The organism is Parabacteroides sp. AF17-3 (assembly GCF_003635445.1).
GTDB classification, from domain to species: domain Bacteria; phylum Bacteroidota; class Bacteroidia; order Bacteroidales; family Tannerellaceae; genus Parabacteroides; species Parabacteroides goldsteinii.
This window is the reverse complement of record NZ_QTMM01000003.1, coordinates 115,344-230,686: the sequence shown is the minus strand read 5'-3', so window position 1 is coordinate 230,686 and position 115,343 is coordinate 115,344. Positions and strand designations below refer to the sequence as shown.

Annotated in this window: 79 protein-coding genes, 1 tRNA gene and 1 pseudogene (2 of these 81 cut by a window edge); 36 read left to right on the top strand and 45 right to left on the bottom strand. The window is 43.1% G+C overall.

Annotation, left to right across the window (positions count from 1 at the left end):
- From DWW91_RS05375 to DWW91_RS05360, 4 genes are all read right to left on the bottom strand, one after another.
- Positions 1-931, bottom strand: the 5' portion of a protein-coding gene (locus DWW91_RS05375; protein ID WP_233584415.1) for a tail fiber domain-containing protein. Its footprint begins 233 nt before the window's first position; the window shows 931 of its 1,164 coding nt (coding positions 1-931); it begins with the start codon at positions 929-931; the stop codon falls past the left edge of the window.
- Positions 932-989: 58 nt separating this feature from the next.
- The gene (locus tag DWW91_RS05370) at positions 990-1,403 is read right to left on the bottom strand and encodes a DUF3244 domain-containing protein (protein ID WP_122327174.1); all 414 of its coding nucleotides are present in this window, start codon (positions 1,401-1,403) and stop codon (positions 990-992) included.
- 182 nt (positions 1,404-1,585) lie between these two features.
- Positions 1,586-3,190: a tetratricopeptide repeat protein gene (locus DWW91_RS05365; protein WP_122327173.1), complete on the bottom strand. Its 1,605-nt coding sequence runs from the start codon at positions 3,188-3,190 to the stop codon at positions 1,586-1,588.
- A gap of 126 nt (positions 3,191-3,316) precedes the next feature.
- Positions 3,317-3,904 (bottom strand): HU family DNA-binding protein, encoded by a 588-nt coding sequence (locus tag DWW91_RS05360; RefSeq protein ID WP_122327172.1) that lies wholly within the window; start codon positions 3,902-3,904, stop codon positions 3,317-3,319.
- A gap of 378 nt (positions 3,905-4,282) precedes the next feature.
- Between DWW91_RS05360 and DWW91_RS05355 the strand changes: the two genes are divergently transcribed.
- The 4 genes from DWW91_RS05355 (at position 4,283) to DWW91_RS05335 (ending at position 8,740) form a co-directional block, all read left to right on the top strand.
- A complete protein-coding gene (locus DWW91_RS05355) occupies positions 4,283-4,828 on the top strand; it encodes a DUF5063 domain-containing protein (protein WP_046145183.1) in 546 nt (181 codons plus the stop codon).
- Positions 4,825-5,409, top strand: coding sequence for a 3'-5' exonuclease (locus tag DWW91_RS05350; protein ID WP_007657374.1), 585 nt, complete (start codon positions 4,825-4,827; stop codon positions 5,407-5,409). The genes DWW91_RS05355 and DWW91_RS05350 overlap by 4 nt, the downstream gene beginning before the upstream one ends.
- Before the next feature lie 2 nt (positions 5,410-5,411).
- Entirely contained in the window at positions 5,412-6,596 is a 1,185-nt protein-coding gene (locus DWW91_RS05345) for a class I SAM-dependent rRNA methyltransferase (protein ID WP_007657372.1), read from the top strand.
- 287 nt (positions 6,597-6,883) lie between these two features.
- The gene (locus DWW91_RS05335; RefSeq protein WP_007657370.1) at positions 6,884-8,740 is read left to right on the top strand and encodes a glycoside hydrolase family 127 protein; all 1,857 of its coding nucleotides are present in this window, start codon (positions 6,884-6,886) and stop codon (positions 8,738-8,740) included.
- Between the two features lie 99 nt (positions 8,741-8,839).
- Here DWW91_RS05335 and DWW91_RS05330 read toward each other — a convergent pair whose 3' ends face one another.
- From DWW91_RS05330 to DWW91_RS05290, 9 genes are all read right to left on the bottom strand, one after another.
- Positions 8,840-10,174, bottom strand: coding sequence for an NADP-specific glutamate dehydrogenase (locus tag DWW91_RS05330; protein ID WP_046145185.1), 1,335 nt, complete (start codon positions 10,172-10,174; stop codon positions 8,840-8,842).
- A 162-nt stretch (positions 10,175-10,336) separates the two neighbouring features.
- Positions 10,337-10,519, bottom strand: coding sequence for a hypothetical protein (locus tag DWW91_RS05325; RefSeq protein WP_007657367.1), 183 nt, complete (start codon positions 10,517-10,519; stop codon positions 10,337-10,339).
- Positions 10,520-10,532: 13 nt separating this feature from the next.
- On the bottom strand, positions 10,533-10,931 hold the full coding sequence (locus DWW91_RS05320; RefSeq protein WP_007657365.1) for a DUF2007 domain-containing protein: 399 nt from the start codon (positions 10,929-10,931) through the stop codon (positions 10,533-10,535).
- Positions 10,932-10,965: 34 nt separating this feature from the next.
- Complete coding sequence (gene hemG / locus DWW91_RS05315) at positions 10,966-12,339, bottom strand: protoporphyrinogen oxidase (protein ID WP_122327171.1); 1,374 nt, start codon at positions 12,337-12,339, stop codon at positions 10,966-10,968.
- A gap of 1 nt (position 12,340) precedes the next feature.
- Positions 12,341-13,708 (bottom strand): oxygen-independent coproporphyrinogen III oxidase, encoded by a 1,368-nt coding sequence (gene hemN / locus DWW91_RS05310; RefSeq protein ID WP_010802295.1) that lies wholly within the window; start codon positions 13,706-13,708, stop codon positions 12,341-12,343.
- Between the two features lie 2 nt (positions 13,709-13,710).
- Positions 13,711-14,916 carry an MFS transporter gene (locus DWW91_RS05305; protein ID WP_122327170.1) on the bottom strand — a complete coding sequence of 402 codons (1,206 nt, stop codon included), beginning with the start codon at positions 14,914-14,916 and terminating at the stop codon, positions 13,711-13,713.
- A gap of 298 nt (positions 14,917-15,214) precedes the next feature.
- Positions 15,215-17,287: a TonB-dependent receptor gene (locus tag DWW91_RS05300; protein WP_122327169.1), complete on the bottom strand. Its 2,073-nt coding sequence runs from the start codon at positions 17,285-17,287 to the stop codon at positions 15,215-15,217.
- A 188-nt stretch (positions 17,288-17,475) separates the two neighbouring features.
- Positions 17,476-19,797, bottom strand: a complete 2,322-nt coding sequence (locus DWW91_RS05295) for a TonB-dependent receptor (protein WP_122327168.1) — start codon at positions 19,795-19,797, stop codon at positions 17,476-17,478.
- A gap of 218 nt (positions 19,798-20,015) precedes the next feature.
- The gene (locus tag DWW91_RS05290) at positions 20,016-21,887 is read right to left on the bottom strand and encodes an OTU domain-containing protein (protein WP_122327234.1); all 1,872 of its coding nucleotides are present in this window, start codon (positions 21,885-21,887) and stop codon (positions 20,016-20,018) included.
- Positions 21,888-22,191: 304 nt separating this feature from the next.
- On the opposite strand from DWW91_RS05290, the gene DWW91_RS05285 reads away from it, so the two are divergent.
- Positions 22,192-22,353, top strand: coding sequence for an AAA family ATPase (locus DWW91_RS05285; protein WP_222622090.1), 162 nt, complete (start codon positions 22,192-22,194; stop codon positions 22,351-22,353).
- A pseudogene (locus DWW91_RS05280) lies at positions 22,305-22,803 on the top strand (hypothetical protein); the annotation flags it as partial. The gene DWW91_RS05285 and the pseudogene DWW91_RS05280, both read left to right, overlap by 49 nt.
- On the opposite strand, the gene DWW91_RS05275 reads toward DWW91_RS05280, so the two are convergent.
- The 9 genes from DWW91_RS05275 to DWW91_RS05235 all read right to left on the bottom strand — a co-directional run bounded on the left by DWW91_RS05275 (position 22,798) and on the right by DWW91_RS05235 (position 37,724).
- A complete protein-coding gene (locus DWW91_RS05275; RefSeq protein ID WP_046145191.1) occupies positions 22,798-23,382 on the bottom strand; it encodes a response regulator transcription factor in 585 nt (194 codons plus the stop codon). The pseudogene DWW91_RS05280 and the gene DWW91_RS05275 overlap by 6 nt on opposite strands.
- 9 nt (positions 23,383-23,391) lie before the next feature.
- Positions 23,392-24,081, bottom strand: a complete 690-nt coding sequence (locus DWW91_RS05270; RefSeq protein WP_173011878.1) for a helix-turn-helix transcriptional regulator — start codon at positions 24,079-24,081, stop codon at positions 23,392-23,394.
- A 24-nt stretch (positions 24,082-24,105) separates the two neighbouring features.
- Positions 24,106-25,047, bottom strand: a complete 942-nt coding sequence (locus tag DWW91_RS05265; protein WP_122327167.1) for a sugar phosphate isomerase/epimerase — start codon at positions 25,045-25,047, stop codon at positions 24,106-24,108.
- A 4-nt stretch (positions 25,048-25,051) separates the two neighbouring features.
- Positions 25,052-26,440 carry a Gfo/Idh/MocA family oxidoreductase gene (locus DWW91_RS05260; RefSeq protein ID WP_007657350.1) on the bottom strand — a complete coding sequence of 463 codons (1,389 nt, stop codon included), beginning with the start codon at positions 26,438-26,440 and terminating at the stop codon, positions 25,052-25,054.
- Between the two features lie 47 nt (positions 26,441-26,487).
- A complete protein-coding gene (locus tag DWW91_RS05255) occupies positions 26,488-28,071 on the bottom strand; it encodes an SUMF1/EgtB/PvdO family nonheme iron enzyme (protein ID WP_007657344.1) in 1,584 nt (527 codons plus the stop codon).
- Between the two features lie 158 nt (positions 28,072-28,229).
- Positions 28,230-31,328, bottom strand: coding sequence for a glycoside hydrolase family 2 TIM barrel-domain containing protein (locus DWW91_RS05250; RefSeq protein WP_046145193.1), 3,099 nt, complete (start codon positions 31,326-31,328; stop codon positions 28,230-28,232).
- 29 nt (positions 31,329-31,357) lie between these two features.
- Positions 31,358-32,524 (bottom strand): Gfo/Idh/MocA family protein, encoded by a 1,167-nt coding sequence (locus tag DWW91_RS05245; protein ID WP_007657342.1) that lies wholly within the window; start codon positions 32,522-32,524, stop codon positions 31,358-31,360.
- Positions 32,525-32,698: 174 nt separating this feature from the next.
- Entirely contained in the window at positions 32,699-34,567 is a 1,869-nt protein-coding gene (locus DWW91_RS05240) for a RagB/SusD family nutrient uptake outer membrane protein (protein WP_010802286.1), read from the bottom strand.
- A 13-nt stretch (positions 34,568-34,580) separates the two neighbouring features.
- Complete coding sequence (locus tag DWW91_RS05235) at positions 34,581-37,724, bottom strand: TonB-dependent receptor (protein WP_229061287.1); 3,144 nt, start codon at positions 37,722-37,724, stop codon at positions 34,581-34,583.
- Positions 37,725-38,282: 558 nt separating this feature from the next.
- Between DWW91_RS05235 and DWW91_RS05230 the strand changes: the two genes are divergently transcribed.
- On the top strand, positions 38,283-38,618 hold the full coding sequence (locus tag DWW91_RS05230; protein WP_122327166.1) for a helix-turn-helix domain-containing protein: 336 nt from the start codon (positions 38,283-38,285) through the stop codon (positions 38,616-38,618).
- 98 nt (positions 38,619-38,716) lie between these two features.
- Here the strand turns inward: DWW91_RS05230 and DWW91_RS05225 are convergent, their stop codons facing one another.
- Positions 38,717-40,150 (bottom strand): CCA tRNA nucleotidyltransferase, encoded by a 1,434-nt coding sequence (locus DWW91_RS05225; RefSeq protein WP_122327165.1) that lies wholly within the window; start codon positions 40,148-40,150, stop codon positions 38,717-38,719.
- A 79-nt stretch (positions 40,151-40,229) separates the two neighbouring features.
- Between DWW91_RS05225 and DWW91_RS05220 the strand changes: the two genes are divergently transcribed.
- On the top strand, positions 40,230-41,066 hold the full coding sequence (locus DWW91_RS05220; protein ID WP_048317699.1) for a hypothetical protein: 837 nt from the start codon (positions 40,230-40,232) through the stop codon (positions 41,064-41,066).
- Positions 41,067-41,144: 78 nt separating this feature from the next.
- Here DWW91_RS05220 and DWW91_RS05215 read toward each other — a convergent pair whose 3' ends face one another.
- Positions 41,145-43,646 (bottom strand): DUF6383 domain-containing protein, encoded by a 2,502-nt coding sequence (locus tag DWW91_RS05215; RefSeq protein ID WP_122327164.1) that lies wholly within the window; start codon positions 43,644-43,646, stop codon positions 41,145-41,147.
- Between the two features lie 457 nt (positions 43,647-44,103).
- Here DWW91_RS05215 and DWW91_RS05210 point away from each other — a divergent pair, with 457 nt between their 5' ends.
- Both DWW91_RS05210 and DWW91_RS05205 read left to right on the top strand, forming a co-directional pair.
- On the top strand, positions 44,104-45,534 hold the full coding sequence (locus DWW91_RS05210) for an RNase adapter RapZ (RefSeq protein WP_122327163.1): 1,431 nt from the start codon (positions 44,104-44,106) through the stop codon (positions 45,532-45,534).
- Positions 45,531-46,265, top strand: a complete 735-nt coding sequence (locus DWW91_RS05205) for a nucleotidyltransferase family protein (RefSeq protein WP_007657333.1) — start codon at positions 45,531-45,533, stop codon at positions 46,263-46,265. Before DWW91_RS05210 ends, DWW91_RS05205 begins: the two co-directional genes overlap by 4 nt.
- Positions 46,266-46,317: 52 nt before the next feature.
- On the opposite strand, the gene DWW91_RS05200 is transcribed toward DWW91_RS05205, so the two are convergent.
- On the bottom strand, positions 46,318-46,902 hold the full coding sequence (locus tag DWW91_RS05200) for an RNA polymerase sigma-70 factor (protein ID WP_122327162.1): 585 nt from the start codon (positions 46,900-46,902) through the stop codon (positions 46,318-46,320).
- A gap of 253 nt (positions 46,903-47,155) precedes the next feature.
- Here DWW91_RS05200 and DWW91_RS05195 point away from each other — a divergent pair, with 253 nt between their 5' ends.
- The 8 genes from DWW91_RS05195 (at position 47,156) to DWW91_RS05160 (ending at position 59,582) form a co-directional block, all read left to right on the top strand.
- The gene (locus DWW91_RS05195) at positions 47,156-48,178 is read left to right on the top strand and encodes a FecR family protein (protein ID WP_122327161.1); all 1,023 of its coding nucleotides are present in this window, start codon (positions 47,156-47,158) and stop codon (positions 48,176-48,178) included.
- Positions 48,179-48,438: 260 nt separating this feature from the next.
- Complete coding sequence (locus DWW91_RS05190; RefSeq protein WP_122327160.1) at positions 48,439-51,738, top strand: SusC/RagA family TonB-linked outer membrane protein; 3,300 nt, start codon at positions 48,439-48,441, stop codon at positions 51,736-51,738.
- Positions 51,739-51,749: 11 nt separating this feature from the next.
- A complete protein-coding gene (locus DWW91_RS05185; protein ID WP_007657324.1) occupies positions 51,750-53,270 on the top strand; it encodes a SusD/RagB family nutrient-binding outer membrane lipoprotein in 1,521 nt (506 codons plus the stop codon).
- 133 nt (positions 53,271-53,403) lie between these two features.
- Positions 53,404-54,435, top strand: coding sequence for an endonuclease/exonuclease/phosphatase family protein (locus DWW91_RS05180; RefSeq protein ID WP_122327159.1), 1,032 nt, complete (start codon positions 53,404-53,406; stop codon positions 54,433-54,435).
- 11 nt (positions 54,436-54,446) lie between these two features.
- Positions 54,447-56,492: a BNR-repeat neuraminidase N-terminal domain-containing protein gene (locus DWW91_RS05175; protein WP_122327158.1), complete on the top strand. Its 2,046-nt coding sequence runs from the start codon at positions 54,447-54,449 to the stop codon at positions 56,490-56,492.
- A gap of 24 nt (positions 56,493-56,516) precedes the next feature.
- Positions 56,517-57,587 (top strand): metallophosphoesterase, encoded by a 1,071-nt coding sequence (locus DWW91_RS05170; RefSeq protein WP_122327157.1) that lies wholly within the window; start codon positions 56,517-56,519, stop codon positions 57,585-57,587.
- Between the two features lie 83 nt (positions 57,588-57,670).
- Positions 57,671-58,573: an alkaline phosphatase gene (locus DWW91_RS05165; RefSeq protein ID WP_007657316.1), complete on the top strand. Its 903-nt coding sequence runs from the start codon at positions 57,671-57,673 to the stop codon at positions 58,571-58,573.
- A gap of 13 nt (positions 58,574-58,586) precedes the next feature.
- Entirely contained in the window at positions 58,587-59,582 is a 996-nt protein-coding gene (locus tag DWW91_RS05160) for a metallophosphoesterase family protein (protein WP_010802273.1), read from the top strand.
- Between the two features lie 635 nt (positions 59,583-60,217).
- On the opposite strand, the gene DWW91_RS05150 is transcribed toward DWW91_RS05160, so the two are convergent.
- Positions 60,218-63,175 carry a PEP/pyruvate-binding domain-containing protein gene (locus DWW91_RS05150; protein ID WP_010802272.1) on the bottom strand — a complete coding sequence of 986 codons (2,958 nt, stop codon included), beginning with the start codon at positions 63,173-63,175 and terminating at the stop codon, positions 60,218-60,220.
- A gap of 260 nt (positions 63,176-63,435) precedes the next feature.
- On the opposite strand from DWW91_RS05150, the gene gdhA reads away from it, so the two are divergent.
- A complete protein-coding gene (gdhA, locus tag DWW91_RS05145; protein WP_007657303.1) occupies positions 63,436-64,770 on the top strand; it encodes an NADP-specific glutamate dehydrogenase in 1,335 nt (444 codons plus the stop codon).
- Positions 64,771-64,834: 64 nt separating this feature from the next.
- Positions 64,835-65,317 (top strand): ferritin, encoded by a 483-nt coding sequence (locus tag DWW91_RS05140; RefSeq protein ID WP_007657301.1) that lies wholly within the window; start codon positions 64,835-64,837, stop codon positions 65,315-65,317.
- Between the two features lie 73 nt (positions 65,318-65,390).
- On the opposite strand, the gene ruvC is transcribed toward DWW91_RS05140, so the two are convergent.
- Positions 65,391-65,951: a crossover junction endodeoxyribonuclease RuvC gene (ruvC, locus tag DWW91_RS05135; protein ID WP_007657299.1), complete on the bottom strand. Its 561-nt coding sequence runs from the start codon at positions 65,949-65,951 to the stop codon at positions 65,391-65,393.
- Complete coding sequence (locus DWW91_RS05130; protein ID WP_122327155.1) at positions 65,948-66,262, bottom strand: DUF4286 family protein; 315 nt, start codon at positions 66,260-66,262, stop codon at positions 65,948-65,950. Before DWW91_RS05130 ends, ruvC begins: the two co-directional genes overlap by 4 nt.
- Before the next feature lie 82 nt (positions 66,263-66,344).
- On the opposite strand from DWW91_RS05130, the gene DWW91_RS05125 reads away from it, so the two are divergent.
- The 9 genes from DWW91_RS05125 to DWW91_RS05085 all read left to right on the top strand — a co-directional run bounded on the left by DWW91_RS05125 (position 66,345) and on the right by DWW91_RS05085 (position 79,061).
- Positions 66,345-66,418: transfer RNA gene (locus DWW91_RS05125), tRNA-Ala, on the top strand.
- 105 nt (positions 66,419-66,523) lie between these two features.
- Positions 66,524-67,090, top strand: a complete 567-nt coding sequence (locus DWW91_RS05120; protein ID WP_122327154.1) for an RNA polymerase sigma factor — start codon at positions 66,524-66,526, stop codon at positions 67,088-67,090.
- Positions 67,087-67,554 (top strand): hypothetical protein, encoded by a 468-nt coding sequence (locus DWW91_RS05115; RefSeq protein ID WP_007654432.1) that lies wholly within the window; start codon positions 67,087-67,089, stop codon positions 67,552-67,554. Before DWW91_RS05120 ends, DWW91_RS05115 begins: the two co-directional genes overlap by 4 nt.
- Positions 67,555-67,566: 12 nt before the next feature.
- Positions 67,567-68,667: a hypothetical protein gene (locus DWW91_RS05110; RefSeq protein ID WP_122327153.1), complete on the top strand. Its 1,101-nt coding sequence runs from the start codon at positions 67,567-67,569 to the stop codon at positions 68,665-68,667.
- Between the two features lie 95 nt (positions 68,668-68,762).
- Positions 68,763-69,344, top strand: a complete 582-nt coding sequence (locus tag DWW91_RS05105) for an RNA polymerase sigma factor (RefSeq protein ID WP_122327152.1) — start codon at positions 68,763-68,765, stop codon at positions 69,342-69,344.
- 53 nt (positions 69,345-69,397) lie between these two features.
- Positions 69,398-70,366 carry a FecR family protein gene (locus DWW91_RS05100; protein WP_122327151.1) on the top strand — a complete coding sequence of 323 codons (969 nt, stop codon included), beginning with the start codon at positions 69,398-69,400 and terminating at the stop codon, positions 70,364-70,366.
- Positions 70,367-70,551: 185 nt separating this feature from the next.
- Complete coding sequence (locus tag DWW91_RS05095) at positions 70,552-73,956, top strand: SusC/RagA family TonB-linked outer membrane protein (RefSeq protein WP_122327150.1); 3,405 nt, start codon at positions 70,552-70,554, stop codon at positions 73,954-73,956.
- 11 nt (positions 73,957-73,967) lie between these two features.
- Positions 73,968-75,905 (top strand): RagB/SusD family nutrient uptake outer membrane protein, encoded by a 1,938-nt coding sequence (locus tag DWW91_RS05090; protein ID WP_122327149.1) that lies wholly within the window; start codon positions 73,968-73,970, stop codon positions 75,903-75,905.
- Between the two features lie 93 nt (positions 75,906-75,998).
- Complete coding sequence (locus tag DWW91_RS05085) at positions 75,999-79,061, top strand: glycosyl hydrolase (protein ID WP_122327148.1); 3,063 nt, start codon at positions 75,999-76,001, stop codon at positions 79,059-79,061.
- Positions 79,062-79,139: 78 nt separating this feature from the next.
- On the opposite strand, the gene DWW91_RS05080 is transcribed toward DWW91_RS05085, so the two are convergent.
- Complete coding sequence (locus DWW91_RS05080; RefSeq protein WP_122327147.1) at positions 79,140-81,599, bottom strand: alpha-L-rhamnosidase C-terminal domain-containing protein; 2,460 nt, start codon at positions 81,597-81,599, stop codon at positions 79,140-79,142.
- A gap of 128 nt (positions 81,600-81,727) precedes the next feature.
- On the opposite strand from DWW91_RS05080, the gene DWW91_RS05075 reads away from it, so the two are divergent.
- Positions 81,728-82,669, top strand: coding sequence for an AraC family transcriptional regulator (locus tag DWW91_RS05075; RefSeq protein ID WP_122327146.1), 942 nt, complete (start codon positions 81,728-81,730; stop codon positions 82,667-82,669).
- A 33-nt stretch (positions 82,670-82,702) separates the two neighbouring features.
- Here the strand turns inward: DWW91_RS05075 and DWW91_RS05070 are convergent, their stop codons facing one another.
- The 8 genes from DWW91_RS05070 to DWW91_RS05035 all read right to left on the bottom strand — a co-directional run bounded on the left by DWW91_RS05070 (position 82,703) and on the right by DWW91_RS05035 (position 96,206).
- Positions 82,703-83,767 carry a uroporphyrinogen decarboxylase family protein gene (locus tag DWW91_RS05070; protein ID WP_122327145.1) on the bottom strand — a complete coding sequence of 355 codons (1,065 nt, stop codon included), beginning with the start codon at positions 83,765-83,767 and terminating at the stop codon, positions 82,703-82,705.
- Positions 83,768-83,795: 28 nt separating this feature from the next.
- Positions 83,796-84,506, bottom strand: coding sequence for a vitamin B12 dependent-methionine synthase activation domain-containing protein (locus DWW91_RS05065; RefSeq protein ID WP_122327144.1), 711 nt, complete (start codon positions 84,504-84,506; stop codon positions 83,796-83,798).
- Between the two features lie 11 nt (positions 84,507-84,517).
- A complete protein-coding gene (locus DWW91_RS05060) occupies positions 84,518-85,519 on the bottom strand; it encodes a uroporphyrinogen decarboxylase family protein (RefSeq protein ID WP_122327143.1) in 1,002 nt (333 codons plus the stop codon).
- A gap of 11 nt (positions 85,520-85,530) precedes the next feature.
- A complete protein-coding gene (locus tag DWW91_RS05055; protein WP_122327142.1) occupies positions 85,531-86,199 on the bottom strand; it encodes a B12-binding domain-containing protein in 669 nt (222 codons plus the stop codon).
- 32 nt (positions 86,200-86,231) lie between these two features.
- On the bottom strand, positions 86,232-88,724 hold the full coding sequence (locus DWW91_RS05050) for a hypothetical protein (RefSeq protein ID WP_147426530.1): 2,493 nt from the start codon (positions 88,722-88,724) through the stop codon (positions 86,232-86,234).
- A 794-nt stretch (positions 88,725-89,518) separates the two neighbouring features.
- Positions 89,519-91,105, bottom strand: a complete 1,587-nt coding sequence (locus DWW91_RS05045; protein ID WP_122327140.1) for a sulfatase — start codon at positions 91,103-91,105, stop codon at positions 89,519-89,521.
- A gap of 25 nt (positions 91,106-91,130) precedes the next feature.
- Positions 91,131-92,996 (bottom strand): RagB/SusD family nutrient uptake outer membrane protein, encoded by a 1,866-nt coding sequence (locus DWW91_RS05040; RefSeq protein WP_122327139.1) that lies wholly within the window; start codon positions 92,994-92,996, stop codon positions 91,131-91,133.
- Positions 92,997-93,008: 12 nt separating this feature from the next.
- Positions 93,009-96,206: a TonB-dependent receptor gene (locus DWW91_RS05035; protein WP_122327138.1), complete on the bottom strand. Its 3,198-nt coding sequence runs from the start codon at positions 96,204-96,206 to the stop codon at positions 93,009-93,011.
- A 274-nt stretch (positions 96,207-96,480) separates the two neighbouring features.
- Between DWW91_RS05035 and DWW91_RS05030 the strand changes: the two genes are divergently transcribed.
- A complete protein-coding gene (locus DWW91_RS05030; RefSeq protein WP_122327137.1) occupies positions 96,481-100,449 on the top strand; it encodes a two-component regulator propeller domain-containing protein in 3,969 nt (1,322 codons plus the stop codon).
- Positions 100,450-100,616: 167 nt separating this feature from the next.
- On the opposite strand, the gene DWW91_RS05025 is transcribed toward DWW91_RS05030, so the two are convergent.
- The 3 genes from DWW91_RS05025 to DWW91_RS05015 all read right to left on the bottom strand — a co-directional run bounded on the left by DWW91_RS05025 (position 100,617) and on the right by DWW91_RS05015 (position 103,977).
- Positions 100,617-101,966 (bottom strand): Gfo/Idh/MocA family protein, encoded by a 1,350-nt coding sequence (locus DWW91_RS05025; RefSeq protein ID WP_007654439.1) that lies wholly within the window; start codon positions 101,964-101,966, stop codon positions 100,617-100,619.
- A gap of 123 nt (positions 101,967-102,089) precedes the next feature.
- Complete coding sequence (locus DWW91_RS05020) at positions 102,090-102,875, bottom strand: porin family protein (protein WP_122327136.1); 786 nt, start codon at positions 102,873-102,875, stop codon at positions 102,090-102,092.
- A gap of 13 nt (positions 102,876-102,888) precedes the next feature.
- A complete protein-coding gene (locus tag DWW91_RS05015) occupies positions 102,889-103,977 on the bottom strand; it encodes a PCMD domain-containing protein (RefSeq protein WP_122327135.1) in 1,089 nt (362 codons plus the stop codon).
- Between the two features lie 192 nt (positions 103,978-104,169).
- Between DWW91_RS05015 and DWW91_RS05010 the strand changes: the two genes are divergently transcribed.
- Positions 104,170-105,483, top strand: coding sequence for a Gfo/Idh/MocA family protein (locus DWW91_RS05010; RefSeq protein ID WP_122327134.1), 1,314 nt, complete (start codon positions 104,170-104,172; stop codon positions 105,481-105,483).
- A gap of 79 nt (positions 105,484-105,562) precedes the next feature.
- Here DWW91_RS05010 and DWW91_RS05005 read toward each other — a convergent pair whose 3' ends face one another.
- Complete coding sequence (locus DWW91_RS05005) at positions 105,563-107,083, bottom strand: DUF4301 family protein (protein ID WP_122327133.1); 1,521 nt, start codon at positions 107,081-107,083, stop codon at positions 105,563-105,565.
- A gap of 176 nt (positions 107,084-107,259) precedes the next feature.
- Between DWW91_RS05005 and DWW91_RS05000 the strand changes: the two genes are divergently transcribed.
- Positions 107,260-109,473, top strand: coding sequence for a bifunctional (p)ppGpp synthetase/guanosine-3',5'-bis(diphosphate) 3'-pyrophosphohydrolase (locus DWW91_RS05000; protein WP_007654446.1), 2,214 nt, complete (start codon positions 107,260-107,262; stop codon positions 109,471-109,473).
- A gap of 231 nt (positions 109,474-109,704) precedes the next feature.
- Here DWW91_RS05000 and DWW91_RS04995 read toward each other — a convergent pair whose 3' ends face one another.
- On the bottom strand, positions 109,705-110,547 hold the full coding sequence (locus tag DWW91_RS04995; protein WP_007654449.1) for a mechanosensitive ion channel family protein: 843 nt from the start codon (positions 110,545-110,547) through the stop codon (positions 109,705-109,707).
- Between the two features lie 159 nt (positions 110,548-110,706).
- On the opposite strand from DWW91_RS04995, the gene DWW91_RS04990 reads away from it, so the two are divergent.
- The 3 genes from DWW91_RS04990 (at position 110,707) to DWW91_RS04980 (ending at position 112,257) form a co-directional block, all read left to right on the top strand.
- A complete protein-coding gene (locus DWW91_RS04990; protein ID WP_122327132.1) occupies positions 110,707-111,528 on the top strand; it encodes a tetratricopeptide repeat protein in 822 nt (273 codons plus the stop codon).
- Positions 111,529-111,679: 151 nt separating this feature from the next.
- Complete coding sequence (locus DWW91_RS04985; RefSeq protein ID WP_007654451.1) at positions 111,680-111,982, top strand: hypothetical protein; 303 nt, start codon at positions 111,680-111,682, stop codon at positions 111,980-111,982.
- Positions 111,979-112,257, top strand: coding sequence for a Txe/YoeB family addiction module toxin (locus DWW91_RS04980; RefSeq protein WP_007654453.1), 279 nt, complete (start codon positions 111,979-111,981; stop codon positions 112,255-112,257). The genes DWW91_RS04985 and DWW91_RS04980 overlap by 4 nt, the downstream gene beginning before the upstream one ends.
- Positions 112,258-112,302: 45 nt before the next feature.
- Here the strand turns inward: DWW91_RS04980 and leuB are convergent, their stop codons facing one another.
- The 3 genes in view from leuB to DWW91_RS04965 are tightly spaced (at most 18 nt apart) and all read right to left on the bottom strand, a layout consistent with a single transcriptional unit that may run on beyond the window.
- Positions 112,303-113,373: a 3-isopropylmalate dehydrogenase gene (leuB, locus tag DWW91_RS04975; RefSeq protein ID WP_122327131.1), complete on the bottom strand. Its 1,071-nt coding sequence runs from the start codon at positions 113,371-113,373 to the stop codon at positions 112,303-112,305.
- Positions 113,374-113,387: 14 nt separating this feature from the next.
- The gene (locus DWW91_RS04970) at positions 113,388-113,834 is read right to left on the bottom strand and encodes a methylglyoxal synthase (RefSeq protein ID WP_007654467.1); all 447 of its coding nucleotides are present in this window, start codon (positions 113,832-113,834) and stop codon (positions 113,388-113,390) included.
- An 18-nt stretch (positions 113,835-113,852) separates the two neighbouring features.
- Positions 113,853-115,343: the 3' portion of an alpha-isopropylmalate synthase regulatory domain-containing protein gene (locus tag DWW91_RS04965; protein ID WP_122327130.1), read on the bottom strand. The gene runs 21 nt beyond the window's last position; only the last 1,491 of its 1,512 coding nucleotides appear in the window; its start codon lies beyond the right edge, outside the window — the gene reads right to left on this strand; the stop codon is at positions 113,853-113,855.

The window sequence follows — 115,343 nt, the reverse complement described above, 5'->3', positions numbered from 1 at the left end:
CACCTTCTACCATATCTGGATTGACGGTAGATGTTGAACGCAATGTAGATTTCGTTTCTACAGACAGTAAACTTTGTAACATCTCTATCTCATTTTGTTGTTCCTGGATAGTAAGCCGCATTTCGTTGATACTTTCAACCAATAAAGGAATAAAGCCGATATAATCAATAGATTTTACACCATCTTCATCCGTTTTAACCAATTCTGGCAAAACTTTCTCTACATCCTGAGCCAAAAAACCAATTCTTTTACGAGATGCCTCTTCTGCTTCCTTGCGGTCAATCACATTTTGAAGCTGTTTGTCTCTGTTTGCTTTCTCAATGGAGGCTGCATCCATGGATGTTTGCATATCTGATGTATTTTCTTGTATACTTTGTTCCTCAGTAAACTTCGATTTATCAGGCTCACGATATTTGTTTATTTCGGAAAGCTTATAATTATAAGTCACTCCACTCACATGGGACAGAAGATCCAACGGATTTTGAAGCGACTGAACATTTTCTTTCAACCGGGCATCAGAAGTTATATCGACTCCGTTCACACGTAGATTCGTATTAAATACAAAATTACTGTTGGAAGCCGGATTATAATAAGCAATAATATTACTGGCCTGTCCGCCTCTGGTTAAATAGATACCGTTTTTACCATGCAACCACAGTTGATCAGAATCAGTAGTGCCATATTCTCCTATAAAAACATTCCAACCATTATACGGAAATTGTCCAAAATCACCAAATGTCAATTTCGATCCTGAACGCATATCGCCATGAGGTCCAAAAACCTGCATTGTTGTTACATTTAGTGGGTCCTCACCATCTAATCGTAAAGTTCCCACTTGTACACGACCATTCTGCAAAACCCGCAACTGTGCTTTAGAAGTAATTGACAAACAAGATATTAAGATAATTAATAAATATAACTTTGTTTTCATAATGCTCTTACTTATTTTAAGTTTGTATTTGTATAAATTTAATGTTTACATGATTTCTTCAATAAATACTAAATGTCCCATATAACTCTTTGCCCTGATCATTCTTAAAAGTAAGCGTATAGTTACCTTTTTCGAATTGATCCAGATTTATCGAAGTGTTACCCCTCTCCGAAACTGTTTCCATTTCATTATAAATGACTGAGCCTTGAGCATTGCTGATCGTAACCTGCACCTCCCCTAGACCACATAAATAACTGATATTCAAAGTACACTCTTCCTGAAAAACGGAGATCGGTTGTGAAAGGCTACGCTTTTGCGGAGTTGACAAACTCCCTTTTAACCATACACGCGACGATGCTGTAACTGAGCAGAGTTCATAACTATTCACATCAAATGTTCCAACCATACTGTGAGAACTCAAAATACTTCCCATAAGCAGGATAATGCTACATACTGTTTTTACTGCCTTCATAGACTCTGGTATTATATTAAACAATCTTGGTTATTTATCTCAGAGGTAAAAGTATATACACGGATAACCATAGGCAAGGCCATATAACTTTTCCAGGCAAACAATCAAACGAATAAGCTACATTTCAACACTTTACAGCAATAGCCATATAACTTTATTTTCCAAAAGAAATCTGGTTTATCCTACCTTTTAAGCTTCTGGTCTAAAAAATCATTCAAATTGGCATAAGCCTCGATGCCCAATTTTTTCCGTATGGCAGAACGCTTCGTATTAATCGTGTTGATGCTGAGAGCTAGGATGAAAGATGTTTCTTCCGTAGAAAAACCAGAATATGTTAAACAGATAATACGGAATTCTATTTCTTTTAATTGAGGAAACTGCTCTTTCAGCTTAATAAAAAATCCATCGTGCAACTGGTTTATGACATCATACAGAACATTCCAATCCAAAACATCCTGACCATAAACTATATCATTAAACTTTTTAATCCAGAACTCATTCTTATGAGTTTTTTCATTCTTCAGGTAAAGTTCAAGACTAGAGGCTTTCTTCATAACATTAAAATGATGAAGCAAATATGTACGGAACGATTTTTCTTTCTCATTAAATGACTTTTCTTTTTCATTCATTGTTGCAGATAAATTTGTTAGTTGACGCATTTTATCTTCCAATTCAGATATCTTTATCAAACGCGAACAATATAATCCATAAGAAATTTTTCCGATACAAATAATAATTACAATACAGAATACTAAAGCAATGAGTATATAAGTCCTATCCAATTTTAACTGAACATTGTGCATTCGGACTTTTTCATAGTCGTATTTCTTTTGAAGATTCAATAACTTATTATCCAGATTGGCATCCATTTGCTGTAAAAGATTATCTGAATAGATTTTATGATATTCCAGTGCTTTCAAATAATTTCCTTGATACTCTTCATTCTCTGACAGAGTTTGGTACAAATTGGTTTTAGTATACAAATCTTTTATACTATCCTTCCGTTGCATCAAATAATTCATATAGACTTTAGCAGAGTCCGGTTGATGATTTTCAGTATACAGATCCGACAAAAGAGTATATATTTTAATTAGCCCATCAGAATCAGGCTCATGCAACAAAGCTTCCTTCAAATAATACTCAGCTTTCGACAAATCTCCTTCTCTACCATATAATACCCCAATATTTTGCAAGACACAAGCTTTCTGTTCCTTCAATTTTTCCCTTTCGACCAGAAGTAAACATAAGTTATAATAATACATAGCGCTGTCTAGTTTCTCCAAATACTGGAAACAATCACCGATTTGTATATAAGAAATGGCCTCATTCTTCACATTTCCTGCCTGTATATCAAAAGCTGCCGATTCATGGAAGTAACGCACCGCAGTCTCCGGATCGGACTGATCCAGTAAAACAAAACCAATAGCATTATTTATCAATGATTTAAGATTCAGATCATCTATCTTTTCGGCAAATTTCAATGCCAACTGATAATTCTCCATCGCCTCCTTCAATCTGCCAAATTCCTTAAAATAGCATCCGCAATAATATGAGGCCAAAGCGATGTTATAAGCATTACCATCTTTCATATATGATTCTTTCACCGAAAGAATGGTAGAATCAGTGGTAATATCCTGCCCGGATTTATATTCTGCCTGTATTTTTAATAAGATATAACGGTTAAATATATCCGGACTCAAATTCTCCGGATATATAATTGTTTGTAACACGGACAAAGCACTATCAGGATCAGCATCAAGCAAAGATTCTGATTCGGATAATATCATATCATTTTTTTCCGGTCTACAGGAAATGCATAATAAGATATGAATAAATGAAAGTAGTAGTATATATTTTTTCATGCTATTTCCCATTTTATGCAGGCAGTGTGTTAATGATCACATTTTCTGCACCTAATCTTTTGCCAGCAAATACATCACCTTATTCCGATAGCCCACCTTGACGAGTACACCTTCCTCCACGAACTTCTTCAGATCTATTTCCGCCCGGTAACGGCTACAACCAAATTCTTTAGCATAAGCACGCGGAGTTACACTTTCCCAATCTTTCATGTATTTCAACAATTTATCTTTTCGTGTCTCCCAGTTATCAAGTTTCTTTTTATCTTTTTCAAACTCCAGATCGATTTTCCTTAACTTTTTTCGTAGAGAAGTGGAACAACGGTAATTAATTCCATCTACGTAAACCGTTCCCTTGTTTCCGTTTTCTTTATTCGGAGTAGTTTTCAATGATGGCGAGAAATACCCCAGATCATCCAACTCGATATGGCAGCCGTCCTCCAGGGCCGGTTCGACCACCCAGGCAAATGAATCCAATACACTTTTGACTTCCGCCGACGACACAGCAGAACGTTCGCTTATCAACCTGCAAACTTTTTCCAGATTATAAGTTCCCCTGCTGATCGCACGGGCATGTGTCAACCGCATGCCTTTACGTCCATTGGGCTTCGGCGTGTAGTAAGCTTTAAATTTTATTGACATGGTATTATTTATTTGGTTACATACTCTTTTCATCTATATGCCTTACTAATTTGAATTAGTACGGCAGGTAATCAATGGTTGATAATCCTCGGCCGTTTGGCTCACAATTATCGACCGATTGGCACATAATTATCAACCAAACGGCCGACAATTATCAGCCGCTAAATCCATTAGCATCAAAGATACAACAGAAAGGGAGAAATTATTCTCCTGAACGCTTATATTTTATTGTTTCCCACGTATTCTCTTTAACACACACGAAAATTTTCTCATCGACATCCTCTTATTAGACCTTAATAAGAATTAATAATTCTGATTATCGCAATATATTTCTTACTTTTGCAAGTTAGAAATCATAGGTATACTATAAGAAGTAGCATGGAAAAGGAGAATAATCCCATATATGAACGCAATACGCTGGAGTTTGTAACTGTAGCGCTGGAATTTTGTACATTTGTTGAAACAGCCGGACAAAACGGCCTTTTTGATTTTATAGATAAAGGAATCAAGCTGTTACCTCTGCTCTATCTGAAGGCGACACTATTACCGGAAGCGGAAGTGGACGACGAAGATGACGAACCGGAACTGACTGTTACGGAAGATATGTACGAAGCCGTGCGGACCCGTATTGCCGCCCTGCTGGGAGAAAAAGACTCTTACCTGGAGACATTTCATCCGGATATGCAATACAGTGACACGCCAATCGCTGCATTTGTTTCGGAAAACCTAGCGGATGTTTACCAAGACACAGGAAATTTTGTTTCACTTTTTCGACAGGGAAATGAGGAAGTCATGCTTCAGGCTATTGCTTTATGCCGCGCCAATTTCCAGGAGTTCTGGGGACAGCAACTCTTAAATGCACTGAAAGCGCTTCACGCTATCCGTTACAGCGATGAAGAAATTATTGAAACGAACGAGGAATGATGACACAATACACACACACAATAACAAAAGAAGAGATATCACTTCTTGAAATAGAAGAATTTCCGGGACGGATCCTTGTTATCGACACCGAAAAGGATGCCGATAAAGCCGTCAGCTATTTAACCCAGTTCGAAGCGGTTGGCTTCGATACGGAAACACGTCCCAGTTTTAAAAAGGGGACACGCTATAAGATTTCGTTGATGCAGATTTCGACAGACGAGGCTTGCTTCCTGTTCCGGTTGAACAGAATCGGTATTCCGCAATCGCTTGAAGATTTTCTGGTTAACGATAAAATATTAAAAATCGGGTTATCCCTGCGTGACGATTTCGGTGCCATGCGGAAGCGGACGGATATCAAACCGGCGAACTTTCTGGATTTGCAGAATTATGTGGGACAATTCGGTATCGAGGATGCCAGCTTGCAAAAGATTTATGCAATCCTTTTCGATAAGAAAATATCGAAAGGCCAGCGCCTGAGCAACTGGGAAGCCGATGTGCTGACCGAACAACAAAAGAAATATGCAGCCCTGGACGCCTGGGCTTGTCTGAAAATTTACAACCAATTGAATCAAGATAAATAAGAATGAACTATTGTAAAATCTTTCTCAAACCGAAAAAGGAAGAATCGTTGTTGCGCTTCCATCCGTGGGTGTTCTCCGGAGCTATCCAAAGCATTGAAGGGAATCCTGAAGAGGGCGACCTGGTAGAGGTGTACGGAACGAACCAGCGTTTTCTGGCTATCGGCCATTATCAGATAGGCAGCATTGCCGTACGTATCTTATCGTTCAAACCGATTACGATCGATGCGGATTTCTGGGTAGAACGTATCCGCGTGGCTTATGCTATTCGCCGCGAACTGGGACTGGCAGGTGTGGAAAACAATAATACTTTTCGCCTGATTCATGGGGAAGGAGATAATCTTCCGGGACTCGTTATCGACATGTATGCCCATACGGCTGTTATGCAGGCGCATTCGGTCGGTATGCATTATGCCCGCCACGAAATTGCCGAAGCGTTAAAAACGGTACTGGGAGATACTTTACAGAACATTTATTATAAATCGGAAGCGACTCTTCCTTACAAGGCCAATCTCGGCAGTGAGGACGGTTACCTATATGGCGGAGAAGTAGAGGATATTGCAACAGAAAACGGACTGAAGTTCTGTGTGGACTGGCAGAAAGGCCAAAAGACCGGTTTCTTTGTGGACCAGCGCGAAAACCGTTCTTTGCTGGAACGGTATGCCAAAGGTCATTCGGTGCTGAACATGTTTTGCTACACCGGAGGATTTTCGTTCTATGCGATGCGTGGCGGTGCCGAAGTGGTTCATTCGGTAGACAGTTCGGCCAAAGCGATTTCACTGACAAATAAAAATGTAGAATTGAACTTCCCTGGCGACCTGCGACATAAGGCTTTTGCGGAAGATGCCTTCAAATATCTGGAAAAGATGGGTAGCAATTACGACCTGATCATTCTGGACCCGCCAGCCTTTGCCAAGCATAAGAACGTGCTCCGCAATGCTTTGCAAGGATACCGTAAACTAAACGCGATCGCTTTTGAAAAGATTAAACCGGGAGGTATTTTATTTACTTTCTCCTGTTCGCAGGTTGTCAGTAAAGAGAATTTCCGCCTGGCCGTATTCAGTGCCGCTGCACAATCCGGACGTAGCGTCCGTATCCTGCATCAGCTGACGCAACCGGCCGATCATCCGGTAAACATCTATCATCCGGAAGGGGAATATCTGAAAGGATTAGTTTTATACGTTGAATAAAAATATAAAACTCTAACTAAAACGGGAGTATCTAAAAAGTCACTCATTCGTCCTTAAGAATTGAATATTTGAACTCAATCTCAGATAGGTATCCGAATAAACCAGAGTCAAAAATACTTTTTAGACAGTCCCGTTTTTATACTTGCAACCAACGCCCCATAACTATTCAAAAATTGATTTCTTCTCCCACCTTTTTCATAAAACACCACCTTATAATTACTTGAAACAAAGAATATTTTTTTTAACTTTATCCCCTGTAAACAATTAATTTCAATCTCTAAAGCTATATGAAGCATTATCTAATACTCATTACATCAACCTTATTTTTGCTAGGTTGTCAAAGCTCTAAAGAGGATATAAAAGAGCAATCTTTAAAAACTATTCATCATATTGATTTCTCCCAGGTGAAAATCAATGATAATTTTTGGTCTCCCAGACTCAGCAAACATATTTCTACCACTCTACTTGTTTGCATAGATCAAATAGAGAATCAAACCGGACGCATCCGCAATTTCGAAAATGCAGCTAAAGGAGAAGGAGAACACTCCGGCATCTTCTTTGACGACTCCGACGTTTACAAGGCGTTAGAAGGCATTGCTTACAGTCTGATCAACAATCCTAACCCAGAACTGGAAAAAAAGGCCGATGAATGGATCGACAAAATCGAAGCCGCACAACAATCCGATGGATATATCAACACCTTTTACACGCTTACCAACCTCGAAAAACGGTGGACAAACATGGATAAGCATGAAATGTATTGTGCCGGACACCTGATTGAAGCTGGAGTAGCTTATTTCCAAGCTACCGGCAAACGCAAGCTACTTGACGTATGTATCCGGATGGCAGACCATATGATGAGACAATTCGGACCGGAAAAGGCACACTGGGTGCCGGGACACGAGGAAATCGAGTTGGCTCTTGTCAAACTTTACCAAATTACCTTGGAGGATAAATATCTGGATTTTGCTTATTGGTTGCTGGAAGAGCGTGGGCATGGCTACGGAAGTATGGGTAACGAAGGAATATGGAATCCTGCTTATTATCAAGATAGTGAACCTGTTCGAAAACTGACAGACATCTCAGGACATGCCGTACGATGCATGTATCTATACTGCGGCATGACTGACGTGGCTGCATTGAGAAATAACACAGAGTACATTGACGCATTAAACCGTTTATGGAATGATGTCACATTACGAAACATGTACATCACCGGAGGTATCGGTTCATCCAAGCATAACGAAGGGGTCACGAAAGATTATGATTTACCGAACTTGGAGGCATATTGTGAAACCTGTGCTTCGGTAGGCATGGTATTTTGGAACCATCGTATGAATCAGATTACAGGCGATGCGAAATACATCGATATACTGGAACGCTCCATGTACAACGGTGTGCTTGCCGGTATCTCCCTAAGCGGCGACCGATTCTTCTATGTGAATCCTTTGGAGTCAAAAGGAGACCATCATCGGCAAGAGTGGTATGGCTGCGCCTGTTGTCCCAGTCAACTCTCCCGATTCCTGCCGACCATCGGTAATTATATCTATGCTATTTCCGACGATGCACTCTGGGTCAACCTTTACATCGGCAATACGACCCGATTTACCCTTAACGACGACAACGTCATCCTACGGCAAGAAACGAATTATCCTTGGGACGGCTCCGTCAAACTCACCGTATCTTCAACCAAAGACCTGGACAAGGAAATCCGACTCCGTATACCCGGTTGGTGCAAAAATTATACCATAACAATAAACGGAAAGGAAGTGGGTCTGTCTCAAGAAAAAGGATACGCTATCGTCTACGACTGGAAACCGGGCGACATGATCTCATTAGATATGGATATGCCTGTCGAAGTTGAATCTGCCGATCCCCTGGTAACGGAAAACATCGGTAAACGAGCCATTCAACGTGGTCCCCTTGTTTACTGTGCGGAAGAGACAGACAACTCTGCCTATTTCGACCGGTTGACACTTACCTCCGACACTGAATACCACACCTCCTTCGAAGCCGGTCTTCTGAACGGTGTGAAAACTATCAATGCTAAAAACGAGCAACAATCAATCACCTTCATACCCTATTATGCCTGGGACAACCGGGAAGCAGGAAAAATGAAAGTATGGATAGATTATAAAGAATAACAAGCCATAAAAGAAAAAGCCGCATCGTACATTGGTACGATGCGGCTTTTTCTTTTATGGTCTGTATCAGTTTCAATTACTAAATACCGACTTTTATGATTACAGGATACCCTGAGCCATCATAGCTTTTGCAACCTTCATGAAGCCGGCCACATTTGCACCCTTCACATAATTTACAGTTCCGTCAGCCTGTGTACCGTATTTTACACACTGTTCGTGGATAGACTTCATGATGCCTTTCAGCTTTTCGTCTACTTCTTCTCTTGTCCAGCTCAGCTTCATTGCATTCTGAGTCATTTCCAGACCTGATACGGAAACACCACCGGCGTTAGCAGCCTTACCCGGAGCATACAGGATCTTAGCTTCCAGGAATGCATCGATAGCTTCCGGAGTAGAAGGCATGTTTGCACCTTCCGATACAGCGAAACAACCGTTAGCCAACAATGTCTTGGCATCGTCACCGTTCAATTCGTTCTGAGTTGCACTCGGCATGGCGATGTCACATTTTTCGCCCCAGGGACGGCCACCCTGAACATATTTGCAGCCATATTTTTCTGCATATTCGCGGATACGTCCACGATAGAGGTTCTTCAATTCCATGATATAATCCAGTTTCTCACGGTCGATACCGTCCGGATCATAGATATAACCGTCAGAGTCAGACATAGTAACCGGCTTAGCACCCAGTTCGATCAGTTTTTCAACCGTATACTGAGCAACGTTACCCGAACCTGAAACAGCAACCACTTTACCTTTAATGTCGATGTTACGAGTCTTCAGCATTTCCAGCAGGAAGTAAACGTTACCGTAACCTGTTGCTTCCGGACGAATCAGTGAACCACCGAATTCGATACCTTTACCAGTGAATGTACCTGTGTTTTCGCGGGCCAGCTTTTTGTACATACCATACATATAAGCAACTTCACGTCCGCCAACACCTATATCACCGGCAGGAACGTCTGTATCCGGACCGATATGACGCCACAATTCCATAACGAAAGCCTGGCAGAAACGCATGATTTCAGCATTTGATTTGCCACGCGGGCTGAAGTCGGCACCACCTTTACCACCACCCATCGGCAGGGTTGTCAATGAGTTCTTGAAAGTCTGTTCGAAAGCCAGGAACTTAAGGATCGATTGATTTACAGAAGCATGGAAACGGATACCGCCTTTGTACGGGCCGATCACGTTGTTATGCTGGATACGGTAACCCATGTTTGTCTGTACCTGTCCTTTATCGTCTACCCATGTTACGCGGAATGAGAAAATACGATCAGGAATACAAAGACGTTCGATCAGGTTGCTCTTTTCAAATTCAGGATGTTCGTTATAGGCTTCTTCAATTGTGCCTAAAACTTCAGCAACTGCCTGATGATACTCGGGTTCGTTAGGAAATCTTCTCTTTAAGTTGTCTAAAACTTCATTTGCCTTCATAAGAACTGTTTATTTAGAATGTTATACCAATTTGCTAGTTAGCGTTCTTCTTTTAAGAACGTCGCAAAGGTAAGCTATTTTTTCAAACCAGCAAATATTTGAAAGAAAAAATGATAAAAAAATATCGAAATGATATTTTAAAGAGGCAAACGTGACTAAATGTCATTCATTTCTACGTTTTATGTTTTTATAGACAGGAACGAACACAATGATAGCGGACGCCACCAGGGCAAAAACCACATCAAAGGTTATCTTTTCACTGTAAACAAGCAGCATGTAGGCCAAAACACCCCATAAAAGAGTGAGACACACCGCCTGACTATTTGTTATCTTTCTACGGGCCATCGGTTACATTTTTTTAGTTAGACGAGATTTGTGATCCAAAAAAGATCAATAATACCAAAAACACAGCAATAATCACAAATAAGATGACAATTTGCTTCTCTAACGTGTAATTACGAAGAAAAGGGATATGACGGGCCCATCCGGCTACGACCTGTATCTGCTCTGGTTCTTCATCCTCTGAGGGGATTTCATATCCGTTGGCTTCCATAATCTGCATGGCCTGTTCCACATCGCTTTCCAAAAGTTCCACACGGATACCTCCCACATCCGTAAGTCCCATAACCTGAGTTGTATATTCATTTCTTACATAACATACAACTCCGTTGGCTTGCAATAAAGAGGCCAGTCCCTGAGCTTGTTCCACATATTGAAACCGGGCTATTTCAACCATTTTATCCTCGACCTTATCCATAATTTGACTTTTTTACAAAGAAAAGGATTTTGACTTACATGAGCAAGTTTTCAGCAATACCAGTTGCCTGCCGGATACGGTCAGCCATGCCGATACCGCCTTTCATATTACCGGCCAGTATCAGTCCGGGATAACGTGCCTCCAACTGATCGATCGTAGCAAAACGTTCGCCGCTGCTCAGACCATACTGCGGTATTGCATGCGGGTGGCGGAAAATACGGATCATATCCGGTTGCACCTGAATAGGAAATTTCAGCATTGCATGAAATTCATGTGTGATCAGTCCCTTTAGTTCATCATCGGTTAAACGGGTCAGTTCCGCCCGCTTGACGCCACCGATAAAGAAAGAAAAGAGCGCTCCTTCTTTCGGTGCGCGATTATCGAAACAGGCAGCCGGGAAAAGAATCCCCAGCACATCTTTCTTTTCGCAGGAAGGGACCAATCCGCCAAAAGCGTTAAAACGCAAACTCCCGGTATTACGAATGCCGACACTCGCCTGTATTACCGGAGCATATTGCAGATTACTGATCTTATCCATATCTTCCCGGGGAATGAACGGCAGCAGGTCAGGCAAGGTATAGGCACCGCTCGTCGTTACGACCTTATTGGCATGCATAAGTTGTTCGCCTTCGGGAGTCGTATAAGTAGCCAGCCAGCCTTTTTCGGACGGACGGACCGTCACGCCGGAAGCCGACAAGGTGATATTCCGGGAACCGATAGCCTCTGCCATCGCTTTCGCCAGATTCTCCAAACCACCGGCAGCGGAGAAAACCTTTTTGGTTGCCAACCGGTCACGCTCTGTTTTAGGCAGCCGGGCTTTGGCAATCGTGCCTTTGATAAATCCTCCGTATTGCTGTTCCAGGTTATACAATTTAGGTAAAGCATAACGGGTAATAAGTTTCAGCGGATCGCCGGCATAAACACCGGAGAGGAACGGGTCTACGGCATAATTCAGGAATGACTTTCCCAAACGGCGGGCAGCCAGTTCACCGACCGATTCATCGGGATTCGTACCTTTTGCCCGGAAAGGTTCGCCCAGGATACGGAATTTATCGCCGAGAGTAAACAACGGGGTTGTTATTGCACTCAACAAGCCGGAAGGTAATGCACGGAAAGAGTTTCCTTTCCAGATCAGGCGGCGTTTGGCCTCTTCATGGGCCGTTTCCAATTGGCAGGCAGGCGACAAGGCTTCAAACAGTTCGGCGACCTCGGGATAGGATATCACTCCGGTATTCGGTCCGCTTTCAAAAACGAACCCGTCTTCACGGAATGTATGTATTTGCCCGCCTACCCGGTTACTACATTCCAGGATATGTACCTGTTTTCCTCCGCGGGTCAGCCGGAAGGCGGTAGTCAGACCGGTCAGTCCGGCTCCGATGACCAGAATATCCGTATTATGTTGTTCCATATCAGACTGGTTTTGAAAATGATTTATTGGAATGAAGCATCAGTTTATCCAGCGAAGCGGCAACGTTACGGACAAAGAGAGCTCCGCCGGAAGTCATACGGATATGATTGTCGTCATACTCGATCAGGCCGTCGGCGGCAAATTCATTCAGACGATTGTCATTATAGGCAGTTGCCGATTTTACCTCTTCCGCAGACAGGGAGAAACGAGCGGCCATCTCCTGCCAGTCCAAAGAATAGTTACACATCAGCGTTTCGATCACCTCACGGGTAATCTGTTCGTCCCGGCTCAACTCATATCCTTTCGATACGGCAAACGTATCGTTTTCGATCCGTTCCATATATTGATTAATGTCCTTGCTGTTCTGGGTATAGGCGGTATTCAGCTGGCTGATTCCGGTCACACCGAAAGCATACACCTGTCCGGTTGTACGGCGGGTACAATAGCCCTGGAAGTTACGATGCAAACGGCCGTTCTTCAACGCCGTATACAATTCATCATCCTGCCGGACAAAATGGTCCAGGCCGATCGTCTTGTAACCGGCTGTTGACAAAAGTTTCTTTGCCGATTCATACATGCGGCTTTTCTCCTCACTGGGCGGCAAACCGGCTTTTTCCAGGATAAGTTGCTGTTTGTTCACCCAAGGGACATGGGCATACGAAAAAGTAACCAGGCGGTCAGGACACAGAACTGCCGCCCGCGTAATGGTTTCCGCAAAACTTTCGGCCGTCTGGAACGGCAAGCCGTAAATAAAGTCCATATTGATGCGCGCCCCTTTGCTACGGAGAATCTGAAAGATCATCTCCGCCGGCAACAACGACGGGCGGCGGTTGACTGTCTTCAACACCTTTTCATTGAAATCCTGCACGCCGAGGCTGAAGCGATTGAAACCCGCCTCCGTCAACGACTGCCAAGACTCTTCATCCAGATACCCGGGATGGCACTCAACGGCTATTTCGGGCTGGTCGATCGTTTCGAAGCCTGCCAACAAATGCTCGTTCAGTTCTCTCAGATAATACACAGGCATGGATGTCGGACTTCCTCCGCCATAATGTATCTGGGAAATCTTCCGTCCGGGAGCCAGCCGCGTCTTTACCAGTTCTATTTCCCTGTGCAACGCTGAGAAATAACGTTCTATCACGCCCCGCTTCATCATCGGGAATGAATTACACCCGCAATAATGGCAAAGATGGCGGCAGAACGGGATATGCACATAAAAAGAGATGTGTTCGGGCCGTGCCGTATTGGATGCCTCTATAGCCGATTCGTATTCCTTATTGGCAAACGCTTCCGTAAAATAGTTGGCCGGCGGATAACTGGTGTATCTCGGCACCGGCACATTATATTTCTGTAATAAATCCTGTATCATAATTATACTGTTTCTTTCTCTTTCCTGAATACGATCAATATATAAACCAACGACAAGGCCGCCAGGCTGACTTCAAAGAAAAACAAGCCGTGGTAGCCGGTATGATCGGCAATCTTTCCGCTCAATATCGCCATCACCATCCCGCTCAGATGGGTTATAACCGTCTGTATCGTAAAGTCCGTGCCTTCCCGTCCGGGACGAACACAATCCATCGCCGTTGTATAGACCACGATCGTCGCCATCCCGTAGCTGCCCCAAAGCAGGGCGATGCCGGCATGCAACAGTCCGAGTGTCGGAGTGACATAAGACAGTCCGAGGAAATAAAGCGTGGCAAGCAGCACAAACACGGCAAACAGGATGCGTGCCCAATGCCGTCCGATGCGGCGCACGATAAAGCCCCCGACAAAAGAAAAGATGAACCCGAAAGAGGTCCCTATCACACCGCTCATCACCCCGATCTCTTTCATCGAGTATCCCAGGTCGACCAGGTAAGGCTTCAACATCGCCAGCGTACCGATCAGGCCGGAATAGTAAAGGAAAAGGAAACCGATCTGTTTCCATATATTCTTTTGGGTAAAGAAGTAAAAGACATCTGCTTTCTTCGCCCGTTCATGCGTATCTTTCGGTGCAATCTCCAATCCGCGGTTGAACAGTAACGGCAATAAAGCAACGATCACGAACAAGGCAACGCAAGGCAACAGGCTGTTCCATCCCAGCTGTTTGAACAACAGCAGCAACACGCCTCCCCCGATCATCGAGCCGCCGAAACTCCCCATCGACTGCATACTGTTCACCAGGCTCTTGTCTTTCCGGCTAAAGGAAAGGACGGCCAGCGCATCGGTCGCAATATCCTGGGTGGCAGAGGCTACGAACGATACAATGATCAGGGCGATAATGGTATAGAAATCCGTTTTAAAATCAAGGAAAGCGACGGCAAAGATCAGGACGGCATAGATCAGTTCGGACGAGAAGATCCACCGTTTATAATCGCCCGTTGTCCGGGCATGGCGATCCACCATCGGCGACCAGAGGAATTTCAGTATCCAGGGCAGCTTGATCAGTTGCAGCAAACCGATGGCTGATAAAGAAAAATTCTCCTGCCGCATCATTACCGGGATGACGGTAGAGAAAAAACTCATCGGGATAGTCTGCGCAATGTAGAGGCAGAAAAAGGTCCCGAGATTGAATATTTTATTTTTTTGTTCCATTCGTTTTCTTTGTAATATGGTTTCCCATGTTGGGAAAGCACTTTTCATCCTTGTAAAGTCGTTTCCCATGTTGGGAAAGCATTTTACACCCTTGTAAAGTCGTTTCCCAAATCGGGAAAGCATTTTACACCCTTGTAAAGTCGTTTCCCAAACCGGGAAAGCATTTTGCACCCTTGTAAAGTCGTTTCCCAGATTGGGAAAGCATTTTACACCCCTGTAAAGCTCCGGCGCACGATGCGAAAGCATTTTACACTCCTGCAAAGCCCCGGCGCATGCTGCGAAAGCATTTTACACCCGATTAAAATGCCACCGCTACACTTCCTCCGATCGTGAAAGGGCGGCCCGCTTGTGCCAGACCTTTTCCCATCTCAAAATAAAAAGCGGTATATTGTGTGTTGGTGATATTCTTAGCCCAGATTGCAAAGGTAGCAAATCCTTTCGTTGCAGAAACCTTTCCGTTCAATTGTCCGTAAAAAGGTTGGGAAACAACGTTATCTTCTTTCCAATATATCCGGCCCGCACCGGTAAAGTTCGCACTGATCAGGATGCGGTCGATATGGGAACAAGGATTCGAAATGGTATAATCGGCCCCGGCAGAGAAAGTATGCGAGGGGACCAGCGGCAGATAATTGCCCGAATAGTCATACACTTTGTCTTTCTTCTTGTCTGTATAATCCTTGAATGTGGCATGGGTAAACCCGTAATTCAACTGTACCATCAATCCGTTTACCGGATTTCCCTGCAAGCTGACTTCCACCCCTTTGCTTTCGCTCCGCCCCGCATTGTTGAGCATGGAACCTACCGTAAGCGACTGGCTGATCTGCTGGTTTTTCCAGTCGATCCAGAAAAGAGCGATCTCGGCGCGCAGGCGGTTATCGAGGAAAGGATGCTTGCCTCCCACTTCATAATTCCAACTGCTCTCCGGCCGGAAAGAGCGGTCCTCTTCCCGTTCGAAGGAGGTGTTGAAGCCACCGGTCTTATATCCTTTCGTTACAGTGGCGTAGATAATCCCGGAAGAGGGAAACATATATTGCAAGGCAAATTTAGGTGTAACCTGGCTGAATTTAAGTTTGCTGTAAAAGGCATCCAACTCCTTACTCTCCTCCTCCGTATCTTTGAAGCTAAGATAATCGGTTGAAGCGCGTTCGTAATCATAGCGTATGCCGATCGTTGCGGAAAGGCCGTCGACCAGCAGGTCATCGAAGGTAGACTGATGATAAAAGGCTATTCCATAGGTGGGCGTGTCGTACAACTTACGCGAACTGTAGGCAGCCGACAGATAATCCATTATCACCGTATTATCTATTTCCTGCCAGAAACCGAAGGCGCCGAACAGCCATTTATACCGCCCGTCTGTCGTCGATTTTACATTAAACTCTTCCGAAAACATCTTCTGTTTCTGATCCTGCCGGGCAAAATAAATACTTGCCGGAGAAAAGTCCTGGTCGATCCCCTGATGATCCGACAGGTACTGGAAAGCCGTTTTGCTGCTGAGACTGTATCCTGTACCTTTATATTCCACCGTCAGGCCGGTGGTAGACATGGCCCGTTTATAAAAACTGTAATCGTTGTAGTTGACATCGCCCGGCCGGTGTGTCACCGAATCGCAGACGGCATACGGATAACCTCCCTGTCTGGAATTGTCATACGAACTCATCAGGCCGAGCGACAACCGCTGCGTCGGCTGCCATTCCAACCGGATACGGCCGGAGCCGCTTTTCAGGTCATCCGCTTTCTTGTTGGTAAACAGATTGGTAAAATATCCGTCATTCCTGTTATAATTGGCGGAAAGGGAGTAGCCGAACTTCTCCCCTATTTTCGCATAGCGGGAAAGGGCATACTCGCGGGCACCGTAGGTACCGTTAGAGATCGAAGCATTCGTTCCCTGAAATTTCAAGGGGGATTTGGTATAGACATTGATGATTCCCCCCATCGTATTGCGTCCGTATAGAGTTCCCTGCGGACCGCGCAACACTTCGACACGGTCGATCTCTGCAAAATCGAAATCGAACGCCGACTTTTCAAAATAAGGGATACCGTCCACATAAAGTCCGACGGAAGGCGCATTGATCTTCGAACCGATCCCACGGATATACACAGGCGAAGTCAGCTTCGATCCATAATCTGGCATAAACAGGTTCGGGATAAAGGAACTGAATTCCTTAATTCCTGTAATATTCTTGTTTTGTATGGCTGTGCCGGTAACGGAGGAAGCCGACAGCGGTTCCAGGCGCAAATCCCTGTTTTGCTTAAACGACCGGACCACCACCTCGTTCAACTCAACCTGACGAACTTTCGTTGTATCGGGATCGTCCGCTTTAACCGCTGATGCGGACAAGCACAAACAAACAAATAAGAATAATACTTTCATATAAGTTATTTTAGAAAAATATGAACTATCTGCTTATAGTGACGGGAGTAACCAATTCCCCTCTTGAGAGGGGATAAGGGGTGTGTTAAAGCTAGTTATAGGGCGAAACTATCACACCCCCCCTCTCAAGAGGGGAGCCAGGTACAACCGGTCAATAATCGGATAGTTCATATTTGATAAATACTGAATTAAAACGTCACAGCCACTTCCGCCCCGATCTGGAAGGGTTTGCCTTTTTGTATAAATGAATTATCGAATGATTCAAAATAAAATGCCTGGTAGTCAGTGTCAGTCATATTGCGGCTCCATACATTCAGATTGACAATGCCCTTACGTACTCCCACTTTGCCATTCAACACACCGTAAAAGTCCTGACTGATATCGTTCTTTTCGGTCCAGAAGATCTTCCCGGCTCCGGCATACTGAACGGAAACGGTAAACTGGTCGAACCAACTGTTCCGCAACAGTTTGGTATAGTTCAATCCCAGACTGACGGTGTGGCGCGGAGTGTACGGGATGAAGTTATCCTTATAATTTATCTCCGTTTCGTTTTTATCCAACGTCTTATAATCGCGGAAGGTAGCACGGGTGAAACCATAATTCAAATCAGCCGTCAGGCCCTCGGCAATACGGCTGCGAAGGCTTACCTCCACCCCATAACTGTCGGCCTTGCCTCCATTGGTGATCATACGCCCGCTTCCCCCTTTGGCAAATGTCGTCAACTGGATATCCTGAATATCCATATAAAAAAGCGTCAGTTCGGCATGCAGGCGGTCCTCGATCAATTCGCTGCGGATACCCATTTCATAATTCCAACTGTGCTCCGGTTTATAGGCAGCCACTTCTTCCACCTCTGCCGGCTTCTTTGCTTCGCTTGGCATAAACTTCGACATCAGGTCATACCGGGCATACTCCTGCACCAGGTCTCCAAACATCTGCACATTGTAGCCTCCCGTCTTATATCCTTTGGCAACCGACACATACGTAAACGTACCCGGCGAACATTGATACCTCACTGATACCTTAGGCAGCACCTGCAAAAAGTCCTGCGATGTTTTACCTTCCAATCTTGTCTCGACAGGCAGAACACCCATTGGACGTCCTCCCATAGATACACCTATCTTCATACTATCTACCGAAGAGTCGTAATTCAGCTTTGCCTTTTCATAATCCAGCCGGATACCTGCCGTTACAGACAGCCCGTCCGTAAATAAGTTGTTATAAGTGGACTGGTGGAAGACAGCAAAACCGAATGTCGGCGTTTCAAAATATCCGGGGAAATAAATCTGATTCTTATCATCACCATATACGGTCAATTGTGGAGCCTTGGGGCTACCGGCCACGATCTCATCAAAGGCTTTCTGCAGGACATCTTTCAGACCATCCTCCTTAAACATCACCGGACCATCCGTTTTCAGACTATTATAAAAGCCGTATGCACCGAAGCTCCATTGATAATTCTTCTGGTGATTCGACCGGATCGCCACCTCTTCACTCCAGGCATATTGCTTTTGCTTCTGGTTCAGTGTGAAAATAGACTTCTCCGTATAATCCTGGTCCATCTTCATATCGTCTTTCAGATACTGGTAGGCGGTGGTGGAGGACAGCAGGAATTTATCCGTTTTCCACTCATAATAAATGCTGTTATTCAGCATCCGCCGCCAATAGGTGCTGGGATCATTTATACGTACAGGCTCCACCTTTCCTGTCTCCGTGTTATATTGTCCGTAAGGAAAGGCACCCTGGTCGACATAATCATAATTGAATGCATATTGCAGTTTCATTGCCGGATTGATCAGCCAATCCAGTTTAAAACGTCCGCCGGCAGACTTCTCCTTATCTGCTTTCGTATCGGAATATTCGTTCATGAAAAAACCGTCATTCCTGTCGTAGTAACCGCTAAGGGAAATACCGACATGCTCGCTCAGTTTTCGATAATGGGACGCTTTGATCTTGGAAGCACCATAGTTACCTGTCGACATCGAAAACTTCGTTCCCTGATAATTGAAGGGTGACAATGTATAAATATTCACAATTCCTCCCATCGCATTACGGCCATACAAAGTACCCTGCGGACCACGCAACACCTCCATGCGCTGTATATCGTTCAATTCAAAATCAAAGGTACTCTTATCCAGATACGGCACATTATCGACATAAAGTCCGATCGACTGTCCGCTGCTTCGTGCACCGATACCGCGGATATAGATAGCCGAAGTCATCTTGGAGCCGTAATCCGGCATATACAGGTTAGGAACAAACGAACTGATATCTTTCAACGCATCGATCTGGCGTCCTGATATCGCTTGGGGGGAAAGGATGGAAACAGAACCGGGCAATAACCGTAAGTCATTCGTTTCCTTTGTAGAAGATGTTATAATGACCTCATCGATATTATACGTCTTGATGGTGTCATTTTCATTTACATTCACATTTACTTCATCAGCCATCAACGGTTGTAATCCAGAGACAGCCCCTGCAATCAGAACAAACAAGTAGCGTTGTTTCATCGTATTTTCACTATTAGTATATTACGATTGCAAAGGAACAGGAAAGAAACAAGGCGATCAATCACTAGATGTAGTGATTTTAACAAAGAGCCTTTGCGATCTTTTCGCGAATTCCTTTATCCTGGATAAAAGAGATGTATCACAAACTTTGTCTATTATTAAGTTTATCTAAACCATTTTGAAATCCGCCTTCTTCAGTATATAATTGAATAGGTCTGCTATTGTGTATGGTATCGACCGGTAACTCTACGCCAATGATCACGAGTTTTGTAAAGAACAATAGATTCATTCTCCCATACCTCATCCGGTATTTCATCAATTCTCTGGCTCTCACCTTCCTCATAACAAAACATAGTCCCATTTTCGTCTATCACATACACGATTTGATGACCCAATCGAGTAAATGCCAAAATTTCCATATCCCCACCCCATGTACCTTGGAGTGCCATAAGTTTATGATAGGCTTCAATGGGAATATTCTGTTTATGAATTGCTTCAACCGACAGATCTCTAAGTTCGGGATAGAGGCTGTTTTCTAACATACCCATAAGGTTGGCATCTACAAATCCTTTCTGTACCAAACCCGCCTCCTGTTCTTCTATTACTATCTTCTGACGCAATTTTAAGAATACCTCAGGATCTGAAGAAGCCGAAAGGGCACGGAACAAACAATCACCACCTCCTCCGTAATCTTCTATAATCCAATTCTTTTCTGCTACATATTGGGCTTCGGGTATCATTTTTCTTTCGGGATCTGACGCTGCCGGCATATCGAGCCTCCGGAGTTCTTCAGGAGTAAGGTCCGGCACATCCGGATATACTTGTTCGTCTTCATCAGCGGATTGAAGCATTGATCGTATCTCAGAGGCAATGACTGAGACAACGGAAATTTCATCTTCGGATTGGGGCATTTCTGGCGGAACCTGCGTTACAGGTTGGGATTCTTTTGACGGAGTGGCATCAGGTGTTTGTTTCTCTGGTTGCGGAATGTCAGATTCGGCAGATATCGTTTTGTCGGTAGCTTTTTCCGAGTCATTCACATCAGCCTTCACAAAATCTATTTTTTTCTCTTCCAGAAATGTTATCTTTCCATTGATATTATAAGCTAAAACACCTATTTGCGGTATATCAATCAGACTCATTAAATTTTCAACGCATTTTTTGTTTTTCGTCGGATTGTTGCTGGAAGGCAATGAAAAACTGAATTTTGCATCGCCATGGTCTTCCGATTTTATTCCAACCTTTTCTCCCGTCTTGTCCTTTGCTTCGTTTTCTGAAAAATTACTTGAATGCTCTACATCCAAAAGAACTTTAGACATTGATTTTATATTATAAGCGATCTTAGAAGGGAAGCCTATGAGATTCGGGGAGAACAAATTTGCTTCCCGACCTCTCTTTATAGGGAATTCAACCAACACTTTGATCGGAACATCAGAACTTTTTAAATATAAATATTCTACTGCCTCTTTAAAATCGCCCAAATGATTTTTCAACGATGATGGCTTCCCTTTCAACCCTTCCCATTCAGCCAAAGACATCGTTCTGTAAATGCATAGCTGATCTTCTGCCAGTTCTTCTTTCGTTGCCTGTCTTCTTGGTACAACTGATTTTCCTTCTTTCTCTAACAATTTCCTATCCCATCCGCTTTTAGTTAGATATTGTTGATGCAAGGTCTGGGGTTCAGGAGCAAATCTAATATGCCGTATATCAAAAGCTAACGTTTGTTCAAACCGGGTCCTATCATATTCTCCCGGCTTAAGATCCTGAAGACTCTGGCTAATATAACCAATACAATCGTCTTCAGAACATTCATACTTTTTCATGATTTGTGCAATAAAAGCCATTCTCTCTTTGGCTGGTAGATCCTTCACTTTCTTTAGGTTTTCCTGTGCTCTTTTTTTCTTCTCCCCTTTTTCTATCTTCTCTTTCAGTATTCGGTCATGCTCAGATTTAGGACTATTATCCACATGAGTTGGTTCTTCCTTTTGTGTTTGACCTTTGGCCTTATCTTTGGGTTTCCCTTTTTGGGACGAGACACTGCTAACTTGTGTTCCACCCGGCTTTCTTTCTTTCGCTTTTTTTTTGCCCATAGCAGTAAATACTATTTTACAATTACCCAAAGCTAAAGATTGTAGAATGATTATGCAATTTATTTCCACAAACGACAGGCATTGTTTGCAAACGACATTACTTTGCCAATAACCGGCATAATCTTATACCGCAGAGGAAGTAGGTATTGGTAGAAAAAATATGGCTGGCGACTTGGCACGGAGAACTTGCTACATATATAATGCATAAGGATGACAGTGCTTGTATCCCGGATTCGGTGAAAAGGCATATTATTAGGAATAATTCTCAACCTTTGTGAAAGTATCATTTTCAATCAGGTTAATTATGACACAGCTTTATCCCATCGGCATACAGAACTTCGAGAAAATCAGAAAGGATGGTTTTCTTTATATTGATAAAACGGAATTGATCTACCAATTGGTCAAGACAGGCAGTTATATTTCGTGCCCGACAGTCCAGGAATATATAATCCGTTCAGTCTGTTAAATACATTCAAGTACATGCAATTCGGAAGTTACTGATTTGAAACAGGTACGCCAACTTATTTGGTTATGTTGCTTAAACGTTCCAACTACAATCTCTATAACATGGCTCATACGGAAACCGACGCAGACGTGTTAAACAGTATTGACTCGACTTCTACGAACCCAATACCAGTTATCTATCAGAGCGGATACCAGACTATCAAAGATTATGATCGTCTCTTTGGTATTTTTACCGGCTGGGATTTCCCAACCGCGAAGAGGAAGATGGATTTATGAAATTCCTGTTACCTTTTTATGCCAATACGGACAAGGTGGATTCACCTTTCCAGAAGAGAAAGGTTATGCACACCCCTTCGCCAGCGATACCCGCAAACTATTCAAAATAGGCGTAAACTTCAGTAACAAAACACGGAATATAGAGACGTGGAAGGTGGTGGAAAGAAACTTATAACTCAATATCATCCCCCGAAATAATCCCGTTCATGATGGCATAGAATGTTAAACCGGAGACGGTCTTGATGCCTAGCTTGGCTGTGATATTCTTGCGGTGGGTCAGGACGGTGTTCAGGCTGATATTCAGTTTGTCGGCAATCTCCTTATTCGTGATGCCTTTGACGATCAGTTGGAGGACGTCAGTCTCGCGGGAAGAAAGGTCTTTGCTGTTTTCACCGACTGTGTAAGCGGAACTGTCGCTAGTAAACAATTGCTGCAATTGCTCGATGATAATCTCCTGCGATGCCTTGATGGTTATATGGTTGGTGGTAGAAATACCGCCAGTACCCTCTCCCCCATCGATCAGTACCGTGGTTTTGCTACGGCGGGGAAGGAAAAAGTCGGCGTTCAGCACCATGATGTCCGGAGAGGTAAAATAATAATCGAACGCATCGTTGCCACCTGCCGCATTAAAAATCTCGAACGCAGGGAAATAGCAGACCTCGACCGGAGGAAAGTAGTCGGTCAGCAGACTCTGAAGACCTATACTTTGTAGAGTGTCGGGTAAGATAATCGCTATTTGTTTGTTCCGGTGCATCGACAGGGGTTATTTACATAATTTCTCCATGGCAGAGACCATCGGAGTCAGGATACGGTAACGGATACGGTTATGCTGCTTGATGTCTTTTTCAAGGCTGCTGATCCCAAAGATCACGGCATAACACAGATTCTCGTTGTAATCGCCGGAAAGATGCTTGATCATGATGCCTTTCAGGTCGGATAACAACGCTTCTATAGCATCTTCCGAACGCTGCTCGTCACCCAGATGGAGTGCCTCCTTTTCATCGGAATTACAACACCCTTTTATTTTTTCACTCAACGCCAGGCAGTAAGGGAACCATTCCTTATCATCATGTTCGATACGTGCCGTAAGCTCTTCCTTGAAAGAGGAGAAGAATTTGCCGATCAGGTTCAACGTATTGTTTCCCGGCGTGCTCATAGAGATGAAAGAAGTTAGGTGCCGCTCTATGTTCGGCAACTGATAACGCAGATAGTAAAGATTGGTCTTGGTCAGGTAATCGATAATCTGTGTCGTATGGAATGTCTGTAACTTCCTTTCCGGGAAGTATTCCTCGTTCAGGAACGTGTTGATTACAGTCAGCAGGAAATCAGTATCCAGCTGATATTCGTCACAGATCGTCTTCACCGATTTATCGCCCAACCCGAGGCGGATACCGAACCGGTTGATTACAGGAATGAGTGAGGGATGTTCTTCCACCACCTCACTCATTTGCATATTTGGATATACTAAAGGCATAATTTATGCTTCTTCCCATTGTTTGCGCAAGAGTTCTACCGCGGCAGGGACAACGATGTTACGATCGCCCTGGCATCCGCACTCGAAACTTACGTATTTGTCATAACCCAGCATCTTCAGGCCTTTAAAGCCGTCTACGTAGTTATCTGCTTCCCCGTCTTCACCCGGCATGCTGCGACGTTTGCGGCTTGCCACGTGTACGTGTTGCAAATAGTCTCCACCCGAGATAAAGGCTCCCATATCGGACGTTTCTTCCCAGGTCATATGCCAAAAGTCACCCATACAACGTACTCCCGGATTGTTGATATCCCGGCATACGGAAGCGGCGTCGGCCACCTGACGCATATAGAAACATTCTTTACGATTCAAAGGTTCAAAGATCACGGTCGTTCCGTTCTGAGCGGCATGGTTTCCCATTTCGGTGAATTGCTCGCACAGGAAGTCGCGGGTTTCCTGATTATGAGGAAGCGCCGGTACCTGCCCGTTGAAAGCCGGAACGATGATAACCCCTGTCGATCCCAATTCGCCGGCTGCGGTAATAATCTCTTTCATCGTATCCATACATTTCTGACGGATAGCCGGATCAGTAGAGAGGATAAAACCTTCAAACCCTGCACAAATGGCACTGACTTTGATATCACGACCGGTCAGGGCTTCTTTGATTTCCTTTACACGGTCTTTCAGTCCGCGGCCCCCCGGTTCAAAACCGACAACTCCCAGCTTTTCCATATAGTCCAGCTTCTGGTTCAGGTTTTCACCCGGAGCGATGCCTTCCTGGAAAGAGAGGTTCAGTTTCGCCTTGGTGTTGCAGCAAGACTTCGTTTCCGGACATTTCTCATCCGAAGAAGCCTTCGATGCACAGGATACCAACGTGCCGGTACTAACGGCTGCTACCGCAGCACCGGACAAAGTTGTTCTTAAAAAGTTTCTTCTGTTTAATGTCATATCTTTATTTATTTTGATCACGAGGTTTTCCCGGAACCGGTACAGTAAATGTACTCATATCCATCTTACCCAGATTCAGGTCTTTCGGAGTATAATCCAGCGGAGAAGCGGTCATAGCATCCCAGGTTGTCTCAGCACCGGAATAAGCCGATTCACGTCCCATAATAGCTGCCATATTCGAAATAGCTGTTTCGGAAGCCTGCTGAAGCGGTTTGTTACCACGGATACTGTTGATCCAGTTAACATGTTCCAATGTATACGGGTCGGTCTGTTTGAAGTTTGCTTTTTCTGCTTCATAATCGTATTTCCATACCACATTACCGGCAAGGTCTTTGATCTCCATCGTAGAGCTGTCCCATGAGCCTTTCGTACCCTGGACAAATTCGCTTACATTGCTCACGCAACCGTCAATCTGACGACACATACTATGCATATGGATACCGTTCTCCATAGTGAAGTCGATACTGAAATTATCATACTGGTCACCGGTAATACGGCGCTGGCGAGAACCGAAACCGACAGCCTTAACAGGTTTCAGCCCGCTGAACCAAGTAAATACGTCGATATTATGTACATGCTGCTCAACAATATGGTCGCCGGATAACCATTTCCAGTTCACCCAGTCTTTGATCATATATTCGCAATCGTTCCATTCTTTCTGACGTTCGCGGAACCATAACATACTCTGGTTCCAGTAAACCGTACCGCCAGTGATCTCACCGATCATACCTTCCATGATCTTTTTGTAAGATTCTACATAAGAACGCTGATGATGACGTTGTGTACCTGTGATTACGCGAAGATTCTTCGCTTCCGCCTGTTTGGCTGTAGCCATGATCGTACGATAACCTACCGGATCCACGCAGATCGGTTTTTCAAGGAATGAATGTTTCCCTTTTTCTGTCGCATACTGGAAATGTACCGGACGGAACACGGGAGGTGTTGCAATGATCACAACATCCACGCCACTGTCTATTACTTGTTTATATGCATCCAGACCTACAAAACGTTTGTCGGCAGGAATATCTATATTCTTATCTTTTTTCAGCTTACCGGCCAGTTCGTCAACTCTTTCCTGGAAAGTATCACCCAACGCAACAATAGTCACGCCATTTGCTGCATTCAGAAAGTTGAAAGCGGCACCGGAACCACGTCCGCCACAACCGATAACACCGGCTTTCAGTTCCTGGCCGTCGGTTGCCAGATCCGGCAATTCCGGAATATAATAAGTACCCGGTTCTTTCAGCGGTTTCAAAGCTGCGGCTTTTTCTCCCCCGCCGCATGAAGTCAGAACCACACTTGCTGCACTACCTGTACCGATTGCACCCAGTGCACCGGCCATCGCTGAACTTTTTAAAAATGATCTTCTACTGATACTGTTTTCCTTTTTCATGATATAGCAAATTTAAAGAATTGATATAATTTTTACACTAGTCTACTTTATTGAATGGATGAATCCGGCTCGCATACCACACGGAAGCCAATGCCACGTATGTCAGAATACCACCAGATACTTTTAGGTTGCTGCGGGTCGGTCTTTAACCACGCTTCATGTTTGGTATAGTCGCGGGCTGCCGAACGAAGGTCTGCCGCGTCAGAAGTATAATTACCTCCGCGCACTACCCATTCCGTTCCTTCGGTTACCAACGGATTCGTAACAGACTCGCCACCCTTGCTATAGGCTTCGGGATCATACTTGTCTGCACAATATTCCATGACATTACCCAACATATTCTTTAATCCGAACGGATTGGCTTTCACCAGTTCCGGTTCTTGTGTCTTATTCTTACTGTTCTTGCTGTAAATGACGAACGAACTGATACTGTCGGTTTTTGCATCGAAGAACTTACGCCAGAATCCCTGGTCGGAGAAGTCTTTCGGGCTGCCGCTGAAGAAGTAAGGAGTTTCCGTACCTCCGCGGGCTGCATATTCCCATTCGGCTTCGGTCGGCAGACGGTATTTCTTGCCGGTCTTCTTCGATAACCACTGGCAGAATGTTTCAGCTGCATAATGTGTCATTGTGATAGCCGGACGATCGCCGCCACCCCATCCCTGGTCGGGGAATCCGAATGGAGGTGTCGGACCGGAAATAGCATCCACATCCGGATTGCTGTTATTCGCATAAACTGTTTCAGGAGGAGTACGTCCCTCGCTCATCGTATTTCCATAGAACGACCAGTACTGGTCCCAGGTAACTTCCACCTCAGCCATAAAGAACGGGCTGACCGTTACGTTGCGTACAGGTGCTTCATCCGGTTTATGGAACGGTTCCTTGCTGGTGCTACCCATTTTGAACGTACCGCCCGGCACGGCAACCATTTTGAAAGACACCGGTGTTCCGGGTATCTGTTCTACATAATCGGCAAAACTTGTTACCTGTGCAGGTTCCTTGAAATAAAGGCTTGTATCGACCGCCGAAGATCCGGAAGCCATGCCAGGAATACCAGTCAACTTGGAATGGTTGTAGTTGGGATTATAATGCCCGGCATCCAGGTGACAACTGATACACTGCAAGTCCAGTTTCTTTTCATTTTCATCATAATAAAGGTGTGCTGTAATACCGTCGTTCGTAATTCCTTCCGGAAACAAATTCTGGTGGCATTCTTTACATGATTCGTTCGGGATATATTTAACGGCATGATCCAGTTCTGACTTTACATCCCAGTCAAAGTCGGCACTGTCTTTGGTCATAAAAGACCAGACATCTTTTAAGCCCAGTTTTGCTTTTGCCGTATAATGGTTCCAGGTATCGTTTTTAGGCGGAAGGTGGCAGTCCACGCAATGCACTTTCACCCCGCTCCCGTTATTTACGTGCTTGGATAGTTTCCAGCTGCCTTCCACATGCGGATGCACATGACACATCATACAGGATTCGTCACTGGAAAAATAAACGGAAGTATTATAAGCCAGAATCATTACCCCGGCACCAAAAATTACGCCCAAAAGAAGCATAAAGGTCTTTCCTTTAAAAAAATTCTTCTTCAGGCCTGATGAGTATCGATTAGAATTCTTGTTAGTAGCCATCTGTTTTTATGGTATTCAATATTTACACTTAGTCTGAGAATTAGATTTAAAAATCGGCAATAAAAGTAACATTTTCCTTAATATAAAGAAAGCATAACCCACCTATTTAACGTAATAAGTAAGCAGATTATGCTTTTTTTAATTATTTTCAGTATCCCTTAAAGATTTGACTGTATCGGTGTCATAATGAAAGTAAATTCATAATCACCGTAAGGCAAACGATATTGCTCCAAAGGCAATGCGCCCCAGCTGTTCACACAGCCCAGTCCCATCTGTACCTTGTCGATACAAAGGTTGGCATAGTCCACTTTCGGGACTAATTCTGAATGTCTCTGGTCTTTCTGCACACCGTCGTCCAGTGATTCGATCGAGTAGTTCAATGCAGAAGCAGAGAAAGGAGCCTCGGCAACAAACATCAGACCGTTGCCACCTTTGTTTGTCTGTTTCCACCAGCGGATATCCGTTTTTGTACCGGTTTCCTGCGGACGGATATAAGAGTAGAATTGTTCATCCACTGTCTGGCAGAATTTACCCAGATCGGTCACATTGTTACGGTCTGAATAGTTTTCCCACGGACCACGACCATAATATTTGATCAATGCCATTTCTTTCGGCATCTGCATCTGCATACCGAAACGGAACATATCCGATACTTTAGCCGACTTATCGGCAATCATCTTCTGTGTTACTTTTACGGCACCTTCATTATTAATGGTATAAGAAACGGACAACTTAGCCGATACGGCTTCCATTGTATATTCTGCATTTACTACCGCCTGACCGTTTTCCATCTTATTTCTCAAAGAGGTCAGTTTCAGTCCCGGCTTTTTCCATGCTGCATATCTGTTCTGCAAACCGGCTCCCATATCGTTATCGGTCGGAGCACGCCAGAAGTTTGGAGTCAGCTTGCCGCCTTCATCGATCAAAGCCTGGCCCTTTACATCATATTTGCAAAGGAAACCGTCATGTTTATTGAACTCGATACGGAAGTTTTCACCTGTAACGATCAGATAGTTGTAATCATTTTCTGTAATTACCGGGGTTACCGTGGCAACATTTACCTTTTCAACATTTGCCAGTTTCAATTCCGGAGCCTTATACGGGCGGACAACCAACTGGTTTTTAGCAACCGTATATCCCGCCGGAAGCATTGTTTCCGCTTTTTTCAGTTTGAAAGCGACATTCAACAGCAATTCCTTGCATTTGCAGATTCCGTCCGTAGTATAGTTCAACTTTACAGATTTGGTCTGTTGCGGAGCCACTTCCAGATCTTTGACCATGCCTGTCTGAACTACTTCGCCATCAGCCAGCAATTCCCATTCTGCATAATAACCGCTCAAATCACGGAAGAAGTTTTCGTTATAAACATTCACGACACCGCTTGCCAGGTCCGAAGGAGTTACCCAGATCGACTGGTAAATATGTCCGACCTCATGCATATGAGGATTAGGCTTACGGTCCGGACTGATCAAACCATTGTCCAGGAAGTTATTATCAGATGCATCGTAGCGATTAAAATCGCCACCGTATCCATAATATTCCACACCTTCCTTATTTTTCATACGCAATGACTGATCCACAAAGTCCCAGATGAAACCACCCTGATATTTCGGATATTTACGGACAAGATCCCAGTATTCTTTGAATCCACCCTGTGAATTACCCATTGCATGCGCATACTCGCACTGGATAAGCGGTTTGTCGACATTACTATTGCAATAGTCTTCGCATCCTTTATACCCCAGATACATCGGGCAATAGATATCGGTAAATTCATTCTTTCCTGCCTGCTCATACTGAACGGCACGGCTCTTATCTTCATTCTTGATCCAGGTGTAACATGCTTCAAAGTTCGGTCCGAAACCGGCTTCATTACCCAATGACCAGAAAATAATAGACGGATGGTTGAAACCACGTTGTACATTACGCTGGTTACGTTCCATATGTGCTTTTGCATACGCCGGATTCTTAGCCAAGGTTTGTTCGCCATACCCCATACCGTGGGATTCCACATTTGCCTCGGCTACGACATAAATACCGTATTCGTCACACAAATCATACCACAGGTTTGCATCCGGATAGTGACAGGTACGAACCGCATTAAGGTTGTATTCCTTCATCACCTTGATGTCCTGCAACATACGTTCGCGGGAAACCACATATCCGCCGTCCGGATCCATTTCATGACGGTCTGCTCCCTTAAACAGTACCGGCTGCCCGTTTACCAGGATCTGGCTGTTTTTCAGTTCTATCTTACGGAAACCGACTTTCACCGGGATAACTTCCAGTTCTTTATTGCCTTCTTTCAGCGTAGCGACCAGGGTATACAGGTTAGGCGTTTCAGCCGTCCACTTCAACGGATTGGAAACAGCGATATCCGCAGACACTTTGCCTGAGCCTTTCAGCGTAGTTGTTGCAACGGAATTGCCTTGTTTATCCAACAATTTTACATCCACAACGCCACTACCTTTCAGGTTAACGCTTACATTTAATGTGGCATCCTTATACTGTGCATCCAGATCTGGAGTTACGCGGATATCCTGGATATATTTAGGGTTACGGGTGTACAGATAACAATCACGTCCGACACCGCACAGACGCAGAAAATCCTGGTCTTCCAGATACGTACCGTCGCACCAGCGGAATGTCTGGAATGCGATCAGGTTCTTGCCTGGTTTCAGGTATTTGGTCAGATTGAATTCCGCTTCGAGTTTGCTGTCTTCGCTATACCCTACATACTGTCCGTTTACCCAAAGATACATATTGGATGTTACCGAACCGAAATGAGCAAATATTTCTTTTCCTTTCCAGTCTGCCGGAATAACGATTTCTCTACGGTATGAACCGACATGGTTATTTTCGACCGGCACTTCCGGCGGATTATTCTTGAACTGGTTTCTCCAGGCATATCCCACATTCACATAAATAGGATCACCGAAACCATTCAATTCCCAGATGCCGGGAACGGGCATATTCGCCCAACCTTTATCATTAAATCCTACCTGATAAAAATCTGTCGGACGGGCATCGGCATCCTTCACCCAGTTAAATTTCCAGGTTCCGTTCAAAGTCATAAAATTGACTGACGATTCTTTGCATCCCTTCAACGCCGCATCCTCTGTTTCAAACGCAAAATAGTTGGTATGCATCGGGGCACGGTTAACTTCATTTACGTTCGGATCTTTCCACTCATTTTTTTGAGCAAATGCTGTCACTCCCAGCAAGGAACAACAGCAAGCTAACATTTTTAATTTCATTCCTATATTGATTTACTAATGTGCGATCATCAATCTACCCACTTCTGCCACTTTACATTTTCATTGTATCCGGCTTCCACCATCGTTTCAATGAACTGCATGCCTCTTACGCCGTCATAAACAGTCGGGAAGTCCAGACATTCCTCACATGGCTTTTCTCCTTTCTTGATACTCATAACAGTATGGGCAAAGTTTCTGTAAATATTGGCAAAAGCTTCGATGAAACCTTCCGGATGACCACCCGGAGTGCGGGTATTCATTTTGGCCATATCACCGATAAAACCGTTATTTCCCATACGGATCACTTCTGTCGGTTTATTCGACCATTTAGCATATAAAGTATTCGGTTCCTGCTGCTGCCATTCCAGACCGCCCTTATCTCCGTAAATACGGATCCGGATATTGTTTTCTTCTCCGACAGCGACCTGCGATGCGGTTAAAGTTCCGACCACACCGTTCTCATAACGAAGGAATGCTGCGCCATCATCATCGATCGGACGTCCGGGCACAAAAGCATTCAGGTCGGCACAAACTTCCAGCACCTTCAAACCGGTTATATATTCACTCAGATGCCAGGCATGCGTACCGATATCTCCGATACAACCGGCTTTTCCGGAGCGTTTCGGGTCTGTACGCCATCCGGCGTTATTTCCACCCTGTAGTTCGATCCGATCGGAAAGCCATCCCTGGAGATATTCCACATAAACACGGCGGAGCGTTCCCAGTTCACCTCTGGCGATACGTTCTTTGGCTTCTTTTACTGCCGGATAGGCAGAATATACATGGGTCAGAGCCAGGATCAGTCCTGTTTCTTCCACTTTCTTCTGAAGTTGTTTAGCTTCTTCCAGCGAGAAGGTCATCGGTTTATCCACTACAACATGGAATCCTCTTTCCAAAGCCATCATAGCCGGTTCAAAATGCCAGCGGTTAGGTGTCACGATAGTCACAAAATCCATCCGTTCACCTTCCGGCAACGTCATTTCATGCTCGAACATTTCCTGATAAGTACTGTAAATGCGATCTTCCGGCAAGTAATAAGACAGACCGGAACTCTTAGAAATTTCAGGGTCTACGCTGAAACATCCGCATACCAGTTCGATCTGATTGTCCATAAAAGCCGCACGACGATGGATTGCACCGATAAAGGCGTCACTTCCACCGCCTACCATGCCCATTCTTAATTTTCTGTTTTTCATGATAATACTATTTTTACAATTACGAATTGAGACCCTAAAGATAGGATTTATTTCGTTATATAGACAAATGATAAATCCGATTTAATGCAAATCGCTCAACAAAAGGCTGAATAAAGTACCGTCTATACTCTAATACAAAGACGGTACTTTATAAAAAAAGAACTAGTAACTTATTTAATTTTCATAACCTGGATTTTGAATTAAATTTGGATTACTGTTTTTCTCATCACGCATTATAGGTAAAAAATAGCATTTGTCAACAAACTGACGCCCTTCATTATTCAGGTCTATAACTTTATAATGCATATTCCAGATATCCGGATCCGCAGTATACTTGTATTGAACACCAGCTCCTGACTTCAATGTAGCAGTAACACGAATACCTTTCAAACTATTTAAACCCGGAAGATCAGGGGCAGTCATCCAACGGCGGACATCCCAATAGCGAATTTCTTCAAAAGAAAATTCCAGACGACGCTCATTCTGATAAATTTTCCGCAATTCATCTTTATTATTGGTTGTAACAGCCGGTAAATTCACATGTTCACGATATTCATTCAGATACTTTTTCGCCTCGTCCAATTCACCCAACTCAATGCAAGCTTCAATATAGCAGAAATAAACCTCTGACAAACGAATGAACGGAAAAACCGCATTGATCTTGTTACGGTGATCCCCATCGGCAGGATTGATATATTTCTTTAAATAATAACCAGTGTATGTAGCATTCCAATTTTCCCCACCGCCACTACGGCTATCCATTCCTGCATAAAACTTTGAGTCATCAGTTACAGACGGATCCAACTGATAATAACCTGTCTGTATTTTTCCGGTCGGTTCAATAGAAGCATAATCATCGGGTCTCTGTATCCATTGCATGCCATCATACATGATGGTTGCATAAAAGCGGGGTTCGCGATTACCATATGGATTGTTTGCATGTTGAGAATTATTCCAATCAAATTTGCTCCCGTCCTCCATTGCAAATGCATCTACCAAATCTTGAACAGGAGTATTTCCTCCCCATCCATGATAACCGGAAGGGCCATTAAATATCGGCATCTTAGTACCACTTTCGTCTTTTGTATCGATAAAATAGCGAGAAAAAATATGATCTGCACTTTCTGCCAGAAAGAAACGCCAGATAGCCTGGGCTTTTTCTTCTGTAGAAAGTCCTGTACCTCCATAGGTCGGAATAGCATGTCCCATCGGATTATCCAACAAATCTTTTGCTGCGACTTTAACGGCTTGCCAACGCTCCGTTCGTGACCCTTGCGTGTAAAACAACAATTCCGGATTTTTATAAGAAGCAAGCAGAGACGATTTTGCCGAAGCTGTAGCCTGGTCATGCAAATCACTGGCAGCATCCGTCAACACACGAACTTTCAAAGCCTTAACAGCAGCCAATGTAGCCCTGCCCTTCTGCGTATTATCAAACGTATGATCCTTTAAACACTCCGCAGCTTTGTCAATATCATCCAGAACCTGCCCGATACAATCCGTATAAGAAGAACGGGATAATAAAAACGACTCCGGATCGTCAGTCAGCTGGGTTACCTTTAACTGAATAGGAACACCGCCAAATCCACGTGTTAAACGATGCAGGAAATAGGCTCTCAAAAAATAAGCCTCCCCCTTCAACTGCTTTTTTGCATCGTCAGCAAATGTTGCGTCATCCACATGTTCGATAAAATCATTGCAGGAACGGATATTCAGGTATAAACGTTGCCATTGATGCCCACTCTGAGTCTTTGAAAACCAGCCTAAATTCACATCAGTCACAGCACCTGCGTTTGTCTCAACAAATTCTCTCCCATGTGTAAACATCGCCTCGTCGCAAGCCGAAGCCTGTAGTTCTTCCGTAAAACCGGCATCCTGAAATGCAAAATAAATATCATACATATAAGCTTCTGCCAGACTCTTTTCTTTCCATATATCATCTGCCATGATTTCTGTCTGTGATTTTGTATCCAGAAAATCCGTACTGCAAGACACAGTAAGCAAAGCTACAGATAAAAGACATAATATATTCGCTTTTTTCATGTTCATATCAAGTTTAGAATGTTACAGTAAAACCTACATTAATAATTTTTGACTGAGGATAGTTTGTCGCATTGGAACTTGTACTTTCCGGGTCAATATCTTTACTTGGCGAGAAAGTCAGCAAGTTTACCCCACTCACATACAAACGGGCATACGAGATAAACTTTGTTTGCAGCAACCATGCTTTGGGGATACTCCATCCTACTTCAAGATTTTTCAAACGGATATAATTCGTATTGACCATCCAGTAAGTGTTGTTACCGGCCGCCGTTCCATCCCAATAATACTGACTGCGTTCGTTTACACGCGGATATTTGTCAGATGGATTATCAATAGACCAATGCTTGTCATAAACTGTTTTCGGATAATTACCAATATCACCGGCTTCCCAGTAAACTTTAGTCCATGAATCAGCCGCACCTTGAAATAAGATATTCATGTCAAAGTTTTTCCATTGCAAATATCCTGTAATGCCATATGTCCATTTCGGTTCATTGGTACGGTCCGAACGATAACGGTCATCCGGGGTTATTTTACCATCCCCATCGAGATCCTTAAATTTCATATCACCCGGTTTTAAGTCCGCATCCTTTGTTATACCGTCATAATTTGGACGATTAGCTATATCGTTGATTTCATCCCAATCCTTAAATACACCGTCATACTCGTAATACAAAGAAGTATTCATCGGATGACCTGTCGACTTTTGCCACTCAGGAGCACCCGGAGCTTCATCCCAGAACTTAATGGTATTTTTTGCATAGCCTCCGGTTGCAGATATACTATAGCGCCAATCTTTACCGATATTGTCATTCCATTCAATCTTAAAATCAAAACCGGTATTATTAACCTTACCTATATTTTCAGCAGGCAATGTTAAGCCGGAAGTTGTAGGAATAGATGCATTTCTACGCCATAAAATATTTGAACGTTTATTATAAAAATAATCTGCCTCTAAATATAAGCGATTATCGAATGTCCGGGCTTCAATACCAACATTGAAGTTATTAGCACGTTCCCACGAAATAGCAGGATTCGGAAAACGACTGATGCGCAATCCCTTTTCATCCGCATTATCAATAATATATCCCCATTCATAATAATAGGTAGGTGCAAATTGGTATTCCCTTAATTTATCATCATAATAAACCTGGTCGTTCCCCATCTGCCCCCAGGATGCACGTAACTTAAAGTAATTAATAAAAGAGAGATTTTCTTTCCAAAAGTCCTCTTCCGAAATACGGTATCCAAGCAAAACACCGGGGAAAAAGCCAAAACGCTCGCCTGCTGCGAACATATAAGAACCATCATAACGCCATACAAATTCAGCCAGATATTTCTCTTTATAGTTATAAGCAAAACGTCCGAAATAATTCATACGGGCACGTTCCCAGTTATCTCCGTCACTCTTGGCATTTTTCTCTTTATCACCACCTGCATTAAAATGATGAAGAGCCGTAGAAAGGAAATACCTCCGGTATCCGTTAAACGATTCAGCATCGGACCAGTCGCGTTCCATACCTATCAAAAAATCGACTCCATGATCTCCGAAAACCCGATTATATGTCATAATACCGCTTAAGACTGTATTTGTCTGGTCTGTAGACTCCATAGACAAGTCCGGATCCTCATGGTTCGGGTAACTCAACATCGGCGTTAATTTAGGTGTTGTGCCATCTGATTCATAACTCACTTTATCCCAATCATATAAAGTCCATGGCTGAAACCATGTTTTACTTTGCTTTAAGTATTTATCATAAGAGACGGAAGCTACAAGTTTCAAACCTTCAATCCAGGGCTGAGTAATTTCTACATTAGCATTAGTTTGTATATAGTAACGCTTATCATGCGTATAACCGGTTTCATCTGTACAGGCAACAACCGGATTACGCCCATATTCCTGTGCCGGTCCGGGTAGTCCGTTAGGCCAGTAAGCCTGGTCAGTTGGACGGCCTCTGGATGTGAACCATAACAAATCACCTGCTCCCTGACTTGGGAAATTACGGTTTTCCTGACGTCCCATTAATTGAGTTCCCACCTTAATAAAATCATTGAGTTGTGCATCAACATTCATACGCAGGTTGAACTGTTTGTAGTTGTTCGCAGATTTATGATAAAGCCCGTCTGTATATTTATGTCCGAAGTTTACAAAGTATTGATATTTATCAGAACCACCTTCCAGCGATGCATTGTGAATTCGCTGTGGAGACCAATCTTTAAAGGTTGCCGCATACCAATCCGTATTCGGATATCTCCAAGGATCAGAACCATCACGATATTTCTGAATTTCTTCCTGAGTTGCAAACAAAGTATAATCTCCCATACCGACACCATTATTCTTAGCCGGATTTTTCATGGCTTTATTCATATACAATTCATTCATCAACTCTGCATATTGAGGAGCATCACACATTTCCGGTAGATTGGTAGGCTTAGACCATCCTTGGTTAAAAGAATAAGAAAACACCGGTTTCTTGCCCGCACGTCCTTTTTTAGTAGTTATCAAGATTACACCATTGGCTGCACGTGCCCCATAGATAGCCGCAGACGCATCTTTCAGTACAGACATCGTTTCAATCTCGTTTGGGTCAAGACGCTCCAAACCACCAGTTCTCGCCGCTACTCCGTCAATGACAACCAACGGATCATTATTTCCTAATGTATTTGAACCGCGAATACGAATTGTTGCTCCATCGTAACCCGGTTCACCAGAACGCTGAAATGTTACCACTCCCGACATTTTACCAGCTATGGCATTTGATAGATTCGCTACTGGTGTTTTTATTAAATCATCCCCCTTCAATGTGGAGACAGCACCTGTAACAGTTTCTTTTTTCTGAACTCCATATCCGACAACCACAACCTCATCTATATTTTGAGTATCTTCCTGCATCGTAATATTGATCGATAACTGATTACCTACCGCAATCTCCTGCGAACGATATCCGATATAAGAAAAGAGAAGCGTAGCATTGGCCGGTACTTCCAGTTGATATCTACCCTCCATATCGGTAATTATACCGATTGTCATTCCTTTTACTGAAACATTTACACCAATAAGAGGATCCCCCGAAGCATCAACAACCGTTCCCCTGACATTTTTCTGCTGTGCAAATACATTTGTCGTACAAAAAATTAAAAGCAATAAGGTTAACATTCTGAATAAATTGCTTTTAACACGACATCCTTTTAAATGTATGTCTAAAAAAGATTCTTTCATTTCCTTCTGTTATTAAATGAATATAAGGTTAAAAAACACAATGGATATGACTACATATCCGAATAGAAAACATTGGAATTAAAAATTCATAATCATAGGCAAGCAATATTAAAATGAATACTAGTGAATTATATAAACTTAAATTTTATCTTCTCCATTACTTAACAAAGTGCAATCTTTATTACAGAGAAACAACTGGCATATATCTTGAAAACCGTATTACTAAGGAAAACAGTCCCCTTCATACACATACCGGACACCTCATTTACCAAACAAACATAACCTTCTATAGATCAACATAATCTTCAGACAAATTAGGTTAACAATTAGACTTAATAGCAAAATGTTTCAAAATGGGAACACAAGATCTATTAAGAGAATTAAGAAAATCACAGCAGCAAAGATATTACATTTTGTTATATTAGCAAACATAAGTGCAATTTTTTATTACAAATATCATTTATTTATTCAAACCACAAACACTAAATTGCTTACATGAACGATATACTAAGGAATATAGATGCAATTCGCAGAAACAAAGGATATTCGCAAGAATATTTAGCTAGTCAGATCGGCTTAAAACAAGCTGGGTTAAGTCTTATTATGTCAGGAGAGCGGGAACTTAAATACAACACATTATTACAAATTGCAAACGCTCTGCAAGAATCAGTAATAAACATTATTGCATATCCGGATAAATATGTTCTGAGCAAGGAAAGTAATATATCAACAGAAACAGTATTACAAATCAAGCTGGACAACGATAAAAAAGAGCAGGTACTAAAAATCGTTTTCGGAGAAGAAGCAGCAGAATTGCTAAAAGGAAAGTGATATTTTTATCTATTGAAAAGATCAGATCCGGTTTATTGAATATAAAAACCGGATCTAATTAATTATATTTACTCTGTAACTATTTATACTTAAAGGAATTATCCCCTAACTGGCTTCAACCCCATCTTTGCAGCCCGTTCCAGCATAAACTGTTTAGCTGCCTCATATTCATTAGGAATTATGCCGTCCAGAATAGCATTCTTGATGGCTTCTTTTATGACGCCTACCGGCTGTGAAGGAGGCAGGGAGAATGTTTCCATAATTTCCTCACCCGAGACAGGCGGCTGGAAATTCCGTACCCGGTCTTTCTCTTCTATTTCTGCCAACTTCTCACGAACCAACCGGAAGTTATTCAGAAAACGGCGGACTTTTTCCGGATTCTTACTGGTGATATCCGCCTCACAAAGCTTCATCAAGTCATCGATATCGTCACCGGCATCGAACAACAAACGACGGATGGCAGAATCTGTCACTTCATCGTCTGCCAAAGCTATGGGACGCATATGAAGGGTTACCATTTTCTGTACATACTTCATTTTCTCATTCATCGGCAACTTCATCCGACGGAAAATACCCGGCAGCATACGCTCGCCGATAAAATTATGATTGTGGAACGTCCATCCCAGACGAGGATCAAAACGTTTAGTTGCCGGTTTTCCTATATCATGGAAAATCGCACTCCACCGAAGCCACAGATTATCCGTTGTTTTACTCAAACGGTCCAACACCATTAAGGTATGGGCAAAATTATCCTTATGACCGATGCCTTCTTTTGTTTCCACTCCTTTCAGAGCACACAGTTCCGGAAAAATCAGCTGCAACAATCCGCTCTTATCAAGCAATTCAAAGCCGATGGAGGGTTTTGGCGAAAGTACGATCTTGTTCAATTCATCCACAATCCGTTCTTTGGATATAATGGAGATGCGTTCCTTATTGCGCTCAATCGCATCAAATGTATCGGGATGAATAAAAAATCCCAGCTGTGAAGCGAAGCGGACTGCACGCATCATACGCAACGGGTCATCACTGAACGTTATATCAGGATCGAGTGGCGTACGGATAATCAGATTGTCCATATCATCCAATCCTCCAAAAGGATCGACCAACTCCCCATAACGTTCTTTATTCAGACATAAAGCCAGTGCATTGATCGTAAAATCGCGCCTGTTCTGATCATCTTCCAAAGTCCCGTCTTCCACAATCGGCTTCCGGCTATCGCGATTATACGACTCTTTCCGTGCTCCGACAAACTCGATCTCAAGGTCGCCTGATTTCACCTGCGCCGTTCCGAAATTCTTAAATACGGACAAATGTGTCTTTTTCCCCAACTTGCCGGCAACAGTTTTTGCCAACTCTATCCCGCTACCTACTGCAACAACATCAATATCTTTTGATGGACGGTATAAAAAAATATCTCTGACGTAACCGCCAATCACATAAGCCTCAACACCTAATTCGTCTGCGGCCTCTGAAATTATGTGGAACGGTTTTGCCGATATATGATTTAAAATATCTTCCTGTTCTATATACATTCGCTTTATTTATCTCACTCATTGAGACTGCAAAGATAAAAAATATATCTTTGCAGACAGAACGAATAAGATAAACAACATGAAGAAGTCTGTAATATGTATCGCATTGGCAGCCGTAACCCTGGCTGCATGCAATAATACGGAGAAAGAAGCCCGGGCCCGGTTGAACAATGCAAAAAGTATGTATGAACGAAACGAGCTCTTCGCCGCAAAAAGCGAAATAGACTCTATCCGCGCACTCTATCCGAAAGAATTCAAAGTATTGAAAGATGGACTTTCCCTGATGCGTATGGTCGAGATGAAAGAGGCGGAACGGAATATCGCTTTTTGCGACAGCCTTATTCCCATCAAGACAGAAGAAGCGGAAGGACTGAAAAAAGGATTCGTTTTTGAAAAAGACAGCGTCTACGAAGAGATCGGTAATTATATATGGAAACAGCAGACAGTGGAGCGAAATGTGCAACGCTGTTATATCCGCAGCGGGGTCAACGAAAAGGGCGAGATTTATCTTGCCAGTGTTTTCTACGGCGGCGCACCGATCAACCATACAGGCATCAAGGTCAGTACGAAAGACGGCCAGTTTGCCGAAACAGCCACAATCCCGTACGACGGCGGAGTAAACTACCGTTTTAAAGATCTGGGAAAAACAACTGAAGTCGTCACCTACAAAGGCGAAAAAGGACTCGATGCTGCCAAGTTCATTTCTACAAACGTAAAAGAACGTGTCAAAGCCGAGTACACAGGTGGCAAACCCTATACATTATATATAGCTGACGGGGATAAAAAAGCGATTGCCGCGACTTTTGAACTGGCTACTGTATTAAGCGATCTGGAAAATCTTCAGAAAGAGAAAGAAAAAGCAACCAAGCGAATTGCTTATTTGAAAAGCAAATTGGAAAGTAATACAGAAGAATAAACGGTCTGATTTTCTCCATAAAAAATCCGGTTCCCAATTGAATATGAGAACCGGATTTTTATTTGAGAGTATCTTTTTTTACTTCACGATCACCTTATAAGCCTTGTCACCTTCAACGGACACAATCACAACACCTCTTGCTGTCTGAATTGATTCATTATCAGAAGATACAAAGCGGGAACCGATTGTCTGCCCCAGAATATTCGATAAAGTAATTTTCTTACCTCCTGCATTACGGATTTGGAATTCACCTGTACTTCCGATTACCTGAATAGTCGTAGGCGCTTCGATTTCTTCGTTGGCAACAGGAGCCGGAGCATTCTCAATAGTAAACTCTGCCATCGGAACAGGCTGCATTACAGCAAATCCATTCACCATACCGACATAAGGTTTAGCATCATCCTTTTTGAACTCACTCTGGTTTTCCAGATAATAAGTACCACCCTCTACCATCTTGAATGCAAAGAGAGCCGGACTGTTTTCCATCGTTTTAACAGATTCATCGGAAATGAATACGGCACGTCCGCCTAAAGTATCACTAGCTGCCAAATAATAACGAGTTTCGTCACCCTCTTTCGCGCCTATGGCCTTGCAAGAGATATAATACAACTGTTTACCCAACGGACTCTTTTCAGCTTTCTCAACCCAAAGACTAAAATTATCTTCCGTATAGCCAGACTTCGTAATCTCATTGCCTTCGATCTTCAGTTCAGCCAGAAATGTATTCGGGTTCATCACCAACGAATTATTAGCAGTAGAAAAACGCTTATGACCAACTTCCTGAGGAGCATATTCAGGAGCATCAGCAGACAGGATCATAACATTAGCCGGATTTTTTGTCAACTGAAGACAACCAGTCTGTATATCCATTCCAACGTAACGGCCTTCAGCATCACCCACAACTTTCATTGTAGACCATTGTCTTGTCTCATTGAAAACAAAGTGGAATGAAAGAGGCTCACTTGTCTCGGACAATTTCAAACTATCACTTTGGGCTGCGATTCTATCAGTTCCGAACAACGTACGTAGCTGATAAGAGATAATAGAGATTTCATCGCCTAACTGTTTAGCACCAGCTACTACTTGCGTATCCTTCGGTACCAGTTTAAACATAATCTGGTTAGAAATATCACCTGTTCCTTTCAAGATAGAATCGTTCGTAAATGTAGACAGATAAGCAGGACCTATCGGAATTCCGGGTATCAGATGAAGCGTAAATCCTTTCTCGGCCAATTCTTTCTCTGTATAAGCCCGCGAACCTAAATATTTATCTTTCAAATCAACAGACACCGGAGTAACTTTTACAGAGTCTCCATCGAGTAAATAGGTATCCTCCATTTCTGCCACTTCAAATATTTCCTGATTCAAGATAAAAGCATCATCAGATTCACGGTCGACAACGGAATATTTGCCATTTTCAGTTTTAATATACCATTGCCCTCTCGGCAAGTTCACAGAAGGAACACTGTCTCCCCCCATAAAGGAGTTTTTCTTAACATAATATTTACCTTTGGTACCTTTGCTTGCACTTTGGAGAAAATAAACGCCTGAACCTGTCGGTATATTTGCATGAGTTCCGGCAGACAAATTGATCAAAGGTGCTTTTCCTTGTTTCACAGCACCATTATCATCCACCTTTGAAACAGTCAACACTTTTTTCGGTCCAACACTGGCAAATACAACTTGCACAGTATCTTCTCCACTCTCAGGAGCTCTTTTTAAAAATACAGATACTGAATCATTCTTTAAGTCGACTGTAAATTTAAACTTTTGCCAATCAGCATTCGGATCTTGCGTCTGACGGGTAGAATCCAAAGAAAAATTATATCCAAATACATCCTTTGCACCAGAAATATCTGTTTTAAGCATGTCGACACCAAAATATTTAGCCTTATTATCCGGAAATGCCTCGTTTCCTTTTTCCTGTAAAGTAACATATCCGTCTTCATCATCGACATCTTTTGCTATCAGGTCTTTCCCTGAGAAAATATCCCCTTCATATGTATCACCAAACTTTAACTGGAAAGTCTTAAAACCAGCCCCGAGCTCGTCTGCCTTCAAAAGAAATTTGGAAGAAGGCTCTACTACCGTAAATTTAGCATTGGAATCAGCCGCAGGAGTATCAACCAAAGATAAATCTTTATCATTCGTAATCACAAAAGACAAATATTTATCTCCGCTATAAAAACTTTTTAATTCTTGCGGATTATCTGTTCCATCCAAAATCCATTTATAAGCAACTCCATCTTTCACTGCAACCAGATTAGGTACCGTTTTTTTAGCCGGAGCAAAAGCCAAATAACTCAAAGTTGCTTTGTTTATGATCGAATAAGTTGTAACTCCTACGACCGCTTTTTTTTCCACTATCTGCCACAAAGCAGAATCAACTGCAGCCTTCGTCATATTTTCTTTAAAAGATTTTACTATAACAGAATCCGATTTATTACCATCCAGTGATAAGTAGAGATCTCCTGATTTCAAATAAAAGAAATCATTCGTAGATCCAAATTCTGTCGCATTCATCGTGAAAGAACTTACCGCCATTAAAACCACAGCCAATAAAGTAGATTTTCTATTCATATATTATTTCACTTTTGATTTACATATTAACCCATACTAAGTACAAAGATAGAATATTTTAAATCCGAAATTACTATAACAAACGCTAATAATCAAGTATATTGTACAAAAGAGACGACTTTTCATGCAAAATCATACTGGAACAATGCATCTTATCACCTTTACTCTTTTCACATTCCCAATACCTCTTTAAGAGAATCTGTTTCATAGTAATGGAACAGTTGTTTCATTATGTAGAAACACTTGTTTCTTTAGGATGAAACAATATCGATGATACTGCTTTCGTTAAACATTTATAGATTGTTTATATGCACTACACCGAAAGCTTACTATATAATTTAGTACGTATAGTAATTCCACTGACATCAGTACAAAAAGCAAATACAATTGCGAATGTTTTTGAGAAGTTTCCTTCCCTAACAAAAAAGGCTTACCTTAGTGCCGTAATTCAAAAAATATGGTAACAGAAGAATTAAAAAGACTCTACTACGAATATACCGGTTCACAGGCCGAAGATATAACAGAACTACCTTCATCCGGTTCTAACCGCCGGTATTTCAGAATATCCGGCCCGAAAACATTGATAGGGGTCAGCGGCTCTTCCCAGGAGGAGAACAAAGCGTTTATTTATATGTCCGGATTTTTCAGGGGAAAAGGTATTTCCGTCCCGGAAGTGCATTTCTATTCGGACGATTATTCTTTTTATTTGCAGGAAGACCTGGGCGACACCATGCTTTTCAATGCCATAGAAAAAGGACGCAAAAGCTGTGTATTCGATGAAGAGGAACGCCGGTTGTTACACAAAACAATCACGCAACTTCCTTCTATCCAGTATGCCGGTGCCGAAGGATTCGAGTATGAGAACTGTTATCCTCAACCGGAATTCAACCAACGTTCTATTCTTTGGGACCTGAATTACTTCAAATATTGCTTTCTGAAAGCGACGGGGATGGAGTTTCAGGAAGACCGCCTGGAAGATGATTTCCAGAAAATGAGCGATGTATTGCTTCAGGACACCTCTCCCACTTTCCTTTATCGGGATTTCCAGTCACGCAACGTCATGATCAAAGATGGCGAACCCTGGTTTATTGATTTCCAGGGAGGACGAAAAGGTCCGGTCTATTATGACGTAGCCTCTTTCCTTTGGCAGGCTAAAGCCAATTACCCGGAAGATTTGAGAAACGAATTGCTTGCCGATTATTTGCAAGCATTACGAAAATATACTGATGTAGACGAAGAACATTTCTTCTGCCAGCTACGCCATTTCGTGTTGTTCCGCACACTACAGGTGCTGGGAGCCTACGGTTTCAGGGGATACTTTGAAAAGAAACCGCATTTTATCCAAAGCGTACCTTTCGCCATCAACAATCTGCGGCAGTTATTAAAGAATGATTATCCGGAATATCCGTACTTGTGCGCCGTTCTGAGAGAACTGACCGGCCTGACGCAGTTCAGGGACGACATACAAAAACGGATGCTGGAAGTTAAGATCGTCAGCTTTGCCTACAAAAAAGGAATACCGAACGATCCGAGCGGAAACGGCGGTGGTTTCGTATTCGATTGCCGGGCCATCAACAACCCGGGAAAATATGAACGATACAACCATTTTACAGGACTGGACGAGCCAGTGATCCACTTCCTGGAAGAAGACGGGGAAATCACGCAATTCCTGGAACATGTATATACGATCGTGGATGCTTCGGTGAAACGTTATCTGGACCGTGGTTTCACGAATCTGATGATCTCTTTCGGTTGTACCGGCGGACAACATCGTTCCGTCTATTCGGCACAACATCTGGCAGAGCATCTGCATGCCAAATTCGGAGTAAAAGTAGACCTTACCCACAGGGAACAAAATATAGAACAAATCTTTGACGCAATATTATGAAAGCTATGATTTTTGCAGCCGGTATGGGGACCCGCCTCAAACCGATGACTGACAATACACCAAAAGCATTGATACCAATAAATGGAAGACCAATGTTGGAACATGTAATTCTGAAGCTGAAGGATGCAGGGTTTCATCAGATCGTTATCAACGTTCACCACCTGGGAGACCAGATCATCGATTTCCTGGCAGCCAACAACAACTTCGGAGTTCAGATCCATATCTCCGACGAACGGGATTACCTGCTCGACACGGGAGGCGGCATCAAAAAAGCGGCCAAATTCCTTCAGGGAAACGAACCGTTTCTGGTACACAATGTCGACATCATGTCGAATGTGGATCTGAAAAAGTTATACGATTGCCATCTGGAAACCAATCCGGTCGCTACCTTGCTGGTCAGTAAACGTAACACATCGCGTTATCTCCTGTTCAACAAAGAGAGCCGGTTGTGCGGATGGAGAAATCATGAAACCGGAGAAGTAAAATCTTATTATCCGGATTTCGACCCCAAACAATATAATGAATACGCTTTTAGCGGTATCCATGTAATATCACCGAAAATATTCGACTGGATGGAAGAATGGACGGGTAAATTCTCGATCATCAATTTCTATCTGGCTATCTGTGCTAAAACAAATATCCATGCCTATGCAGCCGAAAACTTACAGTTGCTGGATATAGGCAAGCCGGAGGCTTTAGCCAAAGCGGAAAAATGGATGAAAGGTTTATAATACGAAGATAAAGACAATAATACATCAGGATGGCTTTAGCCGGAAATGTCTTTCAGACAATTCTGACTAAGGCCATTAATAATGGCAGATAGTCTTTCAACTCGACACGCAAAAGTTTCAATGCCTGTTGAATACGATAATCGACCGTTTTAGATGAAACATTCAGCTTCTGTGCTATCTCATTGTAAGTCATATTCTGGAAGCGATTCATTTCAAAAGCCTCCCGGTAACTTTCCGGTAAACGTGACAAAGCAGCTTCAATATTCCTCGTCAACTCTTCAACCACATAAAAGTCCGGATCTTCATACTGTGACTGCCAATCTGCATACAGCGTATTTACAATCTGTTGTTTCAGTTCATTCCGATTGATCAGGGTCAGGCATCTGTTCTTTACGGCTTTAAATAGATAATTCTTCGGAGAGGATTCGATAACCTGCATGCTACTGTTTTCCCAAAACCAAACCATCACATCTTGTACGATCTCCTGACCGTCATAAAAATCCACATATTGCTTTGCATAAGCACATAAAAGGGGATAATAGCGCATAAACAGAGTGTCAAATGCTTTCACATCACCAGCCTGGATCTTTTGGAAAAGAACCTCATCATTTATGTTATCTGTAGTAAAAGAAAGCATATAAAAGTATTTAGTTCTAATAAGACTAACGTATCTATCCGTGCAAAAATAACATTTTTCAACATATAGACCTATTACAAAGTGATTAAGTTATTATAATATTAAATAAAAGAGAGTTCTTTAATCTCACAATCTGTAAATAATCAACAATTTCTTACTAGAACTCTTTCAAAAAAGAAAAATCACAAAAAAATCACATTTTCGTTTAGGAGGTTTTTCTGCCCATTAGTCTTTATAATATAAAAGGGACAAAATGGACACACAAAATCATATAGACGAGCAATTACTACTGGATTATTTTTCCGGAACACTATCTTCTACCCAACAGCAGGAGATAGAAACCTGGCTACAAGCTTCTGAGGAAAACAGAAAAACAGCACGGGATATCCGGTATATTTTCCTGGCGACAGACACAATCAATACGATCGAATCTGTAGATTCAACCAGAGCATTAAATGATGTCAGGAAAAGAATAAACAGAAAAACTGACAACAAACATTCGTTTATGTTTTGGTTCCAACGGATTGCAGCCATCCTTATCCTGCCATTGATAGCCAGTTCCATTTATTTTGCCACACAGAAAATGCCGGTCGAATATATCGAAGTTCGGACAAACCCTGGAATGGTAGCCACCGTTACTCTTCCTGATAAAAGCAAAGTTTGGTTGAACTCCAAAACATACTTGAAATACCCACAAAAATTCACAGGTGAGACTCGTGATGTGGTGTTGGATGGAGAAGCTTATTTCTCAGTTCAAAAAGACAGATCGAAAAAATTTATAGTCAGCACACCTTTCAACCTGAAAGCTGAAGTTCTGGGAACAGAATTCAATATAGAAGCCTATAAAGAAAGTAATAAGGTTACAACAGCCTTGGTTTCCGGTTCTGTCAGGCTCACCTATCAAAGCAAAGACAATAAGGAAGAAGCATTATTGATGAAACCTAACGAAGAATTTGAATATAACGCAAAAATCGGAAAACTTAAACAGAATGACACTTATATGGCAACTCTGACTGCCTGGAAGGACGGACTTGTTATATTCAGAAACACTTCATTTGAAGAAGCCCTGAAAATTCTAGGTAAAAGATTTGATTCAGAGTTCATTGTAAAGAATGACCTGCTGTATAATTATTCTTTCACCGGAACATTTCAAAGTCAGCATCTGTCTCTGATTCTGGAACATTTCCGGCTATCATCAAATATCCAGTATAAATATATTTATCAGGAAACGGATAATAACAAGATTCCCGAAAAAACAATTGTTGAACTATATTAAATACTCAAATTTATGAACAACTTACAATTTAGTACTGAAATGAAAATATTTGAACCGCCCTAGAACAAAAACATACGGGAAAATATTGGCGTATTTCCCCGTATGAAAAAAACAACTGCAAGCTTGTTTGCGACAAGCTGTCAGTAAATGAATTTTTTAACTCTAAAATCACTTACAAATCTATGACAAATTATTTTAGCATCCAACTTTTCAGGATGGTGAAATCTTTATTCACATTCCTGAATAAAATACCATTATGTATGAGAATCACCGTTATAATGTTATTTGTTTGCTTCGGATTGGCATACGCCACTGAAAGTTACAGTCAATCAGCCACTTTATCCCTGAACGTCAATAACAAAACCGTACAGGAAGTATTAGATGAGATAGAAAAACAGTCAGAATTTCACTTTTTCTATAATAACAAACAGGTAAATACGAATCGGCTTGTTTCAATAAAGAGCAACAAAAAGAATGTGTTCAATGTATTGGAACAATTATTCAGCGGAACAGACATTAGCTATAAAGTTCTGGATAAAAGTATAATTCTTTCTCCAAAAACAGTATTGAGCAATGCCATAGTACAACAAAAAATCAAAGATATAACTGGTATTGTCACCGATGCCAAAGGAGAACCGATCATTGGAGCCAATGTTCTCGAAAAAGGTTCAACAAATGGGACGATAACAGATCTTGACGGTAAATTTTCTCTTTCAGTCCCCAACAAGTCAACCTTGGTTATATCCTATATTGGATATACAACCAAATCTATTGTCGTCGGGAACCAGAATATAATCAATATTCAGCTGGAAGAAGATACTCATAACCTGAATGAAGTAGTCGTAACCGCATTGGGTATCAAGCGGGAAGAGAAAGCATTGGGCTATGCCGTACAGAAAGTGGGAGGAGATAACTTCTCTACAATAAAACCGGTAGATGTTGCAACATCGTTAACAGGAAAAGTGGCTGGTCTGAACATACAAAACAGTCCGGAATTCAATTCAGCCCCTTCGATCTCTTTACGTGGCTCCGAACCGTTATTAGTAATTGATGGAGTTCCTTATGGAAATGTATCATTAAAAGATATTGCAGCAGATGATATTGAATCCGTTGATGTATTAAAAGGAGCAACAGCATCGGCCCTTTACGGAGCACGTGGTGGTGCTGGGGCAATCATGGTAACGACTAAAAAAGGAACAAAAGAAGGATTGAATGTAACTGTCAACAGCAGCACTATGTTCAATGCAGGTTACCTGAAAAAACCGGAAGTTCAAACGTCATACAGTTCTGGTTCAGGTGGTAAATACTATACAGGCGACTATGTATGGGGAGATAAACTAGACATAGGAAGAACTGCCGTTCAGTATGATCCATATACACACGAATGGAAAGAGATGCCATTGGAATCAAAGGGTAAGAATAACCTGAAAAATTTCCAGAATTTAAGTCTTGTCACTAATAACAACGTCAGTGTTTCTCAAAAAGGGAAATACGGCAGTGTCAGGACTTCCCTTACCCACATGTTTAACAAAGGACAATATCCGAATGAACGTCTGAATAAAATCACTTATTCTGTTTCCGGAGATATGAAATGGAAAGATTTCTCATTCGATGGAGGACTGACATACAACAAACGCTTTTATCCCAACGACATGGGAGCCGGATATGGCGGAAGCGGATTCTTATATAACTTGTTGGTATGGTCAGGTAGCGAATATGATATTCGAGATTATAAAAACTATTGGGTTAAGCCAAATGAACAACAAAACTGGATGGATGATACATGGTATGATAACCCCTACTTCATTGCACATGAAATTACCCGTTCCAGCGACTATGATATTGTAAACGGATATCTTTCTGCTGCCTACGACTTTACTCCTTGGTTAAAACTCTCTCTACGTTCTGGTTTGGACTCTTATTCGGAAAAGAAAGAATGGAAAAACCCAATTAGTGCATCCGGCGGATGGGATAGAAAGGGGTATTATTGCTTGCAACGTCTAGGAGGGTATAGCTTAAACAACGACTTCATGTTGTCCGCCGACCATCAATTGGGCGATTTCAACATTGACGGATTTATCGGAGGAACAGTTTACTACTGGAAGAGTGACAATATCATGGGAGAAACACAAAACGGACTGACTATTCCCGGATATTATTCGCTGAAAGGATCTATCGACAATGTAAAAACAACAAGCGGCGTTACAAAAAAATTAGTAAACAGTTTGTATGGTAAAGTTTCTGCTTCTTGGAAGAGCACTGTATTTGTGGATATCACCGGACGTAACGACTGGTCATCCACCTTACCGAAAGAAACACGATCTTATTTCTATCCGTCTGTTGCCGGTAGCGTTGTATTGTCACAGTTCATCCCAATGCCTGAAGTTTTTGATTTTTGGAAAGTAAGAGGTTCTTGGACACAAACAAAATCGGATTTAAGTGTATACGAAACGAATAATGCATTCAGTATATCTAACAATTTGTTCAATGGCAGTAGTGCGGCTTACTATCCGACCTCTATTCGTGGAGTTTCCGTATTACCATCTGCTACACGATCTTACGAGCTTGGAACTGCTGTTAATTTGTTTAAGAATCGTCTGAAAGTGGATTTTACTTATTATAACAAACTCTATTACAACCTGACCAGACAAGCAGGTATCAGCGAAGCTTCTGGTTTTGGATCAACATTGATCAACATCGATGAAGAACAACTTCGTAAAGGGTTTGAGATCACACTCTCCGGCGATATTATCCGCACAAAAGACTGGAATTGGAATTCTATGTTCAACTGGTCACGAGATCGTTATTACTACTCACAAGTAGACCCTGTATATTCAACCCAGAAACCTTGGGTAAAAGCAGGTGAACGCTGGGACTGGTATGGCGTTTATGACTGGGAACGTGATCCGGAAGGAAATATCATTCACGAAGCCGGATACCCTGTACTTAGCAAATACGAATCAGTCGCCGGATACGAATCTCCTGATTGGATTTGGGGATGGAGCAATAGTATCTCGTATAAGAATTTTACATTAAATTTCACTTTCGATGGTCGTGTAGGAGGTATTATGCATTCACAAACCGATCAAGCTATGTGGAATTCCGGAGCCCATATCGACTCGGACAATCAATGGAGATATGATGAAGTTGTCAATGGCAAAACAAATTTCATCGGAACCGGCGTAAAAGTCGTTTCCGGAAGTGTAGACTATGATTCCGACGGAAACATCATCCGTGATGATCGTGTTTTTGCCCCCAACGACGTACAGGTATCTTACGAAACATACATGAGTACAATGAACCCCTATATAGGTTCCGTACGAAGACAAAACGTGCTTCGCCAAACATTCTTCAAACTTCGCGACTTATCTTTGGCATATCAAGTTCCTAAACAAATCTGCCAAAAAATCAGAATGCAAGGGATGTCGGTTGCTTTCGTTGGTCAAAATCTACTGATATGGACCAAAGATTTTCGTTTCTCAGATCCTGACCGAGCTTCAGATAAGCTGAACTCACCTTCTTGCCGTTATGTAGGTTTTAATGTTAAATTAGATTTTTAATAGAAACAAATATGAAACGATTCAATAGATATATAACTTTGTTATTAATAGCTACGGCATTAATATCATGCAATAAATTTGATGATATCAATACAGATCCCGATGCAACAACAAAAGTTACATCTTCATTATTAGCCAACGGACTATTACTAGATATCATGCAAACCGGAGGTAGCAAAAATTTTGTTTACGACAATTTTCTAAGTAAACAACTGGCATGGGGAGAAGGTATGGAAAGTTACCAATACAACATATTTGACAGATCCAGTTTCAGCGGATTCAAAATGTTAACTAACTGCGAAAAGATGCTTGAAGCAGCCAGTGAAGACGACCAAAATGCATATGGAGGATTGGCTCATTTCCTAAAGGCATACAAGCTTTTTTATATGTCACTGGAAATGGGAGATATTCCTTATGAGGAAGCATTACAAGGAGAAACCGGATTGGTAAAACCGAAGTACAATACGCAGAAAGAGGTCATGCAATTTGTATTAGCCGACTTGGACAAGGCATACGAATTATTCTCGCAAGCAAATGATTTCACTGGAGATGAAATGTTAGGGGGTAACGTAGAAAAATGGAAAAAAGTAACTACTGCCTTACAGTTGAAAGTGCTGATGTCTTTGTCTTTAAAAGAATCTGATCCGGATCTGAAAATAAAAGAGCGTTTTGCCTCTATCTTTTCTTCACGTCTTTTGATGGATTCTAATGACGACAATCTGCAATTGACATACGCCGATAAAGCGAACACGGTATATCCATTTCACAATACCCAAACCAAACATGCCGGATATTCTATGATTTCTACAACAATCATCAATGCTTTTCAAGAAACAGAAGATCCAAGATTATTCTATTATGCCAAACCGGCTCAAAGCAAAATTGATGAAGGATTAACAGCCGATGATCGGAATGCATATTTGGGAGTAGACCCTTCACTTCCTTTCGACCAAATAAAAAAAATGTTTTCATCAGGAAGTTTTTGCGGATTGAATCCTCGATATACAGATCTACCATCAGGTGAGCCTTTAATGAGAATCAGTTACCTGGAACAAAACTTTATTTTGGCCGAAGCGGCAATCAGAGGATGGATATCGGCAGATGCATCCGTCTATTATAAAAAAGGAATTAAGGCCAGTATGGATTTCATTACAACCTATACACCGGACGAAGAGATTTACCATTATGGTCATCCCCTCACTGAAGATGTAAAAAATGCATTTTTAGAAAACCCTCAGATTCAATTGGGTAGTAACAAAGAAGAAAATATCGAGAAGATATTAACCCAACGTTATCTGGCTTCATTTATGCAACATCCTTACGACTCTTATTACGATTACCGCCGTACAGGATATCCGAAATTACCGATCAATCCTGAAACAAATCAGAATCCCGTACACGACAAAATACCTGTACGTTGGATGTATCCTAAATCAGAGTACGACTACAACAAAGAAAATGTAGAAGAAGCCGTACAACGTCAGTTCGGAGGCGTAGATGATGTCAACAAGGAAATGTGGATACTGCAATAGGATTTTACCAATAAGCATTTCTTTCGATTAAAATCTGTTATTACAAATTTATATTACTACTTTTGATGTACTCTTTGAATATAGGTCGCTCTATTTTTCATAGAGTACATCTTTATTATACACTTTGAATATCATGAGAAAATACAATTTTATACTTCTAATTCTATTGATTTGTTCTTGTACGCTTTATGGAAAAAGTAAAGAATTGACTGTTCTGCAAATGAATATCTGGCAGGAAGGTACGATGGTGGATGGTGGGTTCGATGCCATAGCAGACGAAGTCAGCCGGTTGTCTCCGGATATTGTCCTGTTCAGTGAAGTAAGAAACTACCACGGTAAACAATTTATTCCGCGCATTTTGCAGGCATTAAAAGACAGAGGTGTTAATTATTACGGTGAAACCAGTACTTTGGATGTCGGTATACTTTCTAAATACAAAATACAGGAACAACGGCCGAATTACCCTCTCAAAAATGATGCAGGGTCAGTTCTTAAAGCCCGTATCGAAATCGAAGGGCAAACCATTGTCGTCTATTCCGCCCATTTGGATTATACGCATTATGCCTGTTATCTGCCACGCGGATACAGTGGCGTTACCTGGAAAAAACTGGACGCACCGGTTCTTGACTCCCGGGAAATAGAAAAGGCCAATAATGAATCCCTACGGGACGAAGCTATCCGGGGAGTAATCGAAGATGTCGAAAATGAAAAAGGGAATATCATCCTCCTGGGAGGAGACTTCAATGAACCGTCCCATCTGGATTGGAAGGAAAACACAAAAGACCTGTGGGATCACAATGAAACGGTCGTACGCTGGGATTGTTCTGTCCTTTTGGAGGAAAACGGGTTTAAAGATGCTTATCGTGAAGTATATCCTGATCCTGTGACACATCCCGGTTTCACATTTCCTTCAGACAATCCCGATGTCGATGTAAAAAAACTGGCCTGGGCTCCGGAAGCCGATGAAAGAGACCGTATTGATTTTATCTATTTCAAACCTAACAAAAAATTAAAGTTAATAGATGCCGCCGTGGTAGGTCCCCGGAAATCTATAATCCGAGGTGAACGTGCTGAAGAAAACAGCAAGGACAAATTTATACAACCTGCGGGAACATGGCCAACAGATCATAAAGCAGTCCTGGCGACCTTCAAACTAAAACATTAAAATAAAATACCATGAAATACATATTCACTCTTTTATTTATCAGCCTTTTTACAAATTTATCTTTTATACACGCCTCAAACGATAATCTTGCCCTTCACCTGGACGGGCAAGATAACAATGTCCGTACCGGCATCGGTATCCTGAAAGACTCATGGACACTGGAGACTTGGATCAAGGGCGATGATAATTCATGGAAAGATATTGAAGTTATCTTCGGGGGAGGAGAATACAGCCTGTTGAATATAGCGGATTATCTGCCGCTTGTTATCGAGAATGGCAGACTACATAACACATGGGCAGATTTATGGTCGGAAGATGTATTGGATGACCAGTGGCATCATGTGGCATTAAGTTGTGACGGAGTTGTCACCAAGCTGTATCTGGATGGAGAAGTTGTCGACAGTAAAACGACTGCCATATCCGTATTGCCTGGAGCAATTGGTGTAAATGAAGGTGAACCGACTACGTTCGGCGGGTTAATGGACGAAATCCGCATATGGAACTCGGCAGTATCAACCGAAACATTAAAAGAGTGGATGGGGAAACCGCTTGAACCGACTCATCCCCAGTTTGGCACGCTGGTCGCCTACTATAACTTCGATGACGGTATCGAAGATGTTTCAACCAACTGGGTGGGAAAAGGAGACCTGGGATACCACCTGAGAAACGGCAGAAACAAATATAACGGTACTGTTCCACTGGCCTATACCGTAGTAAACGATAACCCCAAATTCATAAAACCGGATAAACAGCAGGAATTATTCAACGCAGTCGTCATCGATAGCGAATGGGACGTCGACCAGGGAAGTCTGGATGATCAGGTCCTTAAATTAAGAATAGCCGTTACCGGAAGCCAGGCCCCGTTACGCCTGACAGAACTTTCTCTTGATTTATCTGAAACGACTGCTTTATCCGATATAAACAGTCTTCACGTATATTATACGGGGAAAACCGCCCAGTCAGGAGTCAAAACCGAATTATTCGGCAAAGGAGAAAAGCCTCAAAAGAAAATGACTTTTAAAGACGAACAGGGTGTCGTAACACTGACTCCTGGTATCAATTATTTATTGGTCACAGCCGATATAGCAGAAAAAGCCATCGCCGGTAACAAAATAAAAATATCCGTACCTTCTTTCAAACTGGAAAAAACCGGATATACTCCGGAAGTTAGTGACGGTATCATTGAAAAAAGAATCACGGAAAGCAGCAAAAACAATCCCAACATCGTGAAAGTCCTGCAATGGAATATCTGGCACGGAGGTGTTCATGTCGGGAATGACGGTCTCAGCCGGGTTATAGATCTCGTAAAGGCATCCAATGCCGATATTGTTACCATGCAGGAAGGCTACGGAGGTCAGCAACGGATCAAAGACTCACTGGGATATTATATGCAAACACCTTCCCTGAAAGACAATCTGGTTCTCTTTAGCCGTTATCCTATAACTGAAGTTATACCGACAAAGAAGAGTTTCAACTCCAACCCCGTGAAACTGACATTACCCGGCAACCGACAACTATTAGTTAACGCCTGCTGGTTACGTTATGCTTATAACCCGGAATATTCCTGCAATTACCCCAATATAGGACATAACACTTCGGTTTGGGTGGCAGAAGATGCCCTACGCGGTTTGGCGGATATGCAACATATTATGGAAAAGGATACGAAACCTTATCTGACGGATGACGATACTCCCATTATTATCGGAGGTGACTTTAACTCTTGCAGCCATCTGGACTGGACCCAAGCAGCTGCACCCATACATTTCGGATATGGTCCCGTACCTTTCCCTATCTCGCAATATATGTTGGACGAAGGATTTAAAGACAGCTTCCGTGAAATCAATCCGGATGAAGTAGCCCGCCCGGAAGGGACATTTGCCGTTATTTACGGACAACTACAGGTCAGCCGTATTGACTTTCTCTATTACAAAGGAAAGAATATCAAAGCTGTTTCTTCCAAAATAGTAAAAACAGCACCGGAGATCGATGATGTCTGGGCTTCCGATCATGCTGCTGTCCTGACTGTCTTTGAAATAATATCACCATCCGAGAAATAACTACAATTTAAAAACTAAATACACATGAAAAAAGGACTTCTTTTATTCGCCGCCGGCCTATTCAATCTGGCAGCAATTACCGCACAGGTTCAGCCTGTGCAACCCAAATTAACGGACGACAAATCATTTTCCATGATTCTGTTCCCTGATCCGCAAAGTTACACGAAATTCGATGTCAACCAGCCTTTGTTCGAACTGATGACCGCGTGGACGGCAAACAATAAGGAGAGACTGAATATCGAAGCTGTGCTCTGTACCGGAGATTTGGTGGAGCAGAACGAAATCCGTATCCCCGACGGAGTGAACGGAAACCAGACCAGCGAAGAACAATGGAAAGCTGCTTCGCAAGCCTTTGCCCGACTGGATAATAAACTGCCTTATGTTGTCTGTACCGGAAACCATGATTACGGATATGAAAAAGCAGAGAACCGTCTGTGCCGTCTACCGGAATACTTCCCGTCAGAAAGAAACTCCTGCTGGAGAAACTCACTGGTCGAAGTAGGAAACAACTACCAGGGAATCCCGACACTCGAAAATGCTGCTTATGAATTCAATACGGAAACATGGGGCAAAATCCTGGTGATCTCTTTAGAGTTCGCCCCACGTGACGAAGCTATCGAATGGGCAAAAGCAGTAACGGAGAAACCCAAATATACCGATCATAAAGTGATCCTATTGACTCACTCCTATCTGACCGCCGAAGGAAAACGGCGCCTGAAAGAGAACTATAAAATATCTCCGGCAAACTATGGGGAAGCCATCTGGCAAAAGCTGGTCTATCCGTCCAAAAACATATGCATGGTCATTTGCGGACATGAATGTGAAATTGCTCCGTATAAAGATAATGTAGGTTTCAGTATCGAAAAGAATGCAGCCGGCAAAGATATTCCACAGATGATGTTCAACGCCCAGACCACAGACGGTTTCTGGCATGGCAACGGAGGTGACGGTTGGTTACGGATTATGGAGTTTATGCCTGACGGACAGACGATCAAGATAAAAACATTCTCTCCCCTCTTCGCTATCTCCCCAACAACAGCTGATAAATCCTGGAGAACCGAGTCGTACGATCAATTCGATATTACTATAAAATAATGATAAAAGAACTTATGATAATTGGGTATTCGAACCAATTATACATACCTTTGGTGAACTAATACAAAATTTAAACACATATCATGAAACAAAGAAATTTATTACTTATTCTGGTTTTAGCCATCGTTACAATCAGTTCGGCTTTTGCTGCCAAACCAAAAGCCAAACACGTAATCTGGATCGGCCTGGACGGCTGGGGTGCTTATAGTGTGGAAAAAGCAGAGATGCCCGTCACCAAGCAGTTTATGAAAGACGGTTCTTATACCTTGAAAAAACGTTCCGTTTTACCTTCATCCAGTGCAGTGAACTGGGCTTCCATGTTTATGGGAGCAGGTCCGGAGATTCACGGATATACCGAATGGGGCTCTAAAACACCTGAACTTCCTTCACGCGAACTGAATCAGCACGGCATCTTCCCGACAGTATTCCAGCTATACCGCGACGCCGCCCCGAAAGCAGAGATCGGTTGTATCTATGACTGGGACGGCATCAAATATCTGGTAGACACACTGGCACTCAGTTATCATGCCCAGGGACCGGATTACAATAAAAATCCAACGGCTCTGACTGAAATGGCTGTTAAATATATTACTGAAAAAAAGCCCAATTTGTTTGCCGTAATTTTTGATAATCCGGATCATGTAGGTCATGCAGACGGACATGACACCCCTTCTTACTACAAAACGCTGAAAGAACTGGACGGCTATATCGGACAGATCGTTGAAGCAGTAAAAAAAGCCGGCATGATGGATGAAACTATTTTCGTTATCACAGCCGACCACGGCGGTATCAACAAAGGACACGGAGGCAAGACTATGCAGGAGATGGAAACTCCGTTCATCATTGCAGGAAAGAACGTAAAGAAAGGCTATTGCTTTGACGACATCAGCATGATGCAATTCGACTGTGCCTCCACACTAGCTAAATTATTAGGTCTGACTCAGCCTCAGGTATGGATCGGACGTCCGATGCCGGTATTCAAATAAATAAGAGAAAACAATGAAACAGTTATTTATAAGTGCATTATTTCTGTTGGGCGGCCTGTTGAATGGTAACGCCCAGCAGCCGTCACTGAAGTTCAATAAAGACGGAAAGTTCAAGATCGTCCAGTTTACTGACGTACATTATATATATGAGAATCCTAAATCGGCCATTTCGATTGAAAGGATCAATGAAGTGCTGGATGCTGAAAAACCGGACCTGGTTCTTTTCACCGGCGATGTGATCTACGGAAAACCAGCCGAAGAAGGCATGCGGAAAGTCTTAAAACTGGCCTCCGACCGTAAGATTCCTTTTGGAATCACATTCGGTAATCACGACAACGAGCAGGGTCTGACACGCACCGAGCTATTCGACATCATTAAAACAATCCCTTACAACCTGACAGATTCTGTAAAAGGTGTATCGGGAGCAAGCAATTATATCCTACCGATCAAATCATCGGATGGAAGTAAGGATGCTACCATCCTCTATTGCATGGATTCACATTCATACTCCCAGATCAACGGCATCGGCGGATACGATTATATCAAATTCGACCAGATCCAATGGTATCGTGAGAACAGTGCCAAATACACCAAACAGAACGGAGGTACCCCGATTCCTTCACTGGCATTCTTCCATATCGCTCTGCCGGAATACAACCAGGCGGCTTCCGACGAAACAGCCATTCTGGTAGGAACACGTAAGGAAAAGGCTTGCGCCCCGCAACTCAACTCCGGACTGTTCGCTTCCATGAAAGAAATGGGCGACATACAAGGTGTATTCGTTGGTCACGACCACGACGACGATTATGCCGTTTACTGGAAAGGCATCCTGCTGGCTTACGGTCGTTATACCGGTGGCAACACTGTTTACAACAACCTGACAAACGGTGCCCGCGTGATCGAAATGACAGAAGGTGAGAATGGTTTCAAAACCTGGATACGCCTGAAAGGCAATGAAATCATCAACAAGGTGAACTATCCGTCAGACTTTATTAAAAAGAAAGACTAACCGATCTACATTATATTCAACGAAGGAATTGTGTCAAAAATGCACTAAACATGCACACAGATGACACACTTTCTTCGTTACAAAAACAAAGGAGTAATTGAAAAGAGTCTCACAAGTCTCATCAGTCTCACCCCCCCTTTTTCTTTTTACGCATTCTCGTCCGCACAAACACAAATTTACTTATACTCCTAAAACACAATATATTACATTCACTTTTTCTTTCTTTACCTCTTCAATTTGTTCCTTTTTTTATTAAAGTCCTGGACAAATTTCTTTTATTGGAATATGGTTATTACAGTCATATTGAGTAAGCATAGTATGAAGAACGAATAAGCACCGGAAACAAAACGGGTAGGCACCGGTGAGATAACGGATAGGCATCGGTGAAAGAACGGGTAACTACTCATTGAAAATGTCCGGAGCAAACAGTAAAAAAAGATTTCCATGCTTGATTTTCATCCTCAAAACAGACCTTATATTATTATATATGAATAAATTACGCATCATTTCGAAAAAAGACGCATTTTCAAAAATGGGGGTGAGACTCTTGAGACTTGTGAGACTCCTATTCTTCACGAAGTAGTCAAAATACGATAAAAAACGGAGCCTTATAGCAAAGCTCCGTCTTCCTTTTATCATTCCGGCTTAAGTACCACACCCAAACTCTTCTTCCCGTCCATCTTAATGACGATCGGCTTGTCGAAATGGATATGCCGCAGATATTCGGTATCCTCGACAGCCGGCAAGGCATTCAGATACTCCTCGTCAAACCAGCCGTCTCCTTTGAACGGGTTGATGGTGAAATATCCGACACCAAAGGATGTCAGGTTCTGGAAGAAATGCGTTCCCTGGCTCGGGTCGACACGATAATTTTCCAAACCACACTCCACGATTACACGGGCATTGCTGATATGCGGCCACTTCACCGGAATCCCCAGCCAATGGTCGCTGCTTCCCCAACGTCCGGGACCGACCAGCACGTAATTCTTCTCTTCTTCCGTAAAACGACGGTTCAGTTTTTCTATTTCATAGGCAATCAACTGGTTGTTCGACGAGTTGAAAGCACCGCTCTTTACATAGATAATATCCTGCACATCCGTCACGATGCCATGACCGAGCACACTGGTAGACGAAAGGATCGTTTCCTCATTACCGACTTGCGTCAGGTCTTCATCCATGATTTCCTTATTATCGACAATCGGACGAATTTGAAGGAGATAGAAAGTTGCCTTGTCGTGGTTGTTCGGATCGACATTTACCGCAAACTCTATTTCAACAGGACGTCCCATCTCGGCCTGCCCGATGCGAAGTAACTCATCCAACGTCTTCGCCAGAGGGAAAACGTCGTGTTGGAGAATATTTACGAACGACAGGATCTTACGACCACCGGGATAATAACCGTCACGGATAATCTGGTCATACGGATCATAAGTGGAAACAATATATTTCAGGGAACCGTCCGCATCGGCTTCCTTCAGTCCCAATCGTTGCAAGTTAAACGAATCATCGATAGAGAACTGTTCTGCCAGGTTCTTCAGGTCGAGTGCATAGAAACGGGTTTGCGTCTCACGGAGAGCAAAATCCATCGTACTCATCTGCAAGATATTGTGCGGATGACGGGGAGAGAAACGCAACGTCTGTCCGCCATCTACGATATATTTACCCAGACCGAGGGCAATATTAGCAATTCCGTCTTCCGCCTTTTCGTTACCGATCGGGTAGAAATTCAGCGAACGGGCCACGCCGGAGATAGTCGGGTAGAAATGATCGTTGTAACGGTTTCCCACCACTTCCTGCAAAACGATCGCCATCTTTTCCTGATCGATCAGGTTGGACGTAGCAGTCATATATCCCTTACTGTCACGGTAAAAGACGGAAGCATAAACCGCCTTGATCGCATCGCTCAGCAGGCGGAGCATTTCATATTTATCTTCCAACCGGGGAATCATATAGGTAGAATAAATCCCGGCGAAAGGTTGATAATGCGAATCTTCCAGCAAACTGGACGAACGGACGGCTATCGGGCTTTTCACCACATCGAAGAATGCCATCAGATCATCGATCAAACTGGCCGGCAGACTGGCACGGAGAAAGTATTTCAGTATCGTTTCGTCATCCGCATCACTCAGGGCGACGGGCAGAAGTTCGTTTGTCTCCATGAACTCATCGAAAATATCCGTACAGATCACAACGGTCTTCGGAATATTCGTGTTAAAGTTCTCCGTCTCCAGTTTGGGATAACGCTTGACCATAGCGCCCATAAAGGCCAGTCCTCTACCCTTTCCTCCCAACGAACCGTCACCGATACGGGCAAAGTTACTGTATTCGTCGAAACGGTCTTTCTGATAAATAGCCACGACACCGGAGTTCTTCATGCGACGGTACTGTACAATCAGGTCGAATATCAGCTTACGTGCTTCATCCATATCCTTATAATCGCTTACATCGACCCGCTTCAACACTTCTGCCGGCGGAAACATGGCACGCGAATAAAAGAAACGGGAGAAATGGTTGCGCGAAAGGTGATAGACCAGCGAATCGTCGGGAATCTGATACACTTTCTTTTGCAAGTCCTTCAAATCTTTGATACGCATAATCTCTTCCTTCGTCTGCGGATTCAGGATCACAAAGTCACCGAACCCGAAACGCTGCATGATCTTCTTACGCAAATCCTGCGGGTAGCTTTTCGAATTCTTATCGATAAACGAGGCTCCCAACTCTTTGGCATATACTTTATTACTCGACTCGGACGATTCCAGCACAAAAGGAATGATCAATCCGGTCTTGCGGACATACTGTCCGAACTTGTACCCGGCATAGGGATCTTTCACCCCGTCGTGCATAAAGCTCATATCCGAAACGATACCGAGCATATTATCCCGGTATTGATTGAAAATACGGACAGCCTCTTCATAAGTACGGGCCAGCTTGATTTTGGGACGACCACGCATACGAAGCGTCTGCTGATGACCGTTCAGCGCTTCCTTTGCAAACATCTGGCTCTGTTCCAAGACGAATTTATACAGATGGGGCAAAGCGGACGAATAGAAACGGATGGAGTCTTCCACCAGCAAGATGATCTGTACCCCGACACTTGCCGTATCGTCGGGTGCATTCATCTTATCCTCAATCAGTTTGATAATAGCCAACAGCAGCTCGGCATTACCCAGCCAACTGAATACGTAATCTATCGCACTCAGGTCTTCATTGGCAATACGTTTGGAGACCTCTTTCGAGAAAGGCGTGAGCACCACGATCGGGATATTCGGATAATGTATCTTTATCTCCTTTGCCGCCGCAAAAATATCGCGGTTATCCATATTCGGCATGCAGATGATTAATTCGAAATTACGATCTTTTAGTTCGGCAAGCGCCTCTTCTTCCGTTGTCACCTGAGTAAAACGGGGAGGATAACGCAGGCTGAGTGAGGTATATTCATTGAATATCTGTTCATCTACCCGTCCGTCGTCTTCCAGCATAAAGGCGTCGTATTTTGTAGCGATAAGCAGTACATTATATATACGCTTATTCATTAGATTGGCGAATGATGTGTCTTTAAACACAAGGTTCTGAAAGTCCGGTATTCCGCTCATAATGATTTCATAGAATTATATGCGCCCAAAAATAAGGAAAAATATGCTAGGTAGGTTACATAATCATATCCCAATCACCACAAATAACCGAAAAACTTCAAACGAACAACCACTTTCAGAAGCTCTACTTCCTCTCTCTATTCCAAAATATGCATCAAAAACATAATTTTCACTATCAAAAAGTAAGCAAAACACTTGGTCATTCCATAGGATTCGCTACATTTGCCTACACATTGTTATTCCTAAAAGCAAGAAACGCTATGAAGACAGAAGTTATTTTATCTGCACTGGAAGCAAAGCACCCGGGTGAAAAAGAGTACTTGCAGGCCGTGAAAGAAGTTCTTTTATCAATAGAAGAGGTTTATAACCAGCATCCAGAGTTCGAAAAAGCCAAAATCATCGAACGGTTGGTTGAACCCGAACGCATTTTTACTTTCCGTGTGCCTTGGGTAGACGATAAAGGTGAAGTGCAAGTTAATTTAGGATATCGCGTACAATTTAATAATGCGATTGGCCCGTATAAGGGAGGAATCCGTTTCCACCCGTCGGTAAACTTATCTATCCTGAAGTTCCTGGGCTTCGAGCAAACATTCAAAAATGCGCTGACAACTCTGCCGATGGGCGGCGGTAAAGGTGGTTCCGATTTTGCTCCCCGTGGCAAGAGCGACGCAGAGATCATGCGTTTCTGCCAGGCTTTCATCATGGAACTATGGCGTAACCTGGGACCGGACCGCGATGTTCCGGCAGGCGACATTGGCGTTGGCGGACGTGAAGTCGGTTATATGTATGGCATGTACAAAAAACTGGCCCGCGAAAACACCGGTACTTTTACAGGTAAAGGCATGGAGTTCGGAGGTTCGATCCTTCGTCCGGAAGCAACCGGATACGGTGCTCTCTATTTCGTACATCAAATGCTTGAAACTCACGGCATAGATATAAAAGGTAAGACAGTTGCCGTTTCCGGTTTCGGAAATGTGGCCTGGGGAGCAACGAAGAAAGCGACCGAATTGGGAGCCAAAGTCGTAACCATCTCCGGTCCGGACGGATATGTTTATGATCCGGACGGTATTTCGGGTGATAAAATCGAATACATGCTGGAACTGCGTAACAGTGGCAACGATATCGTGGCTCCTTATGCCGACGAATATCCCAACGCTACTTTCTATCCCGGTAAGAAACCCTGGGAACAGAAAGTAGATATCGCACTGCCCTGCGCCACACAGAACGAACTGGATGCCGACGATGCACGTAAGCTGATCGAGAACAAAACATTATGCGTTGCCGAAGTTTCCAACATGGGATGTACAGCCGAAGCAGTCGACCTGTTTATCGAACACAAACAACTATTTGCCCCGGGCAAAGCGGTTAATGCCGGCGGCGTAGCTACTTCTGGACTGGAAATGACACAGAATGCCATGCATATCTCCTGGACTGCCGATGAAGTGGATGCCAGATTGCATCAGATCATGGGCGCCATCCACGAACAATGTGTCGCCCACGGTAAAGACGGTAATTATGTGAACTATGTGAAAGGTGCCAACATTGCCGGCTTCATGAAAGTTGCCAAAGCCATGATGGCACAAGGTATTGTATAAAATAGTCTGGCACACTTTTTGTGACCAATTTTATACAAATACAACTCAATAAAAGTAAAATATTATGATCTTAAGTAAGAACTTATCAAAGGCTTTCAATGAACAGGTAGAAGCTGAAATGTGGTCTTCAAACCTGTACCTGTCGATGTCAATCTATTTCCAGAAAGCAGGACTGAACGGTTGTGCACACTGGATGCGGAAACAGGCTGAAGAAGAGATGGAACATGCCCACAAAATGATCGATTTCGCTATCGACCGCGGAGGCGACATCGTCATCAACCAGATCAATGTCGTTCCGACTGCATGGGGTACTCCACTGGAAGTATTCGAACATGTCTACAAACACGAAGTACATGTATCAGAACTGATTGACAAGATGGTCGATATTGCTGAGGCAGACAACGATCATGCAGCCAAAGACTTTTTATACGGTTTCGTTCGCGAACAGGTAGAAGAAGAATCGACAGCAAAAGCAATCGTCGACAAGTTGAAGATGTACGGCGAACATCATGCCATCCTTCTGGATCATGAACTTGGCAAAAGATAATTTCTTTCCCCAATAAAAAAACTCCGGTTCCTGTTAACCAAGGACCGGAGTTTTTTTATGCTGTAATCTCTACTTACTTCCGTACTTTACCGGGATTCTTTGCCATGAAATCTTTCCATCCGCTATACTTCTTCTCCGAAATCGGATTATTTGTCTGGAAATAATGACAAACAGCAGCTGCCAATCCGTCGGTTGCATCTAATTGAGGCAACATCGACTCCTGAGGGATATGCAGAAAACGTTGCAACATTCCCGCCACCTGTTCTTTGGCTGCATTTCCGTTACCGGTAATAGACATCTTGATCTTCAACGGTGCATATTCAAAGATAGGAATTTCACGTTCCAATGCAGCTGCCATAGCGACACCTTGTGCCCTTCCCAACTTCAACATACTCTGTACGTTCTTCCCGAAAAACGGTGCTTCGATTGCCAATTCGTCAGGGTGATACTGGTCGATAAGGGCCAGTACCCGTTCGAATATCTTTTTCAAACGCAAGTAATGGTCTTCGTACTTATTCAGTTGAAGAACGCCCATGGCTTCGAGCTTCGGTTTATTTCCTTCAATCTTCAGAACGCCGTATCCCATCACGATTGTTCCGGGGTCGATACCCAATATGACACGGTCTTTCGTCATGACTCCAGGTCTATTTCCTCCAATAAGGTACTGAAGCCCACCAGCTTTGCTCCGAAACGGTTCACTAGCTCCTGTTGCAGGTCACGGCCTTCGGACTGCATCCAATACTCCAGCGTTTCCGGATTCTTTACATGAAACTGAACCGAATAACTGGTTGCATCCTCCGTCTCGTCCTGTAAAATACGACGCAGATAAGGTGTCCGCAGAAACCCGCTAGCTGCCGCACGGGGTATATAACTCTTTTTCAGATACTCAATACACTCGGCAAGGATATCATTCTCTATATTAAATGTTGTATTATAAACGATCATATTCTTTTTCTCTAAATTTCTTACACAAAGATAGTGCTAATATCAGGAAAAACTCTATATTTGCACTCGAAAATAAAACAACGGGGCATTAGCTCATCTGGCTAGAGCGTTAGACTGGCAGTCTAAAGGTGATCGGTTCGAGTCCGATATGCTCCACACAAAGGCAAAGAGGTTCACTTTAGAAGTGGGTCTCTTTTTTTATTTAAAATAATTCGACCATCTCCCCTTTTTTACGTATCATATTATAAACGGACAAGAAGTATGATGAATGAAGAAGAAATACAAGTACTAATAGATAAAAGCAAAAAGCAGGACATGACCGCTTTTGCCCTATTAGTCACAGAATACCGGCAACTTGTATTCCGACTGGCATTTCGCTTACTCTGTAATGAAGAAGAGGCTAGAGACATGGTACAGGAAACATTTATAAAAGTTTGGTTGAATCTTGACAAGTATAACCGGGAATACCGCTTCTCAACCTGGCTCTATAAAATTACCGGAAACATTTGTTACGACCGCCTGCGCTTTCTGCAACATACCCCTTCGGGAAGCATGCAGGGGCCATCCGTCGACAATCTCTCCTTATCTTCTGAAGAGAACATGGAACAAAGTCTTATAAACAAAGACTTAAAGAACCTGATACTTCGGTTCACCGAGGAACTCACTCCGAAACAAAAACTGGTGTTTACCCTAAGGGAAGTCGAGGGCCTTGAAGTATCCGAAGTAGAAGCTATCACCGGTATGTCTGCCGAAAAGATCAAAAGCAATCTTTACCAGGCACGCAAACAGATACGAATGAAAATAAATCAGATGGAGAACAACCTATGAAAAGAGAAGATCAAACATACGGAAAATGGCTGGACAAACTAAAAAATACCGAACCAGTCTTGAATGCTCCGGAAGAGCTGACAAATGATATTTTGTTCAAAATAAAGACCTTACCTTCCGGAACGTCCCTTTTGAAAGAAGCAAAAGGAAAAAGTAAAACAAACAGGATATTACTATCGGTCAGCAAAATATCCGGTATTGCAGCAGCTCTCCTGCTTTGTTTTCTGATAAGCGAAACCATTTTCTTTTCACAAGACAAACAGTATCCGGAGCAATCTTATGCGAATAATGCTATCTGGCAAGGAAAAGCCTACTCCCTACCCGACAGCTGGAACCCAGAAAGTAGCTTGCTCGAAAAAAGCCGCTATCTATCCGAACAATGGAAGGAATACATAGAGGAACTATCAAAAAGAAAAGCCTCCTTCCTGTCCAAGAGAATTTCTGTAGAAACCATCATTCACTAAAACGAACAAAAGATGAAAACTAAAGGATATATATCAATCATTTCAGGACTGCTTCTTATGGCCTCCTGTTCTTCCAATCACCGGATGGTGACACATATTTATCCGAACGGACAAATTGACCGTGAAGTATATGCACACGGAGATTCCGCTTTTATGGCGGGCGACGGCTCACACTCTCCTTTCCTGTTCTCCATCCAGGACTGGCAACAGATTCCTTTGAATCCCAGCATCCCTTTTGTCATCTTAGGAAAGAAAAGCGACTCATTCGGTAAAGAGGAGCAATTGAATGTAAAAGTCAAACGCACATGGAATATATGGGATACCCCTCTCCGGCTCACTCCTGAAAAGAAATGGATGGAACCGTTAGCCGTTCCGCAGGAAAAGCTGGAAAAACATTTCAGATGGTTTTATACCTATTATACATTCACCTGCAACTACCGTCAAATTGAAGAAAGAGGCCCCATCCCCCTTGAACATTACCTGAGTAAACAAGAACAAGAACTGCTCTTTCAAGGTGACCTGACTCAAGTCAGGGGAATGAACGGACTTGAGCTAAACGATAAGCTGAATGACTTGACAGATCGTTTCGTGAAATGGTATAATGAGAGTTTGTTTGAAATCCGCCTTGAAACTATTGAGGAATGGGAAGCTAAGTCCGGTAATAAAACCTTTATCTCAAAGCTGAAGGCAGACAAAGATGCCATCAAAAAATCAGCCATGAGTAAAGGAGAAGATACAGACCTTGACTCGATAGATATGTATCGGCTACTCGACACTTTCTACCAGACGGACCATTTCACCACTGCATATCAGCAGAAAGACAAAGATCAGATAAACCGGTTATTTGAAGAGAAATGCCGTCCGATAGAATTATTCAACCACCAGATAAAATACGAACTCAATATGCCGGGCCAGTTGATAACAACCAATACCACCCTACATGAAGGAGAAACTCCTTATTGGAAGATAGACGCCTACCGGCTGTTACCTGGTGATTATACTTTGGAAGCCCGATCGCGTGTACCTAATATCTGGGCATTTATTGTCACGGGACTACTTGGGATACTGGCTGTCTGTGGAATGATATATGGCAGAAAACAAAAAGAAAGGTGATCTTTATTGTTACTAAATACATTTATGAATAAAGATTTTATGTAAGTTTGCAGACAGAAAAAGGACAGATATCAGGATTAATCTAATTGAGTATTTTGGAAAAACAAATGCAAGATAATGAGCCACAGCTTATCCTGTCATTGAAAAACGGCTCTTACAAAGCTTTTGAGAGGATATATCAGATGTACGCAAAACGTTTATTTGCGTATAGCCTGCAATTCACAAAATCTCAGGAAGAATCAGAAGAAATTGTACAGGATGTATTTATGAGACTCTGGACAAACCGGGCGAAAATACGGCAGGAAGATACACTACGTTCTCTTCTTTTCATTATGACAAAACATTATCTCATCAATGCATTCCGTACTAAAATCAATCAACCGGAATATGAAGAGTATATTCAGTACGTAAATGAACACTCGGTAGATGATGCCTCATACCAGCTAGAATATCAGGAATTTGTAACAAAATTCCGTGCCATATTGAAAACATTGCCTGAAACACAACAAAGAGTAATTACCTTGTCTAAAATAGAACAGTTCTCAAATAAAGAAATAGCAGACAAACTATCTCTGAGTGAACAAACGGTAAAAAACCAGCTTTCCCTCGGACTTAAAACCCTTAAAGAGAAATTGGGAAGCCATGGAATATACCTTATGTTATTATTTATTAATTAAATTGGTTTAACTAGTACAAATCAGATAATTGTTTGTCTTAACATACAGATAGAATGAATAACTTGATAAAGAAATATAGAATAAATAAATTGAGTCCTGAAGATCTGTCGGAACTTAAAAAAAGTACCAATGCGATGGATAATCAGGACCTGGAGAGACTGATCCTTGACGACTGGCTACATGAGGAGATCGATACTTCTTCTGTGGATGACAAACTGTTGCAGAAAATAAAAGGTAAAATCGATCGGGAAGTTACCCCCCAAAGTAATCGTTTTTCCCTGATTCTTCGCTGGACACAATTGGCAGCAGCTGTCTTATTACCAGTCTTTGTAATACTAAGTTTCTACTTGTATCATGAAAATACGACTTTATTATCTAATGAGATTGTAGTGGAAACGGGACAGGGTGAACGTGCCAGTGTTACACTGCCGGACGGAAGTATAGCTTCCCTCAATTCAGAATCCAGACTCGTCTATCTTCCTAAAGATTACAATAAAAAAGAACGAAATATTCACTTTGGAGGAGAAGGTTATTTTCAAGTCAAGCATAATATGGATATACCTTTCTTTATTAATGCACAAGGACTTCAGGTAAAAGTGCTGGGTACTAAATTCAACCTGTTGGTAAGAAAAACAGACCGGACAGCCGAATTAGCCTTGGAAGAAGGGCGTGTTTCATTGCTGTCTACCCACACAAACAAACAGGTCATCTTAAATAAGAACCAAAAGGCGATTCTGGATTATGCCACCGGAAATATAACAGTCGTATATGACGAACATATAAAGGACATATCAGCCTGGAGGCGTGGTGACATGGTATTCCGCAACACACCCCTGTCGCAGGTTATTCGTACTATTGAAGTAAATTATAATGTACGTATAAAAATAGAAAGCGAAGACTATCTCAACGATCCCTTCACCAGCACTCTGCCTGTCACCAATCTGAATGAAGTACTTGAAGTGCTTGAACGCTCATATCACTTAAGAGCTGTTATCAACGGTAAAGAAATCTATCTGAAATAAAATCTGAAATCATTTAAGTCAATATCGAACCGCTTTCTAAAAGGAAGCGGTTTTTTTAATACCCGGACATTCATTATATGTTCTTTAGCATATATTTTCTTCGGTACTAAATGAAACAGACCTTGTCATTACTATTGATAACGATTCTTTAGGAACCATTAAGTTTAATTCTAAAAACTATTAAAATGAACAAACATTTAAGATTAAGGATGTTAACCTTGTTTTCGTTACTATTCTTTTTTTCTGTTTCTCTCTTTGCACAAGAAAAGCTAGTAACGATACATTTGGAAAATGTTTCTCTAAGAGAAATATTCTCTGCTATTGAAAAGCAAACTACTTATCGCTTTTCTTATCGAAACGTGGTGATAGATGCAACAAAAGACATCACCATTTCCCAAACAAAAGTTCCTGTATCTTCCGTACTCAACGAAGCATTAGCAGGAAAAAACCTGGAGTACAATATTGTTTCTTCCAAATCCATTGTTATTTCCGACAGACCTAAGAAAACAGCCTCCGACCAGAAAGAAATTTCCGGTATTATTAAAGATAGCAACGGAGAACCGGTTACCGGCGCTACGATCATAGAAAAAGGAACGAGCAATGGAGCCATATCCGATATGGATGGGCACTTCTCTCTCAACATTGCAGAGAACGGAATACTACAGATTTCCTATGTTGGTTATGTAGAGCAAACAATCCCTACTAACAACCAAACCATCTTTAACATCATCCTGAAAGAAGATTCCCGATTGCTGGACGAAGTCGTTGTAGTCGGATATGGTAGCATGAAAAAGAAAGATTTAACCGGAGCTATCACCCACGTGGATGCACAAAAACTAGTCAATGAAAGGCCTACTACAGTACAGGATATTCTCCGAGGCACCGCCCCAGGCTTAATCGTAGAGCCTTCATCCAGTGACGCTAAAGAAGGTCCCGGCTTTCTTATCCGAGGGAAACGTTCTCTAAAAGGAGGAACTTCACCGCTAATTGTCTTAAACGGAGTGCCATTCAACGGAGACCTTTCAGAAATCAATCCTATGGATATTGAATCTGTAGATGTCTTAAAGGATGCTTCATCAGCCGCTATTTACGGAGCGAAATCGGCCAACGGGGTTGTTATCATAACAACCAAGAAAGGTAGAGGAGAAAAACCTACTGTACAGTTTGACGGAAGTGTTGGATTTGCGACAATGGGAGTTAGCCGTAAATATTACGAACCCGATGAATATCTGCAATATCGGTCGGATTATGCAACCAGCAGTAACGGATTCGAGAATAAAGGATACTACAGCAAACCGACAGCAGAAAATCTGAAGAAATATAACTTAACCGAAGAACAATGGCGTAACCATGATGCTATTGGTCAGGGTTCTACAAATATGGAAGATGTATGGTTGCAACGTATTGGCTTAGGGGATGTTGAACGTCGTAATTATTTTGCCAATACTCCATATGACTGGTATGACGCAACCTGGCAGACAGGATTACGACAAAACTACAATGTCAGTCTTTCCGGACAAACATCTCGCGTAAACTATTACTGGTCATTAGGCTACCAGGATAACGAAGGTAATCAGGTAGGAGACCGATTCAAAAACTATAGAACAAACTTACGTATAGATGCTAAAGCGACCGACTTTCTGGAAGTAGGAGCAAATCTGATTTTACAGAGTCGCGATGAGGGATACCAAAAAGTAGACTGGGAAGAAATGTGTAAAAACTCTCCTTATTCTACCCCTTATTATGAAGATGGCTCCCTGAATCCCTGGCCTATGGGAGAAGGCCACCAGGCACCTGGCACAAATAGTTTCTATAACTTATCCATGTCATCCAAAAGTGCAGGAACACAGACTGTCAATAGTAATTTCTTTGCAAAACTTACTTTGCCGTTCAATATCACTTATCAATTTACTTTTGCCCCCCGCTATAGCTGGGCACAAGACAGAAACTGGAGTAGTTCTGAAAGTGTTTTCGATACTACACACGGCTCTGCTACCAGAGCTAGTTCACGTTCTATTGTTTGGACATTAGATAACATAATAAAATGGAACTATACATTTGCTCAAAAGCATTTAGTCGATGTAACATTGTTACAAAGTGCAGAGCAAAGTCAGTACTGGAGCGAATCTATGACCGGAAAACAATTCTCTCCCACCGATATATTGGAATGGCATAATATGCAAAGCGCAAATGAAAAGACATTCAGTTCAAACGATGAAAAATACACAGGAGATGCCCTGATGGCACGTTTGTTCTACTCTTATGATAATCGTTATATGCTTACCGCTTCCGTACGCCGGGATGGATTTTCAGCCTTCGGACGTTCCAATCCACGTGCAACTTTCCCTTCATTAGCTCTGGCCTGGAATTTTTCTAATGAAAGCTTTTTTAATTGGGATCCTATGAGCAATGGTAAACTTCGTATTTCCTGGGGTAAAAACGGTAACCGCGATATTGGTATTTATCAGGCATTATCCCAGCTGACAACCGGTAGCGGTATCAGTAAATACTCATATGCCACTTCTGCCGGAACATTATATGAACTTTCAACTCTACAAATTGAGCGTATGGCCAATAATGATTTAAAATGGGAAAGTACAGCATCATGGAACGTCGGACTCGATTTCGGGTTCCTCAATAACCGTATCAACGGAAGTCTGGAATGGTATTATATGCCGACGACAGACTTATTGATGGACCGTACACTCCCCAATATCAGCGGTTATAGCTCTGTCGTAACAAATTTAGGAAAGGTCGTAAACAGTGGTTTTGAAATATCATTACATTCAGTGAATATTGATAATGAAAATTTCAGTTGGAACACTGCTTTTAATTTATCTCACAATAAAAACCGCATTAAACATTTATATTATACTTATGAAGACGTCTTAGATCAAAATGGAAATATAGTCGGTTCAAAAGAAGTTGATGATATAAACAAAAGCTGGTTTATCGACAAGCCCATGGGGACTATCTGGGATATTGAAATGATAGGAATCTGGCAGGAAAATGAAGCGGAAGAAGCCGCCAAATATGGACAAAAACCAGGCGATGCCAAGGCACGGGATGTAAATAATGACTACCGGATATCTCAGGATGATAATGTATTTTTAGGACAAACAGATCCGAAAGTCAGATTATCTCTCAGAAATGATTTCGTCTTGTTTAAAGACTTCGACATATCTTTCAACCTGTACTCTTATCTGGGACACAAAGCTGCAACAACGGATTATTTAAACTATTTTGATTTTAAAGGAGATTATTTGAATGCTCCGGTACGGAATTATTGGACCCCTGAAAATCAGTCCAACTCTTACGCACGTCTGAAGTCTACACTTCCTTCAAATGTCTCCCCTAAAAAAATAATCAGCAGAGACTTTATCCGTCTGGAAAATATATCTGTCGGATATAGAGTTCCGAAAAAAATAACAACTTTATTACGCACCCAGGATATCAGGGTATATGCAACGATCCGTAACGTAGCGATATGGGCATTCTCGAAAGAATGGTCAAAAGCCAATTATTGGGATGTTGAAACAACAGGCTCTATGCCCCGGACATATACATTAGGTGCAAGTATAACATTTTAATCCATTTTATTATGAAAAATAATCTATTCAAATCAGTTTCTCTTACGCTCGTTTTATCGACATTAGCTTCTTGTTCCGAAAGTTGGCTGGATCCGGAACCTCTGTCTTTTTATGAGCCTAATATTACATTTTCAACAGTCGAAGGTCTTGAAGGTGCATTAACCCGTTGCAGAAGTGATATGCTTTATTATTTTCTGGGTTCCAATGGAACTGCCGTATCAACCGAATTAATTTTCTCTGATGTAGCAGTATCTGCAATCTCAGATTTAAGTGGTTCACAAAATTTTACTTCAGATATTACTCCAACATCTAACAATCTTTTTATTGGAACCAACCTGTCCAATGCATTTTGGACTAGTGGAGTATCCGGAAGCAGTTTTGCCAATGCAGTCATATCACGTCTTCCCGAACTGGATTTGGACGAGACTACTAAAAACCAGATGCTTTCCAGAGCTTATTTTCACCGTGCATGGCGTTACTATCATCTTACTTTCCAGTTTGGAGACATTCCTCTGGTAACGAAAGAAATAACCACTCCCAAACTGGATTTCCGTTCAGTAAAGATGGAAGTGATTATTGAGAAAATGATCAAAGATTTGGAATTTGCGGTAGAAAACATCCCGGAAAGGGACGATTGGGGAAAAGAGAACAAAGGAACCTGTCTGATGTTGCTCACTAAGTATTACCTGGCCGCAGGCGAATTTGAGAAAGCTCTTAATGCCGCAAACACACTGATAAATAATTGTGGTTATGAATTGATGGAAGAACCTTTTGGTACATTTGAAAATCCTTATCCGGACGTTCGTCCGATGACACGGAATGTCTTATGGGATTTGCACAGACCTGTCAATAAATCTATTTCGGCCAATAAAGAAAGTATTATGACCATCATCAGCCGTTATGAGAATCAGGACAGTAGGGTTCCTACAATGTTTTTATACAACTTCACCCCATTCTGGAGTATGACAGATGTTAACAGGGGTATTTTAACTCCAAGTAAGCAAAATATCGGAATAGGCCGACAAGCCGGCACAGCCGAGTTTATGGCACAATATCCTGATTATATAGACCAAAGAGCAGTATGCGGACGAGGTGAATGTTTCATAAGACCAACTTACTTTGCTGAAAAAAGTATGTGGACAGACGAGAATGACCTTCGACATGACAGGAAAACAGGAAACTGGATGGCTATGGAGGATTTGAAGTATAACAACGTAAATCTGTTGGGTACTGATGATGAAAAATATTATTTGAAACCTCTTCAGAAATATGCAGATGACGGAACATTATTGTGTAAAGACACTATACGCTGCTGGTACGGTTATCCTTATTACAAATTATGGGTAGATGATGTTGACCGGGATGTTGCCAATGGATATAAAGGTGTCGATTATCAGGGAGGCCCCGGCGATATGTACCTATACAGGTTAGCCGAAGCATACTTATTGAGAGCCGAAGCATACTATTGGCTGAACGATTATGCAAAAGCAGCAGAAGATGTGAACAGGATCAGAAAACGTGCTCATTGTACTACATTCTTTAGTGCAGCCGATATGAACGGCCTGGATGGTCTGGATGTCATCATGGACGAAAGAGCCCGCGAATTGATGTATGAAGAATTCCGCCATGTGGAACTGGTACGTGTTTCATATATTAAGGCAAATAAAGAAGGAACATACCAGTCTCCCAAAAGCCTGGCTGACGAAAGCAGTAACAGTTACTGGTGGCACCGTATCGTAAAATATAATAATTACTATAACAAAGGTGTTACCACATTGCACGGCGATGAATACAAAATTGGAAAACACAATATATTCTGGCCTATTACACAAGGAAATATTGATCCTAATTTATATGGTCGCATAAACCAGAATTACGGATACGCCGGTTATGAGAAAAATGAACCGCCTATCAGTTCTCTTGAAGAATTAGAAGCATCCGGTCAGTAAAACTCATCGTATGAAATATAGTGCTCACTACAACTCAGTGGGCACTATTTGATAATAATCAATCTTACTCCCGAATCAAAAGGAAATACATCCATGAATATATTAAAGAAAAACACGTTCCTGGTTACAACATGCAGCTTATTGATTTCTTCGATGGCAGTAGCTCAGGACAAAGGAGAAAAAGACATTCAGCCTGAATGGTTAAAAAAATACAGTGACAAGGAAATTTATAACATGTTTGAAAATCCGCCCATGTTCTATGCCCCTCATACCTTTTGGTTTTGGGACGATGTGATCAGAGACGAACAAACGGCAGCCTCAATGGCCAAAGAGATGGCTAAACAAAAATTAAATCCCGGATATGCACATCCCCGCTCCGGATTTGATAACGCGGTAACAGCGCTTCCTGTCGAACAATACCTTGCCGAACCCTGGTTCAATAGCTTTAGTAACGCACTGCAAAACGCAAAGGATAACGGATTAACACTCGGATACTGTGATGATTATAACTGGCCAAGCGGCCAAGTAGCAGGTAAGGTTCTGCAAAAACACCCGGAACTGGAAGCAACTTATCTTGCTCCAAAACGTTACTATGTAAAAGGGGAAACAGAGGTAAAATACGACTCGATAAACTTCGCTGTTGCCGGAAAAATGGTTAACGACCAACTCGACGCCTCATCACTACGGATTATCGGTGAAGGAAGTAATATCAAATGGACAGCTCCTTCGGGGGACTGGATGATCTACACATACACAATAAAAAAACATCCGGGGATTGATGGCGGAAAGGTAAATTATCTGGACCCGAAATTAATGGAAGTATTTATTCCTTTAGTCCATGAACAATACGACAAACATTTCAAAAAGGACATGGGGCATAGCATTCCAGGAGTCTTCGTTGATAATGAAGGCGATTACGGATGGAAAATGGCCTGGTCCGAACATTTGGCAATCCAGTATCGGAAGAAAAAGAAACGTGATATAAGAACATGGTTGCCTTTATTAACCGAAAAAGACAAAGACGGCTTGTTTGTAGTGGCCCGATGTGACTGGTTCGACGTCGTATCGGATGTATATAATGAATGTTATTTCGAACCATTGGTTAAATGGCTGAAAGAACGTAATATGTATTATATTTCCAATTTGTGGGAAGAGTCATTACAACTCCAGACAATCGCTGTCGGTGATTTAATGAAAACAACACGCTGTGTAACAATGCCCGGTAACGACTGCCTGGAAATGAAATCTCAGGATGTACATGATTTCAAAGAAATACAATCCGTTGCAGAATTTGAAGACCGCCCTTTCATGAGCGAAATCATGGGAGTGGCCGGATGGATACAATCTCCGGAAATGATGAAAATGACAATAAATTCCGTTACTTCATTCGGGGTTAATCATGTTGTTCCTCATGGTATTTACATGAACAGGCAATTGGAAACAGTACCTTTTCCCAGTGACTGGTTCACTGAAAATCCCTATTGGAACTATTTACACCAATGGACTGATTTTGCCAGACGTGCCGCCTTCATTACCCGGCAAAGCAGCCTGGTGGCAGATGTTTTGCTAGTCCACCCTGTTGAAACCGCCTGGTCTTTTTCAGAAAACTATTTTTCGGAAGAAAAAGGTGTACAGAATGCACCGTGGGATCCTCGTGTAGTTGAAACGGATCAGGTCTATTCGGATGCCATGAGAAAGATGAATCAGGAAAATATTGACTTCTTGATAGCCGACAAACATTACTTATCGAAAAGTACAATACAAAAATCCGGTAAAAGTACAACAATAACGATCAATAATCATGATTTTAAAGCAATCGTACTTCCGGTGACTTATATTATTCCTCAGTCATCATTCAAAAAAATCGTTGAATTCGCCAAACAGGGAGGGGTAGTTGTTTTATTGGGTGAATTACCTCAGGGTTCTCCCGAAAAAGGATTGAACGATAAAACAATTATAGCCTTGGCAAAAACATTAAAACAGTTTCCGAGCGTTATCAATTTAGCATCCGATAAAGACAAAATGGAAGCTATGATCACGGTCTTAAACGAAAATATGGCACCTCAGATACGTCTTGAAAACTCCGGTAGATTATATACGGCTCAAAGAAAGGCCGGTAATACCAATTTATACTGGTTTGCAAACAATACCGATACATTAAAACATTTCACCGCATGGCTCAGAGATGGAAAAGGCGTTGCTGAGATATGGGATTGTGAGACAGGTCAGAAAAAGATTATTCCATCGACAACAGAGAACGGATATCAGAAAGTATCCCTGACATTGAATCCGTTTGAAGCTTATTGGCTGGCCTTTAATCCGGATAAAACAAATTCAACAGAAGTGAAACCGGATATCACCACCAAAGAAAGAATAATCGATACCACATGGGAAATTAGCTATCCAAATGAAAACACTATTTATAAAACAACGGCAAAAGTATTATATTCAGATAGCCGGTTGAAAGAAAATGAGTTTTTGCGATTAGGATATGATGACTCGAACTGGAAATATTATTCCCGCCAAGACGAAAATAATATTAAAAGCATTTATGGCTATTGGAGAATGAATATTCCGGTAGGTGCAAAATCAGTTGTAGTTCCATCCTATATGTTGGGTAAAGAAATCTGGCTGAATGATAAAAAGATAAAGATAACGGATTCTTTAATCAGCCTGGCTCCGAAATCAAAATTACTATCGTTTGTTATAAACCGGAAGGAAGAAAAAATAACTGTTGCTCCTTTTAAATTTACAGTTGGTACGAAAGAGAATCAAAAACTGGCTTCCTGGTACACTTATGGACTTCAGCAATATTCCGGATTTTTAGAATATGAAACTTCAATTACGATAGACGATACGTCTTCAAATGTTTTTATTGATTTAGGCGAAGTAAAATATATGGCTGAAGTTTTTGTCAATGATCAACCTGCAGGCGCCCGTTTATGGCCTCCTTTCAAATTTAATATTTCCAACACATTAAAACAGGGAGAGAATAAAATCAGGATAAAAATAGGAAACCTGATAGCCAATAAAATGTGGATGAAAGAGGATATGGGAAAACTCCGTACCTGGGGATGGAGAGGAATACCGGATTTAAACCAATGCAATGCAGGACTATTCGGACCTGTCAAATTGATTTATACAAAAAGTTATTAATTAAAATATAGGAAAAGATATAAAAACAAAAGAACTACGGTATCACAACAACACCTTAGTTCTTTTGTTTTATTTAAATTAATCCAGGAACAGTGCCGAACAAGCAGCATTTGCCCCCCGCACCTGACAAATACGGACACGTACCGGTTGATTGACTTCAAATGTCACATAACGTCCCATTCCGTAATTGCGGACCATATGGACCGGAGATAAAATACGTTTATTCTGTAAATCAAACAGTTCGATCGCGCTCCGCCGTCCGTTATAATCCCAATCCACAAAATAAAGAGATATTTTATACGGTTTATCGTGCCGGTAATCCACATCTATTGTTATCGTCTGACGGCAAACCTGCGGATCAAAGGTCGTTATAGCTCCTAAACTACGGCTTTCATCATTTTCAATATTGGAGACCAATGCCCGTTTGTCAGAAGCCGTATTCATATAGTTAGAGTTTTCTTCTCGCTGGCAAATGATACTTTGACATTGCTTCGGCAGCTTAGTCCGGTGTGCACCTTCCCCGTCGTAATTGAACAAAATATATCCTTTCGAACCATATACTCCTTTCCAGTTACCCTGAGTCAAAGTATCTTCCTTTACCGTCGAAGCCGGATAACAGTACTTGAGATCTTCTTCAACCACCGGGCTTTCAGCAGGACGGTCATAAGAAAAGCTGAATGTATGCGATCCTTCATTCAAAACAGGCAAATAAACGTGAGTGGCGTTCTTCTTTTCCGGCAGTATCGTTTGTCCGTCCATTTTGATTTCTATATTTGCAGCTCCCATAAGAGGTATAGCCAAGCGCCCTGTTGTTCCGGCAGGAACAGACAAAGAACCTTTTCCTTCCTTTACATCCATATAAACCTTTATTTTCCCATGAGGAGTAGGAACAGCCCCGTCAATACGGGTCAATCCGGTAGTCAGATGGGGACAAACGGTAAAAGTTTTAAATCCCGGAACCTCCGGTTTTACACCTAAAACCTCTTCACTCAACCATTTCGCTACACCGGCACTCCAGGGATGAGTAAAACTGGTATATCCGCACTGATTATTGACCGGAGCATCATTATCCGCCAGTTTACAGAGATTCCACGAAGGACGGAATACTTCAAAAAATGTTGTCGCTCCATAACGTAACTGTCCTCCCCAGCAATCATCGATCGTATTCATCGCTTCTCCATAACGCCCCAAACGAGCCAGTGCATTAATTACAAAATACTGGTTGAAAGGAGAATAGGAAACACGCTGCAAGCGATCGCCAAAAACATTATTCCATAAAGAAGCGACCTCCTCAGGAGAAACGACACCGGCATTCACAGCATCAGAAGCGGCAAATATATCCAATCCTTCCTGCCAGTCCGGACTACACTGCAATTGCTGTTGCTTTTCATCGGCATACGTTTCATATTTCCGGGACAGATCCTGCCGGCCACAATCAGTCATCGCCTTTGCAAACCTCTTCCAGGTCTGAATAGATAACATTTTATATGCCGTATGTGTCTCTTTACAGTTCGGATTCTCAAAACCAGCCCCTAACCGTTCGTCCCATCCGTAAAAAGAGACCGAAGGACTTTGTTCATAATGCTGATAAGCGATATCCAGTTTATTGCAGGCATTATTACATAAAGAATCCAAAAGAGACTGATCTCCGGTATACTGGTAATAATCCAGTAAGCTCTGTACCCAATAAAGAGAATAACTCAGGATACCATTAAACTGTTCCGCCGTATAAAGAATGTTCTTACGGACAAAATCATAATTACCAAAAGCGACAAGAGCGGCAGCCTGTGAAGTGTGTGCATCACCGGTCCACGAATGACGGTCACTCCGTTCCATCAGAATGGCACCGAAATAATCTTTCAGCAAATTGAGCCGGACAGTATAGGCGGCAGTGTACCAGATACGGTTCAACTGTTCGTCGTTACTGTTGAAACTACCTTCATAATTAGTCGGTTTCGTCTGGCAGACCAACCGGACATTCCGTATCCTGAATTTCCTAGACACGTCTTTCAAATGTATCCAGGCAAAACGTACACCTTCATACAATTGTTTATTCAACTCTAAACGATACGTTTTACCATATTGCTCAGGCACAGCCGTCTTTACCGGATGCTCGGAACCCAGATTGAAAACAGCCGGTTCATTGAACTCGCTGATACTGCATTCGACAGTAGCCGGCATATCATCACATTCAAACTCCAGCCAACCGGCATTGACCTGACCGAAATCAAACATGATATTACATGCCCCGGTAATTGTTAAGTCTGAATTACCTTTTACCGTCATATTCATCGGTTCATCACATGTAACAGAAACCGGTTTCCGTGTATACACCTCCAGATCATCGTCGGCATCCGGACTTTTCCACCGGTAATTGACCAATGGGTCCGGCGAGCAAGTGATCTTCTCTCCTGTCGGAACACCCTTCAAAGGAGGATACGGCGACTTCTTCAAGTCTTTTCCTCCCGGACTAGCGACCAGTACGAACAACGGTGTCAGTAATAATATTTTCGTAAACAGAATCAAGTTTTTAGACATAACTACAATTTTAACTTATAAATAACTATTTAACGCAATCCGAAGATAGTACAATCATAACAAATATGGATCTCTTGCCATTGTAATATGATTTATATATATTTGTACAAAGTTCATTGCATCTGAATATGAAAAACAAAAATCTTTTCAAATACCTCGTCAGTAGCGAAAGAGATTTACTCTGGGGATTGATCGTTGACAATGTAGGTCAGGCAGAAATCGGCAAAGACTATAAAATCTATCCGCCCAAAGTAGGACATCCCACAGATTATTACTTTACCCCCCAAAACGGACGTATACTCGATAATTACCAGCTCATTTATATTTCTAAAGGGAAAGGGACTTACTTCACTTCTCCCGATGAAAGTATTCCGATAACAGCCGGAGATATGCTGATAATCCCCCCCTATACATGGCATAGCTACTATCCGGACAAAAAAACCGGATGGCAGGAATACTGGATAGGCATGCGTGGTCCTCATCTGGATGCAAGGTTCAAAAACGGCTTCTTCGGAACAAACCGGTTAGTTTATAAAGTCGGGTTACGCGAAGATATCATCCAGTTATTCAACCAGGCTATAGATTTCGCTTTCTCCGAGCAAGTCACCTACCAGCAAACACTGGCCGGGATTGGCAACCTCATCCTGGGAATGGCTATCTATTATGACTGCAACCAACATTTCACAAATGATGTCGTTATCCAGCAAATCAACCAGGCCCGTATAATCATGAGGGAAAATTTCCTTACAGGAATATCCCCTAAAGATGTCGCTCAACAGATCAATATGGGATACTCCTGGTTCCGGAAACTATTCAAAGAATATACGAATGTCTCGCCGGCTCGTTTTATATTAGAATTAAAACTACAGAAAGCCAAAAGCCTCCTGCTCAATTCCTCCCTGAGTGTCAAAGAGATATCCTATATGGTCGGCTATGAAGATGCAACTTATTTTACCGCACTTTTCAAAAAATATACCGGATTCACTCCTTTAGCTTACAGGGAACAGCTTTCTTCAAACCAACTACAGCATGTTTCCGATTCAGAAAATGACGGGAAGACAGCTCTTTAAACACCGTATCAGACCTTATAACAAAACTTATTCTTACTTGTATGTTTTCACCGTATCTATCATTGCCAGAATATTTTCCACCGGCGTTCCGGCCTGTGCATTATGACATGAACAACAGATATAACCACCGTCTTTGCCTAACGTTTCAAGGCATTTCCGGGTTTCATCGACCACTTCACCGACTGTCCCCATCGGTAAGATGCGTTGGTTCTCGACTCCCCCGTGAAAAATAAGATCTTTTCCGTATTGCTGTTTCAGATTGGCCCTGTCCATCCCCGGGCAAACATGCTGTATCGGATTCAGGATATCGATGCCGCACTCGATCAATCCCGGTACCAAAGGAAGGACTGCACCATCCGTATGATACAATACCTTCTTTCCATAACTATGGATAAGGTCGCACCAGTTCTTCAGTCTGTGCTTAAAATGCGTTTCCCACGAATCCAGGGAAATCAGCATACTATCCTGCATTCCCATATCATCACTGATAAATACAATATCGAGCTCGTCGTTCAATTCAGTCAGCATCCGTTCCAGCATGACGGTTTGAATGGCGTCGATACGCTCTACCGTCGCATCCAGGAAATCCGGATTTGCCAACGTATCCATCAGGGCATTTTCCAATCCGCGCATCTGGCAATAAATCTCAAAATGAGATATCCAGGGACCTATCGTTGCGAAATTCCAGGAACGTGCTTCTTTTGCCAATGCCTTCGCTCCTGCATAATCAAATTTATCCGGGTCAGGCCAGGAGTGATAACCAGCCAGCTGGGAGGGATCCATATAATCGGCAATCGGCGGATCGATATATTCCTGGTAAGTTGCCAGGCCAGCCTTTACCATCCGGGTAGGAACACCCCACATCGTTATCTCCCCGCTATCGTTCGGATCGAAGAAACGTCCTCCGTAACCGGGAAATATCCAGACGATTTTATCTATTCCCAACTTATTATAAACAGCCATTTCATCTTGCAATGAAGTATATTTCCGGAGTGAATCGAGTACTTCGGGTGTACACCAGAGGTCGACGGGCGGACGATCGACCGGCTGACGGTTTATTGTTGCCCAAATACGTTCTTGGGGAGTCATATTATCCATATCTGTTAACAGTTTATTTATTGCTTGTTCAATGTTGATTATTCTTATTTTTTACTTTCCGGTAAATACAGGTGAGATTGTTGCAGATATCACAGGAATAACTACTTTTCCGCACATTCCTGCCGATGCCGATAATACCGCTTACCGATTTGATCGGAACCATCAGGCAACTGGCTGAAAGTGAGATCTCACATGTATGAGCCGGTACTAATGAGAAAAGCTGCTTCTGATCGTCGACAGGCCAGTTACAATAACCGGGACTGTACCGATTGGTTATTTTCATTCCTTCTAGCTGTACTTGCTTCTCCAGTTCAGACTGAATAAAATCCATAGACTTTTCAACAACAACACTCCCCATCGTATCCACGATATACCCTTTCAGATACTCACCTTCTTTATTGTACTTTCCGGAATAATCCGAAAATCCCTGTCCGGCCGTACAGATAAAAACGGCGATCTTTTCTGCTCCTTCCATCAGCCGGCAGATTTTACGGGACGTTTTGATAGTCTGTCCCGCTATCCGTATCTCTCCTGTTTCCGGGAACCGTTCTATGTCCTCAAAAACGGCATAGCCTCCCCGTATATCTGAGATTGCAGAGAGTTGCCCAAAAACCTCCGTTACCTCGCACACTACCGGATTATCCGGAGAACGGTCTTCTTCGTGCAGCATTTCCAGCAGATCATCCGGAAGAATACCTGTTTCCCGGACTGTCGGACTATAATAACTAAATGCAGCCATCAAAACGTCATTTACATGCTACGATTAAAAGCTGATAAAGCATTATAATAGGCCCGGATATTTTCTTCCGGTACGCAAGGAGGCACATCACAACCGGTCGACAGTACAAAATTCGGGTACTCTGCCGTCTGTTCCAATAATAAGGTTACCTCTTTCTCGATCTCATCCGGTGACATCATACGGAGTACTCCTACCGGATCGATATTCCCCATGACCAACGTATCCCCCGGACATTGTTTCAAAACTTCCGTCATCGATATGGCATTACCGAAATGATAGGCTTTCGCTCCGGTGGATATCATGGCGTCTGTACACTGACCGGTATTACCGCAGTTATGCAGGATTACCATGAACGAATCGTCCTGTACCTTGTCGATGATATTTTTTACATATACGGAAGAGAACTGTAAACAATCTTCGTTCGATAACAATCCGGCGGCCGGTTCGGCAATTATAACCCCGGAGCATCCCGTCCGCTTCAGTTCCATACAATAATCTTCTATAAAACGGGTACATTTATCGAGCAGCAGAGCTATAGCTTCCGGTTCCAGATAACAAGCAATCATAATCTCCGACATGCCATATAATCTTCCGGCCAGAGAGAAAGGACCGATAGCCCCGGCAAACACAGGTTTATCCGTGATCATCCCGGCCGCCATTTTATTAGCCAGTATATACTCAGGTATCCTGCCGGATGACAAAGAAGGTATCTGCAATCCTTCTATACTTTCCGAATCGACCAGGCTTCCCAGAATATGCGGCATATCATTTTCAGGGAATGCGATGGAACTCCCAAACGCTTCCGCTTCTACTGTCAGGTCCATGATCACGGTAGCCGCCTTCGACGGATACTTATTGCTCAGTTCATAGATTGCCTGTGCATGTTTCTCTCCGCTCTGAACAGCATCTTTCACGGTTGCCCCTATCATCTCGATGCCGGGATGGGTCATAATCGGCACGGTACAACGTTCGCGTACATTTATAATATCACTGATCCAATTATCTACATTCATACCATTCTTTTTTATGCAACCAGCTTATCCAATATCTCAACCAATGCCTGCGGTTCGTCCGTATAATAATCAGCGCCGATCTTTTGGGCGAACTCATTGTTCAACGGTGCACCTCCCACACAGGTGATGACTTCGGGAAATTCCGACTTGATCTGCTTGTTGATTTTTTCCATATTGGCCATCGTTGTCGTCAGCAAGGCTGACATTCCAACAAATGCACCCGGATTCACCTTTATGGCATCGATAAACTTCTCGGCAGGAACATCCACGCCTAAATCTATTACCTCATATCCGTTTCCTTCGGCGATCATACTCACCAGGTTCTTCCCGATATCATGCAAATCGCCTTCCACCGTACCGATGATCAGCTTCCCTTTCCGTTTGACGGAACCATCCATAAAATACTTCTTCAGATGCGCCATCGCCCCACTCATGGCTTTGGCACTCATCAAGACCTGGGGTACGAAGACTTTGTTTTCACGGAATTTCACTCCGATACGTCCCATACCGACAATCAGCCCTTTTGAGAGGACATCCGCAGGTGCAACACCCTCTTCCAAAGCCTGTAAAGTAAGTTCGTCGGCACCCAACTGCCCTTTCATGCTTGGCGGATAGGGAGATTTTTGATTTATTTTCCCGTTCTCCACACATAATGCGATTTGTTCTAAAATGTCGTTCATAGTTTTTGTTGTTAGCATGTTCAATAATTATTTTATTTGCCGTATAATCTTACTCTCACTGTTCCTTTACAAGGATAAGTAAAGGAAGCCTTGCCATCTACCCCGACTTCTACAGGAGTCGTTTTTCCCTGAATGGCTAATTTATATTTTAAAGCCGGATTCAATCCTTCAATAATAAACCGGTAATTGTCCGCCGTATTCATCTCCCACGAAATATCATTTCCGGAACATTGTTTCAAGGTTACACCCACCGGTGAAGACGACTCACCGAAGACTTTCAACACTGTTTTTTCTTCATTGTGCGGATAGAGAACCAAACCGCCTTCCCGGAAAGAGGCTCCGAAAGCATCACGGCTTTTAACAGAGAAACGGTCTGTCTGCATCTCATAATCATCGACACTCAAACGGATGCGATAGTCGGTATCCCGTAACGTATAATTAAATTCCGTTCCGTTAAGTATCTCAGACAGGTTAGGTTCCAGCCCCATCCTGTTCCATTTCGGACGTATCCCGTAAATGTCGCGGTAAAGAGCCGTCACACTTGTACAGATACCCGCCAAAATATCGGAACCCTGCCCCTCCTGTGTCTTACGGCTATACCGCTGGGAAGAGAGTCCGTCTTTTTTATATTGCGCCAGGATGTTACGGATATACTTTAAAGCGATGTGCTTGTCGTAACCGACATAAGCCCTGACTCCCAGGTATCCCCAGGTCGGGAAGATATCCCCGTTCTCATAAGTTGGGAAAGGCCAGTTCCCTGCTGATACTTCCTCTCTTTTGAAAGAGTCGAAACAAAGCGGCCAGTGGAACAAATTCTCGGCAACCGTTCTTTTCTCAATCTGTTCAAGTACCTGGGCGATCCGTCTTTTATCATCACATAAACCGAAGGCGATCACAGCGAAGTTGACCGGAGTAACCAGGTTATCCCCATGTACGGAACCGTCTTTATCCCTCCAATAAACATATTGCTTTTTCTCCGGCGACCAGAAACCGCCCTCATGGATCGACTTGTTGAAGTTATCTTTCAGCTTCTGTGCCACTGCCGTATAATAATCAGCCTTTGCCTTATCTCCCAAAACCCGTTCACAGCCGGCCCACAGATTAAGGGCTTCATACATCTGGGCATTTACAAACGCATTCTCGAAGCTGGCCCAGACGATATCCAGCCAATCGCTTGCTTTCTCTTCTTTTATAGAGTTATTCATCATCTCAAAAATGCCGTTGCCATTCGAATCCCTTCTGATCAACCAGTCCAGCGCCTTCTCGCAACCTGCTTTATGAGATTTCAGCCACTCGATATCGCCACACAAGTCAAATTGTTCCGCTGTGTTAATCACATGGCCGGTCTGCGAATCTATCGTGTATCCCCATCTTGCTTCATAATATCCGGTTTTGTAATTGAATGTTCCCGGCATCTGGTCTTCATCCGCATTATGCCACCGGGAAAGGACACGTCCGTCGGCTGTTATCGCATAATCCCTCTCACTGTCTAAGGTTGCGGACATATTTTTTACATAATTGCCGTCATTCAAGGCCATTCCTATCTGGGCAAAGAAAGGCTCATGCAAACATTTCCAGTTGGTAGTCCATCCGTTTGCTCCTACAATCGTATTATCCACCACCCCGTATCTGCCGGTCGTATTCATCAACTCACGAACCGCTTCCGCATCTATGCCGGGCAGGTTTCCTCTTGAATAGGCAACTGCATAATCGACATATTCCATTTCCAACGTCATGTTTACCTCGCCTTTCCGAACATTAAAAGGGGTAAACACATCTGCTCGCTGATGGACAAAGCGGTTCAGATTATACCGGGGTTCCAATTCTTCATCTGTCACAAAATGAGTACAGACAAACTCTTTCTTATCACTCTGCGAATATTTTGCCGCCAGCTGTCTCCCATCCGATTTTGCTTTGATACGCAAGGCATTTCCCGTATCCGGATTCCAGAAAGTAACGCCTCCGGTATGTACGCCGTATGTATCATTTACCTCTCTCAAATATTTACACCAGACCATTCCTCCGTTATCCAGGATTCCTCCCTTCCAGACGGCTAAGTCTGCAAAATTCCATTGAGGGAAAGCCATTTCTTCCAGCTTTGCCAGGTTACTGTATTTTCGGTTGATATTCCATATGATCTTGTCACCATTCAGGTCAAAGCTCCATGATTCATTTACACTTATCGAATGATCTCCATAAATGATATTCTTTATAAGTATCTTATTTCCGGACTCTTCCACCTTAATCCCATCCTGACCGGAACAGGAGGTAAAAGAACCTCCCCTGGTTCTGAATCCAGTATAAACACCCGATTCGGATAATACATTTTTACCTTTTACTTTTAACTGCGTTATTTTACAACCATCCGAATAGTCGAGTTGAAGAACCAGCTTTTGACCGGGATCGGAGATAGTTATTTTTTTCAGTGCCGGATCATGAGGCCCATTATTATTCAGGGCATAAGAATCAATAGCAAACATAAACATCCCTAAAAAGATAAAGGTCACCAGTAGTCTCATATTCATGAATTATGTGAATTAAGTTAGTAATTAAAAACATTGGTATTAAATTTCAAGAACAAAGGTCTGTATATATTTTTCTTTGGAACATGAGGATTTGTTCTTTATACATGACAGAATGATACAATTATCGACATATTCTCTCAACAAAAGTTTTACAAAATAAATCCTTCATTCCTTCATCTATATGATATCTTATTGGTTATCTTTGTGTTACAACTTATAAATAATGAACAAAATGAAGGAAACGCTTTTCAATCCCTGATTTTTAGCTAATAATTGATAGCTTCCAATACCATAAAAAGGTAAATATCTACCGGAAGATTATCTGTCAGCATATCTTATTCTAATACAGAGCCAGTGAACCCTTAGTCCTGATATGCTTTCTTCTTTCTTGTTTTTCAATTATCTGACACTTGTTTGCCATCTGTCGAACGCTTGTTCGATAATTGTGCGATAAGCGTTCGACATATGACAAACAACAACGCATATATAACCTACAGAATAGCAGACTATTAGGATATACCTAATTATCTATTACCGGACTCCTACTTCTTTTCTACCTGTTAACAAAGCCATTTCCTTCATCTTGTTCATCATTTATTATCAGTAACATAAAGATAACCAACAAGATATCATATAGATGAAGGAATGAAGGATTTATTTTGATAAACTTTTATTGAGATGTTTAAGCGAATAAAGCATTTATACGATATATATAAAAAGAACCCCTGAAGCCTTTTTGTTCGACTCCAGGGGTTCAACTATCCACATCTCCTTTACCTATTTCACTTATTCTGTTAGCTTTTCTTTGCTAATTCCGATTCGATAGGATCGTTATATTGTCTCTGCAATTTGTGCAGTTCGTCCATCAACTGTTTGGTGATTTCTTCCGTACCGGGTTTATTATAAATGTTATTCATTTCCATCGGGTCGTTTTGCAGGTCGTAAAGTTCCCATACGTCGATGTCATTATAGAAATGCATTAATTTATAACGGTCTGTACGTACGCCATAATGACGTTTTACCATGTGTTCGGCCGGGAACTCATAATAATGGTAATACAAGGAAGTACGCCAGTCTTTCGGATGCTCGCCTTTCAGCAACGGCAGGTAAGAATCACCCTGGATATCTTCAGGAACCGGAGCGCCTGCCAGTTCGAGGAAGGTAGCGGCATGGTCGATATTCTGAACCATTTCAGGAATATCACCCTTTATGCCACCCGGATAGCGAACCAACATCGGTGTGCGGAAAGATTCTTCATACATGAAACGTTTGTCAAACCAACCGTGTTCACCCATATAGAATCCCTGATCGGATGTATAAACGATAATCGTATTATCCAGCAGATCGTTCTTTTCCAGATAATCCAATACACGACCTACATTACGGTCTACCGAATGGATGACACGAATATAATCGTGCATATACTGCTGGTATTTCCATTCTGCTAACGCCTTGCCGGAAAGTTTCTTTTCCTTGAACTCTTTGATGATCGGGTCATAATGCTTGTCCCAGGCGGCTTTCTGTTCCGGAGTCATCCGGTTGTACATATTACGTCCGGCTTTTTCCAATCCCGGATTGGAGTGGATCTCGTTTTCTTTGTCAGCCAGTTTCAGGTCATACACCAGATCCATGTCTTTAATGACACTCATTTCCTGCTGCGAAGCGGCAATACGGCCTTCATATTTGTCGTAGAAAGTTTCCGGTATCGGGAAAACAACATCCTTATACAATTCCAGATCGCAGGTATCCGGCATCCAGGTACGGTGTGGAGCCTTATGATGCAGGAGCAGGCAGAACGGTTTGTTCTTATCTCTTTTCTGGTCCATCCAGTCGATAGCCAGATCGGTTGTTATATTGGTGGCGTATCCTTCTATTTGTTTCTTTTCTCCGTTATCGATAAAATAAGGATTGTAATAATCGCCCTGTCCTATCAATATGTTCCAGTAATCGAACCCGGTAGGTTCGGATGTCAGGTGCCATTTACCGACAATAGCGGTCTGGTAACCGGCTTGCTTCAATAGTTTCGGGAACGTCTGTTGTCCGCCGTCGAATGTTTTCGTGTTGTCGGTAAAGCCGTTTGCATGGCTATGCTTACCGGTCAGCAGACAGGCACGGCTGGGACCACTCAACGAGTTGGCAACGAAACTGTTGGTAAAACGGACTCCCTCTTTGGCGATGCGGTCGATGTTCGGAGTCTCGATGAACCGATGATCATACGCACTGATTGTCTGAAACGAATGATCATCGCACATAATGTAGAGGATATTCATTGGCTTCTTAGCCTCCTCTGCCCCTGCTTTTTTCTCTTTGCAGGAAGGCAGCGATGCTAACACCGCTGCTCCTGTTAATGAGAATAATACTTTAGACCTAATGTTCTTCATATTCTATATACTTGTATAAATTAGATTACCATCCCGGGTTCTGTTCCCATTTACCTCCTGTCAAAGACAACATACGAGGTTGAATAGGCAACAAATAGTCGCGACCTACATTAAACCGCCATCCCTGCTCATAACCTGCCGGATTGCTGGGCACAACATAACGAAGTGCGTCACCCGGTTTACCTGTCAGGAAGAGATTGTTTCCGGAAGCCTGGTCGTAAACCAACTTACCGCCAAATGCGGGATGGTTTTCCAGGTTACTTCCAGTAAATAAGGCACCTTTCGGCCATTTGCCAACGATCAGTTCTTCGGCAGCAGCCCAACGAAGAATATCTTCCAGACGACGGCCTTCACAGGCTTTCTCGATACGACGTTCACGACGGACAGCCTGAATATATTTATCCAGATGACGGAACGGATAATCAGCCTCCTGATTATACTCCCGATCAAAATCTACGGCAGGCATACCAACACGGTCACGTAACGGTTGCAAAGCTACAATTATTTTCTGAGAATTGGCCGCTCCGTCCAACTCGGCCAACGCTTCGGCATAATTTAACAGGATATCGGCATAACGGAACTGGATTGCCGGGGTTGCTCCTTTAGCTTCAGCATCCAGGCTACCGGTATAATCGATCTGTACATATTTCAGTAAAGAATATCCTGTCATATTCTGATTGTAAGACGAAGTACCAATCAGTGGCGGAACGACATAGTAAGGAGGCAAATCATCCGGACGCAGTTGTTGTCCGGGCGTACAGATCGTCTGCGACAAACGCGGATCACGTACGGTAGGCAATAACTCATCACCAAACACCTTCTTTGCATTTACCAATGCTGCACCGATAAACGGTTTGCCATCTTTTGTCAGATAATCATCGATCAAAGATGCAGTAACACCGATGCTACCTCCTCCCTGGTTCAGATAACGATTTACACTGTTACCCACCTGATCGCCATCATACATTTTAAACCAAAGTACTTCAGAATTAGCCGATAAGTCGGTGGTTTGAAACATCTGGCGGTAGTCATCCAGTTCGTTACCAGTAGAATATATTTTCCATACTCCGCGATCCATTACATCTTTGGCGGCATCGGCAGCCTGTGTAAAGTACCCGCGAATCTTTTCATCCGTTACGGAAGGATCAAAAAACTTATCGCCTTTTGCCTTATGATATTTCTCCCAGGTACCCTCGAAAAGAGCCACTTCACTCTTCAATGCACGGGCAACATCCTTATGGACACGCATGGAAGTACTATTATTCTGTATACCCAAATAAGAAATAGCCTTGTCCAGGTCGGCCAAAATGCTATCCGCCACTACGGTCCGGCTATCCCGAGGTAACTGCATCTCTTCTTCATTAGGGTCAAGCGGAGTACTTACCCATGTCAATGGCCCATAATCCACAAACATCCTGTAATAGTACCAGGCCCGGAAGTAATAGGCTTCGCCGACATACTGATCATAATCGGGACTTCCCTGTTCCACACAGTTATCTAAATTGGCTAATAAAAAGTTCAAATTACGGATAGCCGTATAATTGGTCAGTTTGGCTGCACCGCTCAAAGTAGTCTCCCCTACCAGACGCGAGCTAACAGAACTGGATGACATATTATCACTATTTATATCAGAACCGGCAATACCGTCACCACTACCACCGGCACCGAAGTCTTGTCCCCGCAAGCCGTTACCAAAATTTACTTTTATTTTATCATCTTCATATTTCGGATTGCCTATCTGATAAAACATGTCCAGATAATTTCTCATTTCACCTGTACTGCTGAAAGGCTGCGCAGTCGAAAGTACGCCTTCCGGCATTTTATCCATATCGAAGCAGGATGTTAGGCTGAAAGCCAGAATCACGCCTAAAAATATATTTCTTTTTTTCATATGATCTCTAAATTATAAGTTAACAACCAAGCCTACAGATACTACACGGTTCATCGGATAGTTCTTACCACCCTCACTGGTGTAGTCGTTCTTTGTATAGATCGCTTCCGGGTCAAACATACCTTTCAGTTTTGTAAAGGTCAGCAGGTTTTCACCAGAGAAGAATACCTGAACTTTCTGCATACCTACTTTATTCGTCCAGATAGCAGGAAGGTCATAGCTGATTGTCAGGTTTTTCAAACGGCAATAAGCACCACTCTGAATATACCGGTCGCTGGTAGTCATTGTTTTATCACGGAACGGAACAACACCGCCTGCCGTATGGATATAGGGCTTCGGATAATAAGCTCCCGGATTCGATTCACTCCAGAAATCCAGATGTTCCTTAAACACAGTTACCTGTGCATAGGGACCGCTTCCCCAGAAGTAAGCGCCTGTTCCCGGATCCCAATCACGTTTGCCAACTCCTTGGAACATCATGCTCAGGCTGATGCCTTTCCAACTGATAGAACCGTTAATTGTGTACTGATAACGCGGAGTCGTATTACCGATTACCGTCATATCGCCCATATCATCCAATGTATTTGTCCCGTTATTGATCTTATTATCATTATTCAGGTCACGATATTTCACATCACCCGGAGTCCAGGGTTTACCACTGATAAATGACAAGTCATACTTTTCATTATAAGCATCTGCTTCTTCCTGTGTCTGGATCAGACCGTCGGCACGATACCCCCAGATTTCGCCCACCTTTTTACCGGTATACCAGTTTTCTTTCGGATTTGTTCCGGTCGGGTTGGCATATTCCGTTACTTCTGAAGTTGCATCCGACAATGAACCACCGATCGTATACTGAATATCGCTACCGATCTGTCCGCGATAATTCAGGGCAAGCTCCCAACCGCGGTTTCTCATCCGTGCATTATTGGTCTTAGGTGCATCTGCTCCGAAAATATCCGGAAAGTCGACGCCGGGCCCTAACATATCCTTTGTATCACGCTGGAAAACATCGAGTGTACCGGTCAAAGAGTTCCCTAAGAATCCAAAGTCGAGACCGATATTCTTACTTTCCACCTTTTCCCAGGTAGTAGTCGGATTCACAACGCCCGGAGCCCGTGTAAAGATATGACGTCCGTCAGAGAAAATATAATTGCCCAACTTATTATTCAATTCCATTGTTGCGGCAAAAGTATATAAGGCAGCACCGGCCTGGTTACCCAGCAAACCATAGGAAGCACGCAGTTTCAGGTTTGACAGTACATCAGTCACAGAACTCATGAATTGTTCGCGGGTAATGTTCCATCCCAAAGAGACGGAAGGGAAGAATCCCCAACGATTGCCTGAGGCAAAACGGGAAGAGCCGTCATAACGTCCGTTCAGTTCAACCAGATAACGTCCGTCATAATCATAATTGATACGTCCGAAGAAACCGCGGGTTGCCCAACCGTTACGGGTATCGATGACAGTCTTGTCGCCGGTTCCCATACCAACATTCGGATTGCTGGTCGAATACAGGCCGGTAATGGAGTTCTTCATCAGACTGAACTCATAATCTTCTTCCTGAAAACCAGCCATTACTGTAAAGTTGTGCTTTTCAGCCAAGCTGAAAAGATAATTTGTATACAAATTGATCGACTGATAACGTGTACGGTCATAGCTACGGGTAAACTTACCATCAGGAGACATACCCAATTCCGCACGAACACCTTTTGAGGTACTGACACCGTCGGCACCATAAATAAGCGGACTGACATTTAGTGCTTCGTATTCTTTATTTCCTAATTTATAGGTATAGTCGAAGAATATAAACCAGTTCTTAACAGGTTGAATATCCAAACCGGCAGTGATATTCATATTATCACGCTGTGTATTTGTATAGGTTCCGCTCTGCAGATAAGGAATCATTGTCAGTTCCGTGAAATGACCGTTCGGGTCGACCGGAGAAACTGTGGGACGGAAACGAGCCAGTGAATGATAGAAACCTTCGCTGATACCACCGTCACCAAACGGAGTATTCTGGTCGGAATGCATGAATTTGGTATTCACTTTCAACTTCATCCAACTAGTCAGCTGCGAAGTAACATTGGCAGCAAAATTATACCGTTTATAATCCATATCTGCATAACGGAGGATTCCGTCTTCCGAATAGTAACCACCTGAAATATAATATTGTGCAGCCTTACCACCACCGCTCAGGCTGATATTATGATTCTGTTTAAACGCCCAGTTCTTATAATGCAAATCAAAATAGTTCACATTACCGACACCAGACTCCGAGTTTTCGAAAGCCGGGTTCATATTGGAATTGGCAGGCAGTTCGAACCACGGATCGACACTGCTCGGATCATTGATATACTGCTGTAACAAAGCTAGTTTCTCATCGCTGTACAAACGCGGAGAACCGGCATTGGTTACACCGGCATTCCAGTATTGTGCAAAATCATACGAATTGACCATATCCGGCAGAACAGTCGGTGTACTCCAACCGACCGTACCCTGGTAGTTGATGCGCGTTTTACCTTCTTCCCCTTTCTTTGTCGTGACAAGAATCACACCGTAAGCGGCACGTGCACCGTAGATAGCACAAGCAGCCGCATCTTTTAATACGGATATATTTTCAATATCACTGGGGTTTACATCGGTGAGGCTCATTTCCACACCATCGACCAGGACGTAAGGGGCCGCATTATTATCCAGATTACCTTGTCCGCGTAATGTCAAAGTACCGGCTCCACCCGGACGGCCACCATCGGAATTGCTTACCAGCAAACCCGGAACCATCCCTTGTAAACTCTGTACGGCATCGGCAACAGGACGACGTTCCAGCACATCTCCCTTAACGGAAGATACGGAACCGGTCAGATTCACTTTCTTCTGCACGCCATAACCGACAACAACTACTTCATTAATATCAACCGCATCACTAAGCATCTTGATCGTTAAATCCTTCATGCCTTCCTTTATCAGGATTTCCTGAGGGATCAGACCAATATAAGATATTAATAATGTTTGTCCGGGTGATACCGAGATAGAAAAACGGCCATCGGCATCGGCAATCGTACCGTTCTGTGAATCTTTCACCTGAACAGCTGCTCCGGCCAAAGGTTCGGAAGTTGCCTCTTCGAGGATAACCCCCGTTACTGTTTGCTGAGCAAAACCTGCCAAGCAAAACAACATCAGTAAGAATGTTAGAAAAGATTTTTTCATAAAACAATAAATTTAGTAAACAACATAATTTAATTCTCAAGACAGGTAAGTTTTTTCAAATTCACCTATATCCAATAACATCGAATTAACCCTATTTCATAAGCACGCTCTGTTTAGTTAATATTTGCAAAGGCAAAGTTGCACTTTCCGAGACATACCGATGTCAACAATCGTACTTTTCATGTCAAAAACCATCCCAAAGTTCTGTTTAGACTGAATGTTTTCTATTTTAGATCGGTTTTATTACATTTGCACTTATTAGAAATAAAGTACGATGAGAAGCATCCCTATTATAAAATTATTACAATTCCTGTTTTTGTTTTACTTCTGTATAGGATATACAAAAGGAGCAACCCCCAGCTATTTTTTCCAGCAGCTGAATTTGGACAAAGGTTTATCGCAAACAACAGTGAATTGTATCCTGGCAGACAATAAAGGATTGATATGGATCGGGACGGCCTCCGGATTGAGTTGTTTCGACCGTTACGGTATGAAAAGTTATTTCCATGAAAAGGATAACCCTTATTCCCTGCCGGGAAATACGATTTATTTCATTGCGGAAGATTCATTGAACAATATCTGGGTTTCCACCAATAACGGATTAACCTTATACGATAAAAGCAGCGACTCATTCCGCCCTGTCAAATTCGAAGATAAGATAATCACAACAAATTCATTCCATACATTCTCCGGCTCCATCCTTTTCACAGCTGATGAAGGAGTGTATATCTATGACGGCAAAAGTCGGACTCTTCATAAAAGACCCGTCCTTCAAAAAGACTCATCCGATTTTATACCTTATTATATTCGTCCCTGGGACAAAGACGAAGTATTGCTTATCTCACGCAGAAACGGTATCCTCAGATACAACCCGGTTACCGATCAGATAACTCCTACCGATTATCCGATCCAAACGGGAGACCTGAATGCGGTTTATCTAGATAGTAAGAAAAGGCTTTATCTTTCCTCCTATAATAAAGGCTTCGTTTGTTACGCTCCGGATGGAAAAAAGCTTTACCATATCCATACGGGAAATTCCAAATTAAATAATAACCTGGTACTTGACTTTCTAGAGATAAATAACAAACTCTGGATAACGACCGATGGCGGAGGAATCAATATTATGGATCTGGAAAACACCTCCGATATTACAGCCATTGTCCATACGCCGGGAGACAGGAACACGCTTCCGGTAAATTCCGTCAAATGCATCTATAAAGACAAACAGGATAATATCTGGGTAGGGACAGTCAGAGGCGGTATGATCGGTATCAAAGAAGTTTTCATGAAAACATATACGGATGTTCCGCGCAACAATACCAACGGATTGAGCGATATATCAGTCATCAGTATCCACGAAGACAAACGGGGACGCTTGTGGCTGGGGACAGACGGAGGCGGTATCAACCAATACGATCCTTATACCGATACCTTCAAACATTATCCATCCACTTACGGAGATAAAGTCGTATCTATTACAGATTATTCGGACTCAGAATTACTCGTTTCCCTATATACCAAAGGTATGTATCTCTTTAATAAAGAAACAGGAAACTACCACCGGCCCTTCTATCTGATCGACGAAGCCACGACGGTCGACCAGTTTCACGGAGGAAATGCCTCACTGGCTTATAGGGTTACCGACGAATGGGCTTATTTTCTGGGTAAAAATGCAGTCAGCCATAGTTTCCGGACCGGGAAGTTCTCTTTCCTGAAGATAGACGGGAAGAAGCTGGCCGTAGGTCCGATGAAAATGGTTTGTGCCGACGATAAATCAGCCTTTATCATCCAAAGCAACAACCTGTATGAAGTATATCACGGCAGCGACACGCTTCATGTCCTCCTCAGTATCGGTGGACATGAAGCGATCAAAGCGGTAGCACGCGACAAGAACGGTATTTTCTGGATCGGGACGGAGTATGGTTTCGGTTATTTCGATTCTAACACAAAGGAATTCACCAAGATTGAAACCAAACTGTTCAACAGTGTCTCTACCTTACTACTGGACGAACAGGAACGTCTTTGGATCGGTGCCCGCAACATGTTATTCTCATACGATCTCAAAAAGAAACGTTTCGCCTCCTGGGGAGAATCGGACGGTTATACGACGAATGAGTTCATCTATAAATACCAGGTTTCGTCCATCTCCGATTATATCTATCTGGGTGGCGCCTCCGGATTGCTGCGTATCAATAAAAACATACCGACCAAAGAAGAGCCGCTGCCCGAAGTCAGGCTGATGGACGTGTTGCTGAACGGGAACTCCTGTATCGACCAGTTGGAAAACGGCCGTAACCGGATAACGATTCCTCATACGCACAGCTCCATTGAAATAAAAGTCATCTCGATGGAAAAAGATGTGTTCCGCAGCAAACTATACCGTTATATGATTAACGGAACCGATCAACAATACACCGAAACATACAACCATGTCCTTTCACTGCGTATGCTGGCTCCGGGCAACTACTCCATCCTGGTGTCCTGCAACTCAAAAAGCGGGGAATGGAGCGAACCGGTCGAAGTACTTCATATCACGGTAACACCTCCCTGGTATCAACGCCCCTACGTCTTTGTCATTTTCATCATCCTGTTAATCCTCTTTCTTTTCTGGTCCGAACGCATAGCAAGGCGGCGCAGAAACCGGAAAATGAAATGGCAGATGAAAGAGCACACCAATAAGATGAATGAGGAAAAGGTACGCTTCCTCATCAACATCAGCCATGAACTGCGTACCCCGCTAACACTGATTTACGCACCTCTGAAAAGGATACTCGACAAAAGCAGCTGGAATGAACCGGAAAATCTGAAAGGACAATTATCCGGCATATACAAACAGGTGCTGGACATGCGGAACACCATCAATATGGTATTGGATATGAGCAGCCTGAAGGAGGCGAAGAATACGTTGCACAAAACGCCCCATCAACTGAACGAATGGATTATTTCCGTCGCCAAAGATTTTGAAAGCGAACTGGAAGCCCGCCATATCCGGATAGACTACCAACTGGATGAACATATCGGACAAGTTTCGTTCGACGGTCCCAAATGTACGACCGTCTTATCGAACCTATTAATGAATGCGCTGAAGTTCAGCCCTTCGGACACAACGATCACCGTATCCAGCGAATTACTGGATGATAAAATCCGGGTAAGCGTAGCCGACCAGGGAATCGGTCTGGGCAATCTCGATGCCAATAAACTCTTTACCCGCTACTATCAGGGTAACCACGACCAGTCGGGAAGCGGGATAGGACTCTCTTTCTCCAAAGCACTGATAGAAAGGCACAAAGGAACGATCGGTGCCATGAACAATGAAGACTGCGGAGCCACTTTCTTCTTTGAACTGCCACTCGATGCCGAGAATGAAAACATAGAAAAAGAAAACCGGCAAGACGTATGGTTCCCGGTTGAATCCCCATCCGAAACGGAAACATTCTCTACAAACCATTATTCTATCATCATCGTAGAAGACAAGAAGGAATTAAGTTCGTTCCTGAAAGAATCCTTACAGGAATCATTCAAAAATGTCTATGTGGCAGGCGACGGAGAAGAGGCCATTGAAATAATTAACCAGAAGCATCCGGACATCATTGTCAGCGACATTATGATGCCGAAGATGAACGGTTATGAATTGTGTAAAAAGATCAAGGAAGACATGGCAACCAGCCATATTCCCGTTATACTCCTAACTGCCAGGGGGGATCTGGACAGCACGACAATGGGATACAAACTGGGAGCGGACGCTTATCTGGCAAAGCCTTTCGATATGGAATTATTACTGGCAGTCATCAGTAACCAGCTGAAAAACCGGGAAGCGATCAGGCAGAAGTATAAAGAAAGCCATTTACTTCCTCCGGAAGCAACCCCTTCACAGACAAACAACCTGGACGAGGAGTTCATGCTGAAACTGAACAAGCTGATTTACGACAACCTTTCATCGCGTGAACTCGATGTCAAGTTCCTTACCACGCAGATGGGAATGAGCCGTACGCCACTCTACGCCAAGCTAAAGGCCTTAACCAATATGGGAGTTAACGATTATATCAATATGATCCGCATAGATAAAGCCTGCCAGCTACTGGTTGGCTCTTCCATGAATATCACAGAGATATCCGAAACTGTAGGATTCGAGTATCCCCGCCATTTCAGCACGCTATTCAAACAGCTCAAAGGCATGCCGCCATCGCAATACAGGAATAGTAAGGCTACAACAAAAGAATGCGATAGCGAAAGATTAGATTAGATTAGATATTTATCAAAAGTGAGCTATCTTGTCCCCGTGCTTGACACGGGGACGCAGAAGAACAGGCAGTATCAAAAGATACATATAGGATTACGGTCTGTGCCTTTGCGATCCCGTGTCAAGCACGGGAACGGGATAGCTCACCTTTTTCTATAATTACCCCCCATTTATTTCCAGTAAGGCAATGTATAAGGATTGCGATACTGATACCAGTACAACCGATGTGCAGCGGCTTCCTTATCATTCACGAAACTTAATGTAGCCGGATCCCATTTTACCGGACGGTTCAGTTCGCGGGAAATATTTGCCAGACAACAAAGCGTATTAGTGCTGCAACCTACCTCTACCGGAGCAATCGGATTCTCACGTGAACGAACGCAATCGATAAAGTTCTGCATATGAGGCGAACTTACTTCATACTCTCCTTTACCGACTTCTTTCTTCTTAGCTTTCAACAAGGAAGGATCCGAACATTCGATATAACCGCGTGCTACCTTCAGCCATCCTTTATCACCGATAAACTGGATACCCTGAGCATTCTCATTATCTTCCCGATAAGGCTGTTCGGTCATCACAATACCGTTAGCATATTTCATGGATGCATATTTCTGTCCGTTATAACCAGCCGGAGTAAATTCTACCGGGCCGGAACCGTCCATACCGATAGCAGCCTGAGCGATGTCAAACATATGGGCACCCCAGTCGGCCGTAAAGCCATTACCGGTTTCCTGATACCAACGCCAGGCTCCCCACAACTGTTCGTTCTGCTCCGGATCGAGAGAGATCGGAGGACAAAGATCCGGATGATAGTGTACCTTCGGATCATTCAGCGGTCCCATCCATTGATTGAAGTTCAGATTTCCCGGCACAGGCATTTCCGGCAGATCCAACGGTTTTGGAGGTGCACCGACACGGGCATATATTTTCTCTACATGACCGATCGCTCCATTACGAACCAACTCGATCGCTTTCTGAAACTCTTCGCTCGAACGTTGCTGGCTTCCCACCTGTAGCACCCGCTTGTTATCGCGGACGGCTTTTACCATCGCCAGACCTTCGGCAATTGTATAAGCCAGCGGTTTCTGGCAATAAACATCTTTTCCCGCCTGACAGGCATGAATAGTAGTCAAAGCATGCCAGTGGTCGGGAGTTGCCACCTCGATCGCATCGATGTCCTTACGTTCCAGCATTTCCTCATAAAACTCATAGCTGTCGCAACGCGGCGCTACGCCCTGTTGCTTCTGCCAGGCCGTAATTCTACGCACAAAACGCTCGCGTTTCATGGAATCTACGTCACAACCGGCAGCGACCTGCACGCCCGGACAATTGGAAAAACTGGTAAAATCGGATAAACCTTGCTGCCCCAGTCCGATAAAGCCTAAAACAACCCGATCACTCGGTGCGATGCGCACTCCATTGATCGACCAGCTGGGAAGGATTGTAAAACTGGCTAGTCCCAGTGCGGACAAGCCGAGGAATTTTCTTCGGGAAATTCCTTTCTTCTCGTTCTCTTTCATGGTATTAAATTATATTGGTCTTAAAAAATCAATACTGCAAATGTATAGAATTTATTGAAATAAATAAAAAAAAGCGGGAATATTTGATGAAATATTCCCGCTGATATGATATTGTATTATAACTTAAAATGCATAACCGAAGCCCATATTCAGATAGATCGGATACATGGCGAAAGAAACCGTATCAAAATCTTTCTTAAATATATCATTCAATCCCCAGGTCAGGTCTGCATACACATTCAAATGTTTGAAAGCCTTCCATTCACCTCCAAGTTGTAGTCCCCACTGGAATTTACGCAAATCTTTTGAGAAGTTATAAGGAGCACTTTTACCGTCTTCAAATATGACCTTATTTCCCGTCGGATCATTTTCACGCAGATAACCTTCATACACATCACCCGAAAAATCACCATCAAGCACATAAGATACATATGGACCTAAATTCAATCGCCAACGCGGAGCAACCTGATAAGCCACTAACACCGGAACTGTCAAGTACGAATTCTTAACTTTTGTCTTCACATTCCCTGTCCAGTAACCCTTCAGCCTTTCACCACCGTCACCAATGATCTCCATACGGTAATTCTTCACAGTTGCATCTGTCTTCATTCCTTTGTTTTCTAGACGAAGAGCAACACTTACTCCCCATTGACGTGCCGGATCCAACCATTTAGTAACATTCCCTTCAATGGCTATTTGCATTCCCGGATTATAACTATCTATACCACGAATTTCTTCCGGAAGAGGAATCGGAGCCGTACCACCAATACTGAATCCGGCCTTTACTTCATACTCCAAACCTATCAATGAAGATTTGATGATCCCTTTATTCCTGTCGGTCTGTGCAAATACGGAAGTTGACACCAACAGCAAAACTACAATACTTATAATCGATATATTCTTTTTCATCTATCCTTAGGTATTAATCGGCCTTATACTCTAATTCCACATTATCTATATACAATGTACTACCTACAGCACCATTGAAATGATCACCTTCAAGACTTGAAGAGAAAACAATAGCCACATTGTATTTCTTATTCTTTAATTTGTTGTTATCTATCGTTTTCCCAGGCTTCATTACGAACGGGATATTAAATTCCACCCATTCATTTGTTTCTTTCTGATTAGAAATACGAGCTACTGAGACCAGATTTGGATGCGTAAACTGGTTTGTTCCGTCCAAACGCTTCGTTTCGCTATCCGTTTCATAGAAAATAGCATAAATATCGCATTGATCTTTCTTACCGGGAACAGGAACTTTACCTTCGGTGAAGGTTTCACCTGCCTTATACTTATAATATCCTTTCAAAGCTGTCGGTTCATACGCAAACGGAAAACCAAAGCGTGTTGCCTTCAAAGCATTGCTCAAAGCACTTTTCGTATCGAATGACCCCATAAACAAGTTACCGGCTGCAATAGGCATTCCAACCCCTTCACCAAAGAAACCAGTCGAACGAGTCGTCAGTTTCAAACATTTTCCATTGATACCGTTCGGATCAGACACCGTTGGAAAATCTTCCGGCGCTTTTCCGGAACCTGTCAGGGCAAAACCAGGATTACCGCTAGCCCATGTCATTTTAGGCAGATTATCTTCATCTACTTCAAAGAATACTTGAAATTTATCTTTCTGTCTGACATTTTCAAAATCAAACTTTGTAGGAATATCAGCAAGGATAAACGATATTTCATAGCGCTTCTTCCAATCTCCGTCCTGTGAAGTTACTTCATAAACTTGTGGTGTAGTGAAATCGCGTACCGTACCGCTTTCAGGAGAAATCGTTGCGCCCTCCGTCAAAGAAAACTCAGGAGCGACGTTTTCAATATCAATATTCGGACTTGCCCAAATTATGATTTTATCATTCTCTATATCCATATCTAATATATCATCTTGCATCTGCGGAAGCTCGCAAGTCAGAATATCAGCTTCTGCATTCGGCGCCTCGTCCTGGATACAGGACATTCCCATAATACTTAAAAAAAGACAGGTTAATAAGCGTGTTAGCTTCATTTTGTTTCTTTTTTAGTGAATAATCCAATAATTACTTTTTCCATAAAGTGACTGCAAATTTACTTCCCTTTTTCGGATTTGTCTGCAATATTATGTTTTTATTACATATTTTATTGGGCAAACCCAGGCTTTCTTCCTATTTTTGGTGTTTTACAAACAATTGTGTATCATCACCATTAATTCATTCAGACCATGACAACACGCAGAGATTTTATCCGGCAGGCCGCTCTTCTGGGAGCCAGCCTCTCGATGAACCCTTTCTTTATTAAAGCCAGTAGTAACTCAGTCGGTGCAAACGATAAGATCAGGGTCGGACTGATCGGTTGCAAAGGAATGGGGTATTCCGACCTACAGGCTTTCCTCCGCAATCCGGAAGTCGAATGTATCGCTTTAGCGGATATTGATGAAAATGTGTTAAATAACAGGGCTGCCGAGACGGAAAAACTAACCGGAAAGAAGGTAAAACACCTTTATAAAGACTGGCGGAAGCTGATCGACAACAAAGATGTGGACGTCGTTATCATCGGTACTCCCGACCATTGGCACTGCCTCCAGATGGTTGCCGCCTGCGAAGCCGGAAAAGATGTTTATTGCGAAAAACCGCTGGGAAACAGTATCGAAGAATGTAATATCATGGTACGTGCTGCCGAGAAATACAACCGTGTCGTACAGGTCGGACAGTGGCAACGCAGCGACCCTCACTGGCAGGACGCAATGGCTTTCGTACATAGCGGGCAGTTGGGAAAGATACGTACTGTACGTGTATTCTCTTATCAGGGATGGTGTCCTTCCATTCCGGTTGTTGCCGACGAACCGGTTCCGGCAGGTGTTGATTATGACATGTGGCTTGGTCCGGCACCCAAACGCCCGTTCAACCGTAACCGTTTCCATTTCACTTTCCGTTGGTTCTGGGACTATGCCGGAGGACTGATGACAGACTGGGGTGTCCACCTGCTCGATTACGCCCTCTATGGCATGAATGTGACGGCACCGAACTCTATCATGGCTTCGGGCGGCAAATTCGGTTATCCGGACGATGCCTGCGAAACACCCGACCTTCTGCAAACGATCTATACATTCGATGACTTCACCGTGATGTGGGACCATGCCATCGGTATTGACGACGGTGCTTACGGACGTAACCACGGACTCGGTTTTGTAGGAGAAAACGGCACACTGGTTATCGACCGCGGCGGTTGGGAAGTCATCCCTGAAAAGGTGAACGGCAAGGCCCGCATGGAAGCAGTCGCTCTGAATAAGGCTTACGGAGAAGGCGGCTTGAACCTGCACGTCAAGAACCATCTGGAATGTATCAAATCGCGCAACCGTAATTGTAATGCTAGCATCGAGATCGGCGCACATATCGCCAAATTCTCTCAATTGGGTAACATTGCTTACCGGACCGGAAAGAAACTTTCGTGGGACGGAACAAGTTTCCATGACACAGAAGCTGATAAATATCTCTGCAAAGAGTATCGTGCCCCCTGGGAGTTACCGAAGATATAAGCAGAATGAAAAAGGCGGGCTCTCACAAGTCCGCCTTTTCGAATGTTTAATTTAAATACTAACTATGGTATCGATCCGATCATTGATGCTCGGACCGTAGTAAGTCGTTAACCGTCTTTACCGGATTGAAAGTCTCGATAGGAACTTCTACAAATACGGTATTCCAGTCGCTCATTGCACCATTCCACAAACCGGGAAGTTCCAATGCCTTTAATTCGCGGCCATCTTTACTCTTGTAAGAGATGAAACCGGTATTTTTATCTACATAATCAGGCAGATTATATTTTTCTCCTTTATGATTCTTCAATGCACATACCAGGTCAACCGGATTGAAGTGGGTACCTTGTTCGAACATCGCTTTCTTTGCCGGATCTTTCAGGTCGATCTGCGAACTTTCCAGGATTTGCGGAGAGACAGTGCCATCCGGATTCTGTGCCAGGAACGGACCGCCACCCGGTTCGCCTACATTCTTCACCATACCGCAAACACGCAACGGACGGAGCAGTTTGCTCTTGATATAGAGAATCAGTTCGGCATCTTCCAGCAACTTCGTATCCGGATTCTTGATACACAGGTCATCCTGTAGGAAATAAATCATTTCTTCTACCTGATCATGTGAATATTTTCCTGTTTCGATCAGGTTCAGATAATTGAATATACGTTCCTGCAAAGTAACCAGTACACCGGCTATCACTTTCTTAAAGATAACAGTCGAACATTTGAAACTGTCGGGAACGACATTGTCGATATTCTTTACGAAAACGACATCTGCATCGATATCATTGAGATTCTCGATCAAAGCACCATGACCGCCCGGACGGAACAACAATTTTCCATTCTTGTCGCGGAAAGGATTGTTCTCCATATCGGCGGCAACCGTATCCGTACTCGGCTTCTGTACACTGAAGGAAAGATCATAGCCTACCGAGAACTTTTCTTCGTATGCCTGTTTCTTTTCTGACACCAACTGTTCAAACAAAGCCTTATGTTCGGGAGATACGGTAAAATGGATATTTACTTCACCGGCATTGTTCTTGGCATACATGGCACCTTCAGCCAGATGTTCTTCCATGGCAGTACGGATCGTTTCACCTGCCCGGTGGAACAACAACAGACCTTTAGGCAACTGTCCGTAATTCAACCCTTTGGCATCCAGCAAATTGGAAACCACCGCCTTATAATTGCCGGCAGCGATCAGTGCCGGGATATCTTTCTCTTCGTTTGCCAGGCAAACCGCATTCAATGCATTATAAAAAGCGAAACGGGTAATCTCGCTGAAGAATTTCTTTTCAAAATCACAGGTCGGCACATCGTAAGAGGCTGACAGAAACTCGTACAGGTTCTTAAACATACGGCTGGCAGCACCCGAAGCAGGTACAAATTTCAGGATCCGTTTATTTTTAGCAAGATAGGCATCCCACGCATCCATATAAGTTGCCTGGTCCTCCTGCGATACAACCATTATACCTTTTTCTACCGATGCGGATGCGGCTATTTCCAGATAAGGGAAACCTTTGACGAAGCAAGCCAGTTGTTCTTCAATCTGCTGTTCGCTGATTCCTTTATCAGCCAATTGCTTTAAATCGTTTGCGTTTAACATAGTATATCTTTTAAAATTAGTACTCTTCGCATTGTGGCATAGCATTTTCCGTCTATGCTTCTCGCAAATGTATAAAAATACTGTTAGAATAGCATTGATATTCGAGGAAAAAAGATACTTTTACAGTATGTTTTACCGCCTGTCCTCAAATGGGCAGTAAAAAAGAAGATGCAACTATGGACATACAACCATTCTTTACGGAAGAAGAAAGAAAAGATTTCTTCTCTAAATACAGACAATTGGTACGTAGCCTCTACTCCTTTTTACATAGAGAGGATATACGGAAAATGAGAGAGTTGATGCAGCGCGTTGTCGCACTCGACTGTTACGGAAGAGACAAGAACGGCATCAACGGATTGATTCGCAATATTAATACTGCACTGATCGCAACAACAGAGATCGGACTGAAACGGACTTCGGTCATCGCCCTCCTGCTCTATCGCCCGGTGCTGAAAAAGGTTATTACACTGGAAGAGGTCGAAAAGACGTTCGACGCAGATGTCACGCTGATCATTCAGCGCCTGCTGAAGACTTCCGATCTGTATGCCCGCAATACGGCCGTCAATTCTGAGAACTTCCATCACCTGCTCTTCTCTTTTGCAGAAGATGTCAGGGTGATACTGATCATGATTGCCGACCGCCTCTGCCTGATGCGCCTGGGCAAACAGTTGAAGGAAGACGACCGCCTGCGGCTAGCCACCGAAGCTTCATATCTGTATGCTCCCCTGGCTCATCGCCTGGGTCTATACAAAATAAAGAGCGAACTCGAAGACTTGTCGCTGAAGTATACCGATCCCAAACAGTATGATTTCATCAAGAAAAAGCTGAATGAGACCAAACGTTCACGTGACATTTATATAGCCGAATTCATCGCACCTATCAAGAAAAAGTTGCAGGAAGCCGGCTTACAGTTCGATATCAAAGGACGTACCAAATCCATTCACTCGATCAACAACAAGCTGAAAAAGCAGAAGATCGAGTTTGAAGGCATATACGACCTGTTCGCGATCCGTGTCGTGCTGGATACTCCACTTAAAAAAGAACGTTCGGAATGCTGGCAGGTATATTCGATCATTACCGACATGTACCAGCCTAACCCCAACCGTATGAAAGACTGGATTTCCATTCCGAAGACGAATGGATACGAGAGTCTGCATATCACGGTCATGGGCCCGCAAAACAAATGGGTGGAAGTGCAGATCCGTACCCGCCGGATGGATGAGATCGCCGAACGCGGACTGGCAGCCCACTGGAAATACAAAGGCGTGAAAGCCGAAAGCGGACTGGACGAATTCCTCAATACCGTGCGTGCCGCCCTGGAAGAGAAGGAGAACAACCCGCTCGACCTGATGCAGGACTTCAAGATGGACCTGTATAAGGACGAAATCTATGTCTTCACACCGACCGGCGAACTGATCAAACTGGCGAAAGGGGCCACCGTGCTCGACTTTGCCTTTGCCATCCATTCAAAGCTGGGATGCAAATGCGTTTCCGCCAAGGTAAATGAAAAGAACGTACCTATTAAATATGTACTGAACAACGGGGATACGGTTTCGGTTGTCACCTCTCCAACTCAGACGCCTAAACGCGACTGGCTGAACATCGTCGTCACCTCCAAAGCCCGTGTAAAGATCAAACAGGCCCTCCGTGAAGAGACAGCCAAGGCGGTCGACTTTGCCAAGGAGATGCTCCAACGCCGTTTCAAAAACCGGAAGATCGAGATGGAAGAACCTCATCTGATGCGTTACATCAAGAAGAAAGGATTCAAGACCGTCACCGACTTCTACATCGAAATAGCCGAAGAACGCCTCGACCCGAACAATGTGATCGACGAATATCAGGAGTTTGTCCGCAAGGAAACCGAGACCAACGACCGTTCGGAAACCCGTAGTGCCGGCGAATACATCACGACCACCGAAGTGGAGGAAATATCCACCAACAAGGATGTTCTGGTCATCGACAAGAACCTGACAGGGATTGAATACAAGTTGGCAAAATGCTGTAACCCGATCTACGGCGACGAAGTATTCGGATTCGTTTCCACCCAGGGCATCAAGATCCACCGGATGGATTGCCCGAACGCGCAGGAGATGTTCAGCCGTTTCGGTTACCGTATCATCCGTGCAAAATGGAGCGGAAAAGGTGACAACGGATATGTGGTAACCCTTCGCGTTGTCGGCAGGGACGATATCGCGATCGTCACCAACATCACCTCGGTGATCGGAAAAGAGAATGGCGTCACGCTCCGTTCGTTGAACATAGATTCGGTAGACGGGATATTCCAGGGTAACTTTGCCGTACTGGTGAGAGATACCAATTCGCTGAATATGCTGGTCAAGAAAATAAAATCAGTCAAAGGAGTCAAGACGGTAGACCGTCTGAATTCATAAGAAAAAGGCTCGCCATAACGGTCGAGCCTTTTTCTTTTTTTATAATCAAATAATTAATACTAAAGTAATAAAATAAAGTTCTTTGTATTTTTACCTTAAAAACATTTTCTGTTATTCACTTTTAAATTGATAGACAAAGATAAATCTTTTTGTTCAACTATTAAACGTATTACCGCCCGTCAGACGAACCCCAACGGTTATTGAACAAAAAGATTTATTTTAAGGACAAAATCAGTCTTTTGCCTGATGCACCGTCAGTTGCGGGAACGGGAACCCGATACCCTCAGCATTGAAGGTTGCATAAATAGCTTTATTGGTATCAAAATAAACGCCCCAGTAATCGGAACTTTTTACCCATACACGCACAACGACATTGACACTGCTATCAGCCAGCGCACTCAAGGCTATGAAAGGAGCCGGTTCGTTCAAAACACGTGCATCCTGTGCAAGAACGGATTCGATCACTCTCTTTACATGCTCGTAATCGCTTCCGTATTCCACACCGAAAGTCCATTCCACACGACGCGTCGGCTCATTACCGATATTGGTTACCACGCCGCTGCTCAATGAGCCGTTCGGAATAAAGATATTTTTATTGTCTGCCGTAAGCAAAATAGTATGGAAGATCTGAATCTCCCTCACCGTACCGCCTACACCCTGCGATTCGATATAATCACCGACCTTATACGGTTTAAACAAAAGGATAATCAGCCCGCCGGCGAAGTTCGACAGGTTTCCGCTCAACGCCATACCGATAGCGACACCGGCAGAAGCAAGCAATGCAGCAAACGAAGTCGTCTGTACTCCCAACGCCCCTACAACGGAAATGATCAACAGGATCATCAACGTAACATTCACCAGACTTCCTACGAATGTTTTAACAGACGGATCAAAATCACGTTTCGTTAAAATACGGCGAACAAGTTTGTTAATCATGCGGATAATGAAACGTCCTACAACGAAAACAATGATCGCTTTAATAATTGTCCACCCTAAATGACTACCCTGCTCTATCAGGGAATTGATAAAACCTTCCAATTTCGGATTGGAAGCCAACACATCTAATAATATCATATTTCTATCTATTTTAATTAAACACTTTTATCTTATAACAATCAAAGCATCGAAAAGTCTTATAAAATGTGGCAAAGGTATAAAGTTTTTTTAATCCGGCGGCAGAACAAGATATTTGCGTAGCTTTGCGACGATCAAATAACAGATAAAAACAAGAGAATGAGATTACTGCTAATATTCATCACTTTTATCATGACAACAGCTAACTGTTTTGCCCAATCGTATGAGGAACTGATTGAAAAAAGTTACGACTTTCTGGATAAGAAAGACCTGGTGTCTGCCGAAGAAAGCCTGAGGGCCGCCATGCGCCTGGAACCGGGAAACCCTATGAACTATGCCTTGTTGACAAACCTCGGCAGTATCCAACGCCGCCAGGGCAAGCTCCAGGATGCGCTGCTTTCCTATACGGCCGCACTCAGCGGACGTCCCAACAATCCGACTATCCTGGAGAACCGCGCCTCTCTCTACTCCGAGCTGGGAGAAACGGAGAAAGCGCTGAATGATTACGATGCCTTACTGATCGTGGAACCGACAAACGAAGAGGCTCTTTACTGCCGCGGACTGATCTATATCCAAAAGAAGAATTATATCTGGGCGGAACAGGATTTCGATAAAATACTCGAGATGAACGAAAAGTCCGTCCGTGCCCGTCTGGGACATGCCATTCTTGAAAAGATGCGTGGTAACTATGAGGAAAGTGAAAGAATCTTCAACTACCTGATCAGCCAGATGCCCCGTGACTGGCTATTGTATGAAGGTCGTGCCGATGTGTATTTCATGATGGGCAAGAACGCCCGCGCCATGGCAGATATTAACAAGGTATTTATTGAAAGTACTCCCAGCGCTTCCCTGTATGTGCTGAGAGGAAAAGTGAAACTGGCCCAGTATGAAAAAGAATCCGCCGCAAAAGATTTCCTGAAAGCACAGGAAATGGGCTATGACCAGACAATCATCGACGAGTTGATGAAGATGACAAAATAATAAACTCACAATCAGCATTCTTTCATTCCGACTTTTTATGTCAGCTCCAATGGGTTACAACCTATTTCTTCGCAAGATATCGAGCTACCCAATATGTATATATTGTATATATGATGTATATTTTCTACCTTTGTGGAAAATATAAAAGATTATGGCAACAATAGCAATCGAAAAGAAAAGGAAAAATATAGATTTGTCTGTAGACACTTTGAAAAAGCTGTCCATTATGGCTGCTTCACAAGGTAAAAGCGTAAAGGCTTTCATAGAAAATCTGTTGGAAACCAAAGCAAATTCTTTGAGTATAGAAGTTTCAACAAATCCGAGCCCAAGCGGTGACCCGTGGTTTGATGATCCGGAGAATATGGCATCTGTCATGCGTGGCATTGAAGATGCAAAACAGGGCAGAGTTACAGCTTATACAATAGATGATATCAAAAATTTGTTAGGCGTATGAGCTATAAACTGAAGTTAACGGATGAAGCCCAAAAACAGCTACTCCAATGGAAGAAATCAGGAAAGAAGAAAGATCTAGCCAAAATTTTTTCACTATTCCAGGAGTTAGAAGAGCATCCGACCACCGGAACCGGACAGGTAGAGCAATTAAAAGGCAACCTTTCCGGTTTTTGGAGTAGACGTATAGACAAACATTATCGTATCATCTACGCCATACATGAAGAGATTGTAACTGTTGAAGTCGTTTCTGTAAAAAGTCATTATGGCGATAAATAAAAATGGGACGAAAAATGTTTCGCCCCATCGGATGTTTTAATCAAATTACTTCTTCGCAATATATTCAGCAATCCAGTCCCCTACTTCGCTGGTCTTGTAGGCTTTGCCATTTTCAGCGATATCTTCGGTTACAATATTGGCATCCATGGAAGCGGCAACGGCTTCGCGGATCAATGCGCCTTCTTCCATCCCGTTGAAAGTATATTCGAACATCAGGGCGGCACTCAGGATAGTAGCCAGCGGATTGGCTATATTCTTTCCGGCAGCCTGCGGATAAGAACCGTGGATCGGTTCGAATACGGAAGTATGCACACCGATAGAAGCAGAAGGCAGCATGCCCAATGAACCGGTAATTACCGAAGCCTCGTCTGTCAGGATATCACCGAACATGTTTTCGGTAACCATCACGTCGAAACTCTTCGGCCATTGAACCAAACGCATGGCGGCGTTGTCGACAAACATATATTCTGTCTCCACATCGGGATATTCCTTTTCAATCTCCTGTGCTACCTGACGCCACAGACGGGAAGTAGCCAACACATTCGCCTTATCGACTACCGTTACTTTCTTGCGGCGTTTCTGTGCATACTGGTAAGCCAGGCGAACGATACGTTCGATCTCTTCACGGGTATAAACACAGGTATCGTAAGCCGTGTTCCCATCTTCGCTTCTACCCTGCGGACGACCGAAATACATACCGCCTGTCAATTCGCGAATACACATAAAGTCTGCTCCCTCGATCAGTTCGGCACGAAGCGGAGATTTATGCAACAGCGACGGGAACGTTGTTACCGGACGGATATTGGCAAAAAGTCCCAGCTTCTTACGCATTCCCAGCAGTCCTTGTTCGGGGCGTACCTTTGCGGAAGGGTTATTATCATATTTCGGAGAACCGATCGCACCAAAATAAACGGCGTCGCTCTGCATACAAAGTTCGTGCGTTTCATCCGGATACGGGTTGCCGGTCTCATCGATGGCAACCGCTCCCACCAGAGCGTGTTTATAACTTAGTTCGTGGCCATATTTTTCGCATACGGCTTTAACGGCTTTCATGCCTTGTTCTACAATCTCGGGACCGATACCGTCGCCGGGAAGGACTGCGATGTTTAATTTCATTTCAGTTTGTTATTTTAGTCTCTTTTAAATAGCACATATTTGGGTTCCATAGGGACGTAACTATCATCGTCCCACAGGGTGCTCGTAATCATCAGGTCGGCACTGTAACGGTTACAAGCAATAGGCACATTATGAACACGACACTGGCGAAGCAACATCTGAATATCAGCTTCGTGCGGTTGCGCGTTCAGGTCATCGATCAGGAAGACCGCCAGATCCACCTCCTTGCGTACCACCATGGCAGCAATTTCTGCATCACCGCCTAACGGCCCGGAATGCATACAGATTACTTCGGCAGCAATACCTTTCTCGTCGAAAGCATTACGTATCAGTCCGCCGGTTGTACCGGTACATACTAAAAGATGGTGGGAAAGGAATTCTGCATTGTGTACAGCCCATTCTACCATGTCAGCTTTACGATTGTCGTGCGCTACCAGCGCAATGGTCAGTTTTCTGTTCATAACTAATACCTCCTATATTTATTGTTCAATCTTATTCAGCATCTTCAGCGTCGCCTTGATGGCGGCTTCCGTCTGGTCGGCATCGAGGCCGCGGGTTTTAAAATCTATCCCGGCATAATTCCAGCTGATGATCGTCTGCACAAAGGCATCGGTACGACCTCCGGGGGGAATGGATACGGAATAGTTCGTCAGCATCGGGAATGGGCGACCCAGGTCGGAATAGATCTTGCGAAGGGCACGGACGAACGCGTCGTACTGGCCGTCGCCGGATGCCGACTCTTCGTATGCCTCGCCGTCGATCTCTATTTTCAGCGTGGCTACCGGCCTCAGTCCCTGCGCCAAAGATAAGGAATAATTTAATATACGGATACGTTGGTCCGCCATTGCATCGTGATGAAGCACATCGCTGATAATATATGGCAGGTCTTCCGTCGTCACCATTTCCTTCTTGTCGCCCAGTTCGATGATACGCTCGGTGATCTTACGCATGGACTCGTCGTCCACGTCGATTCCCAGCGATTCGAGGTTCATGCGGATATTCGCTTTGCCGGAAGTCTTTCCGAGGGCATATTCGCGGACACGACCGAAACGTTCGGGGATCAGGTCGTTGCAATACAAGTTGTTTTTGCTGTCGCCATCGGCATGAACACCGGCACATTGCGTAAAGACATGTTCGCCGATGATCGGGCGGTTCGGGGCGATATGGATGCCGGAATAGGTCTCGACCAGACGGCTTGCGGCGTTGATCTTTTCTTCCCGCACGCTTGTCTGACCGTTCAGATGATCTTTTATCACGGCGATCACGCTGCTGAGCGGTGCATTTCCCGCCCGTTCGCCCAGGCCGTTGATCGTGGTGTGGACACCGTGTATTCCTGCCCGGACTGCCGAATAGACATTGGCTACCGCCAGGTCGTAATCGTTGTGGGCATGGAAATCAAAATGCAGTTCGGGATAATGTTCGAGCATCTGTTTGCAGAACTCGTACGTATTGCCCGGATTCAGGATGCCCAACGTATCGGGCAGCATAAAACGTCGGATCGGCAGGTCTTTCAACGCATCGATCAGCTGGAAGACGTAATCGGGAGAGTTTTTGATCCCGTTCGACCAGTCTTCCAGATATATATTAACCTCAATACCTCTTTCGGTAGCCAGCGATACAACAGAACGGATATCTGCAATATGCTGTTCGGGCAATTTGCGGAGTTGTTCGGTTACGTGTTTATACGAACCTTTACAGAGAAGGTTTACCACGCGGCAACCGGCCGATTCGATCCAGTTGAGCGAGGCGTCGCCATCCACAAAGCCCAATACTTCGAGCTTATGCAGATTTCCGGTACGTTCGGCCCAGGCAGCCACTCGCTTCACAGCTTCGAACTCTCCATCCGATACGCGAGCAGAGGCAATCTCCACGCGGTTTACTCCCAGATCCCCCAGCAGCATCTGTGCAATACTGAGCTTTTCGTGAGCCGCAAAAGAGACACCCGATGTTTGTTCCCCGTCCCGAAGGGT

Excerpts from the sequence above, each read along its gene's own strand:
- hemN (WP_010802295.1), bottom strand. The coding sequence starts at position 13,708 with ATGATACAGGATTTATTACAGAAATATAATGTGCCGGTGCCGAGATAC.
- DWW91_RS05070 (WP_122327145.1), bottom strand. The coding sequence starts at position 83,767 with ATGGATAATATGACTCCCCAAGAACGTATTTGGGCAACAATAAACCGT.
- DWW91_RS05260 (WP_007657350.1), bottom strand. The coding sequence starts at position 26,440 with ATGAAAAAGGAAAACAGTATCAGTAGAAGATCATTTTTAAAAAGTTCA.
- DWW91_RS05355 (WP_046145183.1), top strand. The coding sequence starts at position 4,283 with ATGGAAAAGGAGAATAATCCCATATATGAACGCAATACGCTGGAGTTT.
- DWW91_RS05025 (WP_007654439.1), bottom strand. The coding sequence starts at position 101,966 with ATGAAAGAGAACGAGAAGAAAGGAATTTCCCGAAGAAAATTCCTCGGC.
- DWW91_RS05235 (WP_229061287.1), bottom strand. The coding sequence starts at position 37,724 with ATGTTAACCTTATTGCTTTTAATTTTTTGTACGACAAATGTATTTGCA.
- DWW91_RS05140 (WP_007657301.1), top strand. The coding sequence starts at position 64,835 with ATGATCTTAAGTAAGAACTTATCAAAGGCTTTCAATGAACAGGTAGAA.
- DWW91_RS05275 (WP_046145191.1), bottom strand. The coding sequence starts at position 23,382 with ATGCACCGGAACAAACAAATAGCGATTATCTTACCCGACACTCTACAA.
- DWW91_RS05360 (WP_122327172.1), bottom strand. The coding sequence starts at position 3,904 with ATGTCAATAAAATTTAAAGCTTACTACACGCCGAAGCCCAATGGACGT.
- DWW91_RS05030 (WP_122327137.1), top strand. The coding sequence starts at position 96,481 with ATGAGAAGCATCCCTATTATAAAATTATTACAATTCCTGTTTTTGTTT.
- DWW91_RS05305 (WP_122327170.1), bottom strand. The coding sequence starts at position 14,916 with ATGGAACAAAAAAATAAAATATTCAATCTCGGGACCTTTTTCTGCCTC.
- DWW91_RS05100 (WP_122327151.1), top strand. The coding sequence starts at position 69,398 with ATGAATAACTTGATAAAGAAATATAGAATAAATAAATTGAGTCCTGAA.
- DWW91_RS05250 (WP_046145193.1), bottom strand. The coding sequence starts at position 31,328 with ATGAAATTAAAAATGTTAGCTTGCTGTTGTTCCTTGCTGGGAGTGACA.
- DWW91_RS05200 (WP_122327162.1), bottom strand. The coding sequence starts at position 46,902 with ATGCTTTCTTTTACTACAGATAACATAAATGATGAGGTTCTTTTCCAA.
- DWW91_RS05320 (WP_007657365.1), bottom strand. The coding sequence starts at position 10,931 with ATGGATAAGGTCGAGGATAAAATGGTTGAAATAGCCCGGTTTCAATAT.
- DWW91_RS05265 (WP_122327167.1), bottom strand. The coding sequence starts at position 25,047 with ATGACATTAAACAGAAGAAACTTTTTAAGAACAACTTTGTCCGGTGCT.
- DWW91_RS05160 (WP_010802273.1), top strand. The coding sequence starts at position 58,587 with ATGAAACAGTTATTTATAAGTGCATTATTTCTGTTGGGCGGCCTGTTG.
- DWW91_RS05170 (WP_122327157.1), top strand. The coding sequence starts at position 56,517 with ATGAAAAAAGGACTTCTTTTATTCGCCGCCGGCCTATTCAATCTGGCA.
- DWW91_RS05165 (WP_007657316.1), top strand. The coding sequence starts at position 57,671 with ATGAAACAAAGAAATTTATTACTTATTCTGGTTTTAGCCATCGTTACA.
- DWW91_RS05065 (WP_122327144.1), bottom strand. The coding sequence starts at position 84,506 with ATGGCTGCATTTAGTTATTATAGTCCGACAGTCCGGGAAACAGGTATT.
- DWW91_RS05060 (WP_122327143.1), bottom strand. The coding sequence starts at position 85,519 with ATGAATGTAGATAATTGGATCAGTGATATTATAAATGTACGCGAACGT.
- DWW91_RS05010 (WP_122327134.1), top strand. The coding sequence starts at position 104,170 with ATGACAACACGCAGAGATTTTATCCGGCAGGCCGCTCTTCTGGGAGCC.
- DWW91_RS05325 (WP_007657367.1), bottom strand. The coding sequence starts at position 10,519 with ATGGCCCGTAGAAAGATAACAAATAGTCAGGCGGTGTGTCTCACTCTT.
- DWW91_RS05295 (WP_122327168.1), bottom strand. The coding sequence starts at position 19,797 with ATGAAACAACGCTACTTGTTTGTTCTGATTGCAGGGGCTGTCTCTGGA.
- DWW91_RS05095 (WP_122327150.1), top strand. The coding sequence starts at position 70,552 with ATGAACAAACATTTAAGATTAAGGATGTTAACCTTGTTTTCGTTACTA.
- DWW91_RS05090 (WP_122327149.1), top strand. The coding sequence starts at position 73,968 with ATGAAAAATAATCTATTCAAATCAGTTTCTCTTACGCTCGTTTTATCG.
- DWW91_RS05205 (WP_007657333.1), top strand. The coding sequence starts at position 45,531 with ATGAAAGCTATGATTTTTGCAGCCGGTATGGGGACCCGCCTCAAACCG.
- DWW91_RS05050 (WP_147426530.1), bottom strand. The coding sequence starts at position 88,724 with ATGAATATGAGACTACTGGTGACCTTTATCTTTTTAGGGATGTTTATG.
- DWW91_RS05255 (WP_007657344.1), bottom strand. The coding sequence starts at position 28,071 with ATGGCTACTAACAAGAATTCTAATCGATACTCATCAGGCCTGAAGAAG.
- DWW91_RS04985 (WP_007654451.1), top strand. The coding sequence starts at position 111,680 with ATGGCAACAATAGCAATCGAAAAGAAAAGGAAAAATATAGATTTGTCT.
- DWW91_RS05220 (WP_048317699.1), top strand. The coding sequence starts at position 40,230 with ATGAAGAAGTCTGTAATATGTATCGCATTGGCAGCCGTAACCCTGGCT.
- DWW91_RS05240 (WP_010802286.1), bottom strand. The coding sequence starts at position 34,567 with ATGAAAAAAGCGAATATATTATGTCTTTTATCTGTAGCTTTGCTTACT.
- DWW91_RS05185 (WP_007657324.1), top strand. The coding sequence starts at position 51,750 with ATGAAACGATTCAATAGATATATAACTTTGTTATTAATAGCTACGGCA.
- DWW91_RS05370 (WP_122327174.1), bottom strand. The coding sequence starts at position 1,403 with ATGAAGGCAGTAAAAACAGTATGTAGCATTATCCTGCTTATGGGAAGT.
- DWW91_RS04990 (WP_122327132.1), top strand. The coding sequence starts at position 110,707 with ATGAGATTACTGCTAATATTCATCACTTTTATCATGACAACAGCTAAC.
- DWW91_RS05190 (WP_122327160.1), top strand. The coding sequence starts at position 48,439 with ATGAGAATCACCGTTATAATGTTATTTGTTTGCTTCGGATTGGCATAC.
- DWW91_RS04995 (WP_007654449.1), bottom strand. The coding sequence starts at position 110,547 with ATGATATTATTAGATGTGTTGGCTTCCAATCCGAAATTGGAAGGTTTT.
- DWW91_RS05040 (WP_122327139.1), bottom strand. The coding sequence starts at position 92,996 with ATGAAAAAAAGAAATATATTTTTAGGCGTGATTCTGGCTTTCAGCCTA.
- DWW91_RS05150 (WP_010802272.1), bottom strand. The coding sequence starts at position 63,175 with ATGAGCGGAATACCGGACTTTCAGAACCTTGTGTTTAAAGACACATCA.
- DWW91_RS04980 (WP_007654453.1), top strand. The coding sequence starts at position 111,979 with ATGAGCTATAAACTGAAGTTAACGGATGAAGCCCAAAAACAGCTACTC.
- DWW91_RS05290 (WP_122327234.1), bottom strand. The coding sequence starts at position 21,887 with ATGGGCAAAAAAAAAGCGAAAGAAAGAAAGCCGGGTGGAACACAAGTT.
- DWW91_RS05080 (WP_122327147.1), bottom strand. The coding sequence starts at position 81,599 with ATGTCTAAAAACTTGATTCTGTTTACGAAAATATTATTACTGACACCG.
- hemG (WP_122327171.1), bottom strand. The coding sequence starts at position 12,339 with ATGGAACAACATAATACGGATATTCTGGTCATCGGAGCCGGACTGACC.
- DWW91_RS05015 (WP_122327135.1), bottom strand. The coding sequence starts at position 103,977 with ATGAAGCTAACACGCTTATTAACCTGTCTTTTTTTAAGTATTATGGGA.
- DWW91_RS05345 (WP_007657372.1), top strand. The coding sequence starts at position 5,412 with ATGAACTATTGTAAAATCTTTCTCAAACCGAAAAAGGAAGAATCGTTG.
- DWW91_RS05195 (WP_122327161.1), top strand. The coding sequence starts at position 47,156 with ATGGACACACAAAATCATATAGACGAGCAATTACTACTGGATTATTTT.
- DWW91_RS05005 (WP_122327133.1), bottom strand. The coding sequence starts at position 107,083 with ATGTTAAACGCAAACGATTTAAAGCAATTGGCTGATAAAGGAATCAGC.
- DWW91_RS05115 (WP_007654432.1), top strand. The coding sequence starts at position 67,087 with ATGAAAAGAGAAGATCAAACATACGGAAAATGGCTGGACAAACTAAAA.
- ruvC (WP_007657299.1), bottom strand. The coding sequence starts at position 65,951 with ATGACGAAAGACCGTGTCATATTGGGTATCGACCCCGGAACAATCGTG.
- DWW91_RS05285 (WP_222622090.1), top strand. The coding sequence starts at position 22,192 with ATGACACAGCTTTATCCCATCGGCATACAGAACTTCGAGAAAATCAGA.
- leuB (WP_122327131.1), bottom strand. The coding sequence starts at position 113,373 with ATGAAATTAAACATCGCAGTCCTTCCCGGCGACGGTATCGGTCCCGAG.
- gdhA (WP_007657303.1), top strand. The coding sequence starts at position 63,436 with ATGAAGACAGAAGTTATTTTATCTGCACTGGAAGCAAAGCACCCGGGT.
- DWW91_RS05365 (WP_122327173.1), bottom strand. The coding sequence starts at position 3,190 with ATGATATTATCCGAATCAGAATCTTTGCTTGATGCTGATCCTGATAGT.
- DWW91_RS05120 (WP_122327154.1), top strand. The coding sequence starts at position 66,524 with ATGATGAATGAAGAAGAAATACAAGTACTAATAGATAAAAGCAAAAAG.
- DWW91_RS05085 (WP_122327148.1), top strand. The coding sequence starts at position 75,999 with ATGAATATATTAAAGAAAAACACGTTCCTGGTTACAACATGCAGCTTA.
- DWW91_RS05180 (WP_122327159.1), top strand. The coding sequence starts at position 53,404 with ATGAGAAAATACAATTTTATACTTCTAATTCTATTGATTTGTTCTTGT.
- DWW91_RS05330 (WP_046145185.1), bottom strand. The coding sequence starts at position 10,174 with ATGAAGGCAAATGAAGTTTTAGACAACTTAAAGAGAAGATTTCCTAAC.
- DWW91_RS05245 (WP_007657342.1), bottom strand. The coding sequence starts at position 32,524 with ATGAAAAACAGAAAATTAAGAATGGGCATGGTAGGCGGTGGAAGTGAC.
- DWW91_RS05000 (WP_007654446.1), top strand. The coding sequence starts at position 107,260 with ATGGACATACAACCATTCTTTACGGAAGAAGAAAGAAAAGATTTCTTC.
- DWW91_RS05035 (WP_122327138.1), bottom strand. The coding sequence starts at position 96,206 with ATGAAAAAATCTTTTCTAACATTCTTACTGATGTTGTTTTGCTTGGCA.
- DWW91_RS05215 (WP_122327164.1), bottom strand. The coding sequence starts at position 43,646 with ATGAATAGAAAATCTACTTTATTGGCTGTGGTTTTAATGGCGGTAAGT.
- DWW91_RS05055 (WP_122327142.1), bottom strand. The coding sequence starts at position 86,199 with ATGAACGACATTTTAGAACAAATCGCATTATGTGTGGAGAACGGGAAA.
- DWW91_RS05075 (WP_122327146.1), top strand. The coding sequence starts at position 81,728 with ATGAAAAACAAAAATCTTTTCAAATACCTCGTCAGTAGCGAAAGAGAT.
- DWW91_RS04970 (WP_007654467.1), bottom strand. The coding sequence starts at position 113,834 with ATGAACAGAAAACTGACCATTGCGCTGGTAGCGCACGACAATCGTAAA.
- DWW91_RS05270 (WP_173011878.1), bottom strand. The coding sequence starts at position 24,081 with ATGCAAATGAGTGAGGTGGTGGAAGAACATCCCTCACTCATTCCTGTA.
- DWW91_RS05020 (WP_122327136.1), bottom strand. The coding sequence starts at position 102,875 with ATGAAAAAGAATATATCGATTATAAGTATTGTAGTTTTGCTGTTGGTG.
- DWW91_RS05130 (WP_122327155.1), bottom strand. The coding sequence starts at position 66,262 with ATGATCGTTTATAATACAACATTTAATATAGAGAATGATATCCTTGCC.
- DWW91_RS05210 (WP_122327163.1), top strand. The coding sequence starts at position 44,104 with ATGGTAACAGAAGAATTAAAAAGACTCTACTACGAATATACCGGTTCA.
- DWW91_RS05225 (WP_122327165.1), bottom strand. The coding sequence starts at position 40,150 with ATGTATATAGAACAGGAAGATATTTTAAATCATATATCGGCAAAACCG.
- DWW91_RS05350 (WP_007657374.1), top strand. The coding sequence starts at position 4,825 with ATGATGACACAATACACACACACAATAACAAAAGAAGAGATATCACTT.
- DWW91_RS05045 (WP_122327140.1), bottom strand. The coding sequence starts at position 91,105 with ATGAAGAACATTAGGTCTAAAGTATTATTCTCATTAACAGGAGCAGCG.
- DWW91_RS05230 (WP_122327166.1), top strand. The coding sequence starts at position 38,283 with ATGAACGATATACTAAGGAATATAGATGCAATTCGCAGAAACAAAGGA.
- DWW91_RS05110 (WP_122327153.1), top strand. The coding sequence starts at position 67,567 with ATGAAAACTAAAGGATATATATCAATCATTTCAGGACTGCTTCTTATG.
- DWW91_RS05300 (WP_122327169.1), bottom strand. The coding sequence starts at position 17,287 with ATGAAAGTATTATTCTTATTTGTTTGTTTGTGCTTGTCCGCATCAGCG.
- DWW91_RS05175 (WP_122327158.1), top strand. The coding sequence starts at position 54,447 with ATGAAATACATATTCACTCTTTTATTTATCAGCCTTTTTACAAATTTA.
- DWW91_RS05335 (WP_007657370.1), top strand. The coding sequence starts at position 6,884 with ATGAAGCATTATCTAATACTCATTACATCAACCTTATTTTTGCTAGGT.